Consider the following 114,058-nt stretch of genomic DNA (forward strand, 5'->3'; position numbering starts at 1 on the left):
GGGGTGAGGACATCACCAACCTCAAGGCCAACAAGCTGGTGGCCAAGGGGATCGGGTTCGTCCCGCAGACCAACAACGTCTTCGGCACCCTCACCATCGAGGAAAACCTGGAGATGGGTACGTTCCTGCGGCCGAAGCGCTTCAAGGAGCGCTTCGACTTCGTGACCGGCCTGTTCCCCACCCTCGGCACCCGGCGCAAGCAGCGGGCCGGGGCGCTCTCCGGCGGTGAGCGGCAGATGGTCGCCATGGGCCGTGCCCTGATGATGGAGCCGAGCGTCCTCCTCCTCGACGAGCCGTCGGCGGGTCTGTCGCCGGCCATGCAGGACGAGGTGTTCTTCCGGACCAAGCAGATCAACGACACCGGCGTCACCGTGATCATGGTGGAGCAGAACGCGCGGCGGTGCCTGCAGATCTGCGACCGGGGCTATGTGCTGGACCAGGGCCGTAACGCGTACACCGCGTCCGGCCGGGACCTGATGGACGACCCCAAGGTGATCGAGCTCTACCTCGGGACCCTGGGCAAGGCCTGACCTGTTTCGCGAAGGGCCCCGGCGTTTGCCGGGGGCCCTTCCGTATGCGTGCTGTTCGCCGTGCCGGGCCGGGCAGTGCCGGTCTGCCGGGCTGCTGGGCGGTGGCGCGCCGTGCCGGCGGCAGTGGGCGGTGCCGGGCTGCCGGGCGGTGGTGCGCCGTGCCGGGCGGCGGGGGCCGGTGTCGGGCTGCCCGGCCGTGGGTGCCCGGGCTGTGGCGGGCCGCCGGGTCGTCGTGTGGTGCCGGGGACCACAAAAGGGCGAGGGCCCGGCCGAATGGCCGGGCCCTCGCTGTGTACCAGTGGCTCAGATCAGATCTTGCCGGTCTGGTACGAGACGTTCTTGTAGGTGTTGTCGGGGCCGTACTGGTAGATGCCGATGGTGGCCTCGGCCGGGTCGCCGGCCTCGTTCCACTCGATCGGGCCGCTCATGCCGTCGTAGTCGATGTCCTTACCGGCGGCCAGGGCGTCCTTGCAGGCCTGGAAGCTGGTGCACTTCTCGCCGCCCTTGCTCACCGCGGCGAGCTGCTTGTTGTAGTCGCCGGGGGCGTCGCTCTTGGCGGCCTCGGCGGCCAGGGCGGCCAGGACCACCGCGTCGTACGACTCGGCGGAGTAGGTGAAGTCCTTCAGGGCCGGGTCGACCTCGAGGAGCTTCTTCTGGAACTCGTCGCTGGCCTTGGCGCCCGGGGTGGTGCCCTTGGCGCCCTCGAAGGTCCCGTTCGGGAACTCCTTGCCGTAGTTCGACAGGTTACCGTCGACGAGGTACCACTTCTTGGTCTTGGCGGTGAGACCCACCTCGACCAGCTTGGGGACGATCTTCTTGGTCTCGTCGAAGCCGATCAGCACGATCGCCTGCGGGTTCGCCTGCTTGATCTTGCCGATCTCGGCCGAGAAGTCGGCCGCCTTCGGGTCGTAGATCTCCTCGGCGACGACCTGGCCGCCACCGCTCTCGACCGCGGAGCGGACGCTCTTGGCGAGGCCCGTGCCGTACGCGTCCTGGAGGACGAGGAGGCCCACCGTCGCGTTGCCGTCGGCGACCACGAGGTCACCGAGGACGCGGCCCTGGAGCGTGTCCGGCGGGGCGGTCCGGTAGTAGAGGCCCTTGTCGTTGTACGTGGTGAACTTGTCGGACGTGTTCGCCGGCGAGATCTGCACCACGCCCGCGCCGGTGATCTTGTCGATCACGGAGAGAGACACCGACGAGGAGGCGGCGCCGATGATGACGTCGACCTTCTCGGCGAGCAGCTTGTTCACCGACTGGCTGGCGATGTCGGTGGTGGTGTCGCCCGAGTCGGTGTCGGTGACGACGATGTCCTTGCCCAGGACACCGCCGGCCGCGTTGATCTCCTTGGCGGCCAGGTCGACACCGGCGAACTCCGGCGGGCCGAGGAACGCGAGCGACCCGGTCTGCGGCAGCAGGGTGCCGACCTTGAACACGCCGTCGCCACCCGTGGCCGCGGGGGCCGAGGAGGAGCCGGTCTCAGGCTTGTCACCGTCGTTCGAGCACGCGCCCAGAGCAAGGCAAGCGGCACCCAGCACGGCGACACCGCGCCATGCGAAGTTGCGGCGGATCATCAAATCTCCTTTGTCCCAGCGCGGTGGGTGCATGGGTGGCCCCCACTGCCATGACGCTGATGGTGGCAACCTAATGACCTGCGGACCGCGGGGCTAGCTCAAAGCTCCGGTTGCAACAGGACAGTTGCCTATCCGTAACTTTCCGCTAGCCGTCTGACGTTTGAGCGGGTGAACCGGCGGCCCGGACGGCGTACCGGGGATTGTCATACCCGGCGACTAGAGTGCCGGGATGTGAGCGACGAAGCCGAGACCCCCCGCCTGCTGCTGCTCGACGGCCATTCGCTGGCCTACCGGGCCTATTTCGCGCTGCCGGTGGAAAACTTCAGCACCGCCACCGGGCAGCCGACCAACGCCGTGTTCGGCTTCACGTCGATGCTCATCAACATGCTGCGTGACGAGAAGCCGACCCACATCGCGGTCGCGTTCGACGTCTCCCGTCACTCCTTCCGCACCGACAAGTATGCGGAGTACAAGGCCGGCCGGTCGGAGACCCCGCAGCCCTTCCAGGGTCAGGTCAGCCTGATCAAGGAGGTCCTGGAGGCGCTGCGCATCCCGGTTCTGGAGAAACCCGGCTACGAGGCCGACGACGTCATCGCCACCCTGGCCACCCAGGCCCGGGCCGGCGGCATGGAGGTGCTGATCTCCACCGGCGACCGGGACGCGTTCCAGTTGGCCGGTGAGCACACCACGATCATCTATCCGGTGCGCGGTGTCTCCGAGGTGTGGCGGATGACCCCGGAGGCGATCGAGACCAAATACTTCGTCCGGCCGGAGCTCTACCGTGCGAAGGCCGCGTTGGTCGGCGAGACCAGTGACAACCTGACCGGCGTCCCCGGCGTGGGCGACAAGACCGCCGCCAAGTGGATCAAGGAATATGGCGACCTCGACGGCATCATCGCCAACGTCGACAAGATCAAGGGCAAGGTCGGTGACAGCCTGCGCGCCCACCTGGCCGAGGTGATCCGCAACTACGACCTCAACGCGCTGGTCTGCGACCTGGAGCTGCCGCTGCGCCCGGAGGACGTGCGCTGGCCCGGCTGGGACCGCGAGGCCGTGCACCGGGTGTTCGACGCCCTGGAGTTCCGGATCCTGCGAGAGCGGCTGTATTCGTACCTGGAGGCCGTCGAGCCGGAGGCCGAGGCCGGATTCGACCTCGCCGGGCAGGTTCTGCGCTCCGGTGGGGTCGCCGCCTGGCTGCGCGAGCACGCCGGCACCGACCCGGTCGGCGTCGCCGTCACCGGCACGTTCGGGCGCGGCACCGGCCGGCTCACCGGCGTCGGTGTGGCCACCGCGGGCGGCCCGGCCGTCTGGTTCGACCCGGCCGGCCTCGACGAGGACGACGAGCGTGCCGTGGCTGCCTGGCTGGCCGAGCCGTCCCGCCCCAAGGTGGTCCACGACGCGAAACCGGCACTGCTCGCCTTCCACGCGCACGGCTGGCAGTTGGCCGGCGTCGCCACCGACACCGCCCTCGCCGCCTACCTCGCCAAACCCGACCAGCGGGCGTATGACCTGACCGACCTGGCCCTGCGCTACCTCAAGCGCGAGCTGAAGGTCGATGAGCCGCAGGAGGCCCAGATGGCCTTCACGTTCGAGGGTGACGACGCCCCCGACGACACGGCCGAGAAGGCGGTGATGCTCCGGGCCCGGGCCACCCTCGACCTGGCCGAGGTCCTCACCGCCGAGCTGTCCCGCGACGGCGGCGAGTCGGTGCGCCTGCTCGCCGACGTGGAGCAGCCGCTGTCCGTGGTGCTCGCCGAGATGGAGCAGCGGGGCATCGCCGCCGACACCGACTACCTCTCCGAGCTGGAGTCGCACTTCGCCGCCGAGGTGAAATCGGCCCAGCAGGCGGCGCACGAGGTGGTCGGCCGGGAGTTCAACCTCGGCTCACCCAAGCAGCTTCAGGAGATCCTCTTCGTCGAGCGCAACCTCCCCAAGACGAAGAAGATCAAGTCGGGCTACACGACCGACGCCGATGCCCTGACCAACCTGTTCGAGCAGACCGCCGACCCGCTGCTGGCCCACCTGCTGCGCCACCGTGACGTCGCCAAGCTCAAGTCGACCGTCGACGGCCTGCTCAAGTCGGTCTCCGACGACACGCGCATCCACACCACGTTCAACCAGACGGTCGCGGCCACCGGCCGGCTCTCGTCCACCGACCCCAACCTGCAGAACATTCCGATCCGCACCGAGGAGGGGCGCCGCATCCGCCGCGCTTTCGTGGTCGGCCCCGGCTACGACCGGCTGATGACCGCCGACTACAGCCAGATCGAGATGCGGATCATGGCGCACCTGTCCGGTGACGACGCGCTGATCGCCGCCTTCAACTCGGGCGCCGACTTCCACGCGGCCACCGCCTCGTCGGTCTTCCACGTCGGGCTGGGCGAGGTCACCCCCGACCAGCGGCGCAAGATCAAGGCGATGAACTACGGCTTGGCGTACGGGTTGAGCGCCTTCGGTCTCTCCAACCAGCTGAGCATCTCCACCGACGAGGCGCGCACGCTGATGGCCGAGTATTTCGAGCGCTTTGGCGGGGTCCGCGACTACCTGCAGGCCGTGGTGCAGCGAGCCGGCAAGGACGGCTACACCGCCACCATCCTGGGGCGCCGCCGCTACCTGCCCGACCTCAGCAGCGACAACCGTCAGCGCCGCGAGATGGCCGAGCGGATGGCCCTGAACGCGCCGATCCAGGGCTCCGCCGCCGACATCATCAAGATCGCGATGCTGCGCGTCGACGAGGCCCTCAAGGACGCCGGCCTGACCTCCCGCATGCTCCTGCAGGTCCACGACGAGCTCGTCTTCGAGGTCGCCCCCGACGAGCAGGGGCCCCTCGAGGAGCTGGTCCGCCGCGAGATGGGCAGCGCCTACCCGCTGTCGGTCCCGTTGGAGGTCTCCATCGGCGCCGGCCGCGACTGGAACGGCGCCGACCACTGACACCACCCGGCAGCCGCCCACGCCCGCCCGATCTCGTGGACCCACGTCGCCCGGCGCAGGTCCACGAGATCGGCGTAGGCTGCCGGCCTGCCCAAGGCCCCGCCTTCTCCGGCCCGCCCCGCCTTCTCCGGCCCGCACGGTCCTCGCCGTCGGCGTGTCCGGGCCCTGCCTTCCTCGACAGCCTTCGGCGCGCCTCGCCCTGTCTTCTCTGACCCGCATGGTCTTCGCCTTTTGCGTGGGGCCCTGCCTCGCCCTACAACCTCCGGCGTGTCCGGGCCCTGCAGCTCTCTGGTTCGGCTCGGTCGGGGGATCAGCACTGGCGGGTGACGGGCGGGAGCGTCGGCGTACCCGTCCGGGTGGCATTCGCGCCGCTGGTTGCGCTCTTCTGCCACCCTGGTCCGATGCCGAGCCGATCGACGTCGATTGAGGTTCGTCCCGCGACCGCGGCCGACGTGCCACCCGCGGCCTCACCCGGGCAATCCGCCGTTGCCCACGTGCCCGGGCGCAGCTCCGAACCAGTGGCTGCGAATCCCCACGCACCCCACGACCCGGCACCCTCCGGGCGCGAGCCGGCCGCCCACGCCCACGAGTCAGGAGCGGGGGCCGACATCCGAGGGTCCGCGCCTCACGCTCACGGCCCGGGATCCGGTTCTCACGTCCCTGGTTCAGGGGCTGCGTCTCTCGCTCACGGCGCGGGATCCGGTTCTCACCCCGGTCCAGGGGCCGCGTCATTCGTTCGTGGGGCGGGATCCGGTTCTCACGTCCCCGGTTCAGGGGCCGCGTCTCTCGCCCTTGGGGCGGGATCCGGTCACGAGCCGGCTGCCGGTGTTCAGGGATCGGGGGCGGCGGAGTCCGTACGGGAGCCGGTCGCCATCGGGCACGGGCCGCTCGATTCCGGTCAGGCGGGCGACCTCGCCGGCACGTTCAAAGCCCTGGGTGATCCGGTCCGCCTGCGCCTGCTGTCGATGATCGTGTCCGCCGCCGACGGGGAGATCTGCGTCTGCGACCTCAGCGAGGCCTTCCCGCTCACCGGCCCCACCATCTCGCACCACCTGCGGATCCTGCGTGAGGCCGGCCTGGTCCATGGCGCCCGCCGTGGCACCTGGGTCTACTACCGTGCCGTGCCCGGCGAGCTGACCCGCTTGGCCGGAGTCCTCGACACCGCCCGCCTTCCGTGAGCAGACCGCGCGCTTCGGCCACCTGCCGCGAGGGAACCGGACGGTTCGGCGATCCCGCAGGCAACAGAGGGTGGGTCATGCTCACTTGAGCGGGTCGTGGCCCCAGTTCATCAGTGAGTGACGCCACCGGCTGTCGCTCACGTCGCCGTCCGGGCGCTGGGCCGTGTGTCGGTGGACGTACCCGATCACCTTGCGCATGTGCCGTTCGTCGGCGTCGGTGAGATCGATCTTCTTCTTGCCGAGGATCTGGACGATCTTGCGGCCCGAGTCGTGGCCGACCGACTCGGCGCCCGAGGACTGTTTCTGCCCGACCGCCTGCGATTCGTCGGAGTCCAGCCATTCGCGTAGCTCGGAGGTCGTCATGTTGACCGCCTCCCAGAACTCGGCATGCACGTCAGCCATGGTTCAGCGCCTCGGGCTTGTGCACCGCCTCGCGCCCGGTCTTGTCGCTGCGCACCTTGTACTGCGGCTCCTCCGCGGATGCGGCGACGGTTCGCCCGGCGGTCTCGGTCCGCTCGGTGATCTTCTGCTCGACCGTGCCGTGGACGTCTTCGCCGTGGCTGCGCCAACTCACTTTGTCGCCCTTTTCAAGGCTTTTCTTCGCTTTGGTCACCACTGCTGGTTACCCGGCCCGCCGCCCCGGAAACGGCTCCGGCCGGCGCGGCGGCGCGGGCCGGATCGAGCGAGGGGTCAGACCTTGGGCAGGTCGCACACGAAGATCGCGGTACCGGGGAACAGCCGGCCGCGCAGCGGGCTCCACTGACCCCAGATCTGGTCGTGGCCGGCCGGCCACTCGGGCTCCACCAGGTCGCGCAGGACGAAGCCGGCCGCCACCAGCTCGCGGATCCGGTCGCCGAGGGTGCGGTGCTGTTCGAGGTAGCTGACGCCGCCGTCCTCGTCGCGTTCGACATAGGGGGAGCGGTCGAAATAGGAGTTTCGCGCGAGGAGGCCGCGCTCGTCGGGCTCGTCGAGGAAGACCCACCGCATCGGGTGAGTGACCGAGAACACCCAGCTGCCGCCGGGCTGCAGCACCCGCGCCACCTCGCGCATGGCGGCACCCGAGTCGGCCACGAACGGGATGGCGCCGAACGCTGTGCAGACGATGTCGAACGCCCCGTCGGCGAACGGGAGGGCCAGTGCGTCGGCCTGGACGAGCGGAACGCGTACTCCACTGCGGTCTGCCGCCTCCCGCGCATGCCGCAACATGCCCGCCGACAGGTCCATGGCGACCGGGTGGGCGCCCTCGCGGCGCAGCCATCGGCTGGCTGCCGCCGCCCCGGCTCCCAATTCCAGAATCTTTTTCCCGTGTACGGGTCCGAGCAGTCGCGCGTCGGACTCCCGTAGCCGTTCGGGGCACCAGACGAAGTCGACGTCACCCAGGAAGGCGCCGTGTTCGTCCTGGTAGTCGTCGGCGTCGAGGTCCCACCAGGAGCGGTTCGCGCGCCGCGCCTCGGTCTCGGTCACGCTGCCGGTGGGAGTCTCGAACGAGTGGGGCGAGGTCACCCGGCAACCGTACGGCAGGCGTGTCGACCGTCCCGATTCGGCTCATAAGGGGCATGCTGACGGGTTCTCGACCGACAATGTGCCGCGGTACTCAGGAGGGCTTGCAACCTGTGGTAATGCGCACGGTAAGCTAGTCGATGCGCTCGCGGATCGTGTGCCTCGGCAGGGAGCAGGTTCCGTGGTCGTCGGTCTCGGCATGATCGACTGCGTTGATGTGACTGCTCTCGGGTTGGTCGTCTCGCTCGCTCGTGTCGTTTCCGACGACAGTTCCGTGGAGCGCGGGAGACACCACGAATCCATCCGTTCGGAGCAACTGTCCACATGACGAGCAGCATCGAGGCCACCTCGAGCGCCAACCGGGTCACCGTCGACGATCTCGGATCCGAGGAAGCATTCCTCGCAGCCATCGACGAGACCATCAAGTACTTCAACGACGGCGACATTGTCGAAGGCACCGTCGTCAAGGTCGATCGGGACGAGGTCCTGCTCGACATCGGCTACAAGACCGAGGGTGTCATCCCCTCGCGCGAGTTGTCGATCAAGCATGACGTGGACCCCGCGGAAGTGGTGTCGGTCGGTGACCACATCGAGGCCCTCGTCCTCACCAAGGAGGACAAGGAAGGTCGTCTGATCCTCTCGAAGAAGCGCGCGCAGTACGAGCGCGCTTGGGGCACCATCGAGAAGATCAAGGAGGACGACGGCGTCGTTCGCGGCTCCGTCATCGAGGTTGTCAAGGGTGGCCTCATCCTCGACATCGGCCTCCGTGGCTTCCTCCCCGCTTCGCTGGTGGAGATGCGTCGTGTCCGGGACCTGCAGCCGTACGTCGGCCGCGAGCTCGAAGCCAAGATCATCGAGCTGGACAAGAACCGCAACAACGTGGTTCTGTCCCGCCGCGCCTGGCTCGAGCAGACGCAGTCCGAGGTTCGCACCGAGTTCCTCAACAAGCTGCAGAAGGGCCAGGTCCGCAAGGGCGTCGTGTCCTCCATCGTCAACTTCGGTGCCTTCGTTGACCTGGGTGGCGTCGACGGCCTCGTGCACGTCTCCGAGCTCTCCTGGAAGCACATCGACCACCCCTCCGAGGTCGTCGAGGTCGGCCAGGAGGTCGAGGTCGAGGTGCTCGACGTCGACCTGGACCGCGAGCGCGTCTCGCTGTCGCTGAAGGCGACCCAGGAAGACCCGTGGCGTCAGTTCGCCCGGACCCACGCGATCAACCAGATCGTGCCGGGCAAGGTCACCAAGCTCGTTCCGTTCGGCGCGTTCGTCCGCGTCGACGACGGCATCGAGGGCCTGGTGCACATCTCCGAGCTGGCCGAGCGTCACGTCGAGCTGCCCGAGCAGGTCGTCCAGGTGGGTTCGGACGTTCTGGTCAAGGTCATCGACATCGACCTGGAGCGCCGCCGGATCTCGCTGTCGCTCAAGCAGGCCAACGAGGGCTTCGTCGAGGGCGAGGAGCACTTCGACCCGACCCTCTACGGCATGGCCGCGACGTACGACGCCGAGGGCAACTACATCTACCCGGAGGGCTTCGACCCCGAGACGGGCGAGTGGCTCGAGGGCTTCGACAAGCAGCGCGAGACGTGGGAGAAGCAGTACGCCGACGCCCGCGAGCGCTGGGAGGCCCACACCAAGCAGGTGCAGGCGTCCCGCGACGCCGACGCCGAGGCCGCGCTCAACCCGGCTCCGGCCGGCGGCGTGACCTCCTCGTCGTCCTCGTCCTCCTCCACGAGCTCGTCGACCTCGACGCGCTCCGCCGAGGAGCCCGTGGGCACCCTGGCCACCGACGAGGCTCTCGCTGCTCTGCGCGAGAAGCTGGCCGGCGGCAAGAGCTGATCCAGCGGTAGGTATTACCACCGAAAGGCCGCCCCGACTCCGGTCAGGGCGGCCTTTCGCCTTTCCTGCACACCGCCGCCGCCCGGGCGCGGCCGTCGGCACGGTTCTGGCGATACTGATCCCATGTTGAGAGTCGGGCTCACGGGTGGAATCGGTGCCGGCAAGAGCGCGGTCGCCCGGCGGCTCGCCGAGCGCGGCGCGGTGATCATCGACGCTGATCTGCTGGCCCGCGAGGTGGTCGAGCCCGGCACGGACGGTCTCGCCGAGATCGTCGAGGTGTTCGGGGCCGGCGTGCTCACCGCGGAGGGGGCGCTCGACCGGCCCGCGCTCGGGACCCGCGTCTTCGGCGACGAGGCGGCCCGGCGGCGCCTCGAGAAGATCATTCACCCTCGGGTACGGGAGAGGACCGCCCAGCTGACCCGCTCGGCAGCGCCCGGCTCGATCGTGGTCAACGACGTTCCGCTCCTGGTCGAGGCGGGGCTGGCTTCGTCGTACCACCTGGTGATCGTGGTGATGGCCGACCGTGAGGTGCGGCTGGAGCGGCTGACCCACCTGCGTGGCATGTCGGTGGCGGAGGCGAGCGCGCGGATCGACGCGCAGACCGACGACGCGAGCCGCCGGGCCGCCGCCGATGTGACGCTGGCGAACGAGGACGATCTGGAGCGCCTGCACGCGCGGGTGGACGAGCTGTGGCGTGACCGGCTGGTGGAGTTCGAGAGGAATCTCCGGTCCGGGCGTTCCGCGATGCGGAGTCCGGAGTCGCAGATCGTGCAGTCCGACCCGGAGTGGGCGCCCGCGGCGGCGCGGCTGATCGCCCGGATCCGGTACGGGCTCGGTGACGGCTTCGACGTTCAGCACATCGGGCCGACGGCGGTGCCCGGGCCGCCGGCCGGCGACGTCATCGATCTCATGATCGGTGTGCGCACCCTGGACCAGGCCGACGGCCTGGCTCGCCGCCTCGGTGAGCTGGGTTTCCCGGCGCGTCCCGGGGAGTGGTCGGACCGGGCCGGCAGCCCCGGCGGCACCTTCCCGAAGCGGCTGCACGGGTGCGCTGATCCGGGCTACCGCGTCGACCTGCACCTGCGTGTGGTGGGGTCGCCGGGCTGGCGGTTCGCACTGCTGCTGCGCGACTACCTGCGGGCGGTCCCGGAAGCGGCCGGAGGGGCGGACGTGGCGCGAGCGGCCGACGTGGCGCGAGCGGCCGACGACTGGGCCTCGTCGACGGGCTGGCAGCCGTCCTGAGCTGTGCCTTCGCCTTCGCCTTCGGCGTCGGTGGGGCCGCGCCTCGGTCGGGGACTCGCGGTTCGGTGAAGGCCGTGCGTTTCGGTGGGGGCCGTGCGGTTTCGGTGGCCTCGCGGTTCAGTGAGGGCCGTGCGTGTCGGTGGGGGCGCGCGGCTTGGTGGGGGCTCGCGGCGTGGTGGAGGGCCCTCGCGGCGACCGGGTCGGGTGACCCACCTCGGGTGCGCTCGCCAGGGCGTCCGGGGCGCATCCAACCGTGGTGCAGCGCCGGGCCGTGTGGGGGCCCGGGCGGCCGGCGGCCGCCGCGAGCGGCCTACCCGTTCAGCCTAGGGCGGGCCGCCACGAGCGGACAATGCCGTGGCCACCAGCCGAATGTGCATCCTGAGCACGCCGCCGCGGAAACTTGTCATACCCCCGACGTACGGTGGTGGGCATGGCGCTCGACATCCCACGACTCGACGGCCGGTTCGAGGTCATCAGCGACTACCAGCCTGCGGGTGACCAGCCCGCCGCGATCGACGAGCTCGAGCGGCGGGTCCGCAGCGGCGATCGGCACACCGTCCTGCTCGGCGCCACCGGCACCGGCAAGAGCGCCACCACGGCGTGGCTCATCGAGCGGCTGCAGCGGCCGGCTCTGGTGCTGGCGCCCAACAAGACGCTCTGCGCGCAGTTGGCCAAGGAGTTCCGTGAGCTGCTGCCCAACAACGCCGTCGAATACTTCGTGAGCTATTACGACTACTACCAGCCAGAGGCGTATATCGCGCAGACCGACACCTACATCGAGAAGGACTCGTCGGTCAACGAGGAGGTGGAGCGGCTGCGCCACTCCGCCACCAGGTCGCTGCTCACCCGGCGCGACACGATCGTGGTGGCGACGGTCAGCGCCATCTACGGCCTCGGCACACCCCAGGAGTATGTCGCCATGGCCGCCCGGGTCAAGGTCGGCGAGGAGGTCGATCGTGACAAGCTGCTGCGCAAGCTGGTCGACATTCAGTACACCCGCAACGACATGGCCTTCCAGCGCGGCACGTTCCGGGTCCGGGGCGACACCCTGGAGATCATCCCGGCCTACGAGGAGCTCGCCATCCGGATCGAGCTGTTCGGCGACGAGGTGGAGAAGCTCTACTATCTTCACCCGCTCACCGGCGACGTGATCCGCGAGGTCGACGAGCTGATCATCTTCCCGGCCACCCATTACGGGGCCGGCCCGGAGCGGATGGAGCGGGCGGTCCGCGACATCGAGGCCGAGCTGGAGGAGCGACTCGCCGAGTTCGAGCGGCAGGGCAAGCTCCTGGAGGCCCAGCGGCTGCGCATGCGCACCACCTACGACCTCGAGATGATGCGGCAGGTCGGCTTCTGCAACGGCATCGAGAACTATTCGATGCACATGGACGGGCGCACCTTCGGCGAGCCGGCGTATACGTTGCTCGACTACTTCCCCGACGACTTCGTCACCGTCATCGACGAGTCACACGTCACCATTCCGCAGATCGGCGGCATGTATGAGGGCGACGCGTCCCGTAAGCGGATCCTGATCGAGCACGGGTTCCGGCTGCCCAGCGCCGCTGACAACCGGCCGTTGCGCTTCGACGAGTTCCTCGAGCGTGTCGGCCAGATGGTGTTCCTCTCCGCCACCCCGGGCAACTGGGAGATGGAGCGGGCCCAGGGCGAGTTCGTCGAGCAGGTCATCCGCCCCACCGGCCTGGTCGACCCGCAGGTCGTGGTCAAGCCCACCAAGGGCCAGATCGACGACCTGATGCACGAGATCCAGGTGCGCACCGAGAAGGACGAGCGGGTCCTGGTCACCACCCTCACCAAGAAGATGGCCGAGGACCTCACCGACTATCTCCTGGAAAACGGCATCCGCGTCCGTTACCTGCACTCCGAGGTCGACACGCTGCGCCGCGTCGAGCTGCTCAAGGAGCTGCGCAAGGGCGACTACGACGTGCTCGTCGGCATCAACCTGCTCCGGGAGGGCCTCGACCTGCCCGAGGTGTCGCTGGTCGCGATCCTCGACGCCGACAAGGAGGGCTTCCTGCGCAGCGGCCGGTCGCTCATCCAGACCATCGGCCGCGCCGCGCGTAACGTCTCCGGCGAGGTCCACATGTATGCGGACAAGATCACGCCCTCGATGCGGGACGCCATCGACGAGACCGACCGCCGCCGGGCCAAGCAGATCGCCCACAACGAGGCCAACGGCATCCAACCGCAGGCCCTGCGCAAGAAGATCCACGACATCCTCGACGACATCTACAAGGAGGCCGAGGACACCGACGAGGTCGTCGGCGGCTCCGGTCGGCAGATGTCCCGGGGCAAGGCGTCGGTGCCGGAGAGCCGTTCCAAGGGCAGGGCGGCCGCTACACCGGCCCGTGCCGGCATGGCCCGGGCCGAGCTGGCGCAGCTCATCCAGGACCTCAGCGACCAGATGCTCGGCGCGGCGCGGGAGCTGCAGTTCGAGCTGGCCGCCCGGATCCGCGACGAGATCCACGAGCTGAAGAAGGAGTTGCGCGGCATGGACATGGCGGGGGTGAAATAACCGGTCGTCCGCGGGTCGGCGCGTCACTATCCTGGCGGCCATGACGGCTGGAGTGCAGCGGGTGGCGGATGCCCTGCCCGAGGACGAGTTGCTGGACCTCGTGCGGCGGTGCCGGGCGGCCGACGGCGGCATGCCTCTGGTGACCGAGCCGTGGTTCCTGCGCGGCCGCTGGCTCGCCGCCGGCACTGTGGCCTTCGAGGTCCGGGAGAACGGCGCACTCGTCGCGGCTGCCGCGGTCCGCCCGTCTCCCGGCGGGCCGATGATCAGCGGCCTGGTCGATCCCGCGTTCCGTGGCCGGGGCATCGGATCGAGCCTGCTCGACGCCGCCTTGGCCGCCGCCGGCGACCTGGCGACCGCCGGCGACCTGGCGACCGCCGGCGACCTGGCGACCGCCGGCGACCTTTCGGCTGCCGGTGCGCCTGGCGTTGACGTTTCGGCTGCCGGTGGCCTTTCGGCTGCTGCTGCGCCTGGCGTTGACGTTTCGGCTGCCGGTGGCCTTTCGGCTGCTGCTGCGCCTGGCGTTGACGTTTCGGCTGCCGGTGGCCTTTCGGCTGCTGCTGCGCCTGGCGTTGTTGACTTTTTGGCTGCCGCTGGTCCCTCGGCTGCTGCTGCGCCTGCCGGTGGTCTGGCGGCTGCTGCTGCGCCTGACGTTGACTTTTTGGCTGCGGCTGGTCCTTCGGCTGCCGCTGCGCCTGTTGGCGGCCTTGCGTCTGCCGGGGTCGTCGCTCATGACCTGGTCGGTGGCGGTCCCTCGACCGCCGACGAGGTGTCGGCTGGCGGGCCGGTCGCGGGCTCGCCGGGTGTGGTCGGCTCGAAGGTCCTGCCGGTGACCGTGGAGTGCGAAGGATTCACAGCAGGGGCTGCCGAGCTCTTCGCTTCGCGCGGGCTGGCGCAGATCTTCGGCGAGGACGTCATGCGGATCAAGGTTGCGGCGGGGGACGGGTTCGAGGCCGGTTGGCCGGACGGGGCCGAGGTCGTCGAGTGGTCGGCGGAGACCGCTGAACGATTTCATGCGGTGTATGCGGCGTCGTTCCGGGAACGGCCGGGTTTTCCCGACCCGAGCGCCCAGGAGTGGATCGAGGAGAACACCGAAGACGACGACTTCCGGCCGCAGTGGTCGATCATGGCGGCTCTTCCGGGACACGGTGACGCCGGGTTCGTCACCGCGGCCGAAGGCTGGATCGTGCAGGTCGGCGTAGTGCCGGCCGCCCGCGGGACCGGGCTCGGTGGCGCGCTGATCCGGGAATCGCTGCGCCGCATGGCCGCGGCCGGAGCCACCGAGGCCTGGCTGACCGTCAATGTGAACAACCCGTCGGCGGCCCGTCTCTACCGGAAGCTCGGCTTCGACGACATGGGGCAGCGGGCTCGCTACCGCTGAGCAGGACCATCGCTGGCCCGCGGTCGTGTGGAGCACCGCTCGGCCAACTACGGTCCTTTGGATTCCGATGCGTCACTCACCGTCCGAAGTCACGTTCGTGAGGTAGCGGCTGGCCTCAAGGAGAGCCGGCGCAAGATCGCGGAAAGAGGGGGACGGCTCCGCCTGACCTTGACGACTCTTGGGGACGACGGCCTCACTCTTGGGAGCGATGGCCTCACCGCGAAGCTCCTCAAGGCGTCCGGCGCCCAGCACCCGGTGCCCAACGTCCGGCACTCGGCACTCGGCGTCCCGCGTTCGGCAATCGGCGTCCGGCACCCCGGCGTTCGGCGTCTGATGTCCGGTGGCCAGCACCCGATGTTTGACACCGGTCCCGCAGCCGGCCCGGTCCCCGCCCCGACCCGAGGTCCGGCCTCGGTGGCTGACACCCGACGGCTGGCCCCAGTCCGGCCCCGGCCCCAGTCCGGCCCCGGCCCACGCCCAGGCATCCACGGGGCGGCCCCAGCCCACGCCCAGGCATCCAGGGGGCGGCCCTGGTTGCGGGGACCCGATTCCCGGCGCGCGTTGGCGGGGGCTTGGCGGTCGGTGGGGTTTGTGGGCGGGCGGAGGAGCGTGATTTCTGTCAGAAGCCGCGGTCCGGGTGGTGGCGGGGGCTGTGGATGTCGGTGAAGTACTCGGCAAGCGGCGGCTGGGCCAAGGAGCCGCCGATCAGGGCGCGCCACTGAGCCAGACGATCCGAGCGGCGGAAGTTGTTCTCGTGGGCTTCGACACTGTCCCACTCGGCGAGGAGGACGAATCTCTGCGGGGACTCGACAGCGCGCTGCAGACGGACCGAACGGCAACCGGGAGTGGTCGCCACCAGCGGTCGGGCCAGCTCGTATGCATCGACGAAGTCGCCCTCCCGGCCCGGGAGGACGTCGATCAGCGTCACTTCGAGAACCATGCCCACAAGCGTCCCATACGCACCAGATAGGCAGCATACTAGGATGCCCCACAGTGGGTGCCGACCCGAACGACCCGGATTGTCGCTGGTCACGGCGTAGGGTGATCTGAGTAACGGCATCAGCGAGTCAGGTGATGTGTGGCGGATGTCGTATCTGCCCGTATGGGGAGTTTCGACCGCGAGCCGTACCACTCTCTGGGCTCCCGGTGTGCCGTTCGCGCCGAGGATGCGTAACAATGGCTCCTGTGGGAGGGGAGTATTCCCCCGCTCCGGTCTCGTCAACACGGATCGCCCTTCGGGGCGGGCCCGGGGCCGGTGGTCACGGATTCAAGATCCGTGGCGGAAGAGACCTCCGACAGTCGCACGTCGCTGTTCTCATCCAGTCCAGGGTGGGCGCAGCGACGACCCGTGTCTGCCGGAGGTCCTTAGTTGAACGTTTCTGCATGGGTCTGGGGCGCCACCCTGATCGCGCTTATCGCGGTTCTCGCCGTCGATCTGCTCATCATCGGGCGCCGGCCACACGAGCCCAGCATGAAGGAAGCCGGCGGATGGGTCGCGTTCTATGTGGGCCTGGCCGTGGTCTTCGGCATCGGGGTCTGGCTCACCGCTGGTGGACAGGCCGCCGGTGAGTTCTACACCGGCTGGCTCACCGAGTATTCGCTGAGCGTCGACAATCTCTTCGTATTCGTGATCATCATGGCCCGGTTCGCCGTGCCACGGCATCTTCAGCAGAAGGTGCTGCTGATCGGCATCGTGCTGGCGCTCGTCATGCGTGGCATCTTCATCGCCGCCGGCGCCGCGCTGATCACGCAGTTCTCGTGGGTGTTCTACATCTTCGGCGCGTTCCTGGTCTACACGGCGATCACGCTGGTCAAGGGCGAGGACGAGGACGAGGACTTCAAGGAGAACATCCTGATCCGCTGGGCGAAGCGGGCCCTACCGCTCTCGTCGGAGTTCGGTGACGGCCGGTTCAGCGTCGTCACGGAGACGGGCAAGCGCCTTTTCACCCCGATGCTCATCGTGATGATCTCGATCGGCACCACGGACCTGATCTTCGCGCTCGACTCGATCCCCGCGATCTTCGGCATCACCAAGGAGCCGTACCTGGTCTTCACCGCGAACGTCTTCGCGCTGATGGGCCTGCGCCAGCTGTTCTTCCTGCTCGGCGGTCTCCTCGAGCGTCTCGTCTACCTCAACATCGGCCTGGCCGTGGTGCTCGCCTTCATCGGCGTCAAGCTGGTCCTGGAGGCCCTGCACACCAACAGCCTGTCGTTCATCAACGGCGGTGAGGGCTTCCACTGGGCTCCGGAGATCCCGATCTGGCTCTCCCTGCTGGTGATCCTCGGCACCTTGGCCATAGCCACGATCGCCAGCCTGGCGAAGACCTCAAGAGACAAGAAGCGCGAGATCCTGGCCGACAAGTAACCCCGAGAATCACCGCGCGAAGGGCTCGGACGACCACGGTCGTCCGGGCCCTTCGCCGTATGCAACCCCACCCACCACGAGATGGCGGTGCAGCCGAGGCAGTGGCCCGCCACCGCCCAGCACACGGCGGCGTGAGTGCCGCGGGGCGGCGAAGTGAGCGCCGCGGGGCGGCGTGCGCGGTGAGGTGGGTGGTGCGGGGCGGCAAAGGGGCGGGGTTCGCGGCCGTCGGACGGCAAGCGGTGGCGTGCGCGGATGAGGTGGGTGCTGCGGGGCGCCGCGAGCGGTGGCGTGCGCGATGGGGTGGGTGCTGCGGGCGCGGCAAGCGACGGTGTGCGCGGCGGGGAGGCTGCCGCCGGGCGGCGTGCGCGGCCGCGGAGCGGCGAGTGGTGGCGTGCGCGGGTGGGTGAGGCTGCGGGGTGCGGCAAACGGCGGGGCGCGCGCTGAGATGGGTGCTGCGGCGGTGTGCGCCGGTGGGTGGGTGCTGCGGGGCGCGCCGAGCGGCGGCGGGCGCGCGGTTGGGTGCCGCAAGGGTGTGCAGGCGCTCACACCGTACCGCCGAGGGGGTCTTGATCTGACCCGGAAGTGAACCGCCGGGCCCAAAGGCGTTCGGCGCAAGGTTCTGGGCGGCACATGGCCCACGGAGGGACCAAGCCTGACCGCCCGGAGTGGGCCATGTGCCGCCCAGAACCGACCCACCGACCCACCAGAACACCCCGGAAACCCGAACGGCCCGCCCCAGGAAACGCAGGGCGGGCCGAGAGAAAGAGCCAGAGACTCAGGACGGGCCGAGAGAGAACCAGAGACTACTGGTGCTTACGGCGAGCAGCGGCACGCCCACGGGTGGTGGCGTCCAGAACCACCTTACGGATCCGGACAGCGGACGGGGTGACCTCGACGCACTCGTCCTCGCGGCAGAACTCCAGGGACTGCTCCAGGGACAGCTTGCGCGGGGGGATCACCTTCTCGGTGTTGTCCGCGCTGGCCGCGCGCATGTTGGTGAGCTTCTTCTCCTTGGTGATGTTGACGTCCATGTCGTCGTCACGGGAGTTCTCGCCGACGATCATGCCCTCATACACCTCGGTGGCGGGCTCGACGAACAGCTGGCCGCGCTCCTGGATGTTGATCATCGCGAAGGCGGTGACGGCGCCGGCCCGGTCGGCGACGAGGGAGCCGTTCTGGCGGGTGCGCAGCTCGCCGACCCACGGCTCGTAGCCCTCGAACAGGTGGTGCATGATGCCGGTGCCGCGGGTCTCGGTGAGGAACTCGGTGCGGAAGCCGATCAGGCCGCGGGCGGGAACGAGCCACTCCATGCGGAGCCACCCGGTGCCGTGGTTGATCAGCTCCTCCATCCGGCCCTTGCGGGTGGAGAGCAGCTGGGTGATGGCGCCCATGTACTCGTCGGGGGCGTCGATGGTGAGGCGCTCGACCGGCTCGTGGACCTTGCCGTTGATGAGCTTGGTCACGACCTGCGGCTTGCCGACGGTGAGCTCGTAGTTCTCCCGGCGCATCTGCTCGACGAGGATGGCGAGGGCCAGCTCGCCACGGCCCTGGACCTCCCAGGCGTCGGGGCGGTCGGTGTTGAGGACCCGGAGCGAGACGTTGCCGACCAGCTCCTTGTCGAGGCGGTCCTTGACCATGCGCGCGGTGACCTTGGCGCCCTTGACCTTGCCGACCAGCGGCGACGTGTTGGTGCCGATGACCATGGAGATGGCCGGCTCGTCGACGGTGATCAGCGGGAGCGGGATCGGGTTCTCCGCGTCGGCGAGGGTCTCGCCGATCATGATCTCGGGGATGCCGGCGAGGGCGATGATGTCGCCGGGGCCGGCGCTCTCGGCGGGCTTGCGCTCGAGGCCCTCGGTGACGAGCAGCTCGGAGATGCGCACGTTGCTGATGGTGCCGTCGGTCTTGCACCAGGCGACGGTCTGGCCCTTGCGGATGGTGCCCTCGTGGACGCGGCAGAGCGCGAGACGGCCGAGGAACGGCGAGGCGTCGAGGTTGACGACGTGCGCCTGCAGCGGGGCGTCCTCGTGGTATTTCGGAGCCGGGATGGTGTTGAGGATGGTGCTGAACAACACGTCGAGGGAGTCGCTGTCCTCGGGGACGGTGCCGTCCTTGGGCTGGTTCAGCGAGGCGATGCCGTCGCGGGCGCACGCGTAGACGATCGGGAACTCGATCTGGTGCTCGTCGGCGTCGAGGTCGAGGAACAACTCGTACGTCTCGTCGACGACCTCTTTGATGCGGGCGTCGGGACGGTCGACCTTGTTGATGATCAGGATGATCGGCAGCTTGGCCGAGAGCGCCTTGCGCAGCACGAAGCGGGTCTGCGGCAGCGGGCCCTCGGAGGCGTCGACGAGCAGCGCGACGCCGTCGACCATGGTGAGGCCGCGCTCGACCTCACCGCCGAAGTCGGCGTGGCCGGGGGTGTCGATGATGTTGATCGTGACGGCTTCGCCCTCGGCGGGCTGGTAGCTGATCGCCGTGTTCTTGGCGAGAATGGTGATGCCCTTTTCCCGCTCCAGGTCCATGGAGTCCATGACGCGGTCGGCCATCTCGCCACGCGCGTGGGACTGGCTGCCCTGGCGCAGCATGGCGTCGACCAGGGTGGTTTTGCCATGGTCGACGTGAGCGATGATGGCGACGTTGCGTAGGTCGGTGCGGGTCTGCATGACGTCCATTGTTCCCGGCTCAGGTTGCCGATCGTGACACGGGGTCGAAGCCCGAATCTTGTGCCGGTCTGTCCGGTTTATCGGCCGACGGTGATCAACTGGACCGCGACCGGCTCTGACGTCCGGGCCGGTCCCCGGTGCTCCGAAGCCGGGAGCTACACTGGGTGGCGGACCCGAGACCCCGTACACCCACCGTTTTGACCGTCTCGTCATAGCGGTAGTAGGGTCTCGGGGTTGTCGTGTGTCGTTGATGCTGGCGAGCTGCGTTGTCTCGGCCCGCAGCTCACCCTAAGGAGCCTTACCCAATGCCTCCCAAGAAGAAGACCCATGAGGTAACCCTCGCGCTTGAGGCGGGTAACGCCGCGATGGTCGACCTCGGTAAGATGCTCGGCCCGACCGGCGCCAACATGCGTGCCGTCAAGGTGGAGTACGACGAGGCCACCGCGAAGAACCGGGGCGAGATCATCCCGGTCATCGTGTCGGTCTACGAGGACCGTAGCCACACGCTGGCCTACAAGACGCCGCCGACCAGCTTCCTCATCCGGAAGTCCCTGGGCATCCAGTCCGGCGCCGCCAACCCGCTCACCACGACTGTCGGCACCCTCAGTGCCCAGCAGATCAAGGAGATCGCGGAGCGCAAGCTGGTCGACCTCAACGCGAACGACCTCGACGCCGCCATCAAGATCGTGGCCGGCACCGCCCGTTCCATGGGCGTCAAGGTCGCTTCCTGAAGTTTCTGAAACTTCGTAGAACGGGCTCCGGTTCCTACCGGGGCCCGTTCTTCTTCGGGGCCACCACCTCGTCGATCAGGCCGTAGTCGAGAGCCTCCGCGGCGCTCAGGATGCGGCCTGCGGACAGGTCGTCCTCGATCCGGCTGCGCGGCTTGCCGGTGATCTCGGCCAGCCGCACCAGCACCTCCTCGAGCTCGCGCAGGTGCTGCCCGGCGGCAGCCGCGACCTCGTCGGCGGTCCCGGTCACCCCGGCGGCGCGTGGTTCGGCGAGTCTGAAACGCGCATGACGGTACGCCGCCCGCTGATCCGCCGCGGCCAGCACCGCCAGCGCCGCCCCGCCCGCCTCCGCGGTGACCAGGGCATGCACCGGCGCGGCCAGCGCGTCGATCACGTCGACCACGGACAGTGCGGCGCTGAGATCCCCGCCCGGACTGGACACGTGCAGATGGGCCACCTCCGGGCCGGCCGAGTCGAGGGTGAGCAGCGCCGCCGCGATCCCGGTCGCGGTCTCGGCGCTCAGATGCCCGCGCAGCATCACGATCCGCTGGTCGAAGAGCCGCTCCTCCAGCCAGCCCGGCAGCCCGGGCCCGGCCGGGGGCAGATGCGGCGGTGGCCACTCGGGACGGTGATGCGGCTGGTGCGGGTACAGGGGCATCGCCACCTCCGGTGAGCACGATCTGACGCCAGCCTATCCACGGTGCCACGAAACGTGCCGATAACCGGGGGCGGCTAGCGTCTGGACATGTCCGGACCGCGGCGCCGATCGGCCCTGCTCGCCCGGCTCGCCGACCGGGAGGCGGGCAGCGTGCGGAGCGCGATCGTGGACGAGCTGCGGACGATCATCCTGTATGGCGAGGTGCCACCCGGCTCGGCGATCCCCGTCGACGCGGTGGCCGCCGCGTTCGGCGTGAGCCGGATCCCGGTGCGCGAGGCGCTGATGACGCTGATCGGTGAGGGTCTGGTCGACCATCGGACCAACGGCGGCTACCGGGTGGCGATGATGACGGCCCGCGAGTTCGGTGAGATCTACCTGGTCCGGGAGGCGCTGGAGTCGGCGGCGCTGCGGGTGGCGGTGGCCGGGGCGACCGGCGAGGACGATCGGCTGGCCCGGGGCGCGCTGCGGGCTCTGGACTCGGCGATGGAGGACGACGACAGCGGGGCGGCCTACCACCGGGAGAGCCGGCGGTTCCATCTGGCGCTGATCGGCCCGTGCCGGATGCGCCGCCTGCTGCACATGCTGGAGTCGGCGTGGAACATGACCGAGCCGCTGCGGCCGATGTCGCATCTGACCTGCGCCGACCGGGAGTTGCTGCACTCCGACCACGCCGGGATGCTGACGGCCTTCCTCCGGCGGGACGCGGACGAGCTGTCCCAGGTCTGTGCCCGCCATCACCACCGGTTGCAGGGGTTCATCGCAGCACTGCCGCGGCACATTGGGCTGTTTGCGGAAGAGCCACCACCCAGGTCCCAGAAATGAGAAAAATGGGTTAGTGGGCGAGGTGGTGCTCTATCGCAGCGAACGGACACAGGTCCTTCGCCGGAGTCCGGCCGACCGCCACGGCGTCCTGATCCGCAAACGAGCCACCGGACCCGGCGCGGTCCGCCGAGTCCGGCACGAACAGGAGATCCTGCGCCGCCTCGCCGGCATCCCGGGAGTGCCCCGGCTGGCCGCCACCCAGTCGCGCCAGACGCTGATCCTGGAGGACGACGGGGGCAGGTCGCTGGAGGGCGAGCCGGTAGCCGTACCCCGTCTGCTGGAAATCGCCGCGGACCTGGCGGCGACGCTGGCCGCCGTGCACCGCGCCGGCGTCGTCCATCGCGACATCACCCCCGCCAACGTGGTGCTGGCCGACCGTCCCGTGCTGATCGATTTCGACCTGGCGCTGTCCGGGCCGCCGGAGGCGGACGAGACGGGCGGGCCGGTCGGCACGCTCGGCTACCTGGCGCCGGAGCAGACCGGCCGGATCGGGCCGGTGGTCGACTCGCGCGCCGACCTGTACGGGCTCGGCGCCACCCTGTATGCGCTGGCCGTCGGCGAGCCGCCGTTCGCCGGCGACGACCCCCTGGAACTGGTGCGGGACACGCTGGTCCGGCCACCGGAGCCGGTGGAGCGGCGCCGTCCGGAGCTGCCGCCTAGGTTCAGCGAGATCATCATGCGGCTGCTGGAGAAGGACCCGGAACGCCGCTACCAGAGCGCCGACGGGCTGGCCTTCGACCTGGAGCGCTGCCGGACCGGACCGGACGGTGGATGGGCGCTCGGCGAACGCGACTTCGCGGCGTTCCTCACGCCGCCCGCCGAGCTGATCGGCCGGGAACGGGAGATCGGCGCGTTGACCGCGGCACTCGACCGGGCGATGCTCGGTGGCACGCCGGCGGTGCTGGTCAGCGGGCCGCCGGGGATCGGCAAGACCGCGCTGGTCCGCAGTCTGCGGCCGGCCGTGGCGGCGCGCGGCGGCTGGTTCGCCGACGGGCGGTTCGACCAGTTCCGTACCGGCACCGACACCGGGGGCATCACCCGGGCGCTGCGCGTGCTGACCCGCCTGCTGCTCGCCGCGCCGGAACCCGAGGTGGACGACGCCCGGCGGCGGATCCGGGCCGCGCTCGGCGCCAACATCGCCGTGGCGTGCGCGGCCGTCCCCGAGCTGGCCGATCTCCTCGACGCCGCATACGGGCCGCCCGGCGGGGACCCGGTGACCGCCCGGGCCCGGATCAGCGCCACCGCTGTCGTGCTGCTGCGCACGCTCGCGGCCCGGCACCGGATCGTGTTCGTCCTCGACGACCTCCAGTGGGCGAGCGGCGTATCGATGCAGGTCCTGGACTCGATCATGACGAGCGGGCCGATTCCGGGTCTGCTGCTGGTGGTCACCTACCGGAACGGTCACCCGCCGGTGCAGGCGTCGGTCGACAGATGGCGGCACGACGGCCTGGCCGACCCGGTGATCCGGCTGGGCGGGCTCGGCCCGGGCGCGGCCACGGCGCTGGTCGCGGCGGTGCTGCGGATGCCGCCGGAGGACGTGACCGGCCTGAGCGCCCTGATCCGCCAGGGCAGCCAGGGCAATCCCTACGCGACGATCGAGGTGCTCAACGCCCTGCGTACCGACGGCCTGCTGCGATCGGCCGACGGCGGCTGGCGGTGGGACGCCGGGGAGGTGCGGGCCTTCGTCTCCTCCCACCAGCTGTCCCAGCTGCCCGCACGGCGACTGGCGCAGCAGGCCGCCGGATGCCGCCGCCGGTACGCCGCCCTGGCCTGCCTCGGCGGCGAGGTCACCGTCGGGCTGCTGGCCGCCGCGACCGGTACGGCCGCGGACGAGCTGGACCGGCACGTGAGACGGGCGGTCGAGGACGGATTCGTGCTGCGCGCCGGGGACACCGTCCGGTTCCGGTACGACCTGGTGCTCCAGGCGGCCCGGGAGTGCCTGCCGGACACCGAGCGGCAGCGGCTGCAGCTGATCATGGCGCGCCGTCTGGCCACCGCCTACCCCCAGGAGGCCGCCGAGCAGTATCTGGGTGCCGAGGCCCTGGTGGAGAGCCCGGAGGAGCGCCGGGAGGCGGCGGCCCTGCTGCACGCCGCGGCCCGCCGGACCATCCGGCTGACGAACTATCCGATCGCCGTGGACCTGCTCGACGTGGCCGGCCGGCTCCTGGACGGGGTGGGTGACGACTCGCTCCGGAACGCGGTGGCCGTGGACCGGCACCTCACCTACTACTGTCTCGGCCGGCTCGACGACGCCGACCACGTCTACCGGGAGCTGGCCGGCCGGTCCCCGGACCTGGTCACCCTCACCGCCGCGACGGCGATCCAGATCAACGTGCTGTCCCAGCGCAACGAGATCCTCGCGGCGTACGGCCTGGGCCTGGACGTGCTGCGCCGGTGCGGCATCGTGCCCCCGGACGACCCGGAGCCGACGGTACGGCGGGAGGTCGCGGCGCTGCGGGACGGTCTCGGCGACCTGGAGCGGGCGGCCGAGACCACCGACCCGCTCGTGCTGGCGACCGGCCGGCTGATCAACCGGTTGCTCGTGCCCGCCTACCAGCTGGGGCCGGTCGAGCACTCGTGGATGCTGCTGCAGGCGTACCGGCTGTGGCGCCGGGAGGGGGTGTGTGCTCCGGTGGTCGGCGCCGCCGGGTCGGTGATCTGCGCCACCATCTCCCTGTTCGACGACTACCGCACCGGATACCGGCTGAGCCGGCACGTCGTCGCGGTCGGCCGGGAGCACGGCTGGCCCGCCGAGACCGCGATCGCCCGGTACATGCACCTGTTCCTGGCCGCGCACTGGTTCGAGCCACTCGAGGACATCGTCGAGGCCGGGCAGCAGACCCGCGACGACCTGCTCGCCGCCGGCGACGTCCAGGTGGCCGGACTGCTCAGCGCCCGGCTGGCCTCGGTGGTGCTGGAGACCGCCGACGCCCTGGACACCGTCGACGAGGAGATCACCACCGGACTGGGCACGGCCGAACGGACCGGCAACCGGATCGCGGCCTTCAGCCTCAACACCTTCCGGGATCTGGTACGCGCGGCGCGCGGCCAGGAGCCACTCGACGAGGAGCCGGTCCTCGCCTATCCACCGGCGCTCGCCACCTGCCACGTCAATCAGGGGCTGCTCGCGCTGTTCCAGCAGGACGACACGGCCCTGGAGCGGCACTCGGCCGCCGCCATGGAGCATTGCGAGGCGATCCGTGGCTTCTACTCGTCCGCGCTGGCCCGGGTGCTGCGGTGCCTGAGCCTGGCCGCGCGGCTGCGGGACGGCGACACCGCGGTCATCGACGAGCTGGGCGTCGTCCGGGACTGGCTGGCCCGACGCGCCGCCGACGCTCCCCGCAACTTCCGGCCGCTGCTGCACCTGGCCGACGCCGAACGCGCCTGGGCACGGGGCGACCCCGACTCCGCGGCCCGGCACTTCGACGCCGGCCTGCACGAGGTGGCGGGGCGGCCGTGGCATCGGGCCGTGCTCGCCGAACGGGCCGCCCGCTTCCACCTGGAACGGGGGCTCACCCACACCGCGCACCGGCTGCTGGCCGAGGCCCGGGACACCTACCGGGCGTGGGGCGCCACCGCCGTGGTGTCCCGGTTGGAGTCGTGGCATCCGTTCCTGCGCGCCACCGAGACCAGCGCGTCCGGCAGCGGCGGCTCCGGTGCCGACCGGATCGACCTGATGGCCATCCTGCGGGCCGCTCGGGCGCTGAACTCGGCGACCTCGCTGGCCGGCCTGGAGGAGCAGGTCGGCGACGTGCTCAGCGCCATGACCGGGGCCACCCACGTGCGGCTGGCCGGTTCGTCGGGCGCGTTCGACTCGGCCCTGCGTTACGTGCGGCGGACCCGCCGGCCGCTGCTGGTGGCCGACGCGTGCGAGGACGACCGGTTCGCGCGCGACCCGTACCTCGCCGGTCTCGATGTCTGCGCGCTGCTCGCGGTGCCCGTCCCCAGCCGGGACGCCGACGGCGCCGTCCTGATCCTGGAGAACCACCGGCAGGCCGGCGTCTTCTCCACCGACCGGCTGGAGGCGGTACGCCTGATCGCCGGCCAGCTCGCCGTAGCGCTGGACAACGCGCTGCTCTACGACTCCCTCGAGGACACCGTCCGGGCCCGGACCGCCGACCTGGAGGCCGCCAACCAGCTCAAGGCCGACCTGATCGGCATGCTCGGCCATGAGATCAACAACCCGCTCGCGATGATCCTCGGCTACCTCGACCTGGCCCTCACCGAGGACGACCTGCCCGGCCCGGCCCGCGACGTCATCACCCGGGTCCACCGGACCACGCAGCGGCTCGCCACCATCGTCCAGGAGGTCCTCGACCTGGTCAGCCTCGACGCGGGGCGGCTCACCGCCAGGCCCGCCCCGGTGCCGCTCGCCGACCACATCGAGGCGGCGCTCACCGCGACCGCCGCCACCCCGGTCCCGGTGACCTGCCCGCAGGATCTGGTCGCGATGGTCCAGCCGAGCCACCTCGACCAGATCCTCACCAACCTGATCAGCAACGCGGCCAAGTACGGCGGAGGCGCCACCGAGGTCGTCGCCCGGGCCGGCGAGCCGTCCGTCACCATCGAGATCCGCGACCACGGGCCGGGCGTGCCGCCGGAGTTCCGGGGCCGCCTCTTCGACCGTTTCGCCCGAGCCTCCTCGACCGCCGGGAAGGTGGCCGGCACCGGGCTCGGTCTCTACATCGTGCGGGAGCTGGCCCGCGCCAACCACGGCGACGTCGACTACCGCCCCGGCGACGACGGCGGCTCCACGTTCATCGTCCGGCTACCGCGCCGCAAGATATACAGTTCCGCACATCCGGGTGAAACAGCGGATTCATAGCGTGACGGCCATGGCCGACACCATCCCCAGCAAACACCACGAGGACCTGGTCGAAGCCGCCGGCATGCCGGTCGGCAGCGGCGTCACGAAAGCCGGATACGATCCGCGACTGACGAACGAGGACCTCGCACCGCTGAAGGAACAGCGGTGGGGCTCCTACAACATCTTCGCGTTCTGGATGTCCGACGTGCACAGCGTCGGCGGGTACGTCACGGCGGGCAGCCTGTTCGCGCTGGGACTCTCCAGCTGGCAGGTGCTGATCTCGCTGGTCGTGGGCATCACGATCGTCTACTTCTTCTGCAATCTGGTGGCCAAGCCGTCGCAGATGACGGGTGTGCCCTATCCGGTGATCAACCGGGTGGCGTTCGGGGTGCTCGGGGCGAACGTGCCGGCGATCATCCGCGGGGCGATCGCGGTGGCCTGGTACGGCATCCAGACGTACCTCGCCTCGGCCGCTCTCGACGTCGTGCTCTTGAAACTGTGGCCGGCGCTGATGCCCTACGCCGATGTGGACCAGTACGGGTTCCTCGGTCTGCCACTGCTCGGCTGGTGCACGTACGCCCTGCTCTGGGTCTTGCAGGCGGCGGTCTTCTGGACCGGCATGGAGACCATCCGCAAGTTCATCGACTTCTGCGGCCCCGCCGTCTACGTGGTGATGTTCGTGCTCGCCGGATATCTGATCGCGGAGGCCGGGTGGAGTGCGATCGACCTGAACCTGGGTGAGGTCACGGTCACCGGTGTGGACGCGATCCCGGTCATGCTCGGCGCGATCGCCCTGGTCGTGTCGTACTTCTCCGGCCCGATGCTCAACTTCGGCGACTTCTCCCGGTACGGGAAGTCCTTCCAGGCGGTCAGGATCGGCAACTTCCTCGGCCTCCCGGTCAACTTCCTGATGTTCAGCATCCTGACCGTCGTCACGGCTTCGCTCACGGTCCCGGTGTTCGGCGAGCTGATCACCGACCCGGTGACGACTGTGGCGCGGATCGACAGCACGTTCGCGATCGTCCTGGGGGCACTCACGTTCACCATCGCCACGATCGGCATCAACATCGTCGCCAACTTCATCTCGCCGGCGTTCGACTTCTCCAACGTCAGCCCGCAGCGGATCTCCTGGCGGGCCGGCGGCATGATCGCCGCGGTCGGGTCGGTGCTGCTCACCCCGTGGAACCTCTACAACAATCCGGAGGTCATCCACTACACGCTGGAGACGCTCGGTGCCTTCATCGGACCGCTCTTCGGGGTGCTGATCGCCGACTACTACCTGATCCGCCGGCAGCAGGTCGACGTGGACGCGATGTTCACCATGTCGCCGACCGGCCGCTACTACTACAAGCGTGGTTACCACCCGCCGGCGATCATCGCCACCGCCGTCGGCGCGGTCGTCGCGGTGATCCCGGTGCTCGGGAAGATGACCGACGTCGCGCAGTACAGCTGGTTCATCGGTTGCGGGCTGGGCTTCGCGGTCTACCTCGGCCTCGTGCGCCGTTCACCGGTCTCGGCGCCGTTCGACCCCATCAAGATCAAGTCCTGATGCGGATCCGGGTCATCAATCCCAACACCACGGCGTCGATGACCACGCTGATCGAGGCGAGTGCCCGGGCCGTCGCCGGTCCGGGCACCGTCGTCGAGGCGGTCACGCCGACGATGGGCCCGGCGTCCATCGAGAGCCACTACGACGAGGCCCTCGCCGTTCCCGGCCTGCTCGCCGAGGTCGTCGCGGGGGAGCGGTCCGGCGCCGACGGTTACGTCATCGCCTGCTTCGGCGACCCCGGGCTCGACGCGGCGCGGGAGGTCGCGGCCGGTCCGGTGGTCGGCATAGCCGAGGCCGCGATGCACGCGGCGATGCTGGCCGGTCGCGGTTTCAGCGTCATCACCACCCTCGGGCGTACGGCCGGACGAGCCCACGATCTGGCGCGGAGGTACGTCCCGGCCGGCGCCTGCAAGGGAGTGCACGCCTGCGAGATCCCGGTCCTGGAGCTGGAGTCCGACCCCACCGTCCTGCCCCGGGTGGTGGCCTTGGCCCGTGCCGCCCTGGACAGCGACGGCTCGGACGTGATCGTGCTCGGCTGCGCCGGCATGGCCGCCTTCTGCGCCGACGTGTCGAAGCAGGCCGGCGTCCCGGTGATCGACGGTGTGACCGCCGCGACCCTCCTGGTCCAGTCCCTGATCACCCTGGGCGTCCACACGTCGAAGCGCGACGAGTACGCCCCACCGCCGGCCAAGCCGTACACCGGAGTGCTGGCGGCCTTCGGCGCGAACTGACCAGCGCCGCCACCCCGCCCGAGGGCAGCGGTGGCGGCGCTGGTCAGTGCGTCAGGAGGCGAGCCACTTCCAGTCGGCCCAGGCTCCGCTTCCGCCGAACATGACGGGCTTCTGGATCAGCTTGCCGGCGCCGTCACCGGAGTACAGCCGGAGGTTGTTCTGGCTGTCGATGACGGCGATGTCGGCCTTGCCGTCGCTGTCGAAGTCGCCACCGGTGAACGCCTTGTGGTTGACCCAGGCGCCGGCGGCGCCGAACATGATCGGCTTCTGGATCAGCTTGCCGGCGCCGTCACCGGAGTACAGCCGCATGCTGTTCTGGCTGTCGATGACGGCGATGTCGGCCTTGCCGTCGCTGTCGAAGTCGCCACCGGTGAACGCCTTGTGGTTGACCCAGGCGCCGGCGGCGCCGAACATGATCGGCTTCTGGGTCAGCTTGCCGGTGCCGTCGTTGGTGTACAGCCGCATGCTGTTCTGGCTGTCGATGATCGCGATGTCCAGGATTCCGTCGCTGTTGAAGTCGCCGGAGGTGAAGGCGTGGCTGCCGGCCCACAGTCCGCCGGTCGCCCACATCAGGCTCGTGCTGGTGAGCTTGCCCGCGCCGTCACCGGCGTACAGCCGCATGTTGTTCTGGCTGTCGATGATCGCGATGTCGTTGAAGCCGTCACCGTTGAAGTCACCGGCGGTGAAGGCGTGGCTGCCGGCCCACAGCCCGCCGGTCGCCCACATCGGGGCTGCCGAGGAGACCTTGCCGGCGCCGTCACCGGTGTAGAGCACCATGTCGTTGCTCGGGTTGATGCCGGCGATGTCGGCCCTGCCGTCGTCGTTGAAGTCCGTCCGCGGCTTCACCGCGATGGTCGCGGTGATCCAGGGGGCTGCGACGTCGAGACGGGTCTCGACCGCGTCCCGCCGGGTGGCCGTCTCACCGAGGCATCCACCCTGGTAGGAGGTGGAGTGCACGGCGACGACCTCGACGCCGGTGGGGGTCTGGCGGATCGTCGGCCCGCCCGCGTCGCCCTTGCACGTGGTCGGGGCGCCCGCTTCGACGTTGGCGATCGCGAGGGTGTCCGCCTCGACGCCGGTCACCGCGACCGTGGCCTGGTGGAGCAGCCCGACCCAGCTGCTGTTGGTGCGGCCGTATCCGAGGATGGTCAGCGACTCGCCCGCCGCGACCGGGGTGGCGCCGATCCGCGGGAACGTGATGTCGTTCACCGGAAGTGTGATGCGCGACAGCGCGAGATCGAGCGTCGGATGCGTGACCGACCGGACCACGGTCCGGTCGTGACCGGCCGACGTGGTCAGGTTCGCTTTGCCGATCTGCGCCTTGATCGGCCCGGCCGTGCCGGTGACGCAGTCCTTCGCGGTCAGGATCCAGTACGGCGATACGAGCGTCCCGGTGCACCCGTGCGAGACACCGTCGGTGAGATGCACCGCGAACCGGTGATCACCGTCGGCCACCGCAGAGCCACCGGTGACGGCCGCTGACGGCGATCCCGGAATCGTGGTGACCGCGGCCACCGCGGCGAGAGCGACGGCCAACTGCGCGGACCTGCGCCTGGTCAATGGAGTCCCCGTTCGGATCGAAGCTTGTACACGAGCAGAGTGCCTGGCGGTCAACGTAATCCATCGACATATCTCTGTACATGAGATCATCGCCGCACTTCGGGGGCGCGGGTACGCTGCGGCCCTGGTCATGCCCTATGTGCCGAGATCGCGGCCGACGGCGTGCAACCTCGGGGAGGCGCTGGTCGTCAGGGAGGCGTGAGAGTGAAGGAGGGGCTCGTGTGAAGATCGAGCGTGATGAGCAATTCCATCAGTTCGTGGTCAGCCGGAGGGCCGCGCTGGTGCGTACCGCGACTCTGCTCACGGCGGGCGACGCCCACCTGGCCGAGGATCTGGTCCAGTCCACGCTGACGAAGCTGTATGTCGCCTGGCCGGCGTTCCAGCGAGCCGACAACCCGGACGGTTACGTCCGGCGGACGCTGGTGAACGCGCTGACCGACGAGCGGCGGCGGTGGTGGCGGCGCAGTGAGCGATCGATGGCCGAGGTTCCCGACCGGGTGGCGGCCGAGCACATCACCGGTGACGTCTCGGACGGCCTGCGCGCGGCCCTCCGGGAGCTGCCACCACGGATGCGTGCGGCTCTGGTGTTCCGCTACTTCTACGACCTCGACGTCGCCGACACCGCCGACGCCCTCGGGTGCTCCGAGGGAACGGTGAAGAGCCAGACCGCCCGGGCGCTCGACCGGCTCCGTGCGGTTCTCGGTCCCAACCCCTCCCTTGCACTTCTGTGACCAGGAGAAACTGACATGAAGAACCTTCAGGACGGGCTGGCGCGGATCGCCGGCCCCGACACCGAGCCGACCCGGGAGCAGGTCGCAGCCGACCTGGCTCGCGGGCGGCGGGCGCTGCGCCGGCGGCGTACCACCCAGGTTGCCGGAAGCTGCGCCTTCGCCGTCGCCGCCTTCGCCGCGGTGATCGTCGCCACCACCGGGACCGGCGCCGCACCGCAGGCGCCGGAGGCCGCCGGCGACCGGCCGTCGGCCGGCGCGCCGCAGTCGGTCGGCACCAGGCTCGTCGCCTACCAGGGGGAGCAGCCCAAGGGCTTTACCCTCGACAAGGTGCCGGACGGCTGGGAGCTGCAGGGCGCCGACGACTACGGCATCGTCATCGCCCCCAAAGGCCTCCAGGACAAGGACCCGAACAGCTTCGTCGGCAAGATCGTGGCCCAGCTGCAGGAGTTCCCCCGAACGAGGAGCTCAAGGGCAAGACGGTGACCGTCAACGGCGCCGAGGGCCTGCTCACCAAGATGCTCGACCAGACCGACGGCGGCGCGCTCTTCGTCAAGCTCGGCGAGGGTCGCTGGATGGTCATCCAGATCTGGGACGGCCTCGGCTGGGGTGAGAAGGAGGTGCTGGAGTTCGCCTCCGGCATCCACGTCGACGAGAACGCCAAGATCACCCACGGCTGACCCCCGCCGTGGCGTAGGAGGGGAGACCGGGACGGGGAAAGCGTCCCGGTCTCCCCGCTGAGAAAAGTACGTGCCGCGCCCCGATGTGGGTAGGCGAGGCCCCGCGTGACGATGGTCCGGTGCCCAGCGAGGGCGGGAACCGGGGGTGACGGCATGACCGTCCAGCGTGTGGAAGGGCCGGCGACGGCGCAGCAGGAGTTCACCATCGAGGAGCTGAGCCGCCAGGTCGGGATGTCGCCGCGCAACATCCGGGCGCACCAGGCCCGGCGCATCCTCGCCCCGCCGGTCCGGCGTGGCCGCACCGTCGTCTACCAGGAACATCACCTGCGCCGGCTGGAGACCATCCTGTCGCTGCAACGGCAGGGCTTCAACCTCACCGCGATCGAGGCGATGTTCGGGGTACGCCCCGGACAGCCCCGCGGCGACGGCCTGGGCCCCCTGATGCAGCGGCTCGCCGCGGAGTCCCCGGCGCTCGTGGACGCTCTCACCCGGCACGGCGTGGTCGCGTGGCGGGAGAACGGCGCCGTCCAGCTGGTCCGCCCGCGGGCCCTGCGCGCGGCCCTGGAACTGCACCGGTCGGGGCTGCCGGCCCGGCAGACCGTACAGGTGCTGGTCGAGGTGCTGGACCGGATCGGCCGCCCGGTCGACGAGCTGCTGCGGGCCACCGGGGACCGGATCCTGTCGCTGCCCGGCGACCCGGCCCGGCCGCGCGCCGCCACCTGGGACGAGTGGAGCGACTCGGCCGAGATGCTCGCCCAGGGCCTGATCGACCTGCTCAGCGAGGCGTTCCGGGTGGTGGCGGAGAACCGCGGGCCGACGTCGGTGGTGGACATCGTGGGCCGTCGTTCGGGTCAGGCCACCATGATGCTCGTCGAGACCGCCGCCGTGATGGACCTGGGCTGATCACTCGTCCCCGGTCAGCAGTTGACGGCGGGCCAGCCGGTGGAACAGGCCGTCCCGCTCCGCCATCAGGGTCGCGAACGTGCCCTGCTGCACGACCCGGCCCTTCTCCATCACGACGATCAGGTCCGCGTGCCGCACCGTGGACAGCCGGTGCGCGATCACCAGGCGGGTGGCGCTGAGAAGCCGGGTGCTCTCGGTGACCCGCTCCTGGGTGCGGTTGTCGAGCGCGCTCGTCGCCTCGTCGAAGAAGATCATCCGTGGGCGGTGGATCAGCGCACGGGCGATCAGGACCCGCTGCCGCTGGCCGACCGAGAGCGTGCCGCCCCCGTGCGGGACCATGGTCGCCACCCCATCGGCAGGTGCGCGATGTCGTCGTCGAGACCGGCCAGCCGGGCCGCCTCGAGGACCCGCTCCAGGCTGTACGACCCGGCGCCGCACACGTTGTCGCGCAGGGTTCCGGCGAACAGCTGCCCGTCCTGCAGCACCACCCCGCACTGCCGCCGGACCGCCTGCAGGTCCAGCTCGGCGAGATCCTGGTTGTCGTAGTAGACCGAGCCTTGTGACGGCGACTCGAAACCCAGCAGCAGCCGCAGCAGGGTGGACTTGCCGCAGCCGCTCGGGCCGACGATCGCCACGAACGCGCCGGCCGGGATCCGCAACGTCACGTCGTCGATCACCCGGGGGGCGTCCGGGCCGTACCCGAAGCAGACCTCCTGGAGGGTGATCTCGCCGCGCAGGTCGCCGGGGTCGGCGCGGTCCGGGGTGCGCTCCGGCACACCGGCCGTCACCAGTCTCAGCTCGGCGAGGCGGGGGAGCGCGGCCAGCAGCTCGACACTGCCGGACACGATCACCAGCAGCGCGCCGACCAGCATGAGGAAGGCCACGTTGAGGGTGAAGAAGTCGTCCGGGGCCAGGCTGCCGGCGAGCGGACCGGCGAGGATCGTGAACAGCAGCAGCTGACCGGCGATCGGCAGCACCGTGGCGACGGCCCGCAGCACGGCCTGCACGCCTCGGACCCGGTTGAGGGTGCTCCGGGCGTACGCCGTCTGCTCGAACCATCGGGCGAAGGCCCGCTGCTCCGCCCCCGCGAGTTTGATCTTCGAGATTCCACTGATCAGCTGGTGGGCGGTCGACACCGCCTTGTGCTCGGCCGGCAGCGCCCGCCGCTGCCGTGTGATCACCACCCGGCCCAGCACGCCGACCAGCAGCAACCCGGCCAGGACCAGGCCGGTGGAGGCCAGGCCGAGGGGCGGGCTGAGCACCCAGACGAGCGCGAGCATGGTGACGGCGGTCAGCGACGAGGTGAGCAGCAGAAGGATCACCCCGGAGAGCGCCTCCCGGGCGAACGTGACCCCGAGCAGCGTGTTGGCCAGCTCGCCGCTGCTGGTGTCGCGGAAGAACCGGACCGGCAGGCGCATCAGACGATCCCAGAGGGCCAGCTGTACGCCGTACTCCACCCGCCCCTCACCGCGCAGCATACGTAGATTCGTGGCCACGCCGACCAGCGCCGCCACGCCACCGCACGCCACCAGCAGCAGTGCCGACCAGGTCAGGCCGGACGCCGACACCCGCTCGGCCAGCGCGCCCAGCACCCGGCCGGTGATGATCGGCGCGGCCAGCGCCAGGGCCGCGACGATCAGCCCGCAGCCGGCCAGAGCGGCCAGATCCGTGCCGCCGCCCGCACCGCCCAGCCGGAACACTCCGGGAACCGACGCCTCGACCGGCATCGGGCGCTGCACCTGGGTGGCGGTCCGGGACACCCCCTCGGCGGCGGCCCGCCCGGAGGCGAGCACCGCCCCGGTCTCCGGATCGACCTCCCGGTACCGCCCGCGCCGGTGGATCAGGCACACCACCGTCGTCCCGCCGCCCTCGACGGTGCGCCGGCCGAGCAGCGGACCGAGATCCTGCTTCCACCAGTCGTCCGGCAACTGCACGTCCCGCAGATGCAGGGAGGAGCTGCGGGCCACCGCCCGGACCGCCTCGGTCAGGTCGGCCGGCTCGGCACGGCGGCCGGCCGGTTCGACGATCGGCAGGCCACCCTGCCCGGCGATCAGGCGCAACGCGGCCGCGGCCCGCCCGAAGCGCTCGCCATCGGTGGCCGGTTCGGCGGCGGTACGGGCGCCGACCAGCCCCGACGCGATCCGGGTCGCACGGGCCACGGCCGCCCGGTTAGCCCTCTCCCGGCTGGTGAGCGAGGTCAGCAGCGCGGCGTCGGCAGCCTCGCCCTGCCGTTCGACCAGGCGCAACAGGCGTACCGTCTGGTCACGCACCGCCGCCCGCAACTCGCCGGATCGCAGCAGGTCGTCGCTGGAGCAGGCCTCCACGGCGCCGCCCCGTTCCGCCCGCACCCAGTCGCGCCCCGCCAGCAGCACCGGCACGCCCTCGTCGAACGTCTCGTCCGGCCCGCCGTCGTTGCGGATCAGCCGTCCGCCCGCGCCGCGTGCCCAGCACACCGCCGGAGTGCCGGTGAAGACCGTGCCGGGGGACGCCGCCTCGACCTGCCCGGTGTAGAGGGCACGGGCGTCGCGGGGCGGCTCCCGGTCGCCGCGGACCGCGTCGGCCAGCGCGGACAGGGCGAGATCGACGGCCTCGGCGTCGTCCGCCGGTTCCGGCCGCCGGTCGAGACGCCCACCCGGCAGGGGTACGGCCAGCAGCCGCCACACCCCCGCCCCGGCGACGTCGGGCACCAGACCACCGACGGGTATCCGGGCCACGAAGTGCCGTCGCGACCGGAGCCCGCCGGCTCGCGTGCGAACCAGGAACAGGTCGCTCGGCGCGTCCACGACGAGGAGCGCGCCGTCCCCGGTGACCGTCTCGATCGTCATCCGGCCCGTCCCCTCATTCGTCGCGCACCAGTCGTGCGTAGTGACCGTCGCGGGCGACCAACTCGTCGTGAGTGCCCCGCTCGACCTCCCGGCCGCCGTCGAGCACGACGATCAGGTCGCAGTCGCGGATCGTCGACAGCCGGTGCGCCACGATCAGGCAGGTGGCCCCGCGACGGCGCAGGTGGTGGTCGATGGCCTGCTCGGTCTGCGCGTCGAGCGCGCTGGTCGCCTCGTCGAGGACCAGCAGGCGCGGACGGCGTACCAGCGCCCGGGCGATCTCCAGACGCTGCCGCTGCCCGCCGGAGAGGTTGCGGCCCCCCTCGTCGACGCGGGCCCCCAGGCCGCCGGGCCGGGACAGCACGACGTCGAGCACCGCGGCGTCGGTGAGCGCGTCCACCACGTCGTCGTCCGGGATCGAGGAGTCCCAGAGCGTGACGTTCTCCCGGACCGTGCCCTCGAACAGGATCTGCTCCTGGTCCACCATCGCCACGGTGGCCGCCCACAGGCCCGGGTCGATGCTCGTCCGTTCCCGGCCGTCCACGGTGATCCGCCCGGACCACGGCCGGTACAGGCCGGACACCAGCCGCCCGACCGTCGACTTGCCGCTGCCGGAGCGGCCCACCAGCGCCACCCGGGCGCCGGGCGGCAGGTCCAGGTCGAAGTCACTGATCAGCGGAGCGGCGAGCGGGTTGTAGCCGAACGTGAGCCCCTCGATGCGCAGGTGCCCGTCGAGCGGCTGCGGCGGGTCCGTCTCCGGCGGCTCGGGGCCGGATAGCGTTCCACGTCGCGCAGCCGGCTCAGGTCCGCCGACATCTCCTGCACCTGGGCGCCGACCGCGGTGAGCGCGGCGACCGGCCGGTTCATCGCCACGACCAGGGTCTGCATGCCGAGGACCACGCCGATGCTGAGGGTGCCGGCCAGGATCCGTGGGCCGCCCAGCCCGAGCAGGACCGCGGTGTTCAGGGTGGCCAGCAGCGCGGGCACGACCGACAGGATCGCGGTGGGCCGGCCGAGCCGCTGCTGATCGTTGGTGACCGCCGCGGCCCGCGAGCTGAACTGCTGGAAACTGTGCTGCTCGGCCCCGCCCGCCTTGACCGTCTCGATCATCTGGATGGTGGTGTGCACGGTACTGAACAACTTGCTGCGCTCCGCCTGCAGACTCGCCACCGCCGTGGTGCGCAGCGCCGACACCCACCGCAGAGCCAGCACGTTCAGGCCGCACAGCAGCACCGAGACCGCCCCCAGCAGTGGGTCGTAGAGGCAGAGCAGCCCGCCGTACGCGACCACGAGCGCCACGTCGACCAGGGTCAGCGTCAGCCGCCGGGTGACCACGTCGGCCACCACGTCGGTGCTGCGGATCCGGCGTGTCAGGTCGGCGGCCTGCCGTTGGTCGAAGAACGCCGCGGGCAGCCGCATCAACCGCCGGAACAGCCGGGCGGCCGTGCTCAGGGCCATGGCGGTCTCGGCCCGTACCATCAGGCGCTCCTGGGCCAGGGCCGCGAGCAGCGTGACCACCGCGGCGCCGGCCATCGCGGCGAGCAGCCCGCCGAGCGCCCCGCCCCGCCGCCGAGCAGCACGTGGTCGACGAAGATCCGGACCACCGCCGGCATGGTCAGGCCGACCACGGCCATCACCAGGCCCAGCAGCACCGCCTGAACGGCGACCGCGCGCAGCCCCCGCCAGCGGGCGGCCAGCGCGGTCCACGCCCGGAAGCGGGTCCCGCCCGGCCGGAACCTCTCCGGATCGGGGCTCAGCGTCAGCACGATGCCGGTGTAGCCCTCGTCGAACTCGGCCCAGCTGATCGGCCGCGGACCGGTCGCCGGGTCGTTCACCCAGACCTTGCGGCCCATCCCCTCCAGGACCATGAAGTGCTGGAACTTCCAGAACACGATGGCCGGCAACGGCGCCGACGCCAGCTTGTCGATCTCCATCTGGAAGCCCTTGGCGGTCATCCCGTAGTGCCGGGCGCCCTTGAGCACGGTCGAGGCGTTCGAGCCGTCCCGGCTCACCCCGCAGCGTTCGCGCAGCTCCTCCAGCGGCACGTGCAGGCCGTGGTGGGCCAGGACGATGCCGAGCGAGGCCGCGCCGCACTCCACCGCCTCCATCTGGATCAGCGTGGGCGTGCGGACCCGTTTGCGGCGCGGCAGCTCGCGGGCGGGCTTGTCGAGGTCGATCGTGCCGGTCATCGGCCCAGCACCCAGTCGAGCGGGCGGTCACGGCCCACCACGATCCGGCCGTCGGCCTCGCTGATCGAGGTGAGCCGGAACGGCGGTGACGCCTTCGACCAGCGCAGGCCGGTCGGCGACTGCGGATCGGTGTGCAGCAGCACCACCACCCGCACCACGCTCCCGTCGGCCAGGAACGGCCGCACGTCCCGGCCGGAGCCGAGGAACGCCCGCAGCGAGTCCTCGGTCTCCGGGAACGTCCCGACCGTGCCGACCTCGCCCTGCAGGGTGCCGAAGACGGTGGTGGAGACGGCGGCCACGTCGACGTGGACCGGCTGCCCGGCGGTGAGCATCGGCGCGCTCGCGGCCGGCACGAACAGCACCGCCTGCAGGGCGTCGCCGGGGGCGTCCAGGCGCTCCAGTTCGGCGACCCGGGCCCCGCGCTCGATCACCTGGCCCTCGGCGATCAGCAGGCTCACCACGTACGCGTCCCACGGCGCCGGCACCGTGACGATCCCACCGGAGTCGCCCTGGACGCTGTAGATCGGGTTCCCCTTGGCGACCGGCTCGTTGCGGTCCACCCAGACCTTGACCACCCGGCCGGTCTCCGCAGCGTCGAAGTCGGAGACGCCGTGCGAGTGGATCAGCACCCCGCCGGCGGTGACCTCCCGGTCCAGGGTCGCCGTCGTGGTCCAGGCGCCGGTGGCCAGGACGGTGATCACCAGCGCGACGGTGAGCAGCCAGCTCGGGACCGTGGTGAGCCGGGCCACCTGGTCCAGGCTCTCCGGCTGCTCCAGGTGGCGCAGCGCCTGCCTACGGAACCTCATCGCGGCTCCCGGGGAAGGACGGAGCCCAGCGCGAAGTCGGCGACCGCGGGCTCGGCGAGCGGGTCGATGCCGGACAACTCGGCGAACGCCGCCGAGTCGCCGGAGCCCAGCGCGCACGGCGCCAGGCCCATCGCCGTGGCCACCAGGTACATCAGCTCGGTGAGCACGCCGGAGTGCTTCAGGATCATCGGGTAGCCGATCCCCTCGTACTTCCACATCAGGCGGCCGACCCGGGCGGTGATCACCAGCAGGACCTGGGGTGGCCCGGCCATGGCGGCGGCCGCGCGGGCGTACCCGGCCATCCGGTCGGTGAGCGGTCCCGCCGGCGCCAGCAGGCGCAGTTGGTGTGCCGTCCCGTCGTAGTGGTAGAGCCCCGGCGACAGTCCCGCACAGCTCAGCACCAGCGGATAGATCTCCAGCTCGTAGAGCCCGCCGCCACCCGGGTACGGCCGGTGCCCGACCTCGATGCCGTCGTGCTCCCCGGCGGGGCGGGTGGCCTGCACCCGGTACAGGAACTCGGCGAGCCGGTCCAGGGCGATCGGGTGGGCGTCGTCGTGGGCGCGGATCGACCGGCGGGCCCGGATCACGTCGGTCAGCGTCGGCTCGGCCGCGGCGACGGCGTCCAGGTCCGGCTCGGGCAGATCGGTGGCCGGGGCGTCCGGGAAGGCGCGCCGCAGCGGCTCGGCGGGCAGCCGGTCCCGGAACCGGTAGGTCCCGCCGACCGGCAGCGCATGCCGGCCGACCCGGGACCGGTGGTGGACCTCCAGCTCCGCCGGGGACCAGAAGACACCGGGCGCGGCCGGTGGGCCGGGCTCCTCCAGGATCCCGGCGCCGATCAGCTCGTCGAGGACCCGGCCGGCCACCGCGGCCGACACCCCGAGCACGGCGGCCGCCCGGTCGAGGTCACAGCCCTGGACGGCGGCCGTCGCCAGCAGGCCCGCCACCCGCGGGTCGGGACAGCCGACGACCACGGCGTGGGCGGGGCTGAGGGCGCAGAGCACATCACCGTCGGCGTCGATCCGGGCCAGGCGGGACATGCGATACCGTACGCCGGGCCGGTGCCGCGCCGGTGGGGGCAGCACCGACGCGCCGAGCCCCTGCGGGTCGATCTCCAGCAGCGGCCGGTTGCCGGCGGACAGGCGGCGCCGCAGCCAGGCGTGCGTGACCAGCCGCCGGAGCAGGACCTGGGCCCGCAGGATCCGGTTCTCGCCCTCGACCGTGGCGACCAGATGCTGTACGTCGTCGTCGTCGAGCCACTCGTCGGCGAGCCGCAGCAGCATCGCCCGGCGGCCGAGCCCGAGGCGTTCCATGTGCAGCTGGAACCGTCCGTACTGCACGGTGATCGCGTCGCCGGCGCCGTTGCTCAGCGTGGTCCGCTCGCGGAAGCGGTACTCCTCCCGGACCGGTAGCCGGCGGATCGCCCCGGTCTCCGGTTCCGTCGGTGCTGCGGTGGTCGATGGCACGGGCCCCTCCGGGCGATCAGAAGAAGACACTCAACGGGTTGATCGAGTCCTCGCCGGTGGCCAGGGGCGCCCGTCCGAGGGTGGCCGGCGTCTCCCAGAGCCGCCCCGGGCCGAGCCGGCGCCAGAAGTGCCGCAGCCCCGGCACGACCACCCTGGCCACCGCCAGCTCCAGCTCCGGGCGCGACTGGTCGACCACGATCAGCTCCAGCCCGGCGTCGCGGGCCGTGCCGACGGCGGCGGCCACCGCGGCCGAGGTGTCCGTCGCGGTGGGCGCCGGATGCCGGGCCGGTGTCGTCGGCACCTGACCCGGATCGGGCAGCAGCCACGGCTGGTCGGCGGTGACCACGGTGGTCAGCCAGCGCGCGGTCTCCGGCTCGGCGCCGTGGTAGCCGCCGTTCGCGCCGGCCACCGCCGCGGCGAGCGGCAGGAACTGGTTGAGCTCGCTCACCGCCCGGGTCAGCGCGACCGCGGCGCTCGGGTGGGCCCCGAACCCGACCAGCACCTCGCCGCCACCGTCACGTTCGCTGACCGCGGCGTACACCGGGATCGGCAGGTCGGCGGTGAGGTCGAGGACCCAGAGACGGCGGCCGAGGACGGTGCCGTGGTGCCGCCGCACGGCGCTGATCCAGGGGTCGTCGAAGGCGCCGAGGTCGACGCCGGGCAGCCGGGACCGGTGGTACCACCAGAGGGCTACGGCGTCCCGTTCGACCAGCTCGTAGAAGCCCTGCAGGATCGCCTCGCCGAGGGTGCCGCCCGCGGCGCAGCCGTTGGAGTCGGCGGGGCCGAGCCGGGCCGACTCCGGGTGGCCGTACCAGACGTAGGCGGCCGGCAGCGCGCACGGCCGGTCGTGGGTCAGCGACCAGCCGTCGGTCCACTCCAGCTCGACGTCGTCGGCGACCGGGACCGGCACGTGGTGGAACAGCCCCGCCGCGGGATTGGTCCGGTCCCGTTCGGCGTGCTGACGGGCCGAGAAGTGCCGCAGCTCGGACAGCGGCACGGCCCGCTCCCGCCCCAGGTCACGGTAGGCGGCCCGCCGGGTGGGCCGGTCGCCCCGCCACACCCCGCAGTAGCGCTCGACGGCCTCGCCGATCGCGCTGACCCGTGCCTGCGTCTCGGTGGGTCCCTTGCCGCCGCTGAGCCCGCGCAGGTTGCCCCGCAGCCGGTCCGGCCGGCGGGCCAGCGCGAAGTTGTGCCCCGCGGTGAAACCGAACATCACCCCGTCACCGCCGCCGGTGGGCGTCAGCCGTGTCACCACCCCGAGGTACGGGCTGACCTGGCGCTCCAGCATCCGGAGGGTCTCCGCGGCGGGCCGGGTGCGGCTGCCGGTCCCGTCGTCGGCGGCCAGCGGGTCGGCGGGCACGGTGACCCGCGGCCCGGTCCCGCCGAGCCGGGCCGGGTCGCCGCACGCCGGGCACTGCGGCAGCCGGACCAGCGTGTGCCCCGCGGTGCTCAGGTCGCGGGTGTCGAGCGAGACCATCCGGCCGGTGACCCGCGGCGAGTCGCCGGAGACGGCCAGCACCGGCAGCTCGGCGGCGAGCAGGCCGGCCAGGACCGTGGTGGTGGCGTCGAGTGCCGCCCACGCCGGGGTCGGCCGGTCGCGGTCGCCGCGCTGCTCGACGACGAAGTTGACGACCTCCTCGTTGTCGGTCCAGCGTCGCCGCAGGCACTCCCAGCAGCCGGTCGCGCCGGGCCGGAGGTACGGGCCGAGCAGCAGCACGTGGCCGTGCGGCCGGACCATCAGCCACGGCCGTCCAGCCGCCAGGAAGGCCTCGTTGAGCCGGGCCAGCCGGGGATCGATCATCGAGCCGGGAGCCACCACGACCAGCCCGCCCTCCCCGAGGAGGTCCGGGTCGTCGACCGGCCGGACGGTCACCGGTGGGCCGAGTTCGCCGAGCCGGGCGGCCAGGTCGGCGACGGCCGGGGAGCCCGCGTCGACCAGGAGCACCCGCCCGTCGCGCCGCCACTGCTCGGCCCGGTCCGGCGCCACGGCACGGGCGTCCCAGGCGGCCGCGGCCGGTCGCGGGGTGGCGCACGGCCCGGCCGCCAGCAGGTCCAGGCCGTCGAGGCGGCGCAGCGCCCGGGCCAGCGCGCCGGCCGAGTGCCGGCCGACCAGCTCACCGACCACCTGGCCGAGGGCGCGGGTGCCGTCCAGCAACGCGGCGAGCTCCACCGCGACCGGGTCGTCGATCAGCACGTTGCGGGTCTCGCCGACCACCACGAGGTGGTCCCGGTACGGCTCGGCGAGGCGGATCGGCAGGTAGTCGTGGCGGAATCGGGGATGTTGCATCGGTCTCACCTCACAGCCCGGGCGGCAGCCGGATAACGGCGATTCTCGGCCGACGGCCCGCCGGTTCCCAGCGATGGCATCGATCCCTGCCGTGCCCGCCCGCCATCCTGGAGATCGCGGGCGGCGGTGGGGTGTCAGTCGGTGGCGGTGATCTCGGTGGCCGCGTCGGTGAGCCCGAGCACGGTGGCCGGCCCGTCCTGCGGGGCCTTGACCAGGAAGACCTCGACGCGGGACACGGTGATGGTGTGCGCCTTCACGGCCGTGGTCCGGCCGGTGGCCAGCAGGTCCGGGGCGGGCGGCGCGAGGACCGCGTCGGCGCCGTCCCTGGTGGAGACGATGGTGTCGACCACGTTCAGGGTCAGGAAGCCCACCACCCCGTCGTCGGCCTTCGCCGCGCACGGCGCCCACTCCGAGGCGGTCAGCCGCCGGTCCACCCGCATGGACGCGGCCTCCATCTGCTGGGTGTAGATGGACCATCCGGCGGCGAGCTGGTCGTCGAGGACGGCGCTGCGCGCCAGGACCGTGGTGTCGGCGGGGCCGGCGATGCTGCGGTTGAAGACCTCACCCGTGAGGGCGGTACGCCGGGCCGCGTCCAGCAGCTCGTCGGTGGGGTGCGCGGTCGCCCTCCGGAACGCCCCGGTGGCCGCCACCAGCTCGTCGGAGACCATCACGTGGTGGCTCAGCTGCCACCGGCCGTCCGCGGACCGGACGAAGTGGCCGGCGTCGGCACGCGGCCGGTCCTCCCCGTCCACGGCCATCCGGGCCGCGGTCACGAAGCACGACTCGGACACCGCGAACACGGCATCCTGATGCTTGAAGCCCGGCAGCACCCGTTTGCTGAGCCGGGCCCGTTTCACCCCGGCCAGGCTGTTCTGCAGGGCGGGACCGGTCTCCCAGACGGCCAGCTTCTCGCCGTCGCCGGCCTTGGAGGCCGCCGAGTCGGCCGTGTCGAACTCGGCCAGCACCGCCGCCGGGTCGAACCCGGCGGCGCTCGGCCCGGCGGGTTCCGGCCGTGCCGCCGCCGGCTCGGTGCCCGGGTCCGCGCACCCGGCGACGGCCAGGAACAAGACCATCGGGATCACCATCCGCCCGAGCCCGTCACGCGTCCGGCATGCCATGTCGACCACCCGATCCTCTGCCTCAGCCGGCGTCGTCCGCCGTGATCCGAGTATTCGGCGAGGTTGCGGCGCCGGGCCGGGCACGGCACCGAACCGTGCCCGGGCCCGCGGCACCGTGGCACCGATCGATGCCGTGCTCCGCCGGGGCCGGTGTCCGCGCCGACGATGAGCGCATCCCACAGCCCCCGTGAGAGCGGAGACAGACCTGATGGACCCGTCAGAACGCGCACTCTTCATCGCCGCGTACGGCCGGCTGGTCGCCGATGTGTGGTCGGAGCCGGACCAGGAGCTGCTGCTCGACGCCGACCCGCACCGGCTGCTCGCCGAGCACGACCTGCTGCTGCCGCCGGAGATCCCGGTCGTGGTGGTCCGCGACGCCCAGCACGTCGACCCGGACATCGACGTGCAGGTGCGGGCGTGGGCGGACGCCGTCACCGGGGGCGGGCCGTTCCTGCTCTACGTGCCGGCCCTCGACGAGCTCGACGAGCAGGAGCTGTCCGAGCACGAGCTGGACAGCGTGGTCGCCGGGTGGACCCGACCGGGGCCTGCTGCTGCCCCTGCTGCTGCACCTGACCGGCGACCGTGACATCGATCGGTTCCGTGCCCGGAGCGTGACGGCACCGTCCCGTGCCGTCACCGCCGGTTCCCTTGCCCGGCCCGCCCGGCCGTTCCTAGCGTCGTGGTCACGCCACCGCCGCTTCCCGGCCCGGCATCACGGCCCCACCGGCACCACCGGGCCGTCACCCCATTCGCAGTACCACCGGAAGGACGTGTGTCATGAGCGCCGAAGAGACCGACTTCTCCGAATTCGACCGGGCCTACCAGAGCCTGCTGGCCAAGGTCTGGAGCGACGACGCCGCCCTGTCGGCGCTGCTCGCCGACCCGAAGCAGTACGCGATCGAGGCCGGGCTGCCGGTCGACCCCGCGGCGACCGTGACGGTCGACCGGAGCCAGCCGGAGGAGCTGCTCACCCGCACCGAGATCCTGCAAGCCTTCCACGGCACCCCGGGCACGCACGTCCTGCGTGTCCCCGAGCACGCGCCGATCGACCTGAGCGAGCTGACCGACGAGGACCTCGAGCTGATCGCGGCGGGCAACAACGTCAACAACAACCTCTACCAGTCCAAGTGACGGCCCGGGCCGGCGCGCTCCCGTCGCGCCGGCCCGCACCACCCCGGGGAGGACCCGTCGTGCCGACAACCGTCGACGATCACCCGATCCGGCCCGGCTCGTTCCGGGCGGCGCCGGCCGAGCAGACCTGGGAACGGATCCGGCCGCTGCTGCCGGGGTTCGGGATCACCCGGGTCGCCGACATCACCGGGCTGGACGAGGTCGGGCTGCCGGTGCACGTGGCCTACCGCCCCACCGGACGGTGCCTGGCCGTCACCGTCGGCACCGGGCTCACCGCGGCCCAGTCCCGGGTCGCCGCGACGATGGAGAGCATCGAGGGCTGGCACGCCGAGAACCCGCGGCTCGCGATGGCCGTACGCGCGCCCGCCGTTGATCTCGATCTCGGCTATGACCCCCGCACCCTGCACCTGGCCCCGCGGTCGCCGCTCACCGGCCGGACAGTGCTGGACTGGGTCGCCGGCCGCGGCCTGCTCACCGGGCGCACCTACCTCGCACCCTACGACCTGGTCTTCCTCGACTTCACCGTCGCCGCCGGAGGCAGCCCCAACGACGTCCTGTTCACGCCCACCAGCAGCGGGCTGGCCACCGGCAACACCGCGGCCGAGGCGACCCTGCACGCGCTGCTCGAGCTGGTCGAACGCGACGGCATGACGCCGTACGCGATCTCCGCCCTCGCCGACCGCCGCTACGTCGACCCGGACACCTGCGCCGACCCGTCGACCATGGCCGTGCTCGCCGCGATCCGCGGCTCCTCCAGCTGGGTCGAGGTTGTCGATCTGACCGGGCCGACCGGGCTGCCGTGCTACGGCGCGTCCATGTGGGACAACTCGATCCCGATGGTCTTCGGTGGCTTCGGATGCCACGTCGACCCGGGCCGGGCCGTCGGCCGGGCGCTGGCGGAGGCGGCCCAGTCCCGGCTGGTGACCGTCGGAGGGGCCCGCGACGACATCTCCGGGGAGGTCTACATGGCCGCGGACCCGTACGCCACGCCGCCCCCGGCGCTCGACCTGCCCTGCGAGCCGATCCGCCCGCCGGATCCCGCGGTTACCGCCCTCGGCCAGGACCTGGAGGCCCTCGTGCAGCACGTAGCCGGCCGGATCATGGAGTACACCGGTCACGAGCCGTTCGTCGTCGACCTGACCCACGACGACATCGGCATCCCGGTGAGCCGGGTGATCGCACCGGGCCTGCGCCTGGTCGACGACGCCGCGCTCTCCCTGCGCCCCGGAGCCGGCGATGTCTGACCTGGTCTTCCTCGGCCCCAGCCTGCCCGCCGCCGAGGCCGCCGCCCTGCTGCCCGGCGCCCGGATCCTGCCCCCGGTCGGACACGGCGACCTGCTGCGGCTGGCCCCCGGCCCGGACGACCGGGTCCTGATCGTCGACGGCTTCTTCATGCACCGCCCGCCGGTCCGGCACCGCGAGATCCTGCTCCTGCTGGAACGCGGCGTCACCGTGGCCGGCAGCAGCAGCATGGGCGCGCTCCGGGCCGCCGAGCTGTGGCAGTACGGGATGCGCGGCTTCGGCGACGTGTTCGAGCTCTACCGGGACGGCGTGGTGACCGGTGACCACGAGGTCGCGGTGGTGCACGGCCTCGACGAGGACGACTACCGCTCGCTGAGCGTGCCGCTGGTCAACATCCGGATCGCCGTCCGTGAGGCGATCCGGGCCGGCGCGATCGGCCCGGACGAGGGCGAGATCCTGCTGAAGGTCGCCGCGGGCATCCCGTTCCGGCTGCTGACCTGGCGCTCGCTGGCGCTGCAGGCCGGCTCGGCGATGGATGGCCTGCGGTCGTGGCTGGGGGATCATCCGGTCGACGCGAAGGCCGACGACGCCCGGCGGCTGCTGCGGGCCGCCGCGGCCGGCGACCCCCGGCTGTGCCCGGCCGGGCCGGGTGACGAGCCGGTCCGGCACGTGCACACCACCTACCTGGAGGGCTGGCGCTCCCGGTACGAGCAGACCGGCGGGGTCAGCGAACGGGAGCTGCTGGTGGCGCTGCGCGTGCTGCATCCCGGCTTCGCGGCGGCGCATCGGGCCCGGGTGCTGGCCGGCTTCAGCGGCGCCGCCCCGGACGACCCCGCCCTGGAGGAGCTGGCCCTGCTCACGGCCGACCGGCTCGGCCGTGGCGTGCCGGTCCCGGACGGCTCCTGGCTCACCGCGGACGAGGCGGACCTGCCCGCCCCGGAGGCGACGCTGCGACTGCTGGTCCGCAGCCTCGGGGCGGCCGAGACCCGGCAGATCTCACCGGCGATGATCCCGCCCGGGCTGCGCCGGGCCGATGTGCTCGCCACGGCCCGCGAGGCGGTCGTCACCGCGAAGGCCATCGAGGCGAGCCTCACCCGGCGGCAGGGGCGGCCGGCCCGGTTCCGCGCCGAGATCGCCGACGCGGTGCTCGCCGCCCAGTGGGGCTGCGACCCGGCCGGACTGACCGCGGCCGCCTGGGACCGCGGGTTCCGTGACCTCGACCAGCTCCGCGAGCTCGCCGGCTTCCTCATCGGATACCTGCGGGTGCTCCGGGCGCCGTGGTTCCCCCGACCCGACCCCTCGAGGTGGTGCATCAGTGACCAGCAGCCCGAACGCCGCGCTCATCTACCCTCCGCTGACCGACCCGACGTCCGGCTACCACTCGCTGAACTACCTCGACTCGTACGCCCGGTCGGTGGGCCATCGCCCGGCGACCGTGATCGACGCCAACATCGAGGCGTTCCACCACTCCTGGACGCCGTCGGCGGTGGCCTGGCTGGACCGGGCGCTCAGCGAGGCCCGGACCACCACCGACCTGACCGAGCGGGCCCACCTGCTGCAGACCGGCACGCCCGACCCGGAGGCGATCCGGGACGCGGTCGCCACCTTCCAGGACCCGGACCGGTTCTTCGACCTGGACGCCTACCACCGGGCGGTCGACGGGGTCTCGGCGTGGATGAGCTGCCTCGCCGGTGCCGGCTTCCCCGGTCAGTTCCAGAACGGCTTCCAGCTCAACGCGCCCCGTGAGATCGAGATCGGTTCGCTGCGGGCGCTGACCGACCCGGCGGTGCTGTCCCGGCTGAGCCGGCCGTTCACCCCGTACTACCGGGAGTCGCTGCTGCCCCGCCTGCGGGCCGGGGGTTTCGACCTGATCGGGATCAGCATCACCTACCAGTGGCAGCTGCCGTTCGCGCTGTGGCTGGCCCGGCTGATCCGCGAGGAGCTGCCGGACGTCTTCCTGATCACCGGCGGCACCGAGGTCTCCGACTGCTACAAGAACATCCGCGAGCACCGGCGGCTGTTCGAGCTGTTCGCCGACTTCGACGCCCTCGTGGTGGGGGAGGGGGAGAGCGCGTACACCGAGATCCTCGACGCCCTCGGCGCCGGGACGCTGCCCACCAAACATCCCAACGTGCGACTGCATCCGAGGTACGGGGCGGTCCGCGCCCTGCCGATGCTGCACTACGAGAAGCTCGGCGAGCTGCCCACCCCCGACTTCAGCAACCTGCCGTGGGACAAATACCTCAGCCCGACCCGGTTCGTCTACTACTCGCCGACCCGTGGCTGCTACTGGAACAAGTGCACGTTCTGCGACTACGGGCTGAACACCGACGGGCCGACCAGCCCGTGGCGGCAGGACACCGTGGACCGGATGATCCGCGACGTCGAGGAGCTCTCCAAGTTCGCGCAGTTCGTCTACTTCTCGGTGGACGTGCTCGCGCCGGCGGCCATCCTGCGGTTCGCCGAGAAGGTGGTCGAGCGGGGCATCGACGTGCGATGGGGCGCCGAGATCAGGCTCGAGAAATACTGGTCCGACGAGCGGTGCGAGCTGCTGAAACGGGCCGGCTGCACGGCGATCTCGGTGGGCTTCGAGTCGGGCAACCAGCGGATCCTCGACCTCATCGACAAGGGGACCAGACCCGCGCAGGTCCGCCAGACGATGTCCTCGATGCACCGGGCCGGGATCGGCGTACAGATCATGGGCTTCACCGGTTTCCCGACCGAGACCCTCCAGGAGGCCCGCGACTCGGTGGGCTTCCTGCGGGACAACCGTGAGCTGTGGACCTTCGGCGGGCTCGGCGAGTTCGTGCTCACCCCGGGCGCCATCGTGGCCAAGCAGCCGGACCGCTTCGGGATCAGCGGCATCCGCTCCTTCGAGGGCGCCGACATCGACCGGACGCTGCTCTTCGACGAGCCGATCAGCCAGACCGTCCGCGACGAGGTGATGGCCGACAAGCTCAGCCTCTACATGGGTGAGTACCCGCGGCCGTGGGTGAGCAGCACCGACACCCCGCACACGTTCTTCTACCACGACCGGTACGGCACCGCGGTCAGCGATCTGCTGGAGCGCAGCGTGCGGCGCGGGCCCGAGGACGAGGACCGGGAGTTCGTGCTCGACGGCGAACTGCTGCCCGGCCAGGACCCGGACGTGCTGCGCCGGCTCGCCGAGATCCAGCGGGCGAACCCGGACGAGCCCGGCGACCGGGTGGCCTTCCGGCGGGCCGACGGCCGGGTCATGCTGCTGCCCCGCCGTACCGTGCCGTTCCTGAAGATCTTCACGAAGCCGTCGACGATTGCCGATGCCCGCCGGCGCGCGTGGATGCTGCCGGCCGAGTCCGCCGACCGGATCTGGGACTTCCTCATCGCGCGCCGGGCGATCCGGCGGGTTCCGCTCACCGTCGCACCGGGCGACAGCAAACATACGTGCAACGCACCCATGCCCGGACGTGCCGCCGCGTGACAGGGTCTTCCCATCAGCCACCACACGGCGGGGCCCGACGGCCCGGGGGAGGCACCACCATGAACGAGAAGAAGAGCGCACGTGGTCTGAAGAGCCGGCTGCGCGTGGCCGTGGTCGTCGCGGCAGCCGCGGGATTCGTGGCCGGGGCCGTGTCGCTCGGCTCGCCGGTGCAGGCGGGCGGCGGCACCGGCTGCTGCATCAGCGTGCCGAACCAGCCCAACTGACCGTCGCGAGGTCCGTCACCGCCGCCGGCCGTCCACCGGCGGCAGTGATGGACATCGACGTATGGTGAGCAATAAGCTACGCGCTGATGCCGACCTTCTGCGGACGCGCCAGCCTGCTCTCGCAGATCGGCGACGCCCTGGCCCGTACGCGACAGGGCGAGGGTGGCAGTCTCTTCCTGCGCGGTGAGAGCGGAGCCGGCCGGTCGCGGTTGCTCGCGGAGGTGGGGCGGCTCGCCCGTACCGACATGGTCGTGCTGCGTGGCCGGGCCAGCGGGATCACGCCGACCACGCCGTTCCGCCCCCTGGCCGAGGCGCTCCTGCAGTTCACCCGGTCGGCGGGCGCACACGCCGCGGACGCTCTCGGGCCGTACCGCCTGGTCCTGGGCCGGCTCATCCCGGAGTGGCGCGATCCGGCCGTCGGCCCCGAGGAGCAGTCGCTGATCGTTCTCGCCGAGGGCGTGCTGCGGCTGCTGGCGCTGGCCGGCCGGGAGCGCGGCTGCCTGCTGCTGCTCGACGACCTGCACGACGCCGACGCCGAGACCCTGACGATCGTCGACTACCTCGCCGACAACCTGGCCGACCAGCCGGTCACCATGGTGGCCGCGCTGCTCGATCAGGAGGGCCCCGCACTCGACGTGGCCCGGTCGGCCGCCCAGCGGGGCGCCGCCGAGCTGCTCTGGCTGCCCCGGCTCGGCCGCGACGAGCTGCGTGAGCTCATCGCCGCCCGGCTGGACTGCTCGGCCGCCCGGGTCGGTGACAGCCTGTTCGACCTGGTGTGGCAGCCCAGCGCCGGCAACCCTGCGCTGGCCGGGGAGCTGCTGGACGGCCTGGTCGACGCCGGCCACCTGGTCCGTGGCGCGGACGGCTGGCAGCTGACCGGCCGCCCGCAGGCCGGCATCCCCGGCTCGCTGTCCCGCCGCCTGGCGCGCCGGCTGGAGAGCAGTTCACCCGAGCTGCGCCGGCTGCTGCCCGCGGCCGCCGTCTTCGGTGAGCGGTTCCCGCTGGCCGCCCTGCCGGCGATGACCGGTCTCGGCGAGCAGGACCTGACGTCCCAGCTGCACCACGGCCTCGCCGCCGAGCTGATCCAGCCGGTCGCCGACACCCCCGGGTGGTATGCGTTCCGCCATCCGGTCACCGCCGAGGCGCTGCTCGAGTCCCGCCCCGCCGGCAACACCGCGGACCTTGCCCGGCAGGCCGCCGAGACGGTGGAGAAACTGCACCCCGGCCTGCCCGGCACGCTCTGCCAGCTGGCCGCCCGGCTGCGCCGGCAGGCCGGTGACCACGACGGCGCCGGCCGCCACCTGATCGAGGCGGCGTCCCGCGCGCTCGCCGACGGCGCCGCCTCCTCCGCCGTCGACCTGCTCGAACAGGCCACCGGCCGGACCGTGGACCCGGCCCTGCGCGCGGACGCGAGCGAGCGCCTGGTGCAGGCCCTGGTCGAGGCCGGCCGGATCGACCGGGCCATGCAGATGATGCCGGAGCTCGACGGTCTCGGCGGAGGGCTGAGCCGCCAGCGGCTGGCCGTCCTGCACACCCGGCTCGCCTGGGCGGCCGTCTTCGCCGCCCGGACCGCCGACGGGCTGGCCCAGGTCGCCGAGGCCCGCCGGCAGCTCGGCGCCGACGCCACCCCGGCCGAGACGGCCGCCGTCGACGTGGTGGCCGCGCATCTGATCATCGAGCTGCCCGGGCCGGAACAGGTCGGCAAGGCCGAGGAGCTGGCCCGGCGGGCGGCCGCGGTCGCCGAGCGCCACAACCTGCCGGTGGTGGCCTGCCAGGCCTGGCAACTGCTCGGCATGCTGGTCCGGCAACGCGACACCGACGAGGCGACCGCCTGCCTCGAACACTCCCGGGAGCTGGCGGTCCGGCACGGGCTGCGGCTGTGGGAGGTGCACGCCCTGGTCCGGCTCGGCAACGACGACGCGGCCCGGGACGGCAGCCTGCGCCGGCTGCGGCAGGTCCGCCGGGACGCCTGGTCGATCGGCGCGGTCACCGCCGCACACCAGGCCGAGGCGAGCATCGCCCTGCAGGTCGCCCTCCAGGGTGGGTTCGCCGAGGCGGAGGAGATCGTCGCCCAGACGCTGCCGGCGACCACCCGGCTCGAGATGGTCGAGACTGCCGGGCACCTGTGGCAGACCAGCGCCGTCGTCGCCGCCCATCAGGGCCAGCGCCGGGAGATGGAGAACCGGCTGGCCGGGCTGCGCCGCTACCACCCGGAGTCGTCGGCCGACGCCAAGGTGTTCGGCCTGGCCCGGGTCTTCTGCTCGCTGCTGGAGGAGGACCGGCCGCGAGCCCTCGACGAGATGGCCGGCGCACTGCGGGCCGACGGCGGCAACCCGGCACTGTCCCCGATCAACGGCCGCGCCGGATTGGACCTGCTGCTCCGGGCCGTCACCGGCGACCTCGACGACCCGGCGATCCTGGCCGACGGGTCCGGTGGGGTGCGCCGCCTGCGGTGGAACCGGCAGTTCGCCGAGATGGCCCGGGCCGTGCTGCTCGGGCGGCGCGGCGACCCGGCGGGCGCGTCGGCCGCGGCACGGGAGGCGATCGGGGCGGCGCAGCCGTACCCCCTGGCCCTGCACCTGACGCTGCGCCTGGCGTCGGAGGCGGCGCTGGCCGACGGCTGGGGGACCCGGTCGCCTGGCTGCGCCGGGCCGAGGAGCACTTCCACGAGTCGGAGCACGCCGCGGTGGCCCGGGCGTGCCGCGCGCTGCTGCGCCAGGCCGGTGTCACGGTCGGCCAGCGCCGCGACGGCGTCGACAACATCCCGGCCGCGTTACGGGCGCGGGGCGTCACCGTCCGCGAGTACGAGGTGCTCGACCTGATCGCCGCCCGCCTCGGCAATCAGGAGATCGCCACCCGCCTGCACCTGTCGCCGCGAACGGTCGAGAAACACGTGGCCCGCCTGATGGCGAAGACCGACCGCCCCGACCGGGCCGCTCTCCGGGACCTGGCCCACAGCCTGCGCCCCGCCTGACCCGGCATCACCAGCCGCGGGCGCGCCACTCCGCGAGGAACGGACGCTCGGCGCCGAGGGTCGAGTCCTTGCCGTGGCCCGGATAGAACCACGTGCCGTCGCCGAACCGGCCGAAGACCTTGGCCTCCAGGTCGTCCATGATCTGGGCGTGGTCGTCGGGGCCGGTGGTCCGCCCGTGCCCGCCGGGGAAGAGGCTGTCGCCGGTGAACAGGTGCTCGCCCCGGTAGGACAGCACGATCGAGCCCGGCGTGTGCCCCACGACGTGGATCACGTCGAGGACGTGCCCGCCGACCTCGACGGTGTCGCCGTCGGTCAGTGCCCGGGTCACCACCGGGATCTCCCCGGCGTCGTCGGCGTGCGCCAGCGACCCGGCGCCGGTGACCTTCACCACCTCGGCCAGGGCCTGCCAGTGGTCGCCGTGGCGATGGGTGGTCACCACCGTGCGCAGCCCGGCCGGGCCGATCAGATCGAGCAGTGTGCCCGCGTCGTTGGCGGCGTCGATCAGCAGCTGCTCGCCGCCGGCGCTGAGCAGGTAGGCGTTGTTGTCCATCGGGCCGACCGACACCTTCGTCAGGGTCAGGCCGCCACCCAGATCGCGGACCGCGGGCTCGCCGCCACGGACGACGTCACCGGTGTAGTCAGTGCTCACCGGTCGACCCTATCCGGGGCCGGCGGAATTCGCTTTCGCCCATGGTGACCGCGGTCGTACCGTCGGTGCCAGACGCGACGATCAACCCGCGGAGGAGGTGAGGACCGTGCCGTTCAGTGTCTGCCGCGTCCCTTCACCCGGGGGCTCCGCCCTCTCGAGACCGTAAAGGGCTCCCATGTCGTACCACCTGTCCCAGCTCGGCTGGGACGACCACTTCGCATCCCTGTACCACCGGTTCGACCGGGCCGACGCGACACCGGGCCGGGTGCTGCGCACCGACCGCGGCGTGTGCACCGTGCTCACCACCGACGGCGTGACCCGGGCCACCCTGGGCGGCTCCGTCATGATCGACGTCGCCCGCGATCCCGCGCTGATGCCCTGTTCCGGCGACTGGGTGGTGCTGCGCCAGTGGCCGGACCGACGTACCACCCTGGAGCTCGTCCTGCCCCGCCGGACCACGCTGATCCGCCGCACCGCCGACAAGGACGCGTCGGGTCAGGTGCTGGCGGCCAACATGAACGCCGTCGCCGTCGTCGAGCCGATCCATCCGGAGCCGGACGACGCCCGGGTCGAGCGCCTGCTCGCGCTGGCCTGGGAGTCCGGCGCCGACCCGCTGCTGGTCCTCACCAAGACCGACACCACCCGTGACCCGGCCGCGATCGCCCGGCAGATCGCCGCCCTGGCCCCCGGCGTGCCGGTGCTGCCGGTCAGCGTCCAGCGCGGCGTCGGCCTCGCCGAGCTGCGTGGGCACGTCGGTCCCGGTCGCACGCTGGCCCTGCTGGGCCGCTCCGGTGCCGGCAAGTCGACACTGGCCAACGCCCTGGCCGGAGCCACCGTCATGCCGGTGCAGGCGATCCGCGACGCCGACGGCAAGGGCCGGCACACCACCGCCTACCGCAACCTGGTGGTGCTGCCGGACGGCGGCGCGGTGATCGACACGCCGGGCATCCGGGGTGTCGGCCTGCTCGACACCGAGGGCGGTCTGGAACGCGCCTTCGCCGACGTCACCGACCTGGCCGGGCGCTGCCGGTTCGACGACTGCCGGCACGAGACCGAGCCGGGCTGCGCGGTGCAGGACGCTCTCGCCGACGGCTCGCTCCCGCCGCGGCGCCTGGCCAGCTGGCGCAAACTGCGCCGCGAGGTCGAGGTGGAGAGCGGCCGGCGATCCGCGAGGTTGGCGCGCTCCCGCCGGATCCCCGCGCCGCCGAGCTCCCGTCTTCTATAACCCGGATTCGGTACGGCCACGCGGCGTCCCGCGGCTGTCCGGGCGCGGGTGGCCGCCGGCTCCCGGCGGCCAGGCGGCCGCCGGGCTGCTGCGTGGTCGCCGATACGGCCACACCGGCATCTGGGGCGTGCGGCGCTCTGGCAGAATGCGGCCGGTGCGTGCGGCGGATGAGATGACCGATAAGCAGGCGGCCGAGGTCGCGGGGGACGTGGCGGAGGCGACTCCCGAGCCTCCGGAGAAGCCGCGGGTGCGGTGGCGGTGGGCCGAGACCTGGCTGATGCTCGGCTTCCTCGCCCTCGGCGTGCTCGTGATGATCAAGCTGTGGATCGATCCGAACGGCCGGGTGCTCCAGGGCAACGACTCCGACCACGGCATCTTCCTGTTCATGCTGGCGCATGCCGAGCGGGTGGTGTTCGACGGCGGGCCGCTCTTCTACGAGAACCGGTTCAACGTCCCCTACGGCGTGAACATGATGGCCAACACGTCGATCCTGGCCCTGGCCCTGCCGCTGGCGCCGGTCACGCACTTCTTCGGTGGTGGCGTGACGGTCGTGCTGCTGATGACGCTGGGCCTGGCCGGCACCGCGGCCGCCTGGTATTGGGTGCTGTCACGCCCGCTGGGCCGCAGCCGGGTGGCCGCCGCGATCGGCGCGGCCTTCGCCGGTCTCGGCCCGGCCATGGTGTCGCACGCGAACGGCCACGTGAACTTCGTCAACAACTACCTGCTGCCCTTCATCGTGTGGCAGGTGCTGCGACTGCGTGAGCCCGGCCGGGCCTGGCGCAGCGGCGTGATCCTGGGCCTGCTGATCGTCGTGCAGATCTTCATCAACGAGGAGGCGCTGCTCTTCGCCGCGCTCACGCTCGGCGTCTTCGCGGTCAGCTACGCGCTGATGGAGCGGGCCGAGACCAGGCTGGTGTGGAAGCGGTTCGTCGGCGGGCTCGCGGTGGCGGCGCTCACCTCGACCGCGCTGGCCGCCTACCCGCTGTGGCGTCAGTTCTTCGGCAAGGGCACCTACCACGGACAGCCGTTCGACCCGACCACCTACGTCATGGACGTGGCGTCGCTGGGCGCGTACGCCCGTAACTCGCTGTTCGGCATCGGGGCGATCACCCGCCGGCTGAGCGTGAGCGCCACCGAGGACAACACGTTCTGGGGCCCGTTCGGCCTCGTGATGATCATCGTGTCGATCGTGATCCTGTGGCGAAACTCGGCGATGCGGGCCACCGCGATCGCCGGCATGGTGCTGCTGGTCATGTCGCTCGGGCCCAAGATGCAGATCGCCGGGTTCCGGACCGACATCCCGCTGCCGTTCGCGCTGATCAAGCACGTCCCGGTGATCGACCTGGTCAGTGTGAGCCGGTTCGCGATGGTGCCGTCCATGGTCGCCGGCGTCCTGCTTGCCTTCGCCGTGGACAAGATCAGGGAGTACCCGGAGCGCCGCCGCCGGCTGTTCAAGATCGGTCTGGTGCTGGCCCTGGTCCCGCTGATCCCGCGGCCGCTGCCGGTCTTCGAGGGCACGCCGCGGCCGGAGTTCATCACCGCCGGCATCTACAAGCAGTACGTGCCGGAGGGCCGGACCCTGATCACCGTCCCGATGCCGGAGGTGACGACCGGCCGCACCGGCCAGCGCTGGGCGACCCTCACCAACCTCGACTACGCGACGCCGCGCGGCTACTTCATGGGCCCGAAGGACCCGCCGAAGGATGACACCGGATCGTGGTCCGCGCCACACCGCTACACCTCGTGGCTGTTCCGGACCGTGGCGCGTACCGGTGAGATCCCGAAGATGACCGAGTGGCGCCGCAACCAGATCAAGGCCGACCTGGCGTACTGGCGGGCAGCCGTCCTGGTGCTGGTCCCGGACGAGCCGCAGACCCCGGTGCTCCGCAGGCTGCTGGTCGAGATGCTCGGTCAGCCGGAGCTGGTGGGCGGCGTCGAGGTCTGGAGAGTTAACTCGTAGGAGTGAGCAGGCCGGTGCGGGAAATTGTCGTACCCCGTAGCTAGAGTGTCTGCTCGACTCATACACCTGTACGGAGAGGCTGGCCGTGGCCGACCGACTGACAATCCGTGGCGCTCGCGAGCACAACCTGCGTGACGTCAACCTCGACCTGCCCCGGGACGCCATGATCGTCTTCACCGGTCTCTCCGGGTCGGGCAAGTCCAGCCTCGCCTTCGACACGATCTTCGCCGAGGGGCAGCGGCGCTACGTGGAGTCGCTGTCCTCGTATGCGCGGCAGTTCCTCGGCCAGATGGACAAGCCGGACGTCGACTTCATCGAGGGCCTGTCCCCTGCGGTGTCGATCGACCAGAAGTCGACGAACCGGAACCCGCGGTCCACCGTCGGCACGATCACCGAGGTGTACGACTACCTGCGCCTCCTCTTCGCCCGGACCGGCATCCCACACTGCCCGGTCTGCAAGGAGCGGATCAGCCGGCAGACCCCGCAGCAGATCGTCGACCGGGTGCTGGCCATGGAGGAGGGCACCCGGTTCATGGTGCTGGCCCCGGTGGTCCGCGGCCGCAAGGGGGAATATGTCGACCTCTTCGCCGAGCTGCAGGCCAAGGGCTACGCGCGGGCCCGGGTCAACGGGGTGGTCCACCCGCTCACCGAGCCGCCGAAGCTGAAGAAGCAGGAGAAGCACACCATCGAGGTGGTGATCGACCGGCTCAGCGTGAAGGCGTCCAGCAAGCAGCGCCTCACCGACTCGGTCGAGGCCGCGCTCGGGCTGGCCGGCGGCATCGTCCTGCTCGACTTCGTCGACCTGCCGGAGGACGACCCGGAGCGCGAGCGCCGCTTCTCCGAGCACCTGGCCTGCCCCAACGACCACCCGCTGGCCATCGAGGATCTGGAGCCACGGGTCTTCTCCTTCAACGCGCCGTACGGCGCGTGCCCCGAGTGCACCGGCCTCGGCACGAAGAAGGAGGTCGACCCGGAGCTGCTCATCCCCGACGAGGAGAAGAGCCTGCGGGAGGGCGCGATCCAGCCGTGGGCCGGCGGCACCACCCAGGAGTATTTCCTTCGCCTGCTGGAGGCGCTGGCCGGCGCCGAGGGCTTCACGCTGGACACCCCGTGGCGGGCGCTGCCGACCCGTGCCCAGAAACTGATCATGTATGGCGCCGAGGACCAGGTCCACGTCCGGTACCGGAACAAGTACGGGCGCGAGCGCTCGTATTACACCGGTTTCGAGGGCGTGGTGCAATGGATCGAGCGGCGGCACACCGACACCGAGAGCGACTGGTCGCGCGAGAAGTACGAGGGGTACATGCGTGACGTGCCCTGCTCGGTCTGCGGTGGTGCCCGGCTCAAGCCCGAGGTGCTCGCGGTCACGCTGGCCGGCAAGAACATCGCCGAGATCTGCAACCTGTCCGTCGGTGACTGCGCCGAGCTGCTCGCCGGCATCGAGCTCGACGACCGGCAGAAGATCATCGCCGAGCGCGTGCTCAAGGAGATCAACGCCCGGCTGCGCTTCCTGGTCGACGTCGGCCTGGACTATCTCTCGCTGGATCGGGGCGCCGGCACCCTGTCCGGTGGCGAGGCGCAGCGCATCCGGCTCGCCACTCAGATCGGCTCGGGCCTGGCCGGCGTCCTCTACGTGCTGGACGAGCCGTCGATCGGCCTGCACCAGCGGGACAACCACCGGCTGATCGAGACCCTCAAACGGCTGCGTGACCTGGGCAACACGCTGATCGTGGTGGAGCACGACGAGGACACCATCCGGACCGCGGACTGGGTCGTCGACATCGGCCCCGGCGCGGGCGAGCACGGTGGCCACATCGTGCACAGCGGCACGGTCGAGGGCCTGCTGGCGAACGAGGAGTCGCCCACCGGCACCTACCTGTCCGGCCGGAAGTCGATCCCGCTGCCGGCCACCCGCCGGCCGCAGACCGCCGGCCGTGAGGTCGTGGTGCACGGCGCCCGCGAGCACAACCTGCGCAACCTGACCGTGCCGTTCCCGCTGGGCCAGTTCATCGCGGTCACCGGTGTCAGCGGCTCGGGCAAGTCGACGCTGGTCAACGACATCCTGCACACCGTGATGGCCAACCAGATCAACGGCGCCCGGCAGGTTCCCGGCCGGCACACCCGGGTGACCGGCCTGGAGAACGTGGACAAGGTGGTCGGTGTCGACCAGTCACCGATCGGCCGCACCCCGCGGTCCAACCCGGCCACCTACACCGGTGTCTTCGATCACATCCGCAAGCTGTTCGCCGAGACGACGGAGGCCAAGGTCCGGGGGTATGGTCCGGGCCGGTTCTCCTTCAACGTCAAGGGCGGCCGCTGCGAGAACTGCTCGGGCGACGGCACCATCAAGATCGAGATGAACTTCCTGCCGGACGTCTACGTCCCGTGCGAGGTGTGCAAGGGCGCCCGGTACAACCGGGAGACCCTGGAGGTGCACTACAAGGGCAAGACCATCTCGGAGATCCTGAGCATGCCGATCGAGGAGGCCGCCGAGTTCTTCTCGGCCCTGCCGTCGATCCACCGGCACCTGCGCACCCTGGTCGAGGTCGGCCTGGGCTACGTGCGGCTGGGCCAGCCCGCGACGACCCTGTCCGGCGGTGAGGCGCAGCGCGTCAAGCTCGCCTCCGAGCTGCAGAAACGCTCCACCGGCAGGACCGTCTACGTCCTCGACGAGCCGACCACCGGCCTGCACTTCGAGGACATCCGCAAGTTGCTGCTGGTGCTCAACGGCCTGGTCGACAAGGGCAACACGGTGATCACGATCGAGCACAACCTCGACGTGATCAAGTCGGCGGACTGGCTGATCGACATGGGCCCGGAGGGCGGCAGCAAGGGCGGCCTGGTGCTGGCGGCCGGGCGGCCCGAGGAGCTGGCCGAGGTGCCGGAGAGCCACACCGGGCAGTTCCTGCGGCACATGCTCGGCCTGTCCGGTGAGCCGGGCGGGTCGAAGGACGCGGTCGGGCGGGCGGCGAAGGCCAACGGGACCCGTGTCACCCGCTCCCGGGCGAAGGCCACGGCGACGGCCTGATTTAGAAGATTCTTAGACGACTCTCAGCTACGGCACCCGGTTGGTCTCCTAAGGTCGGCCGGGTGCCCCGCTGTTCGGCCCACCCCGGCAAAAGGGTCGGCCGAACACGGAGGAAGCGGGAGGATCTCCGCTTGGCACGTTGAACTGATCGTGGACCCTGATCCGTATTCCGGGGCGACTCCGCGTGACATTGGCGGCAGAAGACAGGTAGTGGAGGGCGACAAATGACTGACGTGCAGCCGAGGACCGACGCCGAGATCCAGCAGGACCGCACGGGCTCCACCTCGACACGACGCGTCGTCCTGATGGGCGCCGGCGGTGTCGGTGTGGCCGCGGCCCTGGCGGCCTGCGGCACGGACTCCAGCGGCACCAACCCGAACGGCACCGACTTCAACAACAACCCGGTCCCCGCGGGCAGCACCGCGGCCGACGGCACGAGCAGCGGCGGCGGTAACGGCACCGTGCTGGTCGCCGCGTCCAAGGTGGCCGTGGGCAGCGGCGTGATCCTCGACGACCTGGTCGTCACGCAGCCCAGCGAGGGCACCTTCAAGGCGTTCAGCAACATCTGTACGCACCAGCAGTGCAAGGTGACCGAGATCAAGAACAACCAGATCGCCTGCAAGTGCCACAACAGCCTGTTCTCCATCGAGGACGGCTCGCCGATCTCCGGCCCGGCCGGCACCCCGCTCGCCGAGACCAAGGTCGAGCTGGACGGCGACAACGTGGTGGCCTCCGCCTGACGAATCGCAGGCCCGGCGCCGTGGCGGCGGCACCGGGCCCGCGGCCGGGCAATTCTGTCAGTCCCACGCACTAGTGTTGGGGTTGTGCCAGACCCGTCCACCTATCGTCCGGCTCCCGGTACCATCCCCGATGCCCCGGGCGTCTACCGCTTCCGTGACCCGTCCGGCCGGGTGATCTATGTCGGCAAGGCGAAGAGCCTGCGCAACCGGCTCAACTCCTACTTCGCCGACGTCTGGTCGCTGCACGCGCGCACCCAGCAGATGGTCACCACCGCCGGCAGTGTGGACTGGGTCACCGTCGGCACCGAGGTCGAGGCGCTGCAGCTGGAGTTCTCCTGGATCAAGGAGTTCGACCCCCGCTTCAACGTCAAATATCGCGACGACAAGTCGTATCCGTTCCTCGCCGTCACCCTCGACGAGGAGTTCCCCCGCCTGCAGGTGATGCGCGGCGCCAAGCGCAAGGGCGTCCGCTACTTCGGCCCCTACTCGCACGCCTGGGCCATCCGCGAGACCCTCGACCTGCTGTTGCGGGTCTTCCCGTCGCGTACCTGCTCGGCCGGCGTCTTCAAGCGGGCCCACCAGATCGGCCGGCCCTGCCTGCTCGGTGACATCGGGAAGTGCTCGGCCCCGTGCGTCGGCCGGGTCACGCCGGAGGAGCACCGGGGCATCGTCGACGACTTCTGCGACTTCATGGCCGGCCGCACCGACCTGTTCCTCAAGCGGGTCGAGCGGGAGATGCTGCAGGCCTCCGAGGATCTGGAGTTCGAGCGCGCGGCCCGCCTGCGCGACGACCTGATGGCTCTGCGCCGCGCCCTGGAGAAACAGACCGTCGTCCTCGGCGACGGCACCGACGCCGACATCGTCGCCTTCGCGGAGGATCCGCTGGAGGCCGCCGTCCAGGTCTTCCACGTGCGCGGCGGCCGGGTCCGCGGCCAGCGCGGCTGGGTGGTGGAGAAGGTGGAGGACCTGACCACCGGCGACCTGGTCCACCACTTCTGCAGCCAGATGTATGGCGGCGAGCAGGACGAGAGCGACGTTCCCAAGGAGCTGCTGGTCCCCGATCTGCCCGAGGACGCCGACGCGCTCGCCGACTGGCTCGGCCGGCACCGGGGCAGCCGGGTCGCCCTGCGGATCCCGCAGCGCGGCGACAAGAAGGCGCTGATGGAGACCGTGGCACGTAACGCGGCCGAGGTGCTGCAGCGCCACAAGCTGCGGCGGGCCGGTGATCTGACGACCCGTAACAAGGCGCTCGAGGAGATCGCCGAGGCGCTCGGCATGGAGGGCGTGCCGCTGCGCATCGAGTGCTTCGACGTGTCGCAGATCCAGGGCACCGACGTGGTCGCCTCGATGGTGGTCTTCGAGGACGGGCTGGAGCGCAAGAGCGAGTATCGGCGCTTCATCGTCCGCGGCAACCCGGACGGCAGCGGCATGGACGACCTGTCCGCGATGAGCGAGGTGATGCGGCGGCGGTTCGCGAGGTATAAGGCGATGTCGCCACCGGAGGAGACCACAGCCGAGGGCGAGCTGCCCGGCATCGATCCGCTGACCGGCAAGGCGCGCCGGTTCGCGTACCCTCCTCAGCTGATCGTGGTCGACGGCGGCCAGCCGCAGGTCAACGCGGTCGCCGCGGTCCTGTCCGAGATGGGCGTCACCGATGTGGCGCTGTGCGGGCTGGCCAAGCGGCTGGAGGAGGTGTGGCTGCCGGCCGACGACTTCCCGGTCATCCTCCCGCGTACCTCGGAGGCGCTCTACCTGCTGCAGCGTGTGCGTGACGAGGCGCACCGGTTCGCCATCACCTTCCACCGGCAGCGCCGGTCCAAGCGGATGACCGAGTCCGCGCTCGACGAGGTGGCCGGCCTGGGCGAGGTCCGCCGTAAGGCCCTGCTGCGCCACTTCGGCTCGCTGAAGCGGCTGGCCGCCGCCACTCCGGAGGAGATCGCCGAGGTTCCCGGCATCGGTTTGAAGACCGCGGAATCGGTGTTGGCCGCGCTGCGTTCACCCGAGACGGGGAAGACTCCGGGGCGGTGACCTCCCGGCGGCCTACCATGTTGTGTCCGCCGAATCAGCGCGGGAGTGATGACGCAGGAGGCGTGGTGACCGAAGCGATGCCGGATCTCGGGCCCGACGAGGTGGTGGAGCCCGACGAGGCGGGGACCGACCTGGTGGTGGTGACCGGTCTGTCCGGCGGTGGCCGCAGCACGGTGGCACGGGCGCTGGAGAATGTCGGCTTCTACGTGGTCGACAATCTGCCGCAGGCCCTGATGCTGGAGATGGCGGAGCTGGCCTTCGCGGCCGGGGGCGCCGCACGGCGTACCGCCATGGTGCTCGATGTGCGCAGCCGGGCCTTCTCCACCGACCTGGCCGGAGCGGTGCGCGCTCTGAAGGAGCGCGGTTTCTCGCCGCGGGTGGTGTTCGTGGACGCCGACGACGAGGTGCTGATCCGGCGTTTCGAGTCGGTGCGGCGCTCGCATCCGCTGCAGGGTGACGGGCGGCTGGCCGACGGTATCGCCGCCGAGCGCAAACTGCTCGCGGAGGCCCGCGAGCAGTCCGACGTGATCATCGACACCAGCCACCTGAACGTGAATCAGCTGCGCCGCCGGGTCGAGGAGCTGTTCGGCGGGGAGGACTCGCGCCGGCTGCGGATCACCGTGCTCTCGTTCGGCTTCAAGTACGGCCTGCCTCCCGACGCCGACTACGTGCTGGACGCCCGGTTCCTGCCCAACCCGTTCTGGGTGCCGGAGCTGCGCGAGCACACCGGCCTGGAGGAGGGCGTGAGCAGCTACGTCCTGGGCCAGGAGGGCGCGACCGACTTCGTCGCCACCTACGCCGGCCTGATCGCCGCCACCGCTCCCGGTTTCGAGCGGGAGGGCAAGCGCTATCTGACCGTGGCGATCGGCTGCACCGGCGGCAAGCACCGCAGCGTGGCGATCGCCGAGGAGCTCACGTCCCGGCTGGCCGGCATGCGCCTGTCCGCACACACCTCGCACCGTGACCTGGGGCGCGAGTGACGGCGACCCGGGTGGTCGCCTTCGGCGGCGGACACGGACTGGGCGCCTCGCTCCGCGCCCTGCGGCACAGCACACGTCAGCTGGATCTGGAGATCACCGCGATCGTCACGGTGGGTGACGACGGTGGCTCCAGTGGCCGGCTGCGGGTCGAGCGCGACGCTCTGTTGCCCCCGGGCGACCTGCGGCAGGCGCTGGCCGCGCTGGCCGACGACCATCCCACGCACCGGCTCACCGCACGTCTCATGCAGCATCGGTTCGCCGCGATGTCGATGGCGATGCCCGCCGCCGCGGGCCGCGGGCCACGGATCGAGCGGCGGGCCGACCGCAGTCAGGACACCCTGGCCGGGCACGCGGTCGGCAACCTGCTGCTGCTCGGGCTGATCGAGATGCTCGGCGACCCGGTGGCCGCCCTCGACCACGCCGCCGAGATGGTCGGCGCGCGGGGCCGGGTGCTGCCGATGGCGCGGCACGCGGTCGGCATCGAGGCCGACGTGGTGGCGGCCGACGGGAGCCGGGTGACCGTCTCCGGTCAGCATGCGGTGGCCGTCGCCGACGGGCGGGTGGCCTCGCTGCGCCTGGTGCCGCAGGACCCGCCGGTGTGCCCGGAGGTGATCGAGGCGGTGGGCGCCGCCGACTGGCTGATCTTCGGGCCCGGCAGCTGGTATACGAGTGTCCTGCCACACCTGCTGGTCCCGGAGTTGGCCGCGGCGATAGTGGCGAGCCCGGCCCGCCGGCTTGTCACCCTCAACCTCAGCCCCGACCGGGAGACGGCCGGGCTGTCCACCGCCGATCACCTGGCGGCGCTCCACTGGTACCTTCCACAGCTCCGGATCGACACGGTTCTCGCCGACGCGAAGTGGGTGGGCGAGCCGGAGCCGGTCCGGGCGGCAGCTCACGATCTGGGCGCAGACCTGGTTCTGGTGCCCGTGGCCGTTGCGGACGGCAGCCCACGGCATGATCCTGAGTCATTGGGCGCCGCCCTGGTGCCAGTATTGGGCGCCACTCGTTGATTACTGCGGCACACCCTGTTCAAGATCCGGCGCATGAGGTGACAACACGATGGCGATGACGGCAGCGGTCAAGGACGAGCTGAGCCGGGTCGACGTGCCCAAGCCCTGTTGCCGCCGGGCGGAGATGGCGGCGCTGCTGCGTTTCGCCGGGGGGCTGCACATCGTCTCCGGCCGCGTGGTCGTGGAGGCGGAGCTGGACACCGGCGCGGTGGCCCGGCGGCTGCGGCGGGAGATCGCCGACGTCTACGGCTACCCCAGCGAGGTGCACGTGCTGGCCTCCGGCGGCTTGCGCAAGGGCAGTCACTACATCGTGCGGATCGTCAAGGACGGCGAGGTGCTGGCCCGCCAGACGGGGCTGCTCGACGTGCGCGGCCGTCCGGTCCGTGGCCTGCCACAGCACGTGGTGAGCGGCAACGTGTGCTGCTCGGTGGCGGCGTGGCGGGGCGCGTTCATGGCGCACGGATCGCTGACCGAGCCCGGTCGCTCCAGCGCCCTGGAGATCACCTGCCCGGGCCCGGAGGCGGCGCTCGCGCTGCGCGGCGCGGCGCGGCGGATCGGCATCACCGCGAAGGATCGCGAGGTCCGCGGCGTCGACCGGGTGGTGATCAAGGACGGGGACGCGATCGCCGCGCTGCTCACCCGGGTCGGCGCGCATTCCAGCGTGCTGGCCTGGGAGGAGCGGAGGGTACGCCGTGAGGTGCGCGCCACCGCGAACCGGCTGGCCAACTTCGACGACGCGAACCTGCGGCGCTCGGCCCGCGCGGCGGTCGCGGCCGCGGCCCGGGTCACGCGGGCGCTGGAGATCCTCTCCGAGGACGCGCCGAACCATCTGACGTCGGCCGGCCGGCTGCGCCTGGAGCACCGGCAGGCCTCGCTGGAGGAGCTGGGCGCCCTGGCCGAGCCGCCGCTGACCAAGGACGCGATCGCCGGCCGGATCCGGCGGCTGCTGGCCCTGGCCGACAAGCGGGCCCGCGATCTCGGGATCCCGGACACCGAGGCGGCCGTCACCCCGGAGATGATGGCCTGCTGACCGGTGATCCCGGTCACCACGATCGGGGGACCTTCGGACCTTGTCGGGCGTGGCCACCCGGGCCAGGCTGATCGCGTCGTCGGTAACGTCGCTGTGATCCGTTTAGGTAACGTTCAGGTCGCGCCCCGCCGCTTCGGGGGTGCGTGGGCTCGGATAGTGTCACGGGTGACGGCGACGCTGCCGGCAGTCCGGCCGAGCCCCCCGTCATCGAAGTTCTGGGTGCGGCGCCGGACGCCTTTTTGTCGGCCGTCCCTGCGGTCGGCATGCAGACCCCTCCGCCGGTCGCAGAATCCGGCGGACCGAAACGAGGAGACCACCTGTGACCATCCGGGTTGGCATCAACGGCTTCGGCCGTATCGGTCGTAACTTCTTCCGGGCGGTTCTCGCCTCCGGCGCCGACATCGAGATCGTCGGTGTGAACGACCTGACCGACAACGCCACGCTGGCTCACCTGCTGAAGTACGACAGCATCCTGGGCCGCCTGGGCCACGAGGTGAAGGCGTCCGCCGACGAGATCAGCGTCGGTGGCAAGTCGTTCAAGGCGTTCGCCGAGCGCGACCCGAACAACCTGCCGTGGGGCGACCTGGGCGCCGACGTCGTCATCGAGTCGACCGGCTTCTTCACCGACGCCACCAAGGCCAAGGCCCACGTGGACAAGGGCGCCAAGAAGGTCATCATCTCGGCTCCGGCCAAGAACGAGGACATCACGATCGTGATGGGTGTGAACGACGGCCTGTACGACGCCGCCAAGCACACCGTCATCTCGAACGCGTCCTGCACCACCAACTGCCTCGCCCCGATGGCGAAGGTCCTGAACGACACGATCGGGATCGAAAAGGGTCTGATGACCACGATCCACGCGTACACCCAGGACCAGAACCTGCAGGACGGCCCGCACAGCGACCTCCGTCGCGCCCGCGCCGCCGCGCTGAACATCGTCCCCACCTCGACCGGCGCCGCCAAGGCCGTCAGCCTGGTGCTGCCCGAGCTGAAGGGCAAGCTGGACGGCTTCGCGCTCCGCGTGCCGATCCCGACCGGCTCCGCCACCGACCTGACCTTCACCGCCGCCCGTGACACCACGGTCGAGGAGGTCAACGCCGCGATCAAGGCCGCCGCCGAGGGCCCGCTCAAGGGCATCCTGGTCTACACCGAGGACGCGATCGTGTCGGCCGACATCGTCACCGACCCGGCCTCCTGCATCTTCGACGCCGGCCTGACCAAGGTCATCGGCGGCAACCAGGTCAAGGTCGTCGGCTGGTACGACAACGAGTGGGGCTACTCGAACCGCCTCGTCGACCTGGTCAAGCTCGTCGGAGCCTGATCTTGAAGACTCTCGACGACCTGCTCGCCGAGGGTGTCTCGGGTCGGCGCGTCTTCGTGCGCGCCGACCTGAACGTGCCCTTCGACAAGAGCAATCCGGGCGTCATCAGCGACGACGGCCGCGCCCGCGCGGTGCTGCCGACGCTGATCGCCCTGCGTGACGCGGGCGCCAAGGTGATCGTGGCGTCCCACCTCGGCCGCCCGAAGGGCGCGCCGGATCCCAAGTTCACCCTCGCGCCGGTGGCGACCCGTCTCGGCGAGCTGCTCGGCTCGCCGGTGGTCTTCGCCTCCGACACCGTCGGCGCCGACGCCCGGGCCAAGGTCGAGGCGCTCGCCGACGGTGAGGTGCTCCTGCTGGAGAACCTGCGCTTCAACGCCGGTGAGACCTCGAAGGACGATGCCGAGCGGGGCGCCTTCGCGGACCAGCTGGCGGCGTTCGCCGACTCCTATGTCGACGACGCCTTCGGCGCCGTGCACCGCAAGCACGCTTCGGTGTACGACGTGCCGGCTCGCCTGCCGCACTACGCCGGTGGACTCGTCCTCAAGGAGGTCGAGGTCCTCAAGAAGGTGTCGGAGAGCCCGGAGCAGCCCTACGTCGTCGTGCTCGGCGGCTCGAAGGTCTCCGACAAGCTCGCCGTCATCCAGGCGCTGCTGCCCAAGGTGGACAAGCTGCTCGTCGGCGGCGGCATGTGCTTCACCTTCCTCAAGGCCCAGGGCCACGAGGTCGGCAAGTCGCTGCTCGAGGACGAGATGGTCTCGGTCTGCGCGGACCTGCTGGAGCAGGCGCAGGGCCGGATCGTCCTGCCCGTCGACGTCGTCGCGGCCACGGAGTTCTCCGCGGACGCGCAGCACGACGTGGTCGACGCGTCCGGGATCCCGGCCGACCGGCTCGGCCTCGACATCGGTCCCCGGTCCACCGAGCTCTTCGCGTCGGCGATCGCCGGTGCCAGGACCGTGTTCTGGAACGGGCCGATGGGCGTGTTCGAGCTGGCGCCGTTCGCTGCGGGCACCCGCGGTGTGGCCGAGGCGATCACCAAGATCGACGGCTTCTCGGTCGTCGGCGGCGGTGACTCGGCGGCCGCCGTGCGCACGCTCGGGCTCGACGAGTCCGCGTTCGGTCACATCTCCACCGGTGGGGGCGCGTCCCTGGAGTACCTCGAAGGCAAGACGCTGCCGGGCGTCGCCGCTCTGGAGAAGTGATGGGTGACGTGACCCGCAAGCCGATCATCGCCGGCAACTGGAAGATGAACCTCAACCACTTCGAGGCGATCCTCCTGGTCCGGAAGCTGGCCGCGAGCCTGACCGCCGAGCAGCTGGAGGCCGTCGAGACGGTCGTCCTGCCGCCGTTCACCGACCTGCGCAGCGTCGAGGGCGCGATCAAGGACGACAAGCTCAACATCGGGTACGGCGCGCAGGACATCTCGAAGTTCGCGTCCGGCGCGTACACCGGTGAGATCTCCGGCGGCATGCTCGCCAAGCTGGGCTGCACGTACGTCGTGGTCGGCCACTCCGAGCGCCGTGAGTACCACGCCGAGGACGACGCCACGGTCAACGCGAAGAACAAGGCCGCCTTCGAGGCCGGTCTGGTGCCGATCTTCTGCGTCGGCGAGGGCCTGGAGATCCGTGAGGCCGGCAACCAGGTCGAGCACGTGCTCGCCCAGGTCGACGCCGGTCTCGAGGGGCTCAAGACCGAGCAGCTCAAGCAGATCGTGATCGCCTACGAGCCGGTCTGGGCGATCGGCACCGGCAAGACTGCGACGCCGGAGGACGCCCAGGAGGTCTGCGGCGCGATCCGTGGCCGCCTCGCCGAGAAGTTCGGCGCCGAGGTGGCCGACGTGGTCCGCATCCAGTACGGCGGTTCGGTCAAGGCGAACAACATCGCCCAGATCATGTCCAAGCCGGACGTGGACGGCGCCCTGGTCGGCGGCGCCGCTCTGGACGCCGAGGGCTTCGCCGCCATCGTGCGTTTTCCGGAGCACGTCGGACGCTGACAGTAATTAAGCGCGTGCCCGGTCGTATCATGCGGCCGGGCACCCGCTATTGTGGGACCGCTGCTTGCCCTTCGAGAGGAATGAACCCGACGATGCCGATCGCGTTCGCTTACACGTTGATCGTGTTGCTGATCATCACCAGCATTCTGCTGACCCTGCTGATCCTCCTGCACCGCGGCAAGGGCGGCGGCATGTCGAGCATGTTCGGCGGCGGTGTGACCTCCAGCCTGGCCGGTTCCTCGGTCGCGGAGAAGAATCTCGATCGCTACACCGTTCTGGTGGGGATCATCTGGTTCGCCTGCATCGTCGGGCTGGGCTTCTGGCTCAAAGTCCAGATCGCCTGACGGCGCTTCATAGTCGTACAATCTGCCGCGCGGCCGGTTTCTCCGGCCGTGCGGTTTTTTGTTCCCGCTGTCCGGTTCGCGCTGCCCCTCGTGAGATCCCCGGGACCGGACGGCTCCTTTGAGAAGCCCCTCGAGACAGGAGTGACGTCCGTGTCCAGTGGCAGCGCCATTCGCGGCAGCCGTATCGGATCCAGCCCGATGCGACCCGACGAGCGCAGCGAACCCGCACCGCGCAGGCAGGTGACCTACTACTGCGCGGCCGGTCACGACAGCATCATCTGGTTCGCGGCCGAGGCGGCGAACCCCGACACCTGGGACTGTCCGCGATGCGGGCAGCCGGCCGGCCTCGATCCGTCCGACCCGCCGGGTCGCGCGCGTACCGAGCCGTACAAGTCGCATCTGGCGTACGTCAAGGAGCGCCGTTCCGAGGAGGACGCGGCGGCGATCCTCGCGGAGGCGCTCGCCAAGGTCCGTCAGCGCCGCGGCGAATGATCGACGGGCGTGCCGGCTGGACAGGGGCAGCCGGCGCGCCCACCGCTCGAGCTCACCCACCCGCTGGCTACCGCGGGCTCCATCGGCTGCGCCGCTGTAGGGGCTCAGTAAGCGTGCCGCTGTAAGGGCTCATTCCGGCGGGCTGGTGTCGCGGCCGACGAATCGGGCGCCCGCGTCGGGCACCGCGATGTCGTGGAAGCCCAGCCGGCGGTAGAAGGCGTAGGCGCCGGTGTTCTCGGCGGCCATGCCCAGGTGCACCCGCTCCACCCCGGCGGCGCGCAGGCCCGCCAGGAAGGCCGCCATCAGCGCACGGCCCCGCCCGCGGCCCTGCCACTCGGGTAGCAGGTCGATGTGCAGATGAGCCGGGTAGTCGGCGAACTCGGGCCGGACCATCTTCTCCGGGGAGCCGAACACCGCGGCCAGCTCCCGGTCGCGGGGGTCGTCGGCGGCGAAGGTCCCGGCCTTCTCCGGGATCCACTCGTCCCGGAACCACTTCACGAACGCCACGGTGTCCGCGGTCCCCAGGATGTAGCCGACCGCCGCGCCCGTGCCGTCGTCGAGGACGTGTGCGTACTCCGGCTCGCGGGTCACGTACGGGACGGCCCAGACGTCGCCGAGCATGCGGTCCGAGGTGTGCCTGCCGCGGGCGTCACCACCGGAGGCGGCGGTGCGCACGCAGATGTCGTAGATCGCGTCGAGATCGGTGGGCCGGTAGGCGCGAATGAACGGCTGCATGTCACGAAGCCTAGATCTGTGGCGCGCGTCACTCTCGTACCGCCAACCTTCCGGCGAGCCAGGCGTCTACTCCTGCGACAACACCCCAACGAGCAGGAGATCCGATGCGAATCTCGACCCGTGGCCTGGCCCTCACCGTCGGCGCCGTGACCGTGCTGGGCATCGGCGGTTTGTCGGCCAGCGCGTTCGCCGACGACGCCACCCCGGCCCCGGTGCCGCCGACGCCCGCGGCCACCGGCTACAAGCCGACCGCCGAGCCGGCCACCCCCGCGCCGTCGAAGCCGGTCAAGGAGACCGCCCCGGCGTCGCCGATCGCCGCGACCCCGGCCCCGTCGCGGTCGGCCGAGACCGGTCACAAGCCGACCGCCGAGCCGGCGCAGCCCACCGCCTCCCGGGCCGGGAAGCCCGCCGTCACCCCGGGTACCGGCCCGGCCGCCACCCCGGCGCCCGCCAAGCCGGCCGTCACCCCGGGCACCGGGCCCGGCGCGACCAAGGCGCCCGCCAAGCCGGCCGTCACGCCGTCGCGCAAGAGCTGACCCGGAAGGTACCGTTCGTTCCCGCCACACGACCCCCGGGGCGCCCGTGATCTCTGTTCTGCCGTTTCCTTCGCTGCTCGCCTGGCTGCGCGGACTCTCCGCCGGTGTGCGGGCGGCCGGTCGTGGCGGCCCGGAGACACCGCCGGCGATCAACGAGCTCTACCACAGCCGGCGGCTGAGCATGGTGCGGCTGGCGGTGCTGATGGTCGACGACCTGCCCACCGCCGAGGACATCGTGCAGGACGTGTTCACCGCCCTCTACCGGCGGCACGGGCCCGACCTGCGCGGGGTGACGGATCCGAACGCCTACCTCATCACCGGGGTGACCAACGCGGCGCGCTCCGCCCTGCGCCGCCGCCGCACCGCCCGTGCCTATCTTCCTCCGCCGCCGGAGTCCGTTCCGGCGGCGGAGGACGAGGCGCTGCTCGAAGTCGGCGACCGGGAGATGCTGGGGGCGCTGCGGGGACTGACCGCCAGGCAGCGCCAGGTGCTGGTGCTGCGCTACTGGTCGGAGCTGTCCGAGGCGGAGATCGCCGACACGCTGCGGGTGTCCCGCGGCACGGTCAAGTCGACGGCGCACCGTGCGCTGTCCATCCTGCGAGCACGAATGGACCATTCTCAACGTGGCGGGGGCCCACCGGCCCGGCACCGTTCGACGGGTCCGGCCCGACATCGGGTTGACGATGGCCCATTGGGGGAGTGGTGACGGACGAATTGGAGCTGCGGCTGCGGGGCGCATTGGCCGCCCGGGCCGGTCAGATCACGCAGGAACGGCTGCGGTTCGGGATTCCGCCGACCGTTGCGGCGCCCCGCAAACGGCTGCGTCTGTGGCGCTGGCTGCCGCTGCCGGCAGGGGTGGCGGTCGCCGCCGTGGCGCTGGTGCTGGCACTCGGTCCCGGCTCACCCGAGCCCACGCCGGTCCTGCCCGCGGATCCGGCGGTGACCGCGCCACCGGCACCCTCGACCCCGGTCACGCCGTCCGCCGAGTCGCCCGATCCCGCACCGTCGACCTCGAGCCCGCCGTCCGTGCCGCTGCCGCCGTCCCGGTCCACCGAGACGAAACCGGTCACCAGCGCTCCCGAAGCGACGCCGAACGCGGAGACGGCGGGCCCGCTGCCGGGGGCGACCCCGGGCGTCGGTCCTTGACGCAACCCGGTTCGGGCCGGCCACCACCGTCCGCGGTGGCACGGTTCGTACGGTGACTTGCGGCGCGGATCGCGCCGCAAGTCACCCCACTGCGGTCAGGGCTGGGCGGGGACGTTGGCCGCGGATCGCGCCGCAAGTCACCCCACTGCGGTCAGGGCTGGGCGGGGACGTTGGCCGCGGCAGCCCGGTCCAACAGCCAGAGCGTCTTCTGTACGCCCGTCGCGTTCCCCGCCGGTAGATGCCCGCCGGACAGCACCGTGCCGATCGGGGCGGCCTTGTCCGGTCCCGCCGCGATCAGCCACACCTCGTCGGCGCTCTGGATCGTCGACAGCGTCAGTGTGACCCGGACGGGCGGCGGCTTCGGGCTGTCGAAGGTGGCGGCCGTCGTGCCGGTCTCCTGCAGCACCGGATGCTCCGGGAAGAGCGATGCCACGTGCCCGTCCTCGCCGACACCGAGCATCAGCACGTCGAACCGTGGCACCGCCGAGCCGGGCCCGGCCGCGGCGGCCAGATCAGCGGCATAACGGGCGGCGGCCGCGATCGCGTCCTCACCGTCCGGCCCGTCCGAGGCCGGCATGGCGTGCACCCGGGCCGGGTCGAGGGGCAGTTTGTCCAGCAGCGCCTCACGGGCCTGGGTCTCGTTGCGGTCCGGGTCGCCGGATGGAAGGTACCGCTCGTCACCCCACCACAGGTCTACCCGGGACCAGTCGATCGCGGCGGAGGCGGGCAGCTCGCGGACCGCGTGCAGCACCTTCGCCGCGACCCGGCCACCGGTCAGCACCACACTCGCCGTGCCGTGCACCGCCTGCGCGTCGATGATCTTGATGACGAGGCGTGCCGCCACCGTGGACGCCAGGATGTCGGCGTCCGGAACCACCACGACCACGGTCTCACTCAATTGCGTCTCCTTATGAAGAGGCCGCCCGCCGCGGTGCGGCAGGCGGCCTCGTTGCTGTCGGCGTCCGGGCCGCACCGCCGGCCCACGACCCGCGGGACGGCGGTGAGACCGGACGGTGAACCCGGCGGGTCAGGCGACGGCGCCGGCGATCGCGGCCAGCGCCGGATCTTTCCAGACGTGCACCCGTGACGGGTTGCGGTGGTCCAGACCGGACAGCCCGGCCATGGCGCCGAGCGCGTCCGCGTAGATCTGGTCGGCGTCCAGCCGGCGCAGCTCCTCGGCGAGCTCGTCACCGACCGGCCGCTTCGGCAGCGGCATGTAGCGGTCCTCCTGGCCGGTCCGGCTGAACAGCGCCGTGCCCTCCTCGCGGGTGACCCGGACACAGTCGCCGTTCTCGCACTGCAGCTCCACCGAGTGCAGGCGCGGCGAGCGGTCCGTGTGCTCCATCGTCGGCTCGATGCCGAGGCGGGACTTGAGCCAGCCGAGCATCAGCCACGCGGTGGGGTCGCGGTCCGGCGCCACGATCTTCGCGCCGACGACGCGGGCCTCGGTGCTGTCGAAGGCGCCGGCCACCAGGCTCCGCCACAGCGTGATCCTGGTCCAGGTGAGGTCGGTGTCGCCGGGCGCGTAGTCGACGGCCCGCTGCCGGAGCGCGGCCACCGGGTCGGGCGCCTGCGCGCTGTCGGTGATCCGCCGCTCCGAGACGACGCCCAGGAAGTCGTTGGCGATCATGTTGGGCGGCTCCTCGTGCCACCACGTGACCACCGGGACGTCCGGAGCGAGCAGCGGCATCACGACCGACTCGGCATGCAGCGCGAGACGACCGTACATCCGCATGACGACCGCCTCGGCCGGGCCGAGACGCCCGCCCACGACGATCTCGGCGTCCAGCCGGCTGCGACCCTCCATGTCGGAGCGGACCACGATCAGCAGTCGGCAGGGGTGCGCGGCGGCGGCGATGGTGGCGGCCGCCTCGGCCTCCCGCACCTTCTTCTCCTCGACCACGGCGATCAGCGTCAGGGCCAGGCCGGACGCTACGCCGCCCGCGCTGCGCCGCTCCGCGGCCAGGGCCTTGACGACCTCGTTGCCGGTGGTGTCCCACAGACCGATCATGCCCGCCTCCAGGTACGGCCTTCGCGCGCCAGCATCTCGTCGGAGGCCCGCGGGCCCCACTCGCCGGCCCGGTACGGCTCCGGTTTGGTCTGCGCCCAGGCGGCCTCGAGCGGGTCGATGACCCGCCAGGACTGCTCGATCTCGGCGGCGTCCGGGAACAGCGTCCGGTCGCCGATCAGCACGTCCAGGACGAGCCGCTCGTACGCCTCCGGGCTGGACTCGGTGAACGCCTCGCCGTACTGGAAGTCCATCGCGATGTCGCGGACCTCCATCGACGTGCCCGGCACCTTGGAGCCGAACTTGAGGACCACGCCCTCGTCCGGCTGCACCCGCACGACCAGCTGGTTGTGGCCCAGCATCTCCACGTCGGCCGGGTCGAACGGCAGGTGCGGCGCCCGCTTGAACAGGATCGCGATCTCGGTGACCCGCCGGGGCATGCGCTTGCCGACCCGCACGTAGAACGGGACGCCGGCCCAGCGCCGGTTCTGGATGCCGAGGCGGACCGCGGCATACGTCTCCGTGGTGGAGGTGGCCGGGATGTTCGGCTCCTCCAGGTAGCCCACGGCACGCTCGCCGGCCACCCAGCCGGGAAGGTACTGCCCGCGGACGGAACCGGTGCTGATGTCGGGCGGCAGGCTGATCGCCCTGAGGACCTTGAGCTTCTCCGCTCGTACCTCCTGGGGGTCGAAGCTCGTCGGCTCTTCCATGGCGATCATCGCGAGCAGCTGCAGCAGGTGGTTCTGCAGGACGTCGCGGGCCGCGCCGGAGGCGTCGTAGAACGCCGCGCGGGTGCCGATGCCGACGTCCTCGGCCATGGTGATCTGCACACTGTCGACGTACTTCGAGTTCCACACCGGCTCGAACAGGCTGTTCGCGAAGCGCAGCGCCATGATGTTCTGGACGGTCTCTTTGCCGAGGTAGTGGTCGATCCGGAAGACGTCCTGCGGGATGAACACGTCGTCGACCAGCTGGTTGAGCTGCACGGCGCTCTGGAAGTCGTGACCGAACGGCTTCTCCACGACGACCCGGCGCCAGCCGCCGGTCTTCGAGGGGTCGGCCATCCCGGTGCGGTTGAGCTGGTTGAGCACCAGCGGGAACGCGGCCGGCGGGATCGAGAAGTAGAAGGCCGCGTTACCGGCGATGCCGTTGCGCTCCTTCAGCTCGTCCAGTGTGCTCGCGAGCTTGTCGAAGGCGTCGTCGTCGTCGAACGAGCCGGGAATGAAGTGGAATCGCTCGGAGAGGCGCTGCCAGACGTCGTCGCGCCAGGGCGTGCGTGCGCCCTTCTTGGCTGCCGCGTGGGCCAGAGCCTCGAAGCTGCCGTCGCCCCAGTCGGCGCGGGCGAAGCCCACCACCACGAAACCGGGGGAAGCAGACCACGGTTGGCCAGGTCGTACACGGCCGGGATGAGCTTCTTTCGGGACAGGTCACCGGTGACCCCGAAGATCACCAGAGCACAGGGCTCCGGGATCCGTGGAAGCCGACGGTCCTGTGCGGTGCGCAGCGGATTACCCACGTTGTCATCCTGCCAGTTTTTTGATGACGGAGCGGCCTGTCGCGGGAGTCCCACGACAGGCCGCTGATAGTGCTCGTCAGGCAGCGTCGCTGGGGTTCTTCGCCCCGGAGGCAGCGGCCTTGAGGGACTTGGTGACGCCCTCCAGAAGCTCGTTCCAGCTCGCCTCGAACTTCTCGACGCCCTCCTCCTCGAGGACCTTGAAGACGTCGGCGAAGTCGATGCCGACGGCCGCGAGGTCGGTGAAGACCTGGTGCGCGTCCGCGAAGTTGCCGGTGATGGTGTCGCCGCGGGTGGTCCCGTGGTCCTCGAACGCGAAGATCACCGGCTCCGGCATGGTGTTGACCGTGCCGGGCGCGATCAGCTCCTCGACGTAGATGGTGTCGAGGAACTCCGGGTTCTTCGTGCCGGTGGACGCCCAGAGCGGCCGCTGCGGGTGGGCGCCGGCGCCGGCCAGGGCCTTCCAGCGGTCGCCGCCGAAGACCTCGGTGTACGCCTCGTACGCCAGCCGGGCGTTGGCGATGGCCGCCTTGCCCTTGAGTGCCTTGGCCTCGTCCGAGCCGATCTTGTCGAGGCGCTTGTCCACCTCGCTGTCCACGCGCGAGACGAAGAACGACGCGACCGAACCGATCTTGGACAGGTCGTGGCCGTTCGCCTTCGCCTGCTCCAGACCGGACAGGAAGGCCTCCATGACCGCCTGGTACCGCTCGACCGAGAAGATCAGCGTCACGTTGACGCTGATGCCCGCGGCCAGCACCTGGGTGATGGCGGGCAGGCCGGCCAGCGTCGCCGGGATCTTGATGTAGAGGTTGGGCCGGTCGACGAGCCACCACAGGGTCTTCGCCTCGGCGACGGTGGATTCGGTCTCGTGCGCCTTGCGCGGGTCCACCTCGATCGAGATCCGGCCGTCGATGCCGTTGGAGGCGTCGTAGGCCGGGCGGAAGACGTCGGCGGCCCAGCGGACGTCCTTGGCGGTCATCAGCCGGATCGCCTCCTCGACCGTCACACCCTGGGCGGCGAGGTCACGCAGCTGCTCGTCGTAGGCGTCCGCGTCGGACAGCGCCTTCTGGAAGATGCTCGGGTTGGTGGTCACACCGACCACGTGCTGCTCGGTGCGCAGCTTGTCCAGCGAGCCGCTGGTCAGCCGTACCCGGGAGAGGTCGTCGAGCCACACCGCCACACCTTGGGCGGAGAGTTCAGCCAGCCTGTCGGTCATTTCCCTCAGCTCCTGAATATCGAAAGGGGTAGAAGTTCAGTTGCCGGTCTTGTGACCGGTGATCTCGCCGATCTTGGCAAGGGAGGCGTGGGCCTTCGCGACGACGTTGTCAGCGGTGAAGCCGAACTGCTCGAACAGGACCTTCGCCGGAGCGCTGGCGCCGTAGTGCTCGATGCTGACCGCCTCGCCGGCGTCGCCGAGGAGGCGGTCCCAGCTCATCCGGATGCCCGCCTCAACGGTGACACGCGCCTTCACCCCGTGCGGCAGAACCTGCTGCTGATATGCCACGTCCTGCTGGAAGAACCACTCCTGGCAGGGCATCGACACCACCCGGGTGGGTGTGCCCTCGGCCTCCAGGCGCTCCTGGGCGGTCAGCGCGATCGACACCTCGGAGCCGCTGGCGATCAGGATCACCTTCGGGGTGCCGTTCGACGACTCGGAGAGGATGTAGCCACCCTTGAGAGTGCCCTCGGCCGACGCGTACTTCGACCGGTCGACGGTCGGCAGGTTCTGCCGGGACAGGGCGAGCGCGGTCGGGCGGTCGGTGTGCTCGAGGGCACCACGCCAGGCCCACGCGGTCTCGTTGGCGTCGGCCGGGCGGACCACGTCGAGGCCGACGATCGCGCGCAGGGCGGTCAGCGTCTCGATCGGCTGGTGCGTCGGGCCGTCCTCGCCGAGACCGATCGAGTCGTGCGTCCACACGAAGACGACCGGCAGCTTCATCAGCGCGGACAGGCGGACCGAGCCACGCATGTAGTCGGAGAAGACCAGGAACGTGCCGCCGTACGGGCGGGTGCCGCCGTGGACCGCGATGCCGTTGAGGATCGAGCCCATGCCGTGCTCACGGATGCCGAAGTGCAGCGTACGGCCGTACTCGTGACCGGGGAACTCCTTGGTCGCGTACTCCGCGGGGATGAAGGACGGCTCACCCTTCATCGTGGTGTTGTTGCTCTCCGCCAGGTCGGCGGAACCGCCCCACAGCTCGGGCAGGACCGGCGCGAGCGCCTCCAGGACCTTGCCGGACGCGGCACGGGTGGCCAAGCCCTTGGGGTCCGCGGGGAACTCGGGCAGCGCCTTGTGCCAGCCCTCCGGCAGGGTGCGGGTGGCGAGCCGCTCGAACAGCGCCTTGCCCTCGGAGTTGCCGGCGGCCCAGGCGTCGAACGCCTTCTGCCACTCGGCGCGGGCCGCCTTGCCCCGCTCGACGACCTGCTGCGCGTGCTTGACGACCTCGTCGTCGATCGCGAACGGCTCGTCGGCGAAACCCATCAGTGCCTTGGTCGCGGTGATCTCGTCGGCGCCCAGGGCCGAGCCGTGGATCTTGCCGGTGTTCTGCTTCTTCGGCGCCGGGAACCCGATGACCGTCTTCAGCACGATGAACGACGGCTTGTCGGTCACCGCCTTGGCGGCCTGGATCGCGTTCCAGAGCTCCTCGACGTTCTCGACGTACGGCTCGGTGCTGCGCCAGTCGACGGTCTGGACGTGCCAGCCGTACGCCTCGTAGCGCTTGCCGACGTCCTCGTTCTTGGCGATCCGGGTGTCGTCCTCGATGGAGATCTCGTTGTCGTCGTAGATCACGACGAGGTTGCCGAGCTTCTGCACCGACGCGATGGCCGACGACTCGTGGCTCACGCCCTCCTCGATGTCGCCGTCCGAGGCGATCGAGTAGACGTAGTGGTCGAACGGCGACTCGCCGGCCGGGGCGTCCGGGTCGAACAGGCCACGCTCACGGCGGGCCGCCATGGCCATGCCGATCGCGTTGCCGATGCCCTGGCCGAGCGGGCCGGTGGTGATCTCGACCCCGGGGGTGTGCCCGTACTCCGGGTGACCCGGGGTCAGCGAGTCCCACTGGCGCAGCGCCTTCAGGTCATCCAGCGACAGGCTGTAACCATTGAGGAACAACTGTACGTAAAGGGTGAGGCTGGAGTGACCACAGGAGAGAACGAAGCGGTCGCGCCCCGCCCACTCCGGGTCCGTCGGGTCGTGCCGCATGACACGGTTGAACAGCAGGTAGGCGGCCGGGGCCAGGCTCATGGCGGTACCGGGGTGGCCGTTGCCGGCCTTCTCCACGGCGTCCATGGCCAAGACCCGGGTGGTGTCCACCGCCTTGCGGTCGAGGTCGGACCAGTTGAGAGCGGGATCTGTGGCAGCCACGTCGGTTCTGCTCCTCCGGCAAAATTATGGAACCCTTTTCGGCTTGACCCTATCCAGTCGGGCTAAACGCATGCGCGGCGAACGCACCAGGCACATACGCTGTGAGCGGACACGCCGGTTCGACGGGTGTGACCGTATGCACCCGTGCCGGGTGGCCCGAGCAGCATCAACGGCTACGCGTAGGCTGTCCGGGTTGGCGGCCGGGTCATCACCCGATTAACGGCCGCGAAATAAAGGCGATGCCGGAAGGTGGCTGTCCGTGAGCATGATCACCGAGCGTCCCGTCCAACGGCGGACGCCCGGCGGTGCCGATCGCCCCGATAGCGCTGAGCGCGTCGAGGTCCGGCGGAGCTGGGTTGCGGTGTTCCGGGCGTACCTCGCCCTGACCAAGCCGCAGATCGTGGAGCTGCTCCTGGTCACCACCGTGCCGACCATGATGCTGGCCGCCCAGGGGTGGCCTGACCCGGTCACATTCACGGCGGTGCTGGTCGGCGGCGGTCTGGCGGGCGGCGCGGCGAGCGCGCTCAACTGCTACATCGACCGCGACATCGACGAGCTGATGCGGCGTACGAAACGGCGCCCGCTCCCGGCGAACCAGATGACGCCGCGTGCCGTCCTGATCTTCGGCCTGACACTGGCTGTGATCTCCGTCGCTCTCATGGCGCTTCTCACCAACTGGTTGGCCACCGCGCTGACGGCGTTCTCCATCTTCTACTACGACGTCGTCTACACGCTCTGGCTGAAGCGGCGTACGCCGGCGAACACCTTCTGGGGTGGAGTGTGCGGCGCCGCTCCGGTGGTGATCGGCTGGGCCGCCGTCACGAACACCATCCCGCCGATGGCATGGGCGCTTTTTGCGATTGTCTTCTTTTGGCAGATGCCGCACTTCTATGCGCTCGCCGTGAAGTACAAGGACGACTACGCCCGCGCCGGCATCCCGATGCTCCCGGTGGTCCGCTCCATGAAGCGGGTCAACTTCGAGATCATCCTCTACACCGTGCTCACTGTGGTCGCTTCGCTCGCCGCGTGGCCGCTCGGTCTCGGGCCGATCTACGGCGTCACCGCGATCATCATGGGAGCCGTCTTCCTCTTCGAGGCGATCCGGCTGGCGCGACAGGCCGGGGGCGGCACGGCGGTCAAGCCGATGCGCCTGTTCCACCTGTCGATCACGTACCTCACGGTGGTCTTCATGGCCGTCGCGGTTGACGCTCTGATTTGATCCGTCGCACAGGATGCCCGGATTGTCAGCAGTGTCAATCACTGTCCGTCACTCGAAGGGCGGATTCCGGGCGATCGAGTATTTCGGACGAAACCTGGGCAAAACAATCCGCGAAATCTTGAAACCTGCAGGTAATTGGAGTCACAAAAACCGATCAGGGTGCACACCGCGGCGTCCTTGACTGCTTAGGCTGCGCAGCATGGCAGAAGGTTCCGTTACGACACTGACCTCCGACATCAAGTCCTTCGCCGCCGGACACGGCGGCGCGAAGGCGGTGATCGAGTACGTCGGTAAGCGCGGCGCCCGCATCGTCCTCGTCGGAGAGGACGGCGAGTGGTCCGACCAGTTCGCCCAGGACACCGGTGTCGCACGAGAGGCGTGTGACAAGGCCGGCGTCCAGGTGGAGAACGAGTGGGAGCGCGAGCTCATGGAGCAGATGCGGCCCAGCAACGACCTCTGGCGTTCCATGTCACGCCGGAGCATGGCCCGCTGATGGGTCATGGCTCCCGGGTCGCGCTGGTCACCTGCGCGGCCTTCCCCGACCTCTGGGAGGACGATCACCCGCTGCGCGACGCGCTGCGTGATCGCGGGGTGGCCGTCGACGTGGTCCGGTGGGACGACCCGGAGGCCGACTGGCCGGCCTACGACCTCACCGTCATCCGGTCCCCGTGGGACTACACCGACCGGCCCGAGGCCTTCGTCGCCTGGGCCCGCTCCGTCCCACGACTGGCCAACCCGGCCGACATCGTCGCCTGGAACACGGACAAGAAGTATCTCGGCGACCTCGCGGCGGCCGGCATCCCGATCATCCCGACCGAGTACATCGGGCCGGGAGAGAGCTGGACTCCGCCGGCCGACGGCGAGTGGGTGGTCAAGCCGACGGTCAGCGCCGGCAGCCGCGACACCGCCCGCTACCTGCTGCCCGGTCAGCACGCCGAAGCCGTCGCGCACGTCGGGCGGCTCACGGCGGCCGGGCGGACCGCCATGATCCAGCCGTACCTGTCCGCGGTGGACACCGACGGGGAGACCGCGGTGCTGTGCATCTCGGACGGGGCCGGTGAGCTGACGTTCAGCCACGGCATCCGCAAGGGCGCCATGCTCACCGTCCGCGGTGACGTCACCGTGGACCTCGACTCGGAGCGGATCACCCCACGGACGCCGTCGCCGGCCGAGCTGGAGCTGGCCGGCCGGGTCCTCGCCGCCGTCCCCGGCGGTTCCAAACAGCTGCTGTACGCCCGGGTCGACCTGATCCCCGGCCCGGACGGAGCGCCGCGTCTGATCGAGCTGGAGCTCACCGAGCCGTCGCTGTTCCTGCGTCACGCTCCCGGCGCCGCCGAGCGCCTCGCCGACGCGATCATCGCTCGCATCTGACACGCCACCTCGCGTGGTGACCTACGGCCGATTCCAGGCCGCGGGTCACCACGCGTTGTCGTTTCCATCCCGTATTTAGTGATCGCCCTCACTGCAGGGCTCGGCGCTTGCCGGGCCCGGACTGAGCGCCTGCCGGGGGCCGGGCTGAGCGCTTGACCAGGGCCGGGCTGGGTGCTTGCCAGCGCCAGGCTGGCGCATGCCAAGGCCGGGCGGGCGCTTGCTAGGGCCGGGCGGGCGCTTGCTAGGGCCGGGCTCGCGTAGTTCTGGGCCGGGCGGGGTGCTTGCCACGGCCGGGCTCGGGGGTGGGTCGTCGGGATCAGGGTCCGGCTCCTGGCGGCAACGTCCGCTGGCCGCGGCGCACTCGCGTATCGCCTGCCGATCGGTCGGCTCTGGGATGCGGCCCCTTTCGAGCCACTCCTGAGGTGCTTCCAAGGTCGCGGTCCCGTTGGCCATCGAGACCGGGACGGGGGCTGCGGTTGAGCGGTGACCGGTAGCGTCGGCGGCCTCCAGTCCCGCCGATCTTGAGCGCTCCGCACCCGAAAGCGGGGGCGTATCGACCAACATCGGTGCGGCGGTGCGGCGGTGCGGCGGTGCGGCGGTGCGGCGGTGCGGGTGAGCGAAGCGCCTCTCATGGGGCGATAGATGGCGCCCAGTCCGGGGTGAGGGTTGGTCTACCGCCTATTGAGGGGCGGTGAAGGTGCCCGAAGTCGACAGTGGGTGCACCGGGCCGCCGAAACAGGCCCGACTCCTGAGGCTCTCCGGCGGTGGCCGCACCTGTTCGGCGTTCGGGTGAGTGAAGCGGCCTCGCAAAGGGGTGGCAGATACGCCCAGTGCGGGGTCCGGGTTGGTCTGCTGCCCAATGGGGTGACGGTGGGGGTGCCCGAAGTCGGGATCGGGTGCATCGGCCGCCCGGAAAGAGGTCTTGACGTCAACACCGCTCGAGTCCTGAAGCTTTCGGCGGTGGCCGCACCTGATCCGGAGTCTGAGTGAGGCGGCCTCGCCCGGGCCGGTGGCCGCACCCGATCGCCGGTTCGGGTGGGCATGGAGCCCGCTGCGAAGGCGGCCGATGCGGCGTGTGACTCCGATGGGCTTCGGCGGCGCCTCAGCGGAGCTGGGACATCGGTCGAGACTCAGTCCCGATCTTGACTAGTGAGAGCCCCCCGCCGGAACCACCGAGGGCCGCGAAGGGCGGCCGTTGTGTGGCGGTGCGGCCTGGTGCGTCTGGCGCTCGAAGGGATCAGGCGGCGGGGACGGGCTCGCCCGTGGTGGCCGGCTCGGGCGCCGGCTGTGGCGGTGCGGCCTGCACGGCGGGGCGGGAGCGCAGCGACCACAGCACCGCCAGGGTGGCGAACCAGACCAGGCCGGAGCCGAGCATGTGGGCGGCGACCAGTGCGACCGGCAGGTGCGTGAAGTACTGAACGAAGCCGATCAGCCCCTGCCCCATCTCGACCCAGAACAGCACCGCCACGGCGCGGACGGCTTCGGCCGGGGCGTCGGCGGCGCGCAGCGCGAACCACAGCGCCACGGTCAGGCCGATCAGCAGGAAGACCAGGTCGGCGTGGATCTGGGAGATCTGCTGGGGGTCCAGGTTGTTGCGCTTGGCACCCTGATCGCCGGAGTGCGGGCCGCTGCCGGTCACCACGACTCCGGCCGCGATCACCGCGAGACTGGCCGCCGTGGTGAGCCACGCCAGCTGCCGCAGCGGGGCGGGGACCAGCAGGACGGGGTCGCCGTCGCCCTCGCCCACCCGGCGCCACAGCGCGAACGCCCCGGCGATCAGCGCGATGGAGAGGATGAAGTGGAGCCCGACGACCCACGGGTTGAGGTTGGTGAGCACGGTGATGCCGCCGATGACGCCCTGCCCGGGGATGCCGAGCGCGACCGCGACCGACAGCTTGACCAGTGAGCGCCGGCGGCGGGCCAGGGCGCCGAGGAAGCAGGCCACGGCGATGGCGATCAGGACGAACGTGAGAAGCCGGTTGCCGAACTCGATGACCCCGTTGATCCCCATCTCGGGCGTCGTCACGTAGGAGTCGTCGGTGCACCGGGGCCAGGTGGGGCAGCCCAGGCCGGACTTGGTGAGCCGGACCGCCGCGCCGGTGACGATGATGCCGATGTTGGCGATCACCGAGGCCAGCGCCAGCCCGCGCAGCGAGGACCCGCACCAGCGAACGGGGCGGGAGGCCAGGAAAGCGGACGCAAGGCGCTCCGTGGAGGACTTCACCCCGCGCATCGTACGCCCGCAGCCGATCTTGATTTTCGCAGCTCCAGCCTGCGGTGGGGTGGATCACCGGGGGCGGGTTTGCAGGGGCGGAATGAAATACGTAACGTTGGAGTAGTGAAAAACGAGGTGCTGATCCAGATCGGCGTGACGGCTCCGGCCGCCGCGGCCGACGGGCGCACCCGTGACCGCGTCGCGCAGCTGCTGCTGAAGCGTGGCGCCACGACCGCGGCGGAGCTCGGCGCCGCGCTAGGCTTGAGTCCAGCCGCCATCCGCAAGCACCTCGACGCGATGCTCGCCGAGAGTCTGGTCGAGACTCGCGAGTTGCGCAATGACAAGCCTCGCGGTCGCGGCCGCCCGGCCAAGGCGTTCGTGCTGACCGCCGCCGCTCACGAGGATCTCAATCCGCATCACTACGACGGCATCGCCACCGCCGCGCTGCGCTGGATCTCCCAGCAGCACGGCCCGCAGGCCGTCTCCGCCTTCGCCGCCGCCCAGGTCAAGGCTCTCGAGGAGCGCTGCCAGACGGCGTTGCGCGAGGCCGGCGACGATCCGATCGCCCGCGCCGAGGCTCTTGCCGAGGTGCTGACCGCCGAGGGTTACGCTGCCAGCGCCTCGACGATCGCGTCCGGCGGGCAGCTGTGCCAACATCACTGCCCGGTGGCTCACGTGGCTGCCGAGTTCCCTCAGCTGTGCGACGCCGAGACCGAAGTCATCTCCCGGCTCATCGGCACCCACGTGCAGCGCCTCGCCACCATCGCGCACGGCGACGGGGTGTGCACCACGCACATCCCCGCACGCAGTTCGCAAGCCACCGCAATCACGGTTAGGACAGATACATGACTGACCAGATCGTCACTCAGGAAGAGCACCTCGCCGCTCTTGGTCGGTACGAGTACGGCTGGGCCGACAACGACACCGCGGGCGCGACCGCCCAGCGTGGTCTGTCCGAGGCCGTGGTGCGCAACATCTCCGCGCTGAAGAGCGAGCCGGAGTGGATGCTCAACCTCCGGCTCAAGGGCCTTCGCCTGTTCGACCGCAAGCCGATGCCGCACTGGGGCGCCGACCTCACCGGCATCGACTTCCAGAACATCAAGTACTTCGTGCGCTCCACCGAGAAGCAGGCCGCTTCCTGGGAGGACCTGCCCGAGGACATCAAGGCGACGTACGACCGCCTCGGCATCCCGGAGGCGGAGAAGCAGCGCCTGGTCGCCGGTGTCGCCGCGCAGTACGAGTCCGAGGTCGTCTACCACGCGATCCGTGAGGACCTGGAGCAGCAGGGCGTCCTCTTCCTCGACACGGACACCGCGCTGAAGGAGCACCCGGAGCTCTTCCAGGAGTACTTCGGCACCGTCATCCCGGTCGGTGACAACAAGTTCGCCGCGCTGAACACGAGCGTGTGGTCCGGCGGCTCGTTCATCTACGTGCCGAAGAACGTGAAGGTCGACATCCCGCTGCAGGCCTACTTCCGGATCAACACGGAGAACATGGGCCAGTTCGAGCGGACGCTGATCATCGCCGACGAGGGCTCCTACGTGCACTACGTCGAGGGCTGCACGGCGCCGATCTACTCGTCCGACTCGCTGCACTCCGCGGTCGTCGAGATCGTGGTGAAGAAGAACGCGCGGGTGCGTTACACGACCATCCAGAACTGGTCGAACAACGTCTACAACCTGGTCACCAAGCGTGCCACCTGCGAAGAGGGCGCGACCATGGAGTGGGTCGACGGCAACATCGGCTCCAAGGTGACCATGAAGTACCCCGCGGTCTACATGACCGGTCCGCACGCCAAGGGCGAGGTCCTCTCGATCGCGATGGCCGGCGAGGGCCAGCACCAGGACTCCGGCGCCAAGATGGTGCACGCCGCGCCGCACACCTCCTCGACGATCATCTCCAAGTCGATCGCCCGGGGCGGTGGCCGTACGTCGTACCGCGGCCTGGTCCAGGTCCTGGAGGGCTCGTCGCACTCGAAGAGCACGGTCAAGTGCGACGCGCTGCTGGTCGACACGATCTCCCGGTCCGACACGTACCCGTACGTCGACATCCGTGAGGACGACGTCAACATGGGCCACGAGGCGACCGTCTCCAAGGTCAGCGAGGACCAGCTCTTCTACCTGATGAGCCGTGGTCTGACCGAGGACGAGGCGATGGCGATGATCGTGCGCGGCTTCATCGAGCCGATCGCCAAGGAGCTCCCGATGGAGTACGCCCTGGAGCTGAACCGCCTCATCGAGCTCCAGATGGAAGGGGCCGTGGGTTAATCACCCACCCGGCCATCCCCTTAGTACGCGGACTTGAAGGAAGAAATGACTACCGAGGCCATCGCCCCGCCGAGCACCAAGTCGCAGGTGCTGCGCTCCTTCGACGTCACCGACTTCCCGGCCCTCGACGGCCTGGAGGAGGAGTGGCGATTCACCCCGCTCAAGCGGCTGCGTGACCTGGTCACCGCCACGTCGCTGAGCGGGGCGGCTCCCTCCGTGGAGTACGGCGACCTCCCCGCCGGTGTGACGGTGTCGGACGCGGACGACGTGGACCCGGTGCTCACCCCGTTCGACCGGGTCAGCGCTCTGGCCTTCGGTTCGGCCGCCGGCGTCACCGTGATCGAGGTGGCGCCCGAGACCGAGCTCGCCGAGCCGGTGGTCATCCGGGTCGTCGGCAAGGGCGGCGACGCCACGGCCGCGCGCACCTTCGTCAAGGTGGGCGCCTTCGCCAAGGCGACGATCATCCTGGAGCAGACGGGGTCGGTCACCCTGGCCGACAACATCGAGGTCGTGATCGGCGACAGTGCCCAGCTGACCTTCGTGACGCTCGCCGAGTGGGACCGTGACGCGGTCCAGGCGCAGCACGTGAAGTTCGTGGTCGGCCGCGACGCCCGCGTCCAGCACGTGCAGGTCACCCTCGGCGGTGACCTGGTCCGCCAGTTCGCCTCCGTGGAATATGCGGGGCGCGGCGGCGACGCCGAGCTGTGGGGCGTCTACTTCGCGAACTCGGGCCAGCACCACGAGCACCGTCAGCTGGTCGACCACGCGGTGCCGGACTGCCGCAGCTACGTGGGTTACCGCGGTGCGCTGCAGGGCTCGTCGGCACACACCGTCTGGGTGGGCGACGTGCTGATCCGGGCGACCGCCACGGGCACCGACACGTATGAGATCAACCGGAACCTGCTTCTCACCGATGGGGCACGGGCTGACTCCGTACCCAATCTGGAGATCGAGACCGGTGAGATCGCCGGCGCCGGCCATGCCAGCGCGACCGGCCGCTTCGATGACGAGCAGCTGTTCTACCTGATGGCCCGCGGCATCCCCGAGGGGGAGGCCCGCAAGCTGGTGGTCCGCGGCTTCTTCGCCGAGCTGATCAACAAGATCCCGGTCGAGGCGCTGCGTGTGCGGCTCGGCGACGCGATCGAGGCCCGCCTGGTGGAGGCCGGTCAGTAATGGCTTTCGAGAACGTCGGCCCGGCGTCGGACGTCGCGAAGGGCACCGCCCTCCAGGTGGAGGTCGACGGTGTCGAGATCGCGCTCGTCCACGCCGACGACGATCAGTTCTACGCCGTCCGCGACGAGTGCAGCCACGCCTCCGTGGCCCTCTCCGAGGGGGAGGTGGACGGGTGCACGCTGGAGTGCTGGCTGCACGGCTCCCGTTTCGATCTCCGCACCGGCGCGCCCTCCGGACCACCCGCCTTCAGCCCGGTGGCGGTCTACCCCGTCGAGATCCGCGACGGCGACATCTACGTTTCGACGACACCTAGCAATGGAGTAGAGCCGTGAGCACCCTGGAGATCCGCGACCTGCAGGTTTCGGTGAAGCTGCCGGATGGCGAGCTGAAGCCGATCCTCGCCGGGGTCGACCTCACCATCAAGTCGGGCGAGACGCACGCCATCATGGGCCCGAACGGCTCCGGCAAGTCGACGCTGGCCTACTCCATCGCGGGCCACCCGAAATACGAGATCACCGGAGGCTCGGTGACCCTGGACGGCCAGGACGTCCTCGAGCTCAGCGTCGACGAGCGTGCCCGGGCCGGCCTGTTCCTGGCCATGCAGTACCCGGTCGAGGTCCCCGGCGTGTCGGTGGCGAACTTCCTGCGTACCGCCAAGACCGCGATCGACGGTGAGGCGCCGAAGCTGCGCACCTGGGCCGGCGAGCTGCGCGGTGCCATGGAGAAGCTGCAGATGGACCCGGCGTTCGCGCAGCGCAACGTCAACGAGGGCTTCTCCGGCGGTGAGAAGAAGCGGCACGAGATCATGCAGCTCGAGCTGCTCAAGCCGAAGATGGCGATCCTCGACGAGACCGACTCCGGCCTCGACATCGACGCGCTGCAGGTCGTCAGCGAGGGCGTGAACCGGGTCCGCGAGACCGGTGAGACCGGCTTCCTGCTGATCACCCACTACACCCGGATCCTGCGCTACATCAAGCCGGACTTCGTGCACGTGTTCGTCGGCGGCCGGATCGTCGAGGAGGGCGGCCCGGAGCTGGGCGAGCAGCTCGAGGCCGAGGGTTACAAGAAGTACCTGGTCAAGGCCTGAGAGGTCACTGATGAGCTTCGACGTCGAGCGGGTCCGTAAGGACTTCCCGATCTTCCAGCGGGAGGTCAACGGCCACCCGCTGGTCTACCTGGACAGCGCCAACACCTCGCAGAAGCCGGTTCAGGTGCTCGACGTCATGCGCGCGCACCAGGAGCGGTACAACGGCAACGTGTCCCGCTCCGTGCACACGCTCGGCACCGAGTCGACCGAGGCCTACGAGGGCGCCCGGGCCCGCATCGCGACCTTCATCGGCGCGGCGAGCCCGGACGAGGTGGTGTTCACCAAGAACTCCACCGAGGCGATCAACCTGGCGGCGTACTCGCTGGGGCAGATGCTGCGCCTGGGTCCCGGTGACGAGGTGCTGATCTCCGAGATGGAGCATCACTCCAACCTGGTGCCGTGGCAGCTGCTCTGCGAGCGGACCGGCGCGACCCTGCGCTGGTTCGGCATCACCGACGAGGGGCGCCTGGACGAGGCCGACCTCGAGTCGCTGCTCACCGAACGCACCAGGATCGTCTCGCTCGTGCACATGTCCAACGTGCTCGGCACGGTCAACGACGTCTCCCGGATCGCCGCGCGCGCCAAGGCCGTCGGCGCCCTGCTGATGCTGGACTGCTCGCAGTCGGTGCCGCACCTGCCGATCTCGGTCGGCACCCTCGGCGCCGACCTGATCGCGTTCACCGGCCACAAGATGCTCGGCCCGACCGGCATCGGCGTGCTGTGGGGGCGGTTCGACCTGCTCGCGCAGATGCCACCGTTCCTGGCCGGCGGGTCGATGATCGAGACGGTCACCATGGGGGGCACCACCTTCGCCGCGCCTCCCGCGCGGTTCGAGGCGGGCACCCCGCCGATCACCGAGGCCATCGGCCTCGGCGCGGCGGTCGACTACCTCACCGGGCTCGGCATGGAGGCGATCCACGAGCACGAGCAGAGCATCACGCGGTACGCGCTGGACGCGCTCTCGTCGGTGCCGGGAGTGCGCATCTTCGGCCCGGCGACGATCGAGGGTCGTGGGGGTACGGTGTCGTTCGGCGTGGACGGGGTGCACCCGCACGACGTGGGGCAGATCCTGGACGCGCTCGGCGTCGAGGTGCGGGTCGGGCACCACTGCGCACGGCCGGTGTGCTCCCGGTTCAGCGTGCCCGCGATGACCCGGGCCTCGTTCTACCTCTACACGACCACGGCGGAGATCGACGCGCTCGCGCGTGGGCTCGACCAGGTCCGGAAGGTGTTCGGCTGATGCTCGACGGTCTTTACCAGGAGATAATCCTGGATCATTACAAGAACCCGCACGGGCGCGGTCTTCGGGACCCGTTCGACGGCGAGGCGCACCACGTCAACCCCACCTGCGGCGACGAGATCACCGTGCGGGTGTCGGCCGATCTGGGCGACATCTCGTACGACGGTCTCGGCTGCTCGATCAGCCAGGCCTCGGCCTCGGTGTTGCACGAGCTGCTGCAGGGTAAGGACGCGGCGGCGGCCTCGGAGATCCACCACGCGTTCGTGGAGCTCATGCAGAGCCGCGGTCAGGTCGAGCCGGACGAGGAGGTCCTCGGTGACGGGATCGCCTTCGCCGGTGTGGCCAAGTTCCCGGCCAGGGTCAAGTGCGCGCTGCTGCCGTGGATGGCTTTCAAGGACGCGGCGGCGCGCGCTGGTGTGGACGTGGGCGTGAGCCCGGAGGTGAAGGCATGACTGACCATCTGGATACTGCCCGGACCGTTGCCGCGGCTCCGGCTTCCGGCGCCGCCCCCGGCGCCGGGGAAGAGGTGCCGGACTGGCTGGCCGAGGAGCGGGCCGCCGCTGCCGAGGCGGGCGAGCCGGTGGAGACGCCGTCGGTGAGCGTGTCGGCCACGCCGGACGCCGCTTTCGGCGCGGACGCGCCGTCGGCCGCCGACGCCGCGGTGGGCGACGACGTGACCGCGGCCGACGCCGTCGCCTCGGACTCGATCTCCGGCGGCGGGCCGGCCGACACCGTGCCCGCGGGCGCGACGCCGGCCGTCTCGGACAAGCCGAAGGCGTCGATCGCCGACATCGAGGAGGCGATGAAGGATGTCGTCGACCCCGAGCTCGGCATCAACGTCGTCGACCTGGGCCTGGTCTACGGCACCCACGTGGACGACGAGAACGTGGTCACCATCGACATGACGCTGACCTCGGCGGCCTGCCCGCTGACCGACGTCATCGAGGATCAGACCCGGCAGGCGCTGACGACCGGCCCGGGCGGCGGGCTCGTCGACGACTTCCGGATCAACTGGGTGTGGCTGCCGCCGTGGGGCCCCGACAAGATCACCGACGACGGGCGTGACCAGCTCCGGTCGCTCGGCTTCAACGTCTGAGTCGTTGGCACGGCACTTCGGTGCACACAGAGGGCGGTCCGTGATCATGCGGCCGCCCTCTGTCGTACCCCGGTGGTAGAAACCGGGTATGACTTCGACACCGCCTTTTCCCGAGCTGCTCGCGCTGATCGAGGGACGGTCGGCGGCGTTCCGCGAGGCCGTCGCCACCGCGCCGGACCTGGCCGTCACCGTCCCCGGCTGCCCCGACTGGTCGGTCACCGATCTGGTCGCGCACCTGGGCGGGGTGCACCGCTTCTGGGCCGCGGCGGTCGCCGCCGGTGACGAGTCCGGGCCGCCCTCCGCCGACCGGCTCGGCGACCGGTCGCCCCACGGCGATCTGCTGGAGTGGTCGGCCGCCTCGACCGGGTTGCTGCTCGCGGCCCTGCGTGACGCCGGTCCCGACGCCCCCTGCTGGACGTGGTGGGGCGATTCCGACGCTCCGCTGACTGTCGGCGCGGTCGCCCGGCACCAGGTGCAGGAGGCGGGCGTGCACGCCTATGACGCGCAGGAGTCGATCGGCCGGGCCGAGCCGCTGCCGGCCGCCGTCGCGGTCGACGGTGTCAGCGAGTTCCTCCAGGTCGGCCTGGGTTCACTCGGTGCCTGGCCACATCGCCCGGCCCGGGTGGCGTTCCAGGCGATCGAGGGCCCGTCCTGGACGCTCGATCTCTCCCCATCGGGGGCCAAGGCCGACCCGCCGGCCAGCGGCGAGCCGGTCACCCGGATCCAGGCCACCGCGAGTGATCTGGTCCTGGCGCTCTACCGGCGCATCCCGCTGACCGATGTCCGGGTCGACGGCGACCGTGCGGTCGCCGAGCAGCTCACCGAGTGGAGCGTCGCCGACTGAGCCTCGTCCCGCCGGTGTCCGCCGACGCCGGTGGGGAAGACCACTGAGGCTCGTCTCGCCGGTGTCCGCCGACGCCGGTGGGGAAGACCACTGAGCCGCGTCCCGCCGGGTCTCCGCCGACGCCGGCGGAGAAGGATCGTGGTTCTGAAATCGATGACGCGGGCCGGGACTCTGCTCCCGGTCCGCGTTTTTGGTTTTAATCACTCGGCAATTTCGGCTTGTCATCTCGGAAACGAGACCGCGACTTAACCGTCTTTGCTTGTTATCCGTGACGAGAGGCACATTCACTTGTATGAGCAGCTCAGAAGACGCTGAGTCCTAACTTAACCGGTTCAGAACTTGACGCCCATCACCGCATGTGACCACTGTGGACCGCAGCCCACACAAGGCGACGCGGAAAGGCGAGAAATGAGTTCGAGCATCGTCTCAAGGCCGGTCACCGGTCTGCCCGACTATGTCGGAGACGGCATCTACCTGCACGTCCGTGGCGAACGATTCATCGACTGCGCGTCCGGGACGTTCAACGTCTCCCTCGGCTATTCGGCGCCGGAGATCATCGAGGCGCTGCACGGCCAGCTCGACCGGGTCGCGCATCTCTCCTCCGAGTTCACCCGCGACCGGTCGGCCGAGATCTTCGCGCTGATGCGTGACGATCTGCCGCCGCACATCGGCGCTTTCTGGTTCCGCGACGTGACCGGCTCCGGTGCCAACGAGGCGGCCATCCGGATCGTGCAGAAGGCGACCGGCCGGTCCGACATCGTGTCTCTGTTCCTGTCCCATCACGGGCAGAGCGCCGCCACGACCGGGGTGTCCGGCAACGCGTTCCGGCAGCGCAGTTTCTCGCTGCCGTTCGCGCACTCGGTCAAGATCCCCGGGCCCGACTGTGCGAACTGCTTCTACGGCCAGCTCCCGGGCAGCTGCGCGATGCTCTGCGCGCGGCGGCTGGAGGACTTCGTGGAGTATGCGTCGAGCGGCCGGGTGGCGGCCCTGCTCGTCGAGCCGGTGATGGGTAACGGGGGCAACATCGTGCCGCCCCCGGAGTGGTTCGGGGCGATCCGCGAGACCTGCGACCGGCTGGGCGTCCTGATCATCGCCGACGAGGTGCAGACCGGCTTCGGGCGTACCGGATCGTTCTTCGCCTCCACCGGCTACGCCGCCGCCCTGCGCCCCGACGTCATCACCTTCGCCAAGGGCGCCGGAGGCGTCGGCATCCCGGTCGCCGGGGTCGTGATGCGGCCCGAGCTGGACGTCCTCGAGCCGTGGGAGCACTCCAGCACCTCCGGCGCCAACCCGCTGGCGCTGGTGGCGCTGGAGGAGACGATCCGGTACATCCATCGCCACCGGGTCCTCGACCAGGTGCGGGTCACCGGCGACCGGCTGCACCGCGGGCTGCTCGCCCTGTCCCGCGGGTTCCGCGACATGACCGGGGTCCGCGGTGTCGGCCTGATGCAGGCCTTCGACCTGCCCACCAGCGTCGACGTCGAGCAGTTCATCGCCCTGGGCCGGCGGCACGGCCTCCTCCTGCGGGGCAGCCGCTACGGCTTCGGCCGCACCGTCAAGGTCCGGCCGCCGCTGATCATCACCACCGCGCAGGTCGACGACCTGCTCGCCCGCCTGCACGACACCCTGCGGTCCTATCAGAGGGAGGCCACGCGGCCGTGAAAGCGCTCAAGTACCGAGGCCCGTGGGACGTGGAGCTCAGCGAGGTCCCCGATCTGCACGCGACCGGCGAGGACGACGTGGTCGTCGACATCAGCTATTGCGGTGTCTGCGGCACCGACCTGGGCATCGTCTCCGGCTCGTACCCGGTGGCGGTTCCCGGCGTCACCCTCGGCCACGAGGCCAGCGGCATCATCGCCGAGATCGGCCCGGCGGTCACCTCGATCGCCGTCGGTGACCGCGTGGTCATCAACCCGACGCCGTTCTGCGGCCGCTGCCGGATGTGCCGGACCCAGCGGATCAACCACTGCGTCGGCAAGCACGGCACCGAGAGCGGCGTCAGCTACGACGGGGCGTATGCCGGGCGGTATCGCACCACCTCGGGATTCGTGCACCGGGTGCCGGACGACGTGTCGCTGCGGGCGGCCGCCCTGACCGAGCCGCTGAGCTGTGTGGTCGCCGGGGCCCGCAAGCTTCAGCCGCCGTCGCTGGCCGCGTACACCTACGTCTTCGGGGCCGGGCCGCTCGGCCTGCTCTACACCTGGGTGCTCTCCCTGAAAGGCCTGACGCCGGTGCTGATCGAGCACTCCGCAGCGCGGCTGGAGTTCGCCCGGGACCGGCTGCCCGACGGCACCGCCGCCTACGCGTCCCTGGAGGAGGCCCGCAGCAAGTACTTCAACGACCCGGCCGCGCCGATCGACATCGTCGTCGACACCACGTCGGCGCTGCTGGAGGACCTCTTTCCGCAGATCGCGCCGGGTGGGACGTACATGTCGATCGGGCTCAAGGAGAAGATCGCGTCGATCGACACCATGTTGCTCGCCGACCGCAGCCTGTCGGTGATCGGCTCGATCGACTCGTTGCACGGCTCGTTCGACGAGGCCTTCCACCTGATCACCACCGGCCGGGTCCCGGCGGAGCGGCTGGTCAGCCACGTGGTCCCGCTCGACGAGTTCCGCACCGGGTTCGCGGCGCTGGGCTGCGACGTCGACGCGCGCCGGTTCGGGCCGGCCGAGCAGGCCAGCTGCAAGGTGCTGATCAGCCCGGGCGGCGGCGATGAGTGAGCCCCGGATCAGCGTCGTCATCCCCTACCGGAACAGGGCCGCCAACCTGCGCCTCGCCCTCTCCGCGCTCGCCGATCAGACGCTGCCGTCCGGTGCGTTCGAGGTGGTGCTCGGCGTGCTCGACGACGACGGGGAGCACGCGGCCGTGTGCCGGGAGCTCCCCGGGCTCGACGTGGTCACCGTGTCGTCGGGCCGGCCGTGGCAGGTCGGGTCCGCCCGCAACCTGGCGCTACGGCAGGCCCGCGGCGACGTCGTGGTGCTGATGGATGTGGACATGGTGCTGCCGTCGCGCAGCCTGGAGGATCTGTGGGACCGGCACTTCGCCTACGGCCAGCGGGTCTGCGTGGTCGGGCAGATGATCGACTACGACAACAACACCGGTGACGTCACGGCCGTCGACGTGCGCCCCTACCGGCACTATCGCAAGATCCTCGACGACCTGCAGGCGACCGGGACCACCGGGCAGGACCCACGGATGACCGCCGATCACGTGATCCCCTGGTCGTTCGCCTGGACCGCGCTGATCGCGCTGCCCGAGACCTGACCGGGGAGTTCGACCCCGCCTTCCACGGGTACGGGGTGGAGGACCTGGAGTGGGCGTACCGGGTGGCCCGTGGCGGCACACCGATCGTGATGGGCCGCGACTTCTTCGGCGTGCACCTGCCCCACCTGCGTGACGTCGCCGCCAACCGCCGCACCGAGGCGCCCAACTACCGCTACTTCCTGAGCAAATGGCCCGGCCTCGATGTCGAGTTGGCATGCGCGTTCGGGGACTTCGAGGCCAACGAGCGCTATCGCGAGCTCCGCCGGCTCGCGGGCGGGCTCACCGTGGTCCACGGCCGTGTCGACGGCCGGGTACATCTGGCGGTCGGCGTGCCGGCCGGGTCCGGGGCGGCGCTGCCCGCGACGGCCACCGACGTCGAGGTCCTTCCCCTGGTCGGGCTGGCCCTGCCCTGGGCGGACGGCAGCGTCGACCGGAGCATCGTGCTCGAACCGATCGGCGACCTGCCCGAGCCCTACCGTGAGCGCGTCATGGCCGAGGTCCGCCGGGTGAGCGCGCGATGACCGCCCCGGAGGAGCTTCTCGACCTCGCGGTGACGGCCGCGCGTGACGGCGGGCGGGTGATCCGCGCCGCCACGGCCGTCCACGCGGCCGGCCACAAATCCAGCGCCACCGACCCGGTGACCGAAATCGATCTCGCCAGCGAGGCGGCGGTCACCGCCTGCCTCGCGGCCGCACGGCCACACGACGGCCTTCTCGGCGAGGAGGGCACGGCGCGGGCGGGGACGTCCGGCTTGCGGTGGGTGGTCGATCCGGTCGACGGCACAACCAACCTGCTGTACGGGTCACCGCACGTCACCGTGAGTGTCGCGGCTGAGGAGCAGCTCCCGGACGGTTCCTGGCGGGCCGTCGTGGGTGTCGTCCATGACCCGTACCGCTCCGAGACGTTCACCGCCGCCCGTGGCCGTGGCGCCCGCCTCAACGGCACACCGGTGCGCGTCAACGATCCGGTGCCTCTCGACCGCGCCCTCGTGACGACCGGTTTCGCCTACACACCGCGGGCGCGGGCGCGACAGGCACGGGCCCTCGCCGGGCTGCTGCACCGGGTGCGCGACATCCGCAGCCACGGCAGCGCCGCCCTGGAGTTGTGCTGGCTCGCGGCCGGCCGCTGCGACGCCTACTACGAGGACGAGCTGGCCCCGTGGGACTTCGCGGCCGGCGCTCTGATCGCCGCCGAGGCGGGTGCCACCGTCACGGCCCTGGGCTCCGGCGTGCTCGCGGCCGGTCCCGCTCTTCACCCGGCACTGGCCGCCCTCCACCACCTGTCGGCTGCCGCCATCGAAAGGGACGCGCATGTCTCCGTACCACGTTGAGCAGGTCGCCGACCGTGACCCGCCGCATCTGCCGGTCCTCTTCGCCGTCTTCCTGACCCTGGCCCCGGTCTTCGCCGTCTGGCGGACCGCCGTCGTCAACTGGTCGGTCTGGTACGGCCCGGTCGCCTGGGCCGCCGAGATGTTCGCCGTCGTCACCACGACGATCTTCGTGATCTCGCTGCGCCGCCGGACCCGCCCGCTGCCACGGACCGTCACCGGCCCGGTCACCCGGACGGTCGACATCCTGATCCCCACCGTCAACGAGCCCGCCCCGGTGCTCGAACCGGCCGTGATCGGCGCGCTGCGGGTCCGCGGCGTGCGTGACGTGATCGTCCTCGACGACGGCAGCCGCCCCGAAGTGCGCGAGATGGCGGCCCGGCTCGGTGCCCGCTACCTGCCGCGCGCCACCGGCGAGGGCGCCAAGGCGGGCAATCTCAATCACGGCCTGGGCGTGACCGACGCCGAGTTCGTCGTCACCCTCGACGCCGACCACATCCCGCTGCCCGGCTTCATCGAGCGCACCCTGGGCTATTTCGACGACCCGGAGGTGGCCGTCGTCCAGTCGCCGCAGTCGTTCTACAACACCGAGTCGTTCACCTTCCGCCGCCGGCACGGGCGTGACGGCGGCTGGCACGAGCAGGAGATGTTCTACGGCGGGGTGCAGCCGACCAAGAACAGTGCCAACAGCGCGATCTACACCGGCACGTCGGCGATGCTCCGGCGCGCCGCGCTCGACGACGTGGGCGGCTTCGCCGAGGACACGTCCACCGAGGACATCCACACCTCGCTGCGACTGCACGCCCGGGGCTGGAGGTCGGTGTATCTGGAGGAGCCCCTCGCGTACGGGCTGGAGGTCAACAACCTTCGGCAGTACTACGGGACCCGGCGCCGCTGGGCGATCGGGAGCCTGCACCTGCTGCTGCGGCACCGTGACTCGCCGCTGATCGCCCGCGGGCTGACCTGGCGGCAGCGGCTCAACTACCTGAGCGCCATGGTCGCGCACTTCCAGGGTCTGAACCGGGTGCTCTATCTCCTGGTCCCGATCGCGGCACTGACCACCGGGGTGGCGCCCGTGCGTGGACCGTACGCCGTCTACGGGTTTGCCTTCCTCGGTTTCACGGTCTTCTCGATCTGGACCGTCGTCCGGTTCGGCCGTGGGCACTATCACCTGCTGCACAGCGAGGCGTTCGCCGTCGCCGACACGCTGCCGATGCTCGCCGCCCTGCCCGCGGCGGTCTTCGGGGAGCGGCAGTTCGGGGTGACCGACAAGCGGGCCCGGCGCGGCTCCGACGCCGGGTTGAAGTGGGCCTACCGGCTGTTCGCGCTGGCCGAGGTGTCGGCGCTCGGGTTCGCGGTGATCCGGTTGATCCAGGGCGAGCACGTGGTCATCGCCGCCTGGTCGGCCGCCTTCCTCAGCCTGAGCGCGGGCTATGTGCTGACATTCCTGGTAGGCATGGAGCGGTACGAGCGCCGCCCGGTCACACCGTGGTATGTGACGTTGTCACCGGATCGGCTGTACCAGCGGATCGCCCACGAGGAAAAGGTGCCGGCATGACCGACTGCACCGAGCGGCACCCGCCGAGACTCGCCCGTCGACGCCGCGGGCGAGGGCCGGGAGGGCATGCCAGAAGGGATACAGCATGACCGACTGCACCGAGCGGCACCCGCCGAGACTCGCCCGTCGACGCCGCGGGCGAGGGCCGGGAGGGCATGCCAGAGGGGGTACAGCATGACCGACTGCACCGAGCGGCACCCGCCGAGACTCGCCCGTCGACGCCGCGGGCGAGGGCCGGGAGGGCATGCCAGAAGGGATACAGCATGACCGTACTGGGAGCGATCGCCCTGCCGCAGTTGCCACCGGAACGCCTTCGGGGCGTCGTCGTGGCCGCGGACGAGGCCGGGCTCGACGAGTTGTGGCTGTGGGAGGACTGTTTTCTGACCAGCGGGGTCGCCACCATGGCGGCGGCGCTCGCCTGGACCGGCCGGCTGAGGGTCGGGGTCGGTCTGCTTCCGGTGCCGCTGCGCAACGTGGCGGTCGCCGCGATGGAGCTGGCCACTCTGCACCGGCTCTTCCCTGGGCGGGCGCGTATCGGGGTCGGCCACGGCGTGCAGGATTGGATGGGCCAGGTCGGCGCCCGTGTCTCGTCGCCGATGACCCTGCTCCGGGAGCATGTCACCGCCCTGCGCGAGTTGCTGGCCGGGGAGCGGGTGACTGTCGACGGGCGTTACGTGCATCTCGACGGTGTCGCCCTGGACTGGCCGCCGACGGCGGCAGCGCCCGTCCTGGTCGGCGCCTCCGGTCCGAAGACCTTGCGGCTGGCCGGCGAGATCGGCGACGGCGTGATCATCAGCGCGGGCAACACCCCCGATGACGTACGCGCAGCGCGCGCCGTGATCGGCGACAGCCCACTCGTCGTCTACCTGCACACGGCGACCGGCCCGGGGTCCGCCGACCGGCTGGAGGGCGAGCGGGTCCGCTGGGGTTACGAGTCCATCGAGGACAGGGCCGTGTCCGGCAACGCCGACTCGGTCGCCGAACAGGTCGGCAGGTGGGCCGATGCCGGCGCGGACACGGTGGTCCTGCAGCCGGCCCCGGACGATCCCGATCCCGAGGGTTTCGTCCGGTTCGCCGCCACCGTCGCGGCCGTCCGCCGGGGAGCGCACTGACCGCTCCGATGGCCGGACACCTGTCGTCACCGGACGGCCGGGTCTAGACGGCGAGGAACTCCAGCAACAGCGCGTTGACTTCGTCGGGCCGTTCCAGGCTGGGCAGGTGACCGGCCCAGTCGAGCTCCACGTGCCGGGCCTTCGGCAGCACGCCGGCCAGGTGCACGGCGATCTCCCGGAAGTCGGGCAGGTCGTGGGCCCCGGTCACCAGCAGGGTCGGCGCGGTGATCGCGGACAGGTCCGGCTCGGTGCGGACCGGCTCGTACGCCACGTCCTCGGCGGCCAGTTGCACGTCGAACGCGTGCCGCTGCATCACCCGGACCCGTTCGCGGGTCGCGTCGTCGGCTTCCGGGCCCACCCACAGGTCGACGTTCAGGTCGACGGCGCCGGCGACGTCGCCCGCTTCCAGCAGCGCCTCCTCCCGCTCGTCGAAGGCGTCCAGCTCGGGGCTCGTCTCGTGGCCGCGCAGCGCGGTGCAGAGCAGCGCCAGCGCGGTCACCCGGTCGGGGCGTCGGGCGGCGATCTCCAGCGCCAGGCGGCCGCCGCCGGACGAGCCGACCAGCGCGGTCTCGGTGACGCCGAGCTCGTCGAGCAGCTTGACGGCGGCCTCAGCCTCGTCGAAGCGGCCGGTCGGCACCGGTGTGTCACCGTGGCCGACGAGGTCGAGGCGCACCACCCGGTGGCCCGCGGCGGCCAGCGCGGCCACTTGGGGATCCCACATGCGGCGGTCGCAGACGGTCGAATGCAGCAGAAGCACGGCCGGCCCATCGCCGGTCACGTCAAAGGCAGGAGTCATCGCGCCGACCGTAGCGCGGCGCCGCGCCGGCGGCACCCGGTTTTCCGCCGTCTCCCGGAGCGGGGGTGTGGCGCGTCACCCGCGGTCTTCCCGGGCTCGTCAGGCGGCGACCATCGCCGGTTTTGTCTCTGATCGGGGGCGGGCGTCGAGTTCGCGCCAGGCCGGGAAGAGGAACGGGGCGACGGTGACCGCCAGATAGCCCACCGCGGCGATCAGGGCGGCCGTCTGCAGGCCGAGCCGGTCAGTGGCCCAGCCGCCGACCACGCCTCCGAACGGGATGCCGGCCCACGAGACGGCGATCAGCACGCTGATCACCCGGCCCTGCAGGTGGGTGGGGATCCGGCGGTACACCTCGGCCATCAGGATCGGGTTGACCGTCGACATCAGCGCTCCGGCGAACGCGGCCGTCACCAGGACCGTCCACATGCGATCGGAGAGGGCCAGGGCCAGCAGTTGTGCCGGGCCGCCGACGAAGAAGCACACCCCGAAGGTCAACCGCCGTGGCAGGCGCGGGGCGACCACCGTATACAGGATGTTGCCGGCCACCGCGCCCAGTCCGAACGCGGTGCCGATCACCCCCAGGGCGGCCGGGCCGTGCGGACCCTCACGCACCCACACCGGCACGAACACCGTCGCGAACGCCTGGTCGAACATGTTCGTGGCGAACAGCATCGCCATCACACCGAGGATGAGGCGGTCCGAGCGTACCCATCGGAAACCGTCGCGCAGTGCGTCGGCGTACCCCTGATGCTCGCACTCGGCCAGAGCCGCGGCGTCGGCGTAGCCGACCCGGACCAGCAACCCGATGATGATCGCGCTGGCCGCGAACGACAGCGCGTCGAAGAGCAGGACCGCCGCCGGGCCGAACGCGGCGATCAGCACCCCGGCCAGCGGCAGTCCGACCAGCGTCGAGGCGCGGCAGATCCCGTCGTACATCGCGGTGCCGCGCTCGGTGGTGAGACCGGCCGCCGCGATCGTCCGTGGCAGCAGCGCCCGTTTCGCCGCGTCACCGAACCCGCGCAACGCCCCGGCCAGGGCGATCAGCAGCAGCAGGGCGCTCAGCGACACGCCCTCCCAGTAGGCGACCAGCGGAATGCCGGCGACCGCGAGAACACTCGCGGTGTCCGCGGCGACCGCGGTCGGGCGTGGCCCGACGCGGTCCACGATGGGGCCACCGATCAGCCCCGCCAGCACGTAGGGCAACATCTCGGCGAGACCGGCCAGGCCGGCGAGCAGCGCCGAGTCCTGCGTGGTGAGAACCAGCCATGGTACGGCCACGAAGGTGATCCGGCTGCCGAGCATGGAGAGCGCCTCGGCGGTGAGAAGAGCGCCCAGTTGGCGGTTCACCATGACGGGTGGGCGAGCCGGCCCGCGGATTGAAGTGGCGACGGGCACGATCCGAACCTAGGTTTCCGGGCCGGCCAAAGCAAGACAGTCATCGATGTCTTGACGTGCGTCACGCCGGCGGCAGATGGTCGATCACGTTGTACCGCTCCAGCCTGAGCGCCCCCGACGCGTCGACGAAACGGGTGATCGAGGCGTTGCGCACACTTCCCGACTCCCTCTCCACGGCGATCACCTCATCCCAGCTCAACTGCTCGATGACGGCCCGCATCATCAGCACCACCGCGTCGTGGGCGACCACGATCACCCGCTCACCCGGATGGTCGGCGTGCAGGTCGTCCAGAAAGGACTTCAACCGCACCGCGATGTCCGCGAACGACTCGCCGCCCGGTGGCGCATACTCGAACTCGCCCGCCTGCGCGCGCCGGGCCGCCTCGTCCGGGAACCGTGCCGCCACCGCCGCCCGCGTCAGCAGCTGGAGCTCGCCCATCAGCCGGTCGACGAGCCGGTCGTCGGTGGCCGGCGCCGGAAGGTCCAGCCCCTCCGCGGCGATCCGCCACGTCTCCCGGGCCCGCAGGTACGGCGAGGTGATCACCACCTGCGGCCGGCGATCCTCCGGAAGGGAGGCCAGCCATCGGCCCAGCGCCGCGGCCTGTGCCTCACCCGTCCCGGTGAGTGGGACCTCGGCGTCGCGGCCACTGACGGCCGCCTCCATCAGCCCTTCCGCATCAGCGGCGGGAAACGCGACATTGGCCAGGCTCTGTCCGTGCCGGACCAGAATCAGCTCAGCGACCATGATCCGACCCTACCGACCGGACCGCCCTCCGGTCACGCTCCGGCATCGATTCCGAACCTCCCGTGATCAACTGCGGTGACCTGCATACCCGGAAAATCGCTGGCCCGGCGGGGACGTCGGGGACAGGATGAGGGCATGACCGAGTTGAAGCCGTACTCCGCCGTTCCTGTCGCCGTGGCCGATCGGGCCGTGCGACAGCAGACGGCCGCCCACGAGACGGCGGGTCACCGGCAACGGTCATGAGCGGCGCGTTCCTGGCCGGCGTGGTCGCCGGCTACGGCATCGCTGTGCCCGTCGGCGCCATCGGTGTCCTGATCGCCGGACTCAGCGCGCGCACCTCCCTACGGATCGGCGCGGCCGCCGGCATGGGCGCGGCCACCGCCGACGGCCTCTACGCGCTGGCCGCCGTCGCCGGGGGAGCGGCCGTGGCGGGAGCCCTCGCGCCGGTGGAGACACCGCTTCGCTGGCTCGGCGCCGCGGTGCTGCTGGCACTCGCGGGATGGACCGCCTGGGGAGCCGTCCGCAGGCCCGGCGTCACGGAACGGAACGAGCGGCCGGCGACGGCGCTCCGGGCGTACACCGGGGTCCTCGCCCTGACGCTGCTCAACCCGGCCACCGTGATCTATTTCGCGGCCCTGGTCCTGGGAAGCGGCGGCGCCGGAGGCGGTGCCTGGTTCGTGACCGGCGCCTTCCTCGCCTCGGCGAGCTGGCAGCTTCTGATCGCCGGAGGCGGTTCGCTGATCGGCCGCGTCCTCACCGGTGATCGGGGCCGTCTCGTCACGGCCCTCGTGTCCAGTGTCGTGATCGCCGTCCTGGCCGTGCGGCTGATCACCACATAGGACGGCGGTGGTCACGCGACGGCGGGAGTCACGCTGACGGTGCGACTGACGCTGACGGCGGGAGTCACGCTGACGGCGGGAGTCACGCTGACGGTGGAACTCGCGTTGGACCGCGCTCTCACAGATGCTTGGCGGCCTCCCGGATCGAGAGAGGGGACAGGACGCCGGCATGGGCGGTCAGGAAGGCGCGGACCGCGTCGGGATCGGTGCGGGCGTGTTGCCGGAGCGCCCAGCCGATCGCCTTGCGGACGAAGAAGTCGCGGTGTGACGCCTGACCGGCGCAATACCCGAACAGGCGCGCGGTGTCGGTCGCCTCGCGATAGTGGAGCTGGTGCAGGATCGCGGTGCGGACCTGCCACATGTCCGCCGACCCGGCCCAGTCGTCCATCCGGGCCGTCAGGGCCGGGTGGCGGCGGACGAGGTCGGCGACCACGTGGGTGGCCAGTGCGTCCACCGTGTCCCACCACGATCTCCGGGTGATCAGCTCGTCGACGGTGTCGAGGAACGCCGGACCGGCCACCCTGATGTGGGCGGTCAGGTAGTCGCAGGCGAACTGCTGGAACTCGCGCTCGTCGCGGGCCCAGCAGGCGAGCGCCACCTCGCCCAGGTCGGCCTCGGTGGGTCTCGGCAGACCGGCCAGGGCGGCGCGCGCCCGGGCCCGCCGGACCGCGCTGGTCAGCCCGAGGAACGGGAACCGGCCACGCATGTAGGCGGCCATGCCGACGGCCCGCTGCGGGTCGCGGGCCTGCTCGAACTCACCGGCCAGCCGGTCGACGAGAACCGCCGCGAGGTCGCTCATGCCCGCATCCTGCCACCGGGGTCCGACAAGAATCCGGCGCCGCCCGTAAGACGTAGGGTGGTGGGATGGGGGAACGTGCTGCCGCCGGCGGCGGGAAGTGGGTGGACGTCGCTGCGGAGCGACTGCCCCGATGGCTGGAGAATTTCGCGGCACGCCACGGGGCGTACACCGAAGAGGGATTGACGGTGATCGGCGCGGACGGTGCGTCGGCGACGCTGCACGAGCCACCGGGGGTCCCGCCCGTCTCGGCCCTGGCCGAGTTGATCGACGCGGCCCGCGCGCCGCGGAGGCTGGGCCTGCTGCTGGCGCGCAAGGGCGCGGTCGCCGTCGGTGTCGCCGACGGTGGCAAGCTGGTGGCGTCCAAGGTGGACACCCACTACGTGCAGGGCCGGACGGCGGCGGGTGGCTGGTCCCAGCAGCGCTTCGCGCGCCGCCGTGACAACCAGGCGAAGGCGGCGTCGGCGGACGGGGCCGGGATCGTCGGCCGCATTCTTCTCCCGGAGGTCGGCTCGCTGGCCGCCGTCGTCGCGGGCGGGGACCGTTCCGCCGTGGACGCGATCCTGTCGGCGCCTCAGCTGGCGGCGGTGGCCGCATTGCGTACCGGACGAATGCTCGACGTGCCGGAGCCGCGGCACGCCGTCCTGGTGTCGGCGGTGGCCGCGGCCCGAGCCGTGCCGATCCTGATCCGCGAGGTCTGACCCCCGCGGACCGGAGTCGGGGGTGGATCAGAGGGTGGTGGCGCTGAAGGTGTCGCACCTCTTCGGGTCGCCGGACTCCCAGCCGACGCGGAACCAGCGCTGGCGCTGCTCGGACGTGCCGTGGGTGAAGCCGTCCGGGTTGATCTCGCCGCCGCCACGCTTCTGGAGGGTGTCGTCGCCGATCTGGCCGGCCGTCTGGATGCCCTCCTGGATGTCGGCGTCGGTGAGGCTGGTGAAGATCTTGTCGCCGTCCTTGTCGACGGTGCTCGCGGCGGAGTGCGCCCAGGCACCGGCGTAGCAGTCCGCCTGCAACTCCAGCTTCACCGACTCCTGGTTGGCGTTGCCGGGGTCGCGCTCCTGGCGGCGGCGCATCTCCGCCTCGGTGCCCAGGACGTCCTGGACGTGGTGGCCGTATTCGTGGGCCAGCACGTACGGCTGGGCGAACTCGCCCGGAGCGCCGAGCTCCTTGGAGAGCACCTGGTAGAAGCTGAGGTCGATGTACACCTTGTCGTCGGCCGGGCAGTAGAACGGTCCGACGCCGGAGTCGGCGGCGCCGCAGCCCGTGGTGACCCGGTTGGAGAAGATCCGCGTGGCCGCGGGCTCGTACTGCTCGCCGAACGATGTCGGCAGCGCCTGCTGCCAGTACCGCTGGATCGACGTGACGTAGAGCCCGTTGCGGCACTCCAGCAGCTTGGTCCGCTCCTGCTGGTTCGCGCACTGCTCGGTCGAGTTGCCGGTGGGCGCGGTGTCCTCGCCGCCGCCCAGGGTGTTGATCCCGAAGTAGCCGCCGACCAGCGCGATGACCAGGGTCACCACGATCCCGGTGAGGCCGCCGCCACCGATGGGGAGGCCGCCTATCCCGCCTCGGCCACCCGATCCGCGGACGTCCTCGATCGATCCGGCGTCGATGTCGGCGCGTTCGTTGAGTTCCATGTCGTCCCACCTTCAGCACGGTTGCCCGGCGGCACCTTCAGCACTGTTGCCCGCCGGGTACCCGATGATCTTGTGAATTAATCGGGTGGGAGGTGCCTACGGGCGCCCGGTAGGATGGTCGGGTGCTGCTCTGCGAAGGCTGACCTGCCCCAGCGCCGACCGTCATGTCCGATGGCCGGCGCTTTTCTGCGCCCTGAGTCAGCCGTCTCACCGAGAGCGAGAAATTTCATGATCACCGCCACCGGACTGGAACTCCGCGCCGGCGCGCGCATCCTCATCTCCCCGACCACGCTGCGGGTGCAGCCCGGCGACCGGATCGGCCTGGTCGGCCGCAACGGCGCGGGCAAGACCACCACGCTCAAAGTCCTCGCGGGCGAGGGCATCCCGTACGCGGGGCAGGTCGAGCGGACGAGTGAGATCGGTTACCTCCCCCAGGACCCGCGGACCGGCGACCTGAACGTGACCGGCCGCGATCGTGTCCTGTCCGCCCGCGGCCTCGACACCATCCTCGCCGAGATGCAGAAACTCGAGATCCAGCTGGAGGAGAGCTCCGAGGAGAAGCTGGTCCGGCGCTACGGCAACCTGGAGGATCAGTTCTCCGCGCTGGGCGGTTACGGCGCCGAGGCCGAGGCCGCCCGGATCTGTGCCAACCTGGGCCTGCCCGAGCGCGCCCTGGCCCAGACGATCGGCACCCTCTCCGGTGGCCAGCGCCGCCGGATCGAGCTGGCCCGCATCCTGTTCGCCAACTCCGGGCAGAACGGCAAGGGCATCCTGCTGCTGGACGAGCCGACCAACCACCTCGACCAGGACTCGATCGCCTGGCTGCGCGGTTACATGGCGCAGCACAAGGGCGGCCTCATCGTGATCAGCCACGACGTCGAGCTGCTCGACGCGGCGGTCAACAAGGTCTGGTATCTCGATGCCAACCGGTCGGTCGTCGACATGTACAACATGGGCTGGAAGACGTACCTCGAAGCCCGCGAGACCGACGAGCGCCGCCGCCGTCGCGAGCGGGCCAACGCGGAGAAGAAGGCCGGCGCCCTGATGGCGCAGGCCGACAAGATGCGCGCCAAGGCCACCAAGACGGTCGCCGCGCAGAACATGGCGCGCCGCGCCGAGAAACTCCTCGGCGGCCTCGAAGAGGTCCGGAGCTCGGACAAGGTGGCCAAGGTCCGATTCCCGAGTCCGGCGCCGTGCGGCAAGACGCCTCTGACTGCCTCAGGCCTTTCCAAGTCGTACGGGTCACTCGAGATCTTCACCGACGTCAGTGTCGCGGTGGACCGTGGCTCGCGGGTGGCGATCCTGGGGCTGAACGGCGCCGGCAAGACCACCCTGCTGCGGATGCTGGGCGGCCTGCTCGAGCCGGACACCGGTGAGGTGCGCGCCGGGCACGGGCTGCGGCTGGGCTACTACGCCCAGGAGCACGAGACCCTCGACGTGGACCGGACGATCCTGGAGCACATGCGCAGCGCCGGCTCCGAGCAGACCGACACCGAGCTGCGGAAGATCCTGGGTGCGTTCCTCTTCTCCGGCGACGACGTCGACAAGCCGGCCGGAGTGCTCTCCGGTGGCGAGAAGACCCGTCTGGCCCTGGCCACCCTGGTCTGCTCGGGCGCCAACGTGCTGCTGCTGGACGAGCCGACGAACAACCTCGACCCGGTCAGCCGGGAGCAGGTGCTCGACGCCATCGCCAACTACCCGGGTGCGATCGTGCTGGTCACGCACGATGCGGGCTGTGTGCAGGCCCTCAAGCCGGACCGGGCGATCCTGCTGCCCGACGGCGACGAGGACGCCTGGAGCGACGATCTGCTGGAGCTCGTCGAGCTGGCCTGAGGTCCGATGGCTGTCGATCCTCAGTTGTCAACTGGTGCCCACACAGACAGTGCGATGTTCGGGCGTATGCCGACAGGTCGGGCAGTGGCCGGCCTGTCGGCCGCAAGGTCAAGTGTCACGCCATGGAGCGATCACAGCACTCTCCGGAGCGATCGAGGCGGTCCCCTCGATCCAGTGTTTTCGCAGGTGATCGATGGTCTTGGGCGGCGGCCCCGCAGGGTGGAAATGGGTGCCGAGTGGCTGCCGGCAAACTGTCTGACATTGATGCCCGTGGTAACCGTCAAGTTCCTGACAGTAATAAATGGGCACGTTCACGGGGGCTAGATGCCTGGCGCATGATCGTCCGAGACGGTGTAATGGGTGGGACCGTATCTGACCGCACTGTCTGCGACGTGAGGATTCAAGATGGCAGCCACTGGCACAGCTACCAGTACTGAGAAGGGTCGTCGAATCGTCGGTAGCGAGCGGCAGTCGCTCGCCAAGGACCTGGTGAAGCGTTACACCGGAGGCGAGAGCATCCGCGCGCTGGCCGCGTCCACCGGCCGTTCCTACGGATTCGTGCACCGCGTGCTCACCGAGTCCGGCGTGCAGTTGCGCCAGCGTGGGGGCGCCCGCCGCCGTAAGAAGGCGTGACGGCCGGGAACGCCGGGCCCGACACCACCGACGAGGTAGGCGTTCGCTACCAACAGGACGGGCCGGTCGCGACGGTGACGTTGTGCCGGCCCGACGTTCTCAATGCTCAGACTCCGGCGATGTGGACGGAGCTCGGCAACATTTCCCGGAAATTGCCGGGGGACGTCCGGGTCGTCATTGTCCGAGCCGAGGGACGCGCGTTTTCCGCGGGCCTGGATCTGTCGGCGGCCCGCGGTGACGGCGATTCTTCACTGTCCCGGCTGGCGCAGTTGTCCGCGACCGAGTGCGCGGATCGGATTGCCGGGTTCCAGACCGCGTTCACCTGGCTGCGCAGTCCGTCCATTGTGACGATTGCTGCAGTGCAAGGACATGCGATCGGCGCCGGCTTCCAGTTGGCGCTCAACTGCGACATGCGTGTCCTCGCCGACGATGCGCGGTTCTCGATGGCCGAGGTCACCCTCGGGCTCGTTCCCGATCTGGGTGGCACGAAACGGCTCACCGAGCTGGTCGGGCCGTCCCGGGCACTGGAGATCTGCGTCACCGGCCGGCGGATCACGGCCGACGAGGCGGACCGGATCGGCCTGGCGACCACGGTCGTCGCCCGCGCCGACCTGGCCACGACGGTGTCCGACCTGGCCGCTGCGGTGCTGGCGGCGGACCGGGGAGCGGTCGCCGAGATCAAGGCCCTGCTGGCGGGCGCGCCCGAGCGGTCGTACGCGGAGCAGGACCGGGCCGAACGAGAGGCCCAGACACGGCGTCTCAGCGAACTGCTGGGCACCGGGGAGTAGATCACCTCCCGGGATTGTCGTACCCACGGGGCAGGATGTGCTCTGCCCGTCGAACGGCGCCCGGGAGGTGACATGTCCACGAGCTGGAGCATGCTGCGCTCGATCCAGAACGCGGATCGGGTCAGTCGGCATCAGGTCCGCAAGGGCACCGCCCGGCGGATCATGCGGTTCGCCGTGCCGTACCGGCGTGACATCACGGTCTTCCTGCTGACCGTGATGCTGGCCGCCGGCATCGGGGTCGCCACCCCACTTCTCGCCGGCCACGTGATCAACGCGATCACCGCCGGAGGAGCCGGCGCCGCCGCGACGGTGATCCGGCTCGCGCTGATCATCGGCGCCCTGGCGGTCGCCGACGCGCTGCTGTCGCTCGCCCAGCGGTGGTATTCAGCGCGCATCGGCGAGGGCATCATCCTCGACCTGCGGACCCGCGTGTTCGATCACGTGCAGCGGATGCCGCTCCAGTTCTTCGCGCGCACCCAGACCGGCGCCCTGGTCAGCCGGCTCAACAACGACGTCGTCGGCGCGCAGCGGGCGTTCACGTCGACGCTCTCCGGGGTGGTCAGCAACGTCATCCAGCTCGTGCTCACGGCCGGCGTGATGTTCACCCTGTCCTGGCAGATCACCGCCCTGTCACTGCTGCTCCTGCCGGTGTTCATCGTGCCCGCCCGCCGCGTGGGCAAGCGGCTCGCCGAGATCACCCGCGAGTCGTACGACCTGGACGCCAAGATGAACGCGACGATGACCGAGCGGTTCAACGTCTCCGGGGCCCTGCTGGTCAAGCTCTTCGGGCGGCCCGACACCGAGGCGGCCCGATTCGGCGAGCGCGCCGCCCGCGTTCGCGACATCGGCGTCCAGCAGGCGATGTACTCACGGACGTTCTTCGTCGCGATGCTCCTGGTCGCCTCGCTCGCGCAGGCTCTGACGTACGGTCTGGGCGGTTGGCTGGCGGTCCGGGGCAACGTCTCGGCCGGCACCGTCGTCACCCTCGCCCTGCTGCTGACCCGGCTCTACGGCCCGCTCACCGCGCTCAGCAACGTGCGGGTCGACGTGATGAGCGCCCTGGTCTCGTTCGACCGGGTCTTCGAGGTGCTCGACCTGGAGCCGGGCATCGCCGAGAGACCCGGCGCGGTGCCGGTCCCGGCCGGTGCGGGCCGCATCGAGTTCCGCGACGTGCGGTTCCGCTACCCGAGTGCCGACCAGGTGTCGCTGGCCTCCCTGGAGGACGTCACCTCCCTCGACCGGACCGAGCAGGCGGAGGTGCTCACCGGCCTCGACTTCACCGTCGAGCCGGGGCAGATGGTGGCGCTCGTCGGGCCGTCCGGCGCCGGGAAGTCGACCACGTCGATGCTGGTGTCCCGGGTCTACGACGTGACCGGCGGTTCGGTGCTGATCGGCGGGGTCGACGTCCGTGACGCCACCCTGGAGTCGCTGCGGGACACGGTCGGCGTGGTCACCCAGGACTCACATCTCTTCCACGAGACCATCGCCGAGAACCTGCGGTATGCACGACCGGGCGCGACCGAGGAGCAGATGTGGGAGGCTCTGACCGGCGCCCGCATCGCTGCCCTGGTCCGAGCGCTGCCCGACGGCCTCGACACCGTGGTCGGCGAGCGTGGCTACCGCTTCTCCGGCGGTGAGAAACAGCGCCTCGCCATCGCCCGGCTGCTGCTCAAGCAACCGTCGATCGTGATCCTCGACGAGGCCACCGCCCACCTCGACAGCGAGTCCGAGGCGGCCGTCCAGCGGGCCCTGGCCGAGGCGCTGCGCGGGCGGACCGCGCTGGTCATCGCGCACCGGCTCTCCACGATCCGGGAGGCCGACCAGATCCTGGTCCTGGAGGAGGGGCGGATCGTCGAGCGCGGCCGGCACGAGGAGCTGGTCACAGCGGGCGGGCTTTACGCCTCGCTGTATCGCACCCAGTTCACGGAAGCGGTGATCTGATGGCATACCTGGCGACGTTCGCCGTCCTCGCAGTGATCTGCCTGCTGCTGATGCGCTTCGCGGTGTGGGCCCGGCGCAAAGGGATCGGCGGCGGCGTGATGGGCCCCATCGACGAGGCGTGGCACCCGTCGGCCGACCGGTTCCGGCGCGAGACGGCGGTCCACGAGCAGCGTGTCCTGCCACCCCGGCCGGGCGACGACCGCGATCGGGGCCCGGCGTAGCCGACTGCCCACTGTGCACGCGGACGGCCGGCCTCGGCCGCATGGTGTGTGGCGCCTCACCCGACCGACGGTGCGGGCGGATGGCCGGCCTCGGCCGCATGGTTTGTGACGCCTCACCCGACTGAGGGTGCGGGCGGATGGGCGGCCTGCATGGTTTGTGGCGCGCCTCACCCGACCGACGGTGTCTAACCGGTGACCAGCGAGTGCGTGACGCCATGCGGTCAATTTCGGGGGATGACCAACCTCGAGCCCTGTGACGGCCGAAGCGGCTTTCCCTCCGTCCGCGGTTGGGCCTTTCGTTTGTCCGCCGGGGCGGCTGTCGTTCGCGGGGCTGGCTTTCCTTGTTCGCGGGCCGGCTGTCGTTTGTCCGCCGGGGCGGCTGTCATTCGTTCGCCGGGCTGGCTTTCCCTGCTTGCGGGCCGGCTGTCGTTCGTTCGCCGGTGGTGAACGAGGCGGGCGGATCAGGGGGTGGCGGGCTTGATGGCGGCGGATCGGAGGGCGGCGAACTCGGTGATCAATGCCGGGAGTTGGAAGTGGGCGTTCAAACCGCTCGGGTTGGGCAGCACCCAGACCGGGACGCCCGCGATCCGATCGTCCTGCGGTCCCAGGCGGGCCTTCGGACGTCCGAAAGCGGCGCGGTAGGCGGTCACGCCCAGCACCGCGAGGTAGCGCGGGCGCAGGCGGCCGACCCGTTCGGTGAGCCGGGCGCCGCCGGCGACGAACTCCTCCGGGGAGAGCTCGTCGGCGCGAGCGGTGGCCCGTTCCACGACGTTGGTGATGCCCAGCCCGAGAGCCGGCAGCAGATCCTGCTCGGACGGGTGGAGCAGTCGGTCGGTGAAACCCGCGCCGTGCAGCGCCGGCCAGAAGCGGTTTCCCGGGCGGGCGAAATGGTGGCCGGTCGCCGCCGAGTAGAGGCTCGGGTTGATGCCGGAGAACAGCACCACCAGATCCGGGCCGGTCACGTCCGAGATGACACGGTCGGCGGCGGCCGTCAGTTCGTCGGCGCTGGGCCGCCGGGATCCGAGCTTCCCCGGCCTGCGCCGGTTTTCGGCTGCGGGGCCCTCCGAGGGCGGGCGTCCAACCGCGTCCCGGCCCTCGTCAGGCCGTGCAGTGGCTCGCGTCTCGTCCGCCTGGAGCTCGCCGTCCTTGTCCCTGCCTTCGTCCGGCAAGCCGTCCATCTCTCGCGTGCGGTTGTTGGTGGCCCTGGCAGTTGGCGAGCCGCCGGTTTGTGGGGTGGGCTTGGTGGTGCGTGGATCGTCGGCCTGCCGGCTGGCGCTGGGGTTGGTGGTGGGCCCGGCGGTGGGTGGGTAGTCGGTCTGCGGGAACGGGTCTGTGGCAGGTCCGGCGGTGGGTGGGTAGCCGGTCTGCGGGACCGGGACCGGGACCGGGCCCGTGGCAGGCCCGGCCGGTGGCGACGGGTGGGTCACAGTGTGCGGAGGGCGCCGCCGTCGACGGCGACGGCCACGCCTGTGATGTAGCTCGCGGCGGGCGACAGCAGGAAAGCCGCCGCGCGGCCGAACTCGGTCGGCTCACCGATGCGGCGCAGCGGGATTCCGGAGGCCACCGCCTCCGCTGCGGCGATCGGATCGGCGGACGCCTCGAAGAGCTCACGGCTCCGGTCGGTCATGAAACGGCCGGGCAGCACGCTCACGACCCGGATGCCGCGCGGCCCGAACTCGTCGGCCATGTCCTTCGCCACCATCGCCAGGCCCGGGCGGAAGCCGTTGGAGAGACCGAGGCCGGCCAGCGGCGTCTTCACCGACGTGGACAGCACCAGGCCGATCGCGCCACCCTCGGGCAGTGCCGACGCGAATGTCCGGGCCGCGCGCACCGAGCCCAGGAACACCGTCTCGAAAGCGCTCGTCCACTGGTCGTCGCTCATGCTCGCCGCGGTGCCCGGCGTCGGGCCGCCCACCGAGATCAGCGCGCCGTCGAGCCGGCCGAACCGCTCCTGCGCGGCGTGCACCAGCTCGCGCGGGGTGCTCGGATCGGACAGGTCGGCGGTCACCCCGAGAGCGTGCTCCGGACCGCCCAGCGCGGCCACCGCCTCGGTGACCCGGTCGCCGTCACGCGAGGAGACGACCACCCTCGCACCGTCGCCGACGAGCGCCTGCGCGGTGGCGAACCCGAGACCACGGGAGGCCCCGGTGAGAATGTAGACACGATCAGCGAGCCCAAGGTCCATGCCCCGATCCTGCCACCTCCCGTCGTAGCGCCGCTGCCGTGGCCGCGGTGGCGGGCAGGAAGGCCTCGATGGCGAGTTCGGACAGGGTCACGTCACGGGGGGTGCCGAGCACGGTCGTGACGCTGAAGAAGTCGAGGTCCTCGAAGCGCAGCGGGACGACCAGGCCGTCCGGGTGGGCCGTGACCTCGCCACCCGGGTAACCGGCCAGCTCGGCACGCAGGTCGTGCAGCACAGGGTCGCCGGTCGCCGCGGCCTGCCGGTCCAGGCGGTGCAGGATGTGGGTACGCCACTCGGCGAGGTTGCCGATCCGGGGCGCCATGCCGGCCGGGTGCAGCGCCAGGCGCAGGACGTTGACCGGCGGGGCGAGCAGTTCCGGGGCGCACCCGGCGGTGAACCGGGCCACCCCGTCGTTGCTGTCGATCATCGTCCAGTGCCGGTCCACCAGCACGGCCGGATTCGGTGAGTGCCCTGCCAGCACGTTGCGCAGCGCGCCGAGCACGTCGGCCAGCGGCGGGCCGTCCAGCTGGGACTCGGAGTACGCGGGGGCGAAGCCACCGGCCAGCAGCAGCTCGTTACGGGCCCGCAGCGGCACGTCCAGCTCCTCGGCCAGACGCAGCAGCATCCCGCGCGTCGGGCGGGACCGGCCGGTCTCCATGAACGACAGATGCCGGGTCGACACCCCGGACCGGCCGGAGAGATCGAGCTGGCTCATCCGCCGGGTGTCCCGCCAGCCGCGCAGCATCCTGCCCACGTCACTCATGTCCGCCGAGCGTAGGCAGCCGCCCGGCGCTGCGCCATTACCGGCGAGGTAATCGACGGCGCTACCCCGCCGCGGGCAGGCTCGGTCCCGTCAGACCGGACGGCGATGAGAGGACGAAGAGATGAGCGATTTCGGCAGCGTGATCGAGAGGTACCTCGCGATCTGGAACGAGACCGACCCGGTGGCCCGGCGGGCCGCGATCGGCGAGACATTCTCCGAGACCATCTTGTACGTCGACCCGTTCGCCGCTGTCGAAGGGCGGGAGGCCCTGGACGCGGTGATCGGCGCGGCACAGCAGCAGTTCGCGGGACTGGTGTTCAGCTCCGGCGGGCCGGTCGACGCCCACCACGACCAGGCCCGTTTCACCTGGCATCTGGGCCGGCCCGGCGAGGAGCCGCTGGTCGTCGGCTTCGACGTGGCCGAACGAGACGCCGACGGCCGTATCGCGCGGGTGCTCGGTTTCATCGACCGCGCTCCCGCCCACTGACCCCTCCTGCCGACGGGAGCCGGGTGGGTCAGGCGAGGGTCGTCGCCTTTAACGGTGATGCGCTCGCCGGTGATCAAGCGGGGACCGTCAGTGGCGGCGGACGGCGTCCTCGACCACGTCGAGGACGGCGGCGAGCTCGCCGGCGGGGCGGCCGGTGGCCAGGTGGAGGACGAGTCCGTCGTACGCCAGCTCGAGGAACTGGGTGAGGACCTCGACCGGCACGTCCTCGCGGAGCACACCGGCGTCCCGCTGGCGCTGGAGGCGCTCGCGGGTGGCGTCGGCGATGGCGGCCGAGCGCTGGGCCCACCGTTTGGCGAAACCCGGATCGGTACGCCGCCGGTGCGCCACCTCGAGTTGGGTGCCGAGCCAGCCGGCCGTGTCGCCCTCGCTGTTGCCGGCGCGGTCGAGCAGGTCACGCATCACCTGGACGAGCCCGTTGCGGGCGACGGTCTCGGCCATCGTGGTGGCGTCGTCCTCGGCGACGGCGAGGAAGAGATGTTCCTTGTCCCGGAAATGGT

General features: G+C 70.9%; 101 protein-coding genes and 1 pseudogene (2 of these 102 running past the window's edge). 68 read left to right on the forward strand and 34 right to left on the reverse strand.

The genetic code is table 11. The features are described 5' to 3' along the window. On the forward strand, nucleotides 1-530 hold the 3' portion of the coding sequence (locus ACQPZW_RS08535; protein ID WP_433794280.1) for an ABC transporter ATP-binding protein. 250 nt of this gene lie to the left of the window's left edge; only the last 530 of its 780 coding nucleotides appear in the window; its start codon lies beyond the left edge, outside the window; it ends in the stop codon at nucleotides 528-530. Between the two features lie 308 nt (nucleotides 531-838). On the opposite strand, the gene ACQPZW_RS08540 is transcribed toward ACQPZW_RS08535, so the two are convergent. Next, nucleotides 839-2,101, reverse strand: a complete 1,263-nt coding sequence (locus ACQPZW_RS08540; protein WP_433794281.1) for an ABC transporter substrate-binding protein — start codon at nucleotides 2,099-2,101, stop codon at nucleotides 839-841. A 231-nt stretch (nucleotides 2,102-2,332) separates the two neighbouring features. On the opposite strand from ACQPZW_RS08540, the gene polA reads away from it, so the two are divergent. Together polA and ACQPZW_RS08550 are read left to right on the forward strand one after the other, a co-directional pair. Further along, nucleotides 2,333-5,032, forward strand: a complete 2,700-nt coding sequence (polA, locus tag ACQPZW_RS08545) for a DNA polymerase I (protein WP_433794282.1) — start codon at nucleotides 2,333-2,335, stop codon at nucleotides 5,030-5,032. 872 nt (nucleotides 5,033-5,904) lie between these two features. After that, nucleotides 5,905-6,210: an ArsR/SmtB family transcription factor gene (locus ACQPZW_RS08550; protein ID WP_433797474.1), complete on the forward strand. Its 306-nt coding sequence runs from the start codon at nucleotides 5,905-5,907 to the stop codon at nucleotides 6,208-6,210. Between the two features lie 81 nt (nucleotides 6,211-6,291). Here the strand turns inward: ACQPZW_RS08550 and ACQPZW_RS08555 are convergent, their stop codons facing one another. The 3 genes from ACQPZW_RS08555 to ACQPZW_RS08565 form a co-directional block, all read right to left on the reverse strand. Then, a complete protein-coding gene (locus ACQPZW_RS08555; RefSeq protein ID WP_433794283.1) occupies nucleotides 6,292-6,612 on the reverse strand; it encodes a DUF3140 domain-containing protein in 321 nt (106 codons plus the stop codon). Then, complete coding sequence (locus ACQPZW_RS08560; RefSeq protein ID WP_433794284.1) at nucleotides 6,605-6,823, reverse strand: DUF2945 domain-containing protein; 219 nt, start codon at nucleotides 6,821-6,823, stop codon at nucleotides 6,605-6,607. Before ACQPZW_RS08560 ends, ACQPZW_RS08555 begins: the two co-directional genes overlap by 8 nt. Before the next feature lie 77 nt (nucleotides 6,824-6,900). Further along, entirely contained in the window at nucleotides 6,901-7,713 is an 813-nt protein-coding gene (locus tag ACQPZW_RS08565; protein ID WP_433794285.1) for a class I SAM-dependent methyltransferase, read from the reverse strand. A gap of 321 nt (nucleotides 7,714-8,034) precedes the next feature. Here ACQPZW_RS08565 and rpsA point away from each other — a divergent pair, with 321 nt between their 5' ends. The 4 genes from rpsA (at nucleotide 8,035) to ACQPZW_RS08585 (ending at nucleotide 14,696) form a co-directional block, all read left to right on the forward strand. Further along, the gene (rpsA, locus tag ACQPZW_RS08570; protein WP_433794286.1) at nucleotides 8,035-9,543 is read left to right on the forward strand and encodes a 30S ribosomal protein S1; all 1,509 of its coding nucleotides are present in this window, start codon (nucleotides 8,035-8,037) and stop codon (nucleotides 9,541-9,543) included. A gap of 123 nt (nucleotides 9,544-9,666) precedes the next feature. Beyond that, nucleotides 9,667-10,785, forward strand: coding sequence for a dephospho-CoA kinase (gene coaE / locus ACQPZW_RS08575; RefSeq protein ID WP_433794287.1), 1,119 nt, complete (start codon nucleotides 9,667-9,669; stop codon nucleotides 10,783-10,785). Nucleotides 10,786-11,215: 430 nt separating this feature from the next. Next, nucleotides 11,216-13,318, forward strand: a complete 2,103-nt coding sequence (gene uvrB, locus ACQPZW_RS08580; RefSeq protein WP_433794288.1) for an excinuclease ABC subunit UvrB — start codon at nucleotides 11,216-11,218, stop codon at nucleotides 13,316-13,318. 40 nt (nucleotides 13,319-13,358) lie between these two features. Next, nucleotides 13,359-14,696: a GNAT family N-acetyltransferase gene (locus ACQPZW_RS08585; protein WP_433794289.1), complete on the forward strand. Its 1,338-nt coding sequence runs from the start codon at nucleotides 13,359-13,361 to the stop codon at nucleotides 14,694-14,696. 619 nt (nucleotides 14,697-15,315) lie between these two features. Here the strand turns inward: ACQPZW_RS08585 and ACQPZW_RS08590 are convergent. Further along, complete coding sequence (locus ACQPZW_RS08590; protein WP_433794290.1) at nucleotides 15,316-15,636, reverse strand: antibiotic biosynthesis monooxygenase family protein; 321 nt, start codon at nucleotides 15,634-15,636, stop codon at nucleotides 15,316-15,318. Between the two features lie 429 nt (nucleotides 15,637-16,065). On the opposite strand from ACQPZW_RS08590, the gene ACQPZW_RS08595 reads away from it, so the two are divergent. Next, on the forward strand, nucleotides 16,066-17,061 hold the full coding sequence (locus ACQPZW_RS08595; RefSeq protein ID WP_433794291.1) for a TerC family protein: 996 nt from the start codon (nucleotides 16,066-16,068) through the stop codon (nucleotides 17,059-17,061). An 803-nt stretch (nucleotides 17,062-17,864) separates the two neighbouring features. Here the strand turns inward: ACQPZW_RS08595 and typA are convergent. Then, nucleotides 17,865-19,727, reverse strand: a complete 1,863-nt coding sequence (gene typA, locus ACQPZW_RS08600) for a translational GTPase TypA (protein ID WP_433794292.1) — start codon at nucleotides 19,725-19,727, stop codon at nucleotides 17,865-17,867. 305 nt (nucleotides 19,728-20,032) lie between these two features. On the opposite strand from typA, the gene ACQPZW_RS08605 reads away from it, so the two are divergent. Then, the gene (locus ACQPZW_RS08605) at nucleotides 20,033-20,458 is read left to right on the forward strand and encodes an uL11 family ribosomal protein (RefSeq protein ID WP_360338340.1); all 426 of its coding nucleotides are present in this window, start codon (nucleotides 20,033-20,035) and stop codon (nucleotides 20,456-20,458) included. A 34-nt stretch (nucleotides 20,459-20,492) separates the two neighbouring features. On the opposite strand, the gene ACQPZW_RS08610 is transcribed toward ACQPZW_RS08605, so the two are convergent. Then, complete coding sequence (locus ACQPZW_RS08610) at nucleotides 20,493-21,113, reverse strand: ATP-dependent Clp protease proteolytic subunit (RefSeq protein WP_433794293.1); 621 nt, start codon at nucleotides 21,111-21,113, stop codon at nucleotides 20,493-20,495. Between the two features lie 87 nt (nucleotides 21,114-21,200). On the opposite strand from ACQPZW_RS08610, the gene ACQPZW_RS08615 reads away from it, so the two are divergent. Genes ACQPZW_RS08615 through ACQPZW_RS08630 form a run of 4 tightly spaced genes read left to right on the forward strand, consistent with a single transcriptional unit; the run spans nucleotide 21,201 to nucleotide 29,022 of the window. After that, nucleotides 21,201-21,935, forward strand: coding sequence for a GntR family transcriptional regulator (locus ACQPZW_RS08615; RefSeq protein ID WP_433794294.1), 735 nt, complete (start codon nucleotides 21,201-21,203; stop codon nucleotides 21,933-21,935). A gap of 13 nt (nucleotides 21,936-21,948) precedes the next feature. Further along, complete coding sequence (locus ACQPZW_RS08620) at nucleotides 21,949-26,760, forward strand: sensor histidine kinase (RefSeq protein WP_433794295.1); 4,812 nt, start codon at nucleotides 21,949-21,951, stop codon at nucleotides 26,758-26,760. Between the two features lie 10 nt (nucleotides 26,761-26,770). Continuing rightward, complete coding sequence (locus ACQPZW_RS08625) at nucleotides 26,771-28,291, forward strand: NCS1 family nucleobase:cation symporter-1 (RefSeq protein WP_433794296.1); 1,521 nt, start codon at nucleotides 26,771-26,773, stop codon at nucleotides 28,289-28,291. Beyond that, nucleotides 28,291-29,022 (forward strand): aspartate/glutamate racemase family protein, encoded by a 732-nt coding sequence (locus ACQPZW_RS08630; protein ID WP_433794297.1) that lies wholly within the window; start codon nucleotides 28,291-28,293, stop codon nucleotides 29,020-29,022. The genes ACQPZW_RS08625 and ACQPZW_RS08630 overlap by 1 nt, the downstream gene beginning before the upstream one ends. 51 nt (nucleotides 29,023-29,073) lie before the next feature. On the opposite strand, the gene ACQPZW_RS08635 is transcribed toward ACQPZW_RS08630, so the two are convergent. Continuing rightward, entirely contained in the window at nucleotides 29,074-30,582 is a 1,509-nt protein-coding gene (locus tag ACQPZW_RS08635; RefSeq protein ID WP_433794298.1) for an FG-GAP-like repeat-containing protein, read from the reverse strand. A gap of 221 nt (nucleotides 30,583-30,803) precedes the next feature. Between ACQPZW_RS08635 and ACQPZW_RS08640 the strand changes: the two genes are divergently transcribed. The 4 genes from ACQPZW_RS08640 (at nucleotide 30,804) to ACQPZW_RS08655 (ending at nucleotide 32,893) form a co-directional block, all read left to right on the forward strand. Continuing rightward, the gene (locus ACQPZW_RS08640) at nucleotides 30,804-31,313 is read left to right on the forward strand and encodes a SigE family RNA polymerase sigma factor (RefSeq protein ID WP_433794299.1); all 510 of its coding nucleotides are present in this window, start codon (nucleotides 30,804-30,806) and stop codon (nucleotides 31,311-31,313) included. A 15-nt stretch (nucleotides 31,314-31,328) separates the two neighbouring features. After that, nucleotides 31,329-31,796, forward strand: a complete 468-nt coding sequence (locus ACQPZW_RS08645) for a hypothetical protein (protein ID WP_433794300.1) — start codon at nucleotides 31,329-31,331, stop codon at nucleotides 31,794-31,796. Then, a complete protein-coding gene (locus tag ACQPZW_RS08650) occupies nucleotides 31,793-31,990 on the forward strand; it encodes a hypothetical protein (RefSeq protein ID WP_433794301.1) in 198 nt (65 codons plus the stop codon). Before ACQPZW_RS08645 ends, ACQPZW_RS08650 begins: the two co-directional genes overlap by 4 nt. Nucleotides 31,991-32,143: 153 nt before the next feature. Beyond that, on the forward strand, nucleotides 32,144-32,893 hold the full coding sequence (locus ACQPZW_RS08655) for a MerR family transcriptional regulator (RefSeq protein WP_433794302.1): 750 nt from the start codon (nucleotides 32,144-32,146) through the stop codon (nucleotides 32,891-32,893). Here the strand turns inward: ACQPZW_RS08655 and ACQPZW_RS08660 are convergent, their stop codons facing one another. The 9 genes from ACQPZW_RS08660 to ACQPZW_RS08700 all read right to left on the reverse strand — a co-directional run bounded on the left by ACQPZW_RS08660 (nucleotide 32,894) and on the right by ACQPZW_RS08700 (nucleotide 43,533). After that, complete coding sequence (locus tag ACQPZW_RS08660) at nucleotides 32,894-33,232, reverse strand: ATP-binding cassette domain-containing protein (RefSeq protein ID WP_433794303.1); 339 nt, start codon at nucleotides 33,230-33,232, stop codon at nucleotides 32,894-32,896. Further along, nucleotides 33,178-35,718 carry an ABC transporter transmembrane domain-containing protein gene (locus ACQPZW_RS08665; protein WP_433794304.1) on the reverse strand — a complete coding sequence of 847 codons (2,541 nt, stop codon included), beginning with the start codon at nucleotides 35,716-35,718 and terminating at the stop codon, nucleotides 33,178-33,180. The genes ACQPZW_RS08660 and ACQPZW_RS08665 overlap by 55 nt, the downstream gene beginning before the upstream one ends. A 13-nt stretch (nucleotides 35,719-35,731) precedes the next feature. After that, nucleotides 35,732-36,340, reverse strand: a complete 609-nt coding sequence (locus ACQPZW_RS08670; protein WP_433794305.1) for an ATP-binding cassette domain-containing protein — start codon at nucleotides 36,338-36,340, stop codon at nucleotides 35,732-35,734. 47 nt (nucleotides 36,341-36,387) lie between these two features. Next, nucleotides 36,388-37,248 (reverse strand): ABC transporter transmembrane domain-containing protein, encoded by an 861-nt coding sequence (locus ACQPZW_RS08675; RefSeq protein ID WP_433794306.1) that lies wholly within the window; start codon nucleotides 37,246-37,248, stop codon nucleotides 36,388-36,390. Next, entirely contained in the window at nucleotides 37,194-37,904 is a 711-nt protein-coding gene (locus ACQPZW_RS08680) for a cysteine peptidase family C39 domain-containing protein (protein ID WP_433794307.1), read from the reverse strand. The genes ACQPZW_RS08675 and ACQPZW_RS08680 overlap by 55 nt, the downstream gene beginning before the upstream one ends. Continuing rightward, nucleotides 37,901-38,710 (reverse strand): HlyD family efflux transporter periplasmic adaptor subunit, encoded by an 810-nt coding sequence (locus ACQPZW_RS08685; protein ID WP_433794308.1) that lies wholly within the window; start codon nucleotides 38,708-38,710, stop codon nucleotides 37,901-37,903. Before ACQPZW_RS08685 ends, ACQPZW_RS08680 begins: the two co-directional genes overlap by 4 nt. Further along, nucleotides 38,707-40,173, reverse strand: coding sequence for a SagB family peptide dehydrogenase (locus tag ACQPZW_RS08690; RefSeq protein ID WP_433794309.1), 1,467 nt, complete (start codon nucleotides 40,171-40,173; stop codon nucleotides 38,707-38,709). The genes ACQPZW_RS08685 and ACQPZW_RS08690 overlap by 4 nt, the downstream gene beginning before the upstream one ends. 16 nt (nucleotides 40,174-40,189) lie before the next feature. After that, entirely contained in the window at nucleotides 40,190-42,460 is a 2,271-nt protein-coding gene (locus tag ACQPZW_RS08695) for a TOMM precursor leader peptide-binding protein (RefSeq protein ID WP_433794310.1), read from the reverse strand. Nucleotides 42,461-42,594: 134 nt separating this feature from the next. Further along, nucleotides 42,595-43,533 carry a hypothetical protein gene (locus ACQPZW_RS08700; RefSeq protein WP_433794311.1) on the reverse strand — a complete coding sequence of 313 codons (939 nt, stop codon included), beginning with the start codon at nucleotides 43,531-43,533 and terminating at the stop codon, nucleotides 42,595-42,597. A gap of 232 nt (nucleotides 43,534-43,765) precedes the next feature. Between ACQPZW_RS08700 and ACQPZW_RS08705 the strand changes: the two genes are divergently transcribed. From ACQPZW_RS08705 to ACQPZW_RS08740, 8 genes are all read left to right on the forward strand, one after another. Then, a complete protein-coding gene (locus ACQPZW_RS08705; protein ID WP_433794312.1) occupies nucleotides 43,766-44,164 on the forward strand; it encodes a hypothetical protein in 399 nt (132 codons plus the stop codon). A gap of 191 nt (nucleotides 44,165-44,355) precedes the next feature. Next, nucleotides 44,356-44,709: a hypothetical protein gene (locus tag ACQPZW_RS08710; protein ID WP_433794313.1), complete on the forward strand. Its 354-nt coding sequence runs from the start codon at nucleotides 44,356-44,358 to the stop codon at nucleotides 44,707-44,709. Between the two features lie 59 nt (nucleotides 44,710-44,768). Beyond that, nucleotides 44,769-45,953 carry a YcaO-like family protein gene (locus ACQPZW_RS08715; RefSeq protein WP_433794314.1) on the forward strand — a complete coding sequence of 395 codons (1,185 nt, stop codon included), beginning with the start codon at nucleotides 44,769-44,771 and terminating at the stop codon, nucleotides 45,951-45,953. Then, on the forward strand, nucleotides 45,946-47,697 hold the full coding sequence (locus ACQPZW_RS08720; RefSeq protein WP_433794315.1) for a TfuA-like protein: 1,752 nt from the start codon (nucleotides 45,946-45,948) through the stop codon (nucleotides 47,695-47,697). Before ACQPZW_RS08715 ends, ACQPZW_RS08720 begins: the two co-directional genes overlap by 8 nt. Further along, nucleotides 47,627-49,411 (forward strand): radical SAM protein, encoded by a 1,785-nt coding sequence (locus tag ACQPZW_RS08725; protein WP_433797476.1) that lies wholly within the window; start codon nucleotides 47,627-47,629, stop codon nucleotides 49,409-49,411. Before ACQPZW_RS08720 ends, ACQPZW_RS08725 begins: the two co-directional genes overlap by 71 nt. Nucleotides 49,412-49,470: 59 nt before the next feature. Continuing rightward, nucleotides 49,471-49,635, forward strand: a complete 165-nt coding sequence (locus tag ACQPZW_RS08730) for a hypothetical protein (RefSeq protein ID WP_433794316.1) — start codon at nucleotides 49,471-49,473, stop codon at nucleotides 49,633-49,635. An 86-nt stretch (nucleotides 49,636-49,721) separates the two neighbouring features. Beyond that, nucleotides 49,722-52,457, forward strand: coding sequence for an ATP-binding protein (locus tag ACQPZW_RS08735; RefSeq protein WP_433794317.1), 2,736 nt, complete (start codon nucleotides 49,722-49,724; stop codon nucleotides 52,455-52,457). Continuing rightward, nucleotides 52,445-52,609 carry a LuxR C-terminal-related transcriptional regulator gene (locus tag ACQPZW_RS08740; RefSeq protein ID WP_433794318.1) on the forward strand — a complete coding sequence of 55 codons (165 nt, stop codon included), beginning with the start codon at nucleotides 52,445-52,447 and terminating at the stop codon, nucleotides 52,607-52,609. Before ACQPZW_RS08735 ends, ACQPZW_RS08740 begins: the two co-directional genes overlap by 13 nt. 7 nt (nucleotides 52,610-52,616) lie before the next feature. On the opposite strand, the gene ACQPZW_RS08745 is transcribed toward ACQPZW_RS08740, so the two are convergent. Beyond that, the gene (locus ACQPZW_RS08745) at nucleotides 52,617-53,258 is read right to left on the reverse strand and encodes an MBL fold metallo-hydrolase (RefSeq protein WP_433794319.1); all 642 of its coding nucleotides are present in this window, start codon (nucleotides 53,256-53,258) and stop codon (nucleotides 52,617-52,619) included. Nucleotides 53,259-53,433: 175 nt separating this feature from the next. On the opposite strand from ACQPZW_RS08745, the gene rsgA reads away from it, so the two are divergent. The 13 genes from rsgA (at nucleotide 53,434) to ACQPZW_RS08810 (ending at nucleotide 69,406) form a co-directional block, all read left to right on the forward strand. Beyond that, nucleotides 53,434-54,483: a ribosome small subunit-dependent GTPase A gene (gene rsgA, locus ACQPZW_RS08750; RefSeq protein ID WP_433794320.1), complete on the forward strand. Its 1,050-nt coding sequence runs from the start codon at nucleotides 53,434-53,436 to the stop codon at nucleotides 54,481-54,483. A 154-nt stretch (nucleotides 54,484-54,637) separates the two neighbouring features. After that, complete coding sequence (locus ACQPZW_RS08755; protein ID WP_433794321.1) at nucleotides 54,638-56,443, forward strand: glycosyltransferase 87 family protein; 1,806 nt, start codon at nucleotides 54,638-54,640, stop codon at nucleotides 56,441-56,443. Between the two features lie 85 nt (nucleotides 56,444-56,528). Next, entirely contained in the window at nucleotides 56,529-59,471 is a 2,943-nt protein-coding gene (gene uvrA / locus ACQPZW_RS08760; protein ID WP_433794322.1) for an excinuclease ABC subunit UvrA, read from the forward strand. 224 nt (nucleotides 59,472-59,695) lie between these two features. Next, entirely contained in the window at nucleotides 59,696-60,211 is a 516-nt protein-coding gene (locus ACQPZW_RS08765) for a Rieske (2Fe-2S) protein (protein ID WP_433794323.1), read from the forward strand. Nucleotides 60,212-60,295: 84 nt separating this feature from the next. Beyond that, nucleotides 60,296-62,239 (forward strand): excinuclease ABC subunit UvrC, encoded by a 1,944-nt coding sequence (gene uvrC, locus ACQPZW_RS08770; RefSeq protein WP_433794324.1) that lies wholly within the window; start codon nucleotides 60,296-60,298, stop codon nucleotides 62,237-62,239. Nucleotides 62,240-62,316: 77 nt separating this feature from the next. Continuing rightward, complete coding sequence (gene rapZ, locus ACQPZW_RS08775) at nucleotides 62,317-63,219, forward strand: RNase adapter RapZ (protein ID WP_433797478.1); 903 nt, start codon at nucleotides 62,317-62,319, stop codon at nucleotides 63,217-63,219. Then, nucleotides 63,216-64,229 (forward strand): gluconeogenesis factor YvcK family protein, encoded by a 1,014-nt coding sequence (locus ACQPZW_RS08780; protein WP_433794325.1) that lies wholly within the window; start codon nucleotides 63,216-63,218, stop codon nucleotides 64,227-64,229. The genes rapZ and ACQPZW_RS08780 overlap by 4 nt, the downstream gene beginning before the upstream one ends. A gap of 49 nt (nucleotides 64,230-64,278) precedes the next feature. Then, nucleotides 64,279-65,259, forward strand: coding sequence for a DNA-binding protein WhiA (whiA, locus tag ACQPZW_RS08785; RefSeq protein ID WP_433794326.1), 981 nt, complete (start codon nucleotides 64,279-64,281; stop codon nucleotides 65,257-65,259). Between the two features lie 319 nt (nucleotides 65,260-65,578). Further along, nucleotides 65,579-66,580 carry a type I glyceraldehyde-3-phosphate dehydrogenase gene (gap, locus tag ACQPZW_RS08790; RefSeq protein WP_093610437.1) on the forward strand — a complete coding sequence of 334 codons (1,002 nt, stop codon included), beginning with the start codon at nucleotides 65,579-65,581 and terminating at the stop codon, nucleotides 66,578-66,580. Beyond that, nucleotides 66,577-67,779, forward strand: coding sequence for a phosphoglycerate kinase (locus tag ACQPZW_RS08795; protein ID WP_433797479.1), 1,203 nt, complete (start codon nucleotides 66,577-66,579; stop codon nucleotides 67,777-67,779). Before gap ends, ACQPZW_RS08795 begins: the two co-directional genes overlap by 4 nt. Then, nucleotides 67,779-68,570, forward strand: coding sequence for a triose-phosphate isomerase (tpiA, locus tag ACQPZW_RS08800; RefSeq protein ID WP_433794327.1), 792 nt, complete (start codon nucleotides 67,779-67,781; stop codon nucleotides 68,568-68,570). The genes ACQPZW_RS08795 and tpiA overlap by 1 nt, the downstream gene beginning before the upstream one ends. A gap of 92 nt (nucleotides 68,571-68,662) precedes the next feature. Further along, complete coding sequence (secG, locus tag ACQPZW_RS08805) at nucleotides 68,663-68,914, forward strand: preprotein translocase subunit SecG (RefSeq protein WP_043521518.1); 252 nt, start codon at nucleotides 68,663-68,665, stop codon at nucleotides 68,912-68,914. 150 nt (nucleotides 68,915-69,064) lie between these two features. Then, nucleotides 69,065-69,406: an RNA polymerase-binding protein RbpA gene (locus tag ACQPZW_RS08810; protein ID WP_433794328.1), complete on the forward strand. Its 342-nt coding sequence runs from the start codon at nucleotides 69,065-69,067 to the stop codon at nucleotides 69,404-69,406. Nucleotides 69,407-69,535: 129 nt separating this feature from the next. Here ACQPZW_RS08810 and ACQPZW_RS08815 read toward each other — a convergent pair whose 3' ends face one another. After that, nucleotides 69,536-70,141 carry a GNAT family N-acetyltransferase gene (locus ACQPZW_RS08815; protein WP_433794329.1) on the reverse strand — a complete coding sequence of 202 codons (606 nt, stop codon included), beginning with the start codon at nucleotides 70,139-70,141 and terminating at the stop codon, nucleotides 69,536-69,538. 104 nt (nucleotides 70,142-70,245) lie between these two features. On the opposite strand from ACQPZW_RS08815, the gene ACQPZW_RS08820 reads away from it, so the two are divergent. The 3 genes from ACQPZW_RS08820 to ACQPZW_RS08830 are packed head-to-tail and all read left to right on the forward strand — an operon-like array spanning nucleotide 70,246 to nucleotide 71,823. Next, nucleotides 70,246-70,677, forward strand: a complete 432-nt coding sequence (locus ACQPZW_RS08820) for a hypothetical protein (protein WP_433794330.1) — start codon at nucleotides 70,246-70,248, stop codon at nucleotides 70,675-70,677. 46 nt (nucleotides 70,678-70,723) lie between these two features. Beyond that, complete coding sequence (locus tag ACQPZW_RS08825) at nucleotides 70,724-71,383, forward strand: RNA polymerase sigma factor (protein WP_433794331.1); 660 nt, start codon at nucleotides 70,724-70,726, stop codon at nucleotides 71,381-71,383. Next, complete coding sequence (locus tag ACQPZW_RS08830; RefSeq protein WP_433794332.1) at nucleotides 71,380-71,823, forward strand: hypothetical protein; 444 nt, start codon at nucleotides 71,380-71,382, stop codon at nucleotides 71,821-71,823. The genes ACQPZW_RS08825 and ACQPZW_RS08830 overlap by 4 nt, the downstream gene beginning before the upstream one ends. 151 nt (nucleotides 71,824-71,974) lie before the next feature. Here ACQPZW_RS08830 and pgl read toward each other — a convergent pair whose 3' ends face one another. From pgl to tkt, 5 genes and pseudogenes are all read right to left on the reverse strand, one after another. Then, nucleotides 71,975-72,721, reverse strand: a complete 747-nt coding sequence (gene pgl, locus ACQPZW_RS08835; protein WP_433794333.1) for a 6-phosphogluconolactonase — start codon at nucleotides 72,719-72,721, stop codon at nucleotides 71,975-71,977. A gap of 129 nt (nucleotides 72,722-72,850) precedes the next feature. Next, nucleotides 72,851-73,834, reverse strand: a complete 984-nt coding sequence (locus ACQPZW_RS08840) for a glucose-6-phosphate dehydrogenase assembly protein OpcA (protein ID WP_433794334.1) — start codon at nucleotides 73,832-73,834, stop codon at nucleotides 72,851-72,853. Further along, nucleotides 73,831-75,347 (reverse strand): annotated as a pseudogene (gene zwf, locus ACQPZW_RS08845) (glucose-6-phosphate dehydrogenase). Before zwf ends, ACQPZW_RS08840 begins: the two are co-directional and overlap by 4 nt. Nucleotides 75,348-75,423: 76 nt before the next feature. After that, entirely contained in the window at nucleotides 75,424-76,560 is a 1,137-nt protein-coding gene (tal, locus tag ACQPZW_RS08850; protein WP_433794335.1) for a transaldolase, read from the reverse strand. Nucleotides 76,561-76,596: 36 nt separating this feature from the next. Next, the gene (gene tkt / locus ACQPZW_RS08855; protein WP_433797480.1) at nucleotides 76,597-78,636 is read right to left on the reverse strand and encodes a transketolase; all 2,040 of its coding nucleotides are present in this window, start codon (nucleotides 78,634-78,636) and stop codon (nucleotides 76,597-76,599) included. Between the two features lie 334 nt (nucleotides 78,637-78,970). Here tkt and ACQPZW_RS08860 point away from each other — a divergent pair, with 334 nt between their 5' ends. The 3 genes from ACQPZW_RS08860 (at nucleotide 78,971) to ACQPZW_RS08870 (ending at nucleotide 81,301) form a co-directional block, all read left to right on the forward strand. Then, the gene (locus ACQPZW_RS08860; RefSeq protein ID WP_433794336.1) at nucleotides 78,971-79,930 is read left to right on the forward strand and encodes a heme o synthase; all 960 of its coding nucleotides are present in this window, start codon (nucleotides 78,971-78,973) and stop codon (nucleotides 79,928-79,930) included. Nucleotides 79,931-80,129: 199 nt separating this feature from the next. Beyond that, nucleotides 80,130-80,423 (forward strand): hypothetical protein, encoded by a 294-nt coding sequence (locus ACQPZW_RS08865; RefSeq protein WP_433794337.1) that lies wholly within the window; start codon nucleotides 80,130-80,132, stop codon nucleotides 80,421-80,423. Continuing rightward, entirely contained in the window at nucleotides 80,423-81,301 is an 879-nt protein-coding gene (locus tag ACQPZW_RS08870; protein ID WP_433794338.1) for an ATP-grasp domain-containing protein, read from the forward strand. Before ACQPZW_RS08865 ends, ACQPZW_RS08870 begins: the two co-directional genes overlap by 1 nt. Nucleotides 81,302-82,538: 1,237 nt before the next feature. On the opposite strand, the gene ACQPZW_RS08875 is transcribed toward ACQPZW_RS08870, so the two are convergent. Further along, nucleotides 82,539-83,489, reverse strand: a complete 951-nt coding sequence (locus ACQPZW_RS08875) for a COX15/CtaA family protein (protein ID WP_433797481.1) — start codon at nucleotides 83,487-83,489, stop codon at nucleotides 82,539-82,541. Between the two features lie 150 nt (nucleotides 83,490-83,639). On the opposite strand from ACQPZW_RS08875, the gene ACQPZW_RS08880 reads away from it, so the two are divergent. From ACQPZW_RS08880 to ACQPZW_RS08955, 16 genes are all read left to right on the forward strand, one after another. Continuing rightward, nucleotides 83,640-84,365, forward strand: coding sequence for a helix-turn-helix transcriptional regulator (locus ACQPZW_RS08880; RefSeq protein ID WP_433794339.1), 726 nt, complete (start codon nucleotides 83,640-83,642; stop codon nucleotides 84,363-84,365). After that, a complete protein-coding gene (gene sufB, locus ACQPZW_RS08885) occupies nucleotides 84,362-85,783 on the forward strand; it encodes a Fe-S cluster assembly protein SufB (protein ID WP_433794340.1) in 1,422 nt (473 codons plus the stop codon). The genes ACQPZW_RS08880 and sufB overlap by 4 nt, the downstream gene beginning before the upstream one ends. A gap of 45 nt (nucleotides 85,784-85,828) precedes the next feature. Next, a complete protein-coding gene (sufD, locus tag ACQPZW_RS08890; protein ID WP_433794341.1) occupies nucleotides 85,829-86,956 on the forward strand; it encodes a Fe-S cluster assembly protein SufD in 1,128 nt (375 codons plus the stop codon). Further along, nucleotides 86,956-87,288, forward strand: coding sequence for a Rieske (2Fe-2S) protein (locus ACQPZW_RS08895; protein ID WP_433794342.1), 333 nt, complete (start codon nucleotides 86,956-86,958; stop codon nucleotides 87,286-87,288). The genes sufD and ACQPZW_RS08895 overlap by 1 nt, the downstream gene beginning before the upstream one ends. Next, entirely contained in the window at nucleotides 87,285-88,043 is a 759-nt protein-coding gene (gene sufC / locus ACQPZW_RS08900) for a Fe-S cluster assembly ATPase SufC (RefSeq protein ID WP_433794343.1), read from the forward strand. The genes ACQPZW_RS08895 and sufC overlap by 4 nt, the downstream gene beginning before the upstream one ends. A 10-nt stretch (nucleotides 88,044-88,053) precedes the next feature. Beyond that, a complete protein-coding gene (locus ACQPZW_RS08905) occupies nucleotides 88,054-89,283 on the forward strand; it encodes a cysteine desulfurase (RefSeq protein WP_433794344.1) in 1,230 nt (409 codons plus the stop codon). After that, entirely contained in the window at nucleotides 89,280-89,735 is a 456-nt protein-coding gene (gene sufU, locus ACQPZW_RS08910; protein WP_433797482.1) for a Fe-S cluster assembly sulfur transfer protein SufU, read from the forward strand. The genes ACQPZW_RS08905 and sufU overlap by 4 nt, the downstream gene beginning before the upstream one ends. Nucleotides 89,736-90,016: 281 nt before the next feature. Beyond that, entirely contained in the window at nucleotides 90,017-90,379 is a 363-nt protein-coding gene (locus ACQPZW_RS08915; RefSeq protein WP_433797484.1) for a metal-sulfur cluster assembly factor, read from the forward strand. 88 nt (nucleotides 90,380-90,467) lie between these two features. Next, a complete protein-coding gene (locus ACQPZW_RS08920) occupies nucleotides 90,468-91,223 on the forward strand; it encodes a maleylpyruvate isomerase family mycothiol-dependent enzyme (RefSeq protein ID WP_433794345.1) in 756 nt (251 codons plus the stop codon). A 408-nt stretch (nucleotides 91,224-91,631) separates the two neighbouring features. After that, complete coding sequence (locus ACQPZW_RS08925) at nucleotides 91,632-92,885, forward strand: aspartate aminotransferase family protein (protein ID WP_433794346.1); 1,254 nt, start codon at nucleotides 91,632-91,634, stop codon at nucleotides 92,883-92,885. Then, on the forward strand, nucleotides 92,882-93,946 hold the full coding sequence (locus ACQPZW_RS08930) for a zinc-dependent alcohol dehydrogenase (RefSeq protein ID WP_433794347.1): 1,065 nt from the start codon (nucleotides 92,882-92,884) through the stop codon (nucleotides 93,944-93,946). Before ACQPZW_RS08925 ends, ACQPZW_RS08930 begins: the two co-directional genes overlap by 4 nt. Next, nucleotides 93,939-94,490, forward strand: coding sequence for a glycosyltransferase (locus ACQPZW_RS08935; protein ID WP_433794348.1), 552 nt, complete (start codon nucleotides 93,939-93,941; stop codon nucleotides 94,488-94,490). The genes ACQPZW_RS08930 and ACQPZW_RS08935 overlap by 8 nt, the downstream gene beginning before the upstream one ends. A gap of 35 nt (nucleotides 94,491-94,525) precedes the next feature. Beyond that, nucleotides 94,526-95,011 (forward strand): hypothetical protein, encoded by a 486-nt coding sequence (locus ACQPZW_RS08940; RefSeq protein WP_433794349.1) that lies wholly within the window; start codon nucleotides 94,526-94,528, stop codon nucleotides 95,009-95,011. Beyond that, complete coding sequence (locus tag ACQPZW_RS08945) at nucleotides 95,008-95,820, forward strand: inositol monophosphatase family protein (protein WP_433794350.1); 813 nt, start codon at nucleotides 95,008-95,010, stop codon at nucleotides 95,818-95,820. The genes ACQPZW_RS08940 and ACQPZW_RS08945 overlap by 4 nt, the downstream gene beginning before the upstream one ends. Beyond that, nucleotides 95,801-97,375: a glycosyltransferase gene (locus ACQPZW_RS08950; protein ID WP_433794351.1), complete on the forward strand. Its 1,575-nt coding sequence runs from the start codon at nucleotides 95,801-95,803 to the stop codon at nucleotides 97,373-97,375. The genes ACQPZW_RS08945 and ACQPZW_RS08950 overlap by 20 nt, the downstream gene beginning before the upstream one ends. A 263-nt stretch (nucleotides 97,376-97,638) precedes the next feature. After that, complete coding sequence (locus ACQPZW_RS08955) at nucleotides 97,639-98,487, forward strand: LLM class flavin-dependent oxidoreductase (protein WP_433794352.1); 849 nt, start codon at nucleotides 97,639-97,641, stop codon at nucleotides 98,485-98,487. A 43-nt stretch (nucleotides 98,488-98,530) separates the two neighbouring features. On the opposite strand, the gene ACQPZW_RS08960 is transcribed toward ACQPZW_RS08955, so the two are convergent. From ACQPZW_RS08960 to ACQPZW_RS08970, 3 genes are all read right to left on the reverse strand, one after another. Beyond that, nucleotides 98,531-99,283: an alpha/beta fold hydrolase gene (locus ACQPZW_RS08960; protein ID WP_433794353.1), complete on the reverse strand. Its 753-nt coding sequence runs from the start codon at nucleotides 99,281-99,283 to the stop codon at nucleotides 98,531-98,533. Nucleotides 99,284-99,382: 99 nt separating this feature from the next. Beyond that, nucleotides 99,383-100,633, reverse strand: a complete 1,251-nt coding sequence (locus tag ACQPZW_RS08965) for an MFS transporter (RefSeq protein WP_433794354.1) — start codon at nucleotides 100,631-100,633, stop codon at nucleotides 99,383-99,385. Between the two features lie 106 nt (nucleotides 100,634-100,739). Continuing rightward, nucleotides 100,740-101,423, reverse strand: coding sequence for a histidine phosphatase family protein (locus tag ACQPZW_RS08970; protein WP_433794355.1), 684 nt, complete (start codon nucleotides 101,421-101,423; stop codon nucleotides 100,740-100,742). 239 nt (nucleotides 101,424-101,662) lie between these two features. Here ACQPZW_RS08970 and ACQPZW_RS08975 point away from each other — a divergent pair, with 239 nt between their 5' ends. Next, complete coding sequence (locus ACQPZW_RS08975; protein ID WP_433794356.1) at nucleotides 101,663-102,262, forward strand: LysE family transporter; 600 nt, start codon at nucleotides 101,663-101,665, stop codon at nucleotides 102,260-102,262. Between the two features lie 118 nt (nucleotides 102,263-102,380). Here the strand turns inward: ACQPZW_RS08975 and ACQPZW_RS08980 are convergent, their stop codons facing one another. Beyond that, nucleotides 102,381-103,061 carry a DNA alkylation repair protein gene (locus tag ACQPZW_RS08980; RefSeq protein WP_433794357.1) on the reverse strand — a complete coding sequence of 227 codons (681 nt, stop codon included), beginning with the start codon at nucleotides 103,059-103,061 and terminating at the stop codon, nucleotides 102,381-102,383. A gap of 65 nt (nucleotides 103,062-103,126) precedes the next feature. Here ACQPZW_RS08980 and ACQPZW_RS08985 point away from each other — a divergent pair, with 65 nt between their 5' ends. Beyond that, nucleotides 103,127-103,759 carry an acVLRF1 family peptidyl-tRNA hydrolase gene (locus ACQPZW_RS08985; RefSeq protein ID WP_433794358.1) on the forward strand — a complete coding sequence of 211 codons (633 nt, stop codon included), beginning with the start codon at nucleotides 103,127-103,129 and terminating at the stop codon, nucleotides 103,757-103,759. A 27-nt stretch (nucleotides 103,760-103,786) separates the two neighbouring features. On the opposite strand, the gene ypfJ is transcribed toward ACQPZW_RS08985, so the two are convergent. Then, entirely contained in the window at nucleotides 103,787-104,692 is a 906-nt protein-coding gene (gene ypfJ, locus ACQPZW_RS08990; RefSeq protein ID WP_433794359.1) for a KPN_02809 family neutral zinc metallopeptidase, read from the reverse strand. A 228-nt stretch (nucleotides 104,693-104,920) separates the two neighbouring features. On the opposite strand from ypfJ, the gene ACQPZW_RS08995 reads away from it, so the two are divergent. The 5 genes from ACQPZW_RS08995 (at nucleotide 104,921) to ACQPZW_RS09015 (ending at nucleotide 110,108) form a co-directional block, all read left to right on the forward strand. Beyond that, nucleotides 104,921-106,525 carry an ABC-F family ATP-binding cassette domain-containing protein gene (locus ACQPZW_RS08995; protein ID WP_433794360.1) on the forward strand — a complete coding sequence of 535 codons (1,605 nt, stop codon included), beginning with the start codon at nucleotides 104,921-104,923 and terminating at the stop codon, nucleotides 106,523-106,525. Between the two features lie 405 nt (nucleotides 106,526-106,930). Further along, nucleotides 106,931-107,158, forward strand: a complete 228-nt coding sequence (locus tag ACQPZW_RS09000) for a helix-turn-helix domain-containing protein (protein WP_020510159.1) — start codon at nucleotides 106,931-106,933, stop codon at nucleotides 107,156-107,158. Next, on the forward strand, nucleotides 107,155-107,946 hold the full coding sequence (locus ACQPZW_RS09005; protein ID WP_433794361.1) for an enoyl-CoA hydratase/isomerase family protein: 792 nt from the start codon (nucleotides 107,155-107,157) through the stop codon (nucleotides 107,944-107,946). Before ACQPZW_RS09000 ends, ACQPZW_RS09005 begins: the two co-directional genes overlap by 4 nt. A gap of 72 nt (nucleotides 107,947-108,018) precedes the next feature. Next, a complete protein-coding gene (locus ACQPZW_RS09010) occupies nucleotides 108,019-109,887 on the forward strand; it encodes an ABC transporter ATP-binding protein (protein ID WP_433794362.1) in 1,869 nt (622 codons plus the stop codon). Further along, the gene (locus ACQPZW_RS09015) at nucleotides 109,887-110,108 is read left to right on the forward strand and encodes a hypothetical protein (protein ID WP_433794363.1); all 222 of its coding nucleotides are present in this window, start codon (nucleotides 109,887-109,889) and stop codon (nucleotides 110,106-110,108) included. Before ACQPZW_RS09010 ends, ACQPZW_RS09015 begins: the two co-directional genes overlap by 1 nt. A 461-nt stretch (nucleotides 110,109-110,569) precedes the next feature. On the opposite strand, the gene mug is transcribed toward ACQPZW_RS09015, so the two are convergent. The 3 genes from mug to ACQPZW_RS09030 form a co-directional block, all read right to left on the reverse strand. Then, nucleotides 110,570-111,070 carry a G/U mismatch-specific DNA glycosylase gene (gene mug / locus ACQPZW_RS09020; protein WP_433794364.1) on the reverse strand — a complete coding sequence of 167 codons (501 nt, stop codon included), beginning with the start codon at nucleotides 111,068-111,070 and terminating at the stop codon, nucleotides 110,570-110,572. A 461-nt stretch (nucleotides 111,071-111,531) separates the two neighbouring features. After that, nucleotides 111,532-112,293 (reverse strand): SDR family oxidoreductase, encoded by a 762-nt coding sequence (locus tag ACQPZW_RS09025; protein ID WP_433794365.1) that lies wholly within the window; start codon nucleotides 112,291-112,293, stop codon nucleotides 111,532-111,534. Beyond that, complete coding sequence (locus tag ACQPZW_RS09030) at nucleotides 112,274-113,053, reverse strand: helix-turn-helix domain-containing protein (RefSeq protein WP_433794366.1); 780 nt, start codon at nucleotides 113,051-113,053, stop codon at nucleotides 112,274-112,276. Before ACQPZW_RS09030 ends, ACQPZW_RS09025 begins: the two co-directional genes overlap by 20 nt. Nucleotides 113,054-113,174: 121 nt before the next feature. Between ACQPZW_RS09030 and ACQPZW_RS09035 the strand changes: the two genes are divergently transcribed. Further along, on the forward strand, nucleotides 113,175-113,540 hold the full coding sequence (locus ACQPZW_RS09035; protein ID WP_433794367.1) for a nuclear transport factor 2 family protein: 366 nt from the start codon (nucleotides 113,175-113,177) through the stop codon (nucleotides 113,538-113,540). An 87-nt stretch (nucleotides 113,541-113,627) separates the two neighbouring features. Here the strand turns inward: ACQPZW_RS09035 and ACQPZW_RS09040 are convergent, their stop codons facing one another. Then, nucleotides 113,628-114,058, reverse strand: partial view of a TetR/AcrR family transcriptional regulator gene (locus ACQPZW_RS09040; protein WP_433794368.1) — the 3' portion only. It continues 148 nt past the right edge of the window; 431 of the gene's 579 nt are visible here — the last part of the coding sequence; the start codon falls outside the window, past its right edge; the stop codon is at nucleotides 113,628-113,630.

It is taken from the genome of Actinoplanes sp. CA-252034 (assembly GCF_050956125.1).
Lineage (GTDB): Bacteria > Actinomycetota > Actinomycetes > Mycobacteriales > Micromonosporaceae > Actinoplanes.

Excerpts from the sequence above, each read along its gene's own strand:
- ACQPZW_RS08965 (WP_433794354.1), bottom strand. The coding sequence starts at position 100,633 with ATGGTGAACCGCCAACTGGGCGCTCTTCTCACCGCCGAGGCGCTCTCC.
- coaE (WP_433794287.1), top strand. The coding sequence starts at position 9,667 with ATGTTGAGAGTCGGGCTCACGGGTGGAATCGGTGCCGGCAAGAGCGCG.
- ACQPZW_RS09010 (WP_433794362.1), top strand. The coding sequence starts at position 108,019 with ATGTCCACGAGCTGGAGCATGCTGCGCTCGATCCAGAACGCGGATCGG.
- ACQPZW_RS08935 (WP_433794348.1), top strand. The coding sequence starts at position 93,939 with ATGAGTGAGCCCCGGATCAGCGTCGTCATCCCCTACCGGAACAGGGCC.
- ACQPZW_RS08675 (WP_433794306.1), bottom strand. The coding sequence starts at position 37,248 with ATGGCCGGCGCCGCGGTGGTCACGCTGCTCGCGGCCCTGGCCCAGGAG.
- ACQPZW_RS08665 (WP_433794304.1), bottom strand. The coding sequence starts at position 35,718 with ATGACGATCGAGACGGTCACCGGGGACGGCGCGCTCCTCGTCGTGGAC.
- ACQPZW_RS08815 (WP_433794329.1), bottom strand. The coding sequence starts at position 70,141 with ATGCAGCCGTTCATTCGCGCCTACCGGCCCACCGATCTCGACGCGATC.
- ypfJ (WP_433794359.1), bottom strand. The coding sequence starts at position 104,692 with ATGGAACTCAACGAACGCGCCGACATCGACGCCGGATCGATCGAGGAC.
- ACQPZW_RS08950 (WP_433794351.1), top strand. The coding sequence starts at position 95,801 with ATGTCTCCGTACCACGTTGAGCAGGTCGCCGACCGTGACCCGCCGCAT.
- ACQPZW_RS08820 (WP_433794330.1), top strand. The coding sequence starts at position 70,246 with ATGCGAATCTCGACCCGTGGCCTGGCCCTCACCGTCGGCGCCGTGACC.
- tpiA (WP_433794327.1), top strand. The coding sequence starts at position 67,779 with ATGGGTGACGTGACCCGCAAGCCGATCATCGCCGGCAACTGGAAGATG.
- ACQPZW_RS08615 (WP_433794294.1), top strand. The coding sequence starts at position 21,201 with ATGTCCGGACCGCGGCGCCGATCGGCCCTGCTCGCCCGGCTCGCCGAC.
- ACQPZW_RS09030 (WP_433794366.1), bottom strand. The coding sequence starts at position 113,053 with ATGAGTGACGTGGGCAGGATGCTGCGCGGCTGGCGGGACACCCGGCGG.
- ACQPZW_RS08735 (WP_433794317.1), top strand. The coding sequence starts at position 49,722 with ATGCCGACCTTCTGCGGACGCGCCAGCCTGCTCTCGCAGATCGGCGAC.
- ACQPZW_RS08700 (WP_433794311.1), bottom strand. The coding sequence starts at position 43,533 with ATGGTCTTGTTCCTGGCCGTCGCCGGGTGCGCGGACCCGGGCACCGAG.
- ACQPZW_RS08925 (WP_433794346.1), top strand. The coding sequence starts at position 91,632 with ATGAGTTCGAGCATCGTCTCAAGGCCGGTCACCGGTCTGCCCGACTAT.
- ACQPZW_RS08985 (WP_433794358.1), top strand. The coding sequence starts at position 103,127 with ATGGGGGAACGTGCTGCCGCCGGCGGCGGGAAGTGGGTGGACGTCGCT.
- ACQPZW_RS08720 (WP_433794315.1), top strand. The coding sequence starts at position 45,946 with ATGTCTGACCTGGTCTTCCTCGGCCCCAGCCTGCCCGCCGCCGAGGCC.
- ACQPZW_RS08955 (WP_433794352.1), top strand. The coding sequence starts at position 97,639 with ATGACCGTACTGGGAGCGATCGCCCTGCCGCAGTTGCCACCGGAACGC.
- rsgA (WP_433794320.1), top strand. The coding sequence starts at position 53,434 with ATGTCGTACCACCTGTCCCAGCTCGGCTGGGACGACCACTTCGCATCC.
- ACQPZW_RS08945 (WP_433794350.1), top strand. The coding sequence starts at position 95,008 with ATGACCGCCCCGGAGGAGCTTCTCGACCTCGCGGTGACGGCCGCGCGT.
- ACQPZW_RS08725 (WP_433797476.1), top strand. The coding sequence starts at position 47,627 with ATGAGCTGCCTCGCCGGTGCCGGCTTCCCCGGTCAGTTCCAGAACGGC.
- ACQPZW_RS08680 (WP_433794307.1), bottom strand. The coding sequence starts at position 37,904 with ATGACCGGCACGATCGACCTCGACAAGCCCGCCCGCGAGCTGCCGCGC.
- ACQPZW_RS08590 (WP_433794290.1), bottom strand. The coding sequence starts at position 15,636 with ATGGTTCTCGAAGTGACGCTGATCGACGTCCTCCCGGGCCGGGAGGGC.
- rapZ (WP_433797478.1), top strand. The coding sequence starts at position 62,317 with ATGCCGGATCTCGGGCCCGACGAGGTGGTGGAGCCCGACGAGGCGGGG.
- ACQPZW_RS08765 (WP_433794323.1), top strand. The coding sequence starts at position 59,696 with ATGACTGACGTGCAGCCGAGGACCGACGCCGAGATCCAGCAGGACCGC.
- whiA (WP_433794326.1), top strand. The coding sequence starts at position 64,279 with ATGGCGATGACGGCAGCGGTCAAGGACGAGCTGAGCCGGGTCGACGTG.
- typA (WP_433794292.1), bottom strand. The coding sequence starts at position 19,727 with ATGCAGACCCGCACCGACCTACGCAACGTCGCCATCATCGCTCACGTC.
- ACQPZW_RS08655 (WP_433794302.1), top strand. The coding sequence starts at position 32,144 with ATGACCGTCCAGCGTGTGGAAGGGCCGGCGACGGCGCAGCAGGAGTTC.
- ACQPZW_RS08610 (WP_433794293.1), bottom strand. The coding sequence starts at position 21,113 with ATGCCCCTGTACCCGCACCAGCCGCATCACCGTCCCGAGTGGCCACCG.
- ACQPZW_RS08920 (WP_433794345.1), top strand. The coding sequence starts at position 90,468 with ATGACTTCGACACCGCCTTTTCCCGAGCTGCTCGCGCTGATCGAGGGA.
- secG (WP_043521518.1), top strand. The coding sequence starts at position 68,663 with ATGCCGATCGCGTTCGCTTACACGTTGATCGTGTTGCTGATCATCACC.
- ACQPZW_RS09000 (WP_020510159.1), top strand. The coding sequence starts at position 106,931 with ATGGCAGCCACTGGCACAGCTACCAGTACTGAGAAGGGTCGTCGAATC.
- sufB (WP_433794340.1), top strand. The coding sequence starts at position 84,362 with ATGACTGACCAGATCGTCACTCAGGAAGAGCACCTCGCCGCTCTTGGT.
- tkt (WP_433797480.1), bottom strand. The coding sequence starts at position 78,636 with ATGGACGCCGTGGAGAAGGCCGGCAACGGCCACCCCGGTACCGCCATG.
- ACQPZW_RS08555 (WP_433794283.1), bottom strand. The coding sequence starts at position 6,612 with ATGGCTGACGTGCATGCCGAGTTCTGGGAGGCGGTCAACATGACGACC.
- ACQPZW_RS08540 (WP_433794281.1), bottom strand. The coding sequence starts at position 2,101 with ATGATCCGCCGCAACTTCGCATGGCGCGGTGTCGCCGTGCTGGGTGCC.
- uvrB (WP_433794288.1), top strand. The coding sequence starts at position 11,216 with ATGGCGCTCGACATCCCACGACTCGACGGCCGGTTCGAGGTCATCAGC.
- ACQPZW_RS08865 (WP_433794337.1), top strand. The coding sequence starts at position 80,130 with ATGGCAGAAGGTTCCGTTACGACACTGACCTCCGACATCAAGTCCTTC.
- ACQPZW_RS08960 (WP_433794353.1), bottom strand. The coding sequence starts at position 99,283 with ATGACTCCTGCCTTTGACGTGACCGGCGATGGGCCGGCCGTGCTTCTG.
- ACQPZW_RS09035 (WP_433794367.1), top strand. The coding sequence starts at position 113,175 with ATGAGCGATTTCGGCAGCGTGATCGAGAGGTACCTCGCGATCTGGAAC.
- ACQPZW_RS09015 (WP_433794363.1), top strand. The coding sequence starts at position 109,887 with ATGGCATACCTGGCGACGTTCGCCGTCCTCGCAGTGATCTGCCTGCTG.
- ACQPZW_RS09025 (WP_433794365.1), bottom strand. The coding sequence starts at position 112,293 with ATGGACCTTGGGCTCGCTGATCGTGTCTACATTCTCACCGGGGCCTCC.
- ACQPZW_RS08695 (WP_433794310.1), bottom strand. The coding sequence starts at position 42,460 with ATGCAACATCCCCGATTCCGCCACGACTACCTGCCGATCCGCCTCGCC.
- ACQPZW_RS08895 (WP_433794342.1), top strand. The coding sequence starts at position 86,956 with ATGGCTTTCGAGAACGTCGGCCCGGCGTCGGACGTCGCGAAGGGCACC.
- rpsA (WP_433794286.1), top strand. The coding sequence starts at position 8,035 with ATGACGAGCAGCATCGAGGCCACCTCGAGCGCCAACCGGGTCACCGTC.
- ACQPZW_RS08585 (WP_433794289.1), top strand. The coding sequence starts at position 13,359 with ATGACGGCTGGAGTGCAGCGGGTGGCGGATGCCCTGCCCGAGGACGAG.
- ACQPZW_RS08975 (WP_433794356.1), top strand. The coding sequence starts at position 101,663 with ATGAGCGGCGCGTTCCTGGCCGGCGTGGTCGCCGGCTACGGCATCGCT.
- ACQPZW_RS08630 (WP_433794297.1), top strand. The coding sequence starts at position 28,291 with ATGCGGATCCGGGTCATCAATCCCAACACCACGGCGTCGATGACCACG.
- ACQPZW_RS08970 (WP_433794355.1), bottom strand. The coding sequence starts at position 101,423 with ATGGTCGCTGAGCTGATTCTGGTCCGGCACGGACAGAGCCTGGCCAAT.
- ACQPZW_RS08605 (WP_360338340.1), top strand. The coding sequence starts at position 20,033 with ATGCCTCCCAAGAAGAAGACCCATGAGGTAACCCTCGCGCTTGAGGCG.
- tal (WP_433794335.1), bottom strand. The coding sequence starts at position 76,560 with ATGACCGACAGGCTGGCTGAACTCTCCGCCCAAGGTGTGGCGGTGTGG.
- sufD (WP_433794341.1), top strand. The coding sequence starts at position 85,829 with ATGACTACCGAGGCCATCGCCCCGCCGAGCACCAAGTCGCAGGTGCTG.
- ACQPZW_RS08980 (WP_433794357.1), bottom strand. The coding sequence starts at position 103,061 with ATGAGCGACCTCGCGGCGGTTCTCGTCGACCGGCTGGCCGGTGAGTTC.
- ACQPZW_RS08870 (WP_433794338.1), top strand. The coding sequence starts at position 80,423 with ATGGGTCATGGCTCCCGGGTCGCGCTGGTCACCTGCGCGGCCTTCCCC.
- ACQPZW_RS08625 (WP_433794296.1), top strand. The coding sequence starts at position 26,771 with ATGGCCGACACCATCCCCAGCAAACACCACGAGGACCTGGTCGAAGCC.
- ACQPZW_RS08905 (WP_433794344.1), top strand. The coding sequence starts at position 88,054 with ATGAGCTTCGACGTCGAGCGGGTCCGTAAGGACTTCCCGATCTTCCAG.
- ACQPZW_RS08710 (WP_433794313.1), top strand. The coding sequence starts at position 44,356 with ATGAGCGCCGAAGAGACCGACTTCTCCGAATTCGACCGGGCCTACCAG.
- ACQPZW_RS08840 (WP_433794334.1), bottom strand. The coding sequence starts at position 73,834 with ATGATCGGTCTGTGGGACACCACCGGCAACGAGGTCGTCAAGGCCCTG.
- ACQPZW_RS08730 (WP_433794316.1), top strand. The coding sequence starts at position 49,471 with ATGAACGAGAAGAAGAGCGCACGTGGTCTGAAGAGCCGGCTGCGCGTG.
- ACQPZW_RS08995 (WP_433794360.1), top strand. The coding sequence starts at position 104,921 with ATGATCACCGCCACCGGACTGGAACTCCGCGCCGGCGCGCGCATCCTC.
- ACQPZW_RS08685 (WP_433794308.1), bottom strand. The coding sequence starts at position 38,710 with ATGAGGTTCCGTAGGCAGGCGCTGCGCCACCTGGAGCAGCCGGAGAGC.
- ACQPZW_RS08660 (WP_433794303.1), bottom strand. The coding sequence starts at position 33,232 with ATGGTCCCGCACGGGGGCGGCACGCTCTCGGTCGGCCAGCGGCAGCGG.
- ACQPZW_RS08645 (WP_433794300.1), top strand. The coding sequence starts at position 31,329 with ATGAAGAACCTTCAGGACGGGCTGGCGCGGATCGCCGGCCCCGACACC.